Annotated in this window: 76 protein-coding genes, 1 tRNA gene and 1 pseudogene; 43 read left to right on the top strand and 35 right to left on the bottom strand. The window is 67.1% G+C overall.

The window, feature by feature from the left end; genetic code table 11:
- From C556_RS0115585 to C556_RS0115575, 3 genes and pseudogenes are all read right to left on the bottom strand, one after another.
- Window positions 1-397: pseudogene (locus C556_RS0115585) on the bottom strand (hypothetical protein); the annotation flags it as partial.
- A gap of 154 nt (window positions 398-551) precedes the next feature.
- Complete coding sequence (locus tag C556_RS0115580; RefSeq protein WP_018749182.1) at window positions 552-1,409, bottom strand: carbohydrate-binding protein; 858 nt, start codon at window positions 1,407-1,409, stop codon at window positions 552-554.
- Between the two features lie 465 nt (window positions 1,410-1,874).
- Window positions 1,875-2,792, bottom strand: a complete 918-nt coding sequence (locus tag C556_RS0115575; RefSeq protein WP_026263142.1) for a LysR family transcriptional regulator — start codon at window positions 2,790-2,792, stop codon at window positions 1,875-1,877.
- A gap of 112 nt (window positions 2,793-2,904) precedes the next feature.
- Between C556_RS0115575 and C556_RS0115570 the strand changes: the two genes are divergently transcribed.
- Entirely contained in the window at window positions 2,905-3,603 is a 699-nt protein-coding gene (locus C556_RS0115570) for a pirin family protein (RefSeq protein ID WP_018749180.1), read from the top strand.
- A gap of 150 nt (window positions 3,604-3,753) precedes the next feature.
- Here the strand turns inward: C556_RS0115570 and pbpC are convergent, their stop codons facing one another.
- Together pbpC and C556_RS0115560 are read right to left on the bottom strand one after the other, a co-directional pair.
- Complete coding sequence (pbpC, locus tag C556_RS0115565; protein WP_018749179.1) at window positions 3,754-6,123, bottom strand: penicillin-binding protein 1C; 2,370 nt, start codon at window positions 6,121-6,123, stop codon at window positions 3,754-3,756.
- A 164-nt stretch (window positions 6,124-6,287) separates the two neighbouring features.
- Window positions 6,288-11,411 (bottom strand): alpha-2-macroglobulin family protein, encoded by a 5,124-nt coding sequence (locus C556_RS0115560; protein ID WP_018749178.1) that lies wholly within the window; start codon window positions 11,409-11,411, stop codon window positions 6,288-6,290.
- A gap of 398 nt (window positions 11,412-11,809) precedes the next feature.
- Between C556_RS0115560 and C556_RS24125 the strand changes: the two genes are divergently transcribed.
- Window positions 11,810-11,938, top strand: a complete 129-nt coding sequence (locus C556_RS24125; RefSeq protein WP_018749177.1) for a hypothetical protein — start codon at window positions 11,810-11,812, stop codon at window positions 11,936-11,938.
- Window positions 11,939-11,982: 44 nt separating this feature from the next.
- The gene (locus C556_RS0115550; RefSeq protein WP_026263141.1) at window positions 11,983-12,765 is read left to right on the top strand and encodes a hypothetical protein; all 783 of its coding nucleotides are present in this window, start codon (window positions 11,983-11,985) and stop codon (window positions 12,763-12,765) included.
- Between the two features lie 91 nt (window positions 12,766-12,856).
- On the opposite strand, the gene C556_RS0115545 is transcribed toward C556_RS0115550, so the two are convergent.
- Together C556_RS0115545 and C556_RS0115540 are read right to left on the bottom strand one after the other, a co-directional pair.
- A complete protein-coding gene (locus tag C556_RS0115545) occupies window positions 12,857-14,848 on the bottom strand; it encodes an alkyl/aryl-sulfatase (protein ID WP_083930623.1) in 1,992 nt (663 codons plus the stop codon).
- Between the two features lie 131 nt (window positions 14,849-14,979).
- Window positions 14,980-17,655 carry a bifunctional acetate--CoA ligase family protein/GNAT family N-acetyltransferase gene (locus tag C556_RS0115540; protein ID WP_018749174.1) on the bottom strand — a complete coding sequence of 892 codons (2,676 nt, stop codon included), beginning with the start codon at window positions 17,653-17,655 and terminating at the stop codon, window positions 14,980-14,982.
- Between the two features lie 232 nt (window positions 17,656-17,887).
- Between C556_RS0115540 and C556_RS0115535 the strand changes: the two genes are divergently transcribed.
- Complete coding sequence (locus tag C556_RS0115535) at window positions 17,888-18,775, top strand: EamA family transporter (protein WP_018749173.1); 888 nt, start codon at window positions 17,888-17,890, stop codon at window positions 18,773-18,775.
- Between the two features lie 40 nt (window positions 18,776-18,815).
- On the opposite strand, the gene C556_RS0115530 is transcribed toward C556_RS0115535, so the two are convergent.
- Window positions 18,816-19,052, bottom strand: coding sequence for a hypothetical protein (locus C556_RS0115530; protein WP_026263139.1), 237 nt, complete (start codon window positions 19,050-19,052; stop codon window positions 18,816-18,818).
- A 174-nt stretch (window positions 19,053-19,226) separates the two neighbouring features.
- Window positions 19,227-20,210 carry a sigma 54-interacting transcriptional regulator gene (locus C556_RS0115525; RefSeq protein ID WP_018749171.1) on the bottom strand — a complete coding sequence of 328 codons (984 nt, stop codon included), beginning with the start codon at window positions 20,208-20,210 and terminating at the stop codon, window positions 19,227-19,229.
- Between the two features lie 581 nt (window positions 20,211-20,791).
- Here C556_RS0115525 and C556_RS0115520 point away from each other — a divergent pair.
- From C556_RS0115520 to C556_RS22390, 5 genes are all read left to right on the top strand, one after another.
- Window positions 20,792-21,712, top strand: a complete 921-nt coding sequence (locus C556_RS0115520; protein ID WP_018749170.1) for a branched-chain amino acid transaminase — start codon at window positions 20,792-20,794, stop codon at window positions 21,710-21,712.
- A gap of 75 nt (window positions 21,713-21,787) precedes the next feature.
- Complete coding sequence (locus C556_RS0115515) at window positions 21,788-21,988, top strand: zinc-finger domain-containing protein (RefSeq protein ID WP_018749169.1); 201 nt, start codon at window positions 21,788-21,790, stop codon at window positions 21,986-21,988.
- A gap of 134 nt (window positions 21,989-22,122) precedes the next feature.
- On the top strand, window positions 22,123-23,181 hold the full coding sequence (gene waaF, locus C556_RS0115510) for a lipopolysaccharide heptosyltransferase II (protein ID WP_018749168.1): 1,059 nt from the start codon (window positions 22,123-22,125) through the stop codon (window positions 23,179-23,181).
- A gap of 86 nt (window positions 23,182-23,267) precedes the next feature.
- Window positions 23,268-24,563, top strand: coding sequence for a 3-phosphoshikimate 1-carboxyvinyltransferase (aroA, locus tag C556_RS0115505; RefSeq protein ID WP_018749167.1), 1,296 nt, complete (start codon window positions 23,268-23,270; stop codon window positions 24,561-24,563).
- Between the two features lie 493 nt (window positions 24,564-25,056).
- A complete protein-coding gene (locus C556_RS22390; protein ID WP_040431279.1) occupies window positions 25,057-26,802 on the top strand; it encodes a glycoside hydrolase family 19 protein in 1,746 nt (581 codons plus the stop codon).
- Between the two features lie 254 nt (window positions 26,803-27,056).
- On the opposite strand, the gene C556_RS0115495 is transcribed toward C556_RS22390, so the two are convergent.
- A complete protein-coding gene (locus tag C556_RS0115495) occupies window positions 27,057-27,392 on the bottom strand; it encodes a hypothetical protein (protein ID WP_018749165.1) in 336 nt (111 codons plus the stop codon).
- A 155-nt stretch (window positions 27,393-27,547) separates the two neighbouring features.
- Complete coding sequence (nagZ, locus tag C556_RS0115490; RefSeq protein WP_026263137.1) at window positions 27,548-29,095, bottom strand: beta-N-acetylhexosaminidase; 1,548 nt, start codon at window positions 29,093-29,095, stop codon at window positions 27,548-27,550.
- A 62-nt stretch (window positions 29,096-29,157) separates the two neighbouring features.
- On the opposite strand from nagZ, the gene C556_RS0115485 reads away from it, so the two are divergent.
- Window positions 29,158-29,643, top strand: coding sequence for a superoxide dismutase family protein (locus C556_RS0115485; protein WP_018749163.1), 486 nt, complete (start codon window positions 29,158-29,160; stop codon window positions 29,641-29,643).
- Window positions 29,644-29,691: 48 nt separating this feature from the next.
- On the opposite strand, the gene gltX is transcribed toward C556_RS0115485, so the two are convergent.
- Window positions 29,692-31,092, bottom strand: coding sequence for a glutamate--tRNA ligase (gene gltX / locus C556_RS0115480; protein WP_018749162.1), 1,401 nt, complete (start codon window positions 31,090-31,092; stop codon window positions 29,692-29,694).
- Window positions 31,093-31,205: 113 nt separating this feature from the next.
- Window positions 31,206-32,666, bottom strand: coding sequence for a membrane-bound lytic murein transglycosylase MltF (gene mltF, locus C556_RS20670; RefSeq protein ID WP_018749161.1), 1,461 nt, complete (start codon window positions 32,664-32,666; stop codon window positions 31,206-31,208).
- A 148-nt stretch (window positions 32,667-32,814) separates the two neighbouring features.
- Here mltF and C556_RS0115470 point away from each other — a divergent pair.
- Window positions 32,815-32,904, top strand: a tRNA-Ser gene (locus C556_RS0115470).
- Window positions 32,905-33,106: 202 nt separating this feature from the next.
- Here C556_RS0115470 and C556_RS0115465 read toward each other — a convergent pair.
- From C556_RS0115465 to C556_RS0115455, 3 genes are all read right to left on the bottom strand, one after another.
- A complete protein-coding gene (locus C556_RS0115465; RefSeq protein WP_169338631.1) occupies window positions 33,107-35,239 on the bottom strand; it encodes a type IV pilus assembly protein FimV in 2,133 nt (710 codons plus the stop codon).
- Window positions 35,240-35,323: 84 nt separating this feature from the next.
- Complete coding sequence (locus tag C556_RS0115460) at window positions 35,324-36,460, bottom strand: PilT/PilU family type 4a pilus ATPase (RefSeq protein WP_018749160.1); 1,137 nt, start codon at window positions 36,458-36,460, stop codon at window positions 35,324-35,326.
- Between the two features lie 65 nt (window positions 36,461-36,525).
- On the bottom strand, window positions 36,526-37,569 hold the full coding sequence (locus C556_RS0115455) for a type IV pilus twitching motility protein PilT (protein ID WP_018749159.1): 1,044 nt from the start codon (window positions 37,567-37,569) through the stop codon (window positions 36,526-36,528).
- A 135-nt stretch (window positions 37,570-37,704) separates the two neighbouring features.
- On the opposite strand from C556_RS0115455, the gene C556_RS20665 reads away from it, so the two are divergent.
- The 4 genes from C556_RS20665 to C556_RS0115435 are packed head-to-tail and all read left to right on the top strand — an operon-like array spanning window position 37,705 to window position 40,135.
- On the top strand, window positions 37,705-38,382 hold the full coding sequence (locus tag C556_RS20665; RefSeq protein WP_018749158.1) for a YggS family pyridoxal phosphate-dependent enzyme: 678 nt from the start codon (window positions 37,705-37,707) through the stop codon (window positions 38,380-38,382).
- A gap of 28 nt (window positions 38,383-38,410) precedes the next feature.
- Window positions 38,411-39,229, top strand: a complete 819-nt coding sequence (gene proC, locus C556_RS0115445; RefSeq protein ID WP_018749157.1) for a pyrroline-5-carboxylate reductase — start codon at window positions 38,411-38,413, stop codon at window positions 39,227-39,229.
- Window positions 39,230-39,239: 10 nt separating this feature from the next.
- On the top strand, window positions 39,240-39,830 hold the full coding sequence (locus C556_RS0115440; protein WP_018749156.1) for a YggT family protein: 591 nt from the start codon (window positions 39,240-39,242) through the stop codon (window positions 39,828-39,830).
- Window positions 39,830-40,135 (top strand): DUF167 domain-containing protein, encoded by a 306-nt coding sequence (locus C556_RS0115435; protein ID WP_018749155.1) that lies wholly within the window; start codon window positions 39,830-39,832, stop codon window positions 40,133-40,135. Before C556_RS0115440 ends, C556_RS0115435 begins: the two co-directional genes overlap by 1 nt.
- Before the next feature lie 7 nt (window positions 40,136-40,142).
- Here C556_RS0115435 and C556_RS20660 read toward each other — a convergent pair whose 3' ends face one another.
- Window positions 40,143-40,553, bottom strand: coding sequence for an FxsA family protein (locus C556_RS20660; protein ID WP_018749154.1), 411 nt, complete (start codon window positions 40,551-40,553; stop codon window positions 40,143-40,145).
- Between C556_RS20660 and cutA the strand changes: the two genes are divergently transcribed.
- From cutA to C556_RS0115410, 4 genes are read left to right on the top strand one after another with little or no spacing between them, the layout of a single operon-like run.
- On the top strand, window positions 40,552-40,875 hold the full coding sequence (gene cutA / locus C556_RS0115425) for a divalent-cation tolerance protein CutA (RefSeq protein ID WP_018749153.1): 324 nt from the start codon (window positions 40,552-40,554) through the stop codon (window positions 40,873-40,875). The genes C556_RS20660 and cutA overlap by 2 nt on opposite strands.
- A gap of 37 nt (window positions 40,876-40,912) precedes the next feature.
- The gene (gene dsbD, locus C556_RS0115420) at window positions 40,913-42,466 is read left to right on the top strand and encodes a protein-disulfide reductase DsbD (RefSeq protein WP_018749152.1); all 1,554 of its coding nucleotides are present in this window, start codon (window positions 40,913-40,915) and stop codon (window positions 42,464-42,466) included.
- Window positions 42,463-42,972, top strand: coding sequence for a TlpA family protein disulfide reductase (locus C556_RS20655; RefSeq protein WP_018749151.1), 510 nt, complete (start codon window positions 42,463-42,465; stop codon window positions 42,970-42,972). The genes dsbD and C556_RS20655 overlap by 4 nt, the downstream gene beginning before the upstream one ends.
- A complete protein-coding gene (locus C556_RS0115410; protein WP_018749150.1) occupies window positions 42,969-43,829 on the top strand; it encodes an ATP-binding protein in 861 nt (286 codons plus the stop codon). Before C556_RS20655 ends, C556_RS0115410 begins: the two co-directional genes overlap by 4 nt.
- 84 nt (window positions 43,830-43,913) lie before the next feature.
- On the opposite strand, the gene C556_RS0115405 is transcribed toward C556_RS0115410, so the two are convergent.
- On the bottom strand, window positions 43,914-44,375 hold the full coding sequence (locus C556_RS0115405; RefSeq protein WP_018749149.1) for a hypothetical protein: 462 nt from the start codon (window positions 44,373-44,375) through the stop codon (window positions 43,914-43,916).
- A gap of 166 nt (window positions 44,376-44,541) precedes the next feature.
- Between C556_RS0115405 and C556_RS0115400 the strand changes: the two genes are divergently transcribed.
- From C556_RS0115400 to C556_RS0115380, 5 genes are all read left to right on the top strand, one after another.
- Window positions 44,542-45,501, top strand: a complete 960-nt coding sequence (locus C556_RS0115400; protein WP_026263135.1) for a Nudix family hydrolase — start codon at window positions 44,542-44,544, stop codon at window positions 45,499-45,501.
- Window positions 45,498-45,938 carry a hypothetical protein gene (locus tag C556_RS0115395; protein WP_018749147.1) on the top strand — a complete coding sequence of 147 codons (441 nt, stop codon included), beginning with the start codon at window positions 45,498-45,500 and terminating at the stop codon, window positions 45,936-45,938. Before C556_RS0115400 ends, C556_RS0115395 begins: the two co-directional genes overlap by 4 nt.
- Window positions 45,939-45,972: 34 nt before the next feature.
- Window positions 45,973-46,467, top strand: coding sequence for a DUF4124 domain-containing protein (locus C556_RS0115390; RefSeq protein ID WP_018749146.1), 495 nt, complete (start codon window positions 45,973-45,975; stop codon window positions 46,465-46,467).
- A gap of 73 nt (window positions 46,468-46,540) precedes the next feature.
- The gene (gene xth, locus C556_RS0115385; RefSeq protein WP_018749145.1) at window positions 46,541-47,311 is read left to right on the top strand and encodes an exodeoxyribonuclease III; all 771 of its coding nucleotides are present in this window, start codon (window positions 46,541-46,543) and stop codon (window positions 47,309-47,311) included.
- Window positions 47,312-47,390: 79 nt separating this feature from the next.
- Window positions 47,391-48,065 carry a Crp/Fnr family transcriptional regulator gene (locus C556_RS0115380; protein ID WP_018749144.1) on the top strand — a complete coding sequence of 225 codons (675 nt, stop codon included), beginning with the start codon at window positions 47,391-47,393 and terminating at the stop codon, window positions 48,063-48,065.
- Window positions 48,066-48,094: 29 nt separating this feature from the next.
- On the opposite strand, the gene C556_RS0115375 is transcribed toward C556_RS0115380, so the two are convergent.
- Together C556_RS0115375 and C556_RS20650 are read right to left on the bottom strand one after the other, a co-directional pair.
- Window positions 48,095-48,307, bottom strand: coding sequence for a hypothetical protein (locus C556_RS0115375; protein WP_018749143.1), 213 nt, complete (start codon window positions 48,305-48,307; stop codon window positions 48,095-48,097).
- Window positions 48,304-48,927, bottom strand: coding sequence for a lytic transglycosylase domain-containing protein (locus C556_RS20650; RefSeq protein WP_040431256.1), 624 nt, complete (start codon window positions 48,925-48,927; stop codon window positions 48,304-48,306). Before C556_RS20650 ends, C556_RS0115375 begins: the two co-directional genes overlap by 4 nt.
- 51 nt (window positions 48,928-48,978) lie before the next feature.
- Between C556_RS20650 and C556_RS0115365 the strand changes: the two genes are divergently transcribed.
- A complete protein-coding gene (locus C556_RS0115365) occupies window positions 48,979-49,425 on the top strand; it encodes a hypothetical protein (RefSeq protein WP_018749141.1) in 447 nt (148 codons plus the stop codon).
- Between the two features lie 66 nt (window positions 49,426-49,491).
- Here the strand turns inward: C556_RS0115365 and C556_RS0115360 are convergent, their stop codons facing one another.
- From C556_RS0115360 to C556_RS0115350, 3 genes are all read right to left on the bottom strand, one after another.
- Complete coding sequence (locus C556_RS0115360) at window positions 49,492-51,207, bottom strand: proline--tRNA ligase (RefSeq protein WP_018749140.1); 1,716 nt, start codon at window positions 51,205-51,207, stop codon at window positions 49,492-49,494.
- A 108-nt stretch (window positions 51,208-51,315) separates the two neighbouring features.
- Complete coding sequence (locus tag C556_RS20645) at window positions 51,316-52,014, bottom strand: N-acetylmuramoyl-L-alanine amidase (RefSeq protein WP_018749139.1); 699 nt, start codon at window positions 52,012-52,014, stop codon at window positions 51,316-51,318.
- Window positions 51,989-52,387 (bottom strand): hypothetical protein, encoded by a 399-nt coding sequence (locus tag C556_RS0115350; RefSeq protein ID WP_018749138.1) that lies wholly within the window; start codon window positions 52,385-52,387, stop codon window positions 51,989-51,991. The genes C556_RS20645 and C556_RS0115350 overlap by 26 nt, the downstream gene beginning before the upstream one ends.
- A gap of 212 nt (window positions 52,388-52,599) precedes the next feature.
- On the opposite strand from C556_RS0115350, the gene C556_RS0115345 reads away from it, so the two are divergent.
- The 6 genes from C556_RS0115345 (at window position 52,600) to gpmA (ending at window position 58,912) form a co-directional block, all read left to right on the top strand.
- Window positions 52,600-53,670 (top strand): imelysin family protein, encoded by a 1,071-nt coding sequence (locus C556_RS0115345; RefSeq protein ID WP_018749137.1) that lies wholly within the window; start codon window positions 52,600-52,602, stop codon window positions 53,668-53,670.
- Between the two features lie 219 nt (window positions 53,671-53,889).
- Window positions 53,890-54,855 (top strand): PhnD/SsuA/transferrin family substrate-binding protein, encoded by a 966-nt coding sequence (locus tag C556_RS0115340; RefSeq protein ID WP_018749136.1) that lies wholly within the window; start codon window positions 53,890-53,892, stop codon window positions 54,853-54,855.
- Between the two features lie 219 nt (window positions 54,856-55,074).
- Window positions 55,075-56,406 carry a sodium-dependent transporter gene (locus C556_RS0115335; RefSeq protein WP_018749135.1) on the top strand — a complete coding sequence of 444 codons (1,332 nt, stop codon included), beginning with the start codon at window positions 55,075-55,077 and terminating at the stop codon, window positions 56,404-56,406.
- Window positions 56,407-56,565: 159 nt separating this feature from the next.
- Window positions 56,566-57,255: a tRNA (N6-threonylcarbamoyladenosine(37)-N6)-methyltransferase TrmO gene (gene tsaA / locus C556_RS0115330; protein ID WP_018749134.1), complete on the top strand. Its 690-nt coding sequence runs from the start codon at window positions 56,566-56,568 to the stop codon at window positions 57,253-57,255.
- Entirely contained in the window at window positions 57,252-58,172 is a 921-nt protein-coding gene (locus C556_RS0115325; protein ID WP_018749133.1) for a patatin-like phospholipase family protein, read from the top strand. Before tsaA ends, C556_RS0115325 begins: the two co-directional genes overlap by 4 nt.
- Before the next feature lie 47 nt (window positions 58,173-58,219).
- A complete protein-coding gene (gpmA, locus tag C556_RS0115320; RefSeq protein ID WP_018749132.1) occupies window positions 58,220-58,912 on the top strand; it encodes a 2,3-diphosphoglycerate-dependent phosphoglycerate mutase in 693 nt (230 codons plus the stop codon).
- A gap of 179 nt (window positions 58,913-59,091) precedes the next feature.
- On the opposite strand, the gene C556_RS0115315 is transcribed toward gpmA, so the two are convergent.
- The 7 genes from C556_RS0115315 to C556_RS0115285 all read right to left on the bottom strand — a co-directional run bounded on the left by C556_RS0115315 (window position 59,092) and on the right by C556_RS0115285 (window position 63,794).
- A complete protein-coding gene (locus tag C556_RS0115315) occupies window positions 59,092-59,835 on the bottom strand; it encodes a pyridoxine 5'-phosphate synthase (RefSeq protein ID WP_018749131.1) in 744 nt (247 codons plus the stop codon).
- Between the two features lie 91 nt (window positions 59,836-59,926).
- Window positions 59,927-60,583, bottom strand: coding sequence for an adenylate kinase (gene adk, locus C556_RS0115310; RefSeq protein WP_018749130.1), 657 nt, complete (start codon window positions 60,581-60,583; stop codon window positions 59,927-59,929).
- 4 nt (window positions 60,584-60,587) lie between these two features.
- Window positions 60,588-61,370, bottom strand: coding sequence for a 3-deoxy-manno-octulosonate cytidylyltransferase (kdsB, locus tag C556_RS0115305; protein WP_018749129.1), 783 nt, complete (start codon window positions 61,368-61,370; stop codon window positions 60,588-60,590).
- Window positions 61,371-61,482: 112 nt separating this feature from the next.
- Window positions 61,483-61,668: a Trm112 family protein gene (locus C556_RS20640; protein ID WP_040431253.1), complete on the bottom strand. Its 186-nt coding sequence runs from the start codon at window positions 61,666-61,668 to the stop codon at window positions 61,483-61,485.
- Complete coding sequence (gene lpxK, locus C556_RS0115295) at window positions 61,649-62,674, bottom strand: tetraacyldisaccharide 4'-kinase (protein ID WP_018749127.1); 1,026 nt, start codon at window positions 62,672-62,674, stop codon at window positions 61,649-61,651. Before lpxK ends, C556_RS20640 begins: the two co-directional genes overlap by 20 nt.
- Before the next feature lie 78 nt (window positions 62,675-62,752).
- Window positions 62,753-63,172 carry an ExbD/TolR family protein gene (locus tag C556_RS0115290; protein ID WP_018749126.1) on the bottom strand — a complete coding sequence of 140 codons (420 nt, stop codon included), beginning with the start codon at window positions 63,170-63,172 and terminating at the stop codon, window positions 62,753-62,755.
- A 13-nt stretch (window positions 63,173-63,185) separates the two neighbouring features.
- Complete coding sequence (locus C556_RS0115285; RefSeq protein WP_018749125.1) at window positions 63,186-63,794, bottom strand: MotA/TolQ/ExbB proton channel family protein; 609 nt, start codon at window positions 63,792-63,794, stop codon at window positions 63,186-63,188.
- A 436-nt stretch (window positions 63,795-64,230) separates the two neighbouring features.
- Here C556_RS0115285 and xseA point away from each other — a divergent pair, with 436 nt between their 5' ends.
- From xseA to C556_RS0115270, 3 genes are all read left to right on the top strand, one after another.
- Window positions 64,231-65,589, top strand: a complete 1,359-nt coding sequence (gene xseA / locus C556_RS0115280; protein WP_018749124.1) for an exodeoxyribonuclease VII large subunit — start codon at window positions 64,231-64,233, stop codon at window positions 65,587-65,589.
- 293 nt (window positions 65,590-65,882) lie between these two features.
- Complete coding sequence (locus C556_RS0115275) at window positions 65,883-66,980, top strand: PLP-dependent cysteine synthase family protein (protein WP_018749123.1); 1,098 nt, start codon at window positions 65,883-65,885, stop codon at window positions 66,978-66,980.
- 154 nt (window positions 66,981-67,134) lie between these two features.
- Window positions 67,135-67,722 carry a hypothetical protein gene (locus tag C556_RS0115270; RefSeq protein WP_018749122.1) on the top strand — a complete coding sequence of 196 codons (588 nt, stop codon included), beginning with the start codon at window positions 67,135-67,137 and terminating at the stop codon, window positions 67,720-67,722.
- A 176-nt stretch (window positions 67,723-67,898) separates the two neighbouring features.
- Here the strand turns inward: C556_RS0115270 and C556_RS0115265 are convergent, their stop codons facing one another.
- The gene (locus tag C556_RS0115265) at window positions 67,899-68,804 is read right to left on the bottom strand and encodes a 2OG-Fe(II) oxygenase (protein ID WP_018749121.1); all 906 of its coding nucleotides are present in this window, start codon (window positions 68,802-68,804) and stop codon (window positions 67,899-67,901) included.
- A 375-nt stretch (window positions 68,805-69,179) separates the two neighbouring features.
- On the opposite strand from C556_RS0115265, the gene purB reads away from it, so the two are divergent.
- Both purB and C556_RS20635 read left to right on the top strand, forming a co-directional pair.
- Window positions 69,180-70,550, top strand: a complete 1,371-nt coding sequence (gene purB, locus C556_RS0115260) for an adenylosuccinate lyase (RefSeq protein ID WP_018749120.1) — start codon at window positions 69,180-69,182, stop codon at window positions 70,548-70,550.
- 52 nt (window positions 70,551-70,602) lie between these two features.
- Window positions 70,603-72,084, top strand: a complete 1,482-nt coding sequence (locus tag C556_RS20635; protein WP_018749119.1) for a YdgA family protein — start codon at window positions 70,603-70,605, stop codon at window positions 72,082-72,084.
- 83 nt (window positions 72,085-72,167) lie between these two features.
- On the opposite strand, the gene C556_RS0115250 is transcribed toward C556_RS20635, so the two are convergent.
- The gene (locus C556_RS0115250) at window positions 72,168-72,854 is read right to left on the bottom strand and encodes a VPLPA-CTERM sorting domain-containing protein (RefSeq protein ID WP_018749118.1); all 687 of its coding nucleotides are present in this window, start codon (window positions 72,852-72,854) and stop codon (window positions 72,168-72,170) included.
- 226 nt (window positions 72,855-73,080) lie between these two features.
- Here C556_RS0115250 and C556_RS0115245 point away from each other — a divergent pair, with 226 nt between their 5' ends.
- Window positions 73,081-73,338, top strand: coding sequence for a DUF3862 domain-containing protein (locus C556_RS0115245; RefSeq protein WP_018749117.1), 258 nt, complete (start codon window positions 73,081-73,083; stop codon window positions 73,336-73,338).
- 64 nt (window positions 73,339-73,402) lie between these two features.
- Here the strand turns inward: C556_RS0115245 and C556_RS0115240 are convergent, their stop codons facing one another.
- The 3 genes from C556_RS0115240 to C556_RS21815 form a co-directional block, all read right to left on the bottom strand.
- Window positions 73,403-74,305 carry a ChbG/HpnK family deacetylase gene (locus C556_RS0115240; RefSeq protein ID WP_018749116.1) on the bottom strand — a complete coding sequence of 301 codons (903 nt, stop codon included), beginning with the start codon at window positions 74,303-74,305 and terminating at the stop codon, window positions 73,403-73,405.
- A 171-nt stretch (window positions 74,306-74,476) separates the two neighbouring features.
- Window positions 74,477-75,379, bottom strand: a complete 903-nt coding sequence (locus C556_RS21820; RefSeq protein WP_018749115.1) for a ChbG/HpnK family deacetylase — start codon at window positions 75,377-75,379, stop codon at window positions 74,477-74,479.
- Between the two features lie 166 nt (window positions 75,380-75,545).
- Window positions 75,546-78,098 (bottom strand): GAF domain-containing hybrid sensor histidine kinase/response regulator, encoded by a 2,553-nt coding sequence (locus C556_RS21815; protein ID WP_018749114.1) that lies wholly within the window; start codon window positions 78,096-78,098, stop codon window positions 75,546-75,548.
- A 180-nt stretch (window positions 78,099-78,278) separates the two neighbouring features.
- Here C556_RS21815 and rlmD point away from each other — a divergent pair, with 180 nt between their 5' ends.
- From rlmD to C556_RS0115200, 6 genes are all read left to right on the top strand, one after another.
- Window positions 78,279-79,811: a 23S rRNA (uracil(1939)-C(5))-methyltransferase RlmD gene (gene rlmD / locus C556_RS0115225; RefSeq protein ID WP_018749113.1), complete on the top strand. Its 1,533-nt coding sequence runs from the start codon at window positions 78,279-78,281 to the stop codon at window positions 79,809-79,811.
- A gap of 157 nt (window positions 79,812-79,968) precedes the next feature.
- Window positions 79,969-81,657 carry an isovaleryl-CoA dehydrogenase gene (locus C556_RS0115220; RefSeq protein ID WP_018749112.1) on the top strand — a complete coding sequence of 563 codons (1,689 nt, stop codon included), beginning with the start codon at window positions 79,969-79,971 and terminating at the stop codon, window positions 81,655-81,657.
- Window positions 81,658-82,043: 386 nt separating this feature from the next.
- Entirely contained in the window at window positions 82,044-84,653 is a 2,610-nt protein-coding gene (locus C556_RS0115215) for a type VI secretion system Vgr family protein (RefSeq protein ID WP_018749111.1), read from the top strand.
- Window positions 84,654-84,657: 4 nt separating this feature from the next.
- Complete coding sequence (locus tag C556_RS0115210; protein ID WP_083930621.1) at window positions 84,658-85,515, top strand: DUF4123 domain-containing protein; 858 nt, start codon at window positions 84,658-84,660, stop codon at window positions 85,513-85,515.
- A 25-nt stretch (window positions 85,516-85,540) separates the two neighbouring features.
- Complete coding sequence (locus tag C556_RS0115205; RefSeq protein WP_018749109.1) at window positions 85,541-88,069, top strand: T6SS effector BTH_I2691 family protein; 2,529 nt, start codon at window positions 85,541-85,543, stop codon at window positions 88,067-88,069.
- Complete coding sequence (locus C556_RS0115200; RefSeq protein ID WP_018749108.1) at window positions 88,069-89,010, top strand: DUF6708 domain-containing protein; 942 nt, start codon at window positions 88,069-88,071, stop codon at window positions 89,008-89,010. Before C556_RS0115205 ends, C556_RS0115200 begins: the two co-directional genes overlap by 1 nt.
- The last annotated feature ends 176 nt before the right edge of the window (window positions 89,011-89,186 follow it).

The raw sequence follows: 89,186 nt of genomic DNA, 5'->3' as shown, positions 1-89,186 counted from the left end.
AAGCGCCGCTGTCGGTCAGCAGGGTGTACATGCGGTTGGCGAACAGGTTGCCCTGCGAATGCGGCACCAGCAGCACCTTTTCCGCCTTGGCGCTGGCGCTGCGGATATCGCGCAGGATTTCGCTTTCCTCGTCCAGCGTCAGCTGCGCCAACGCGGCCTGCTCGGCCTTGGCCTGGTAATAGCGGATCGCGCCTTCGGCGATGCGCTGGTCCATGCCTTCGGGCGCGTTGCCGTAAAGCAGCGCTTCGGCGATCTTCTCGGGCGCGGTATCGGGGTCTTGCTGGCTGAGCTGGTAAAAGGTCTGGGCGATATCGGCGAAGAAGCCGTGGGTTTGGTTGTAGGCGAGGTCGGTGGGGACGGGGTGGCCGAGATTTTCTTCCAAAGCATCTTGAAGCATTTCTTTGCTTCTCCTTGCATCGTCCCTTAATGTTGTAATGCCATTTATATGGACCAGGACCGGAATTTGATCGCACTGGCTCAAACCTGCCCAAGCATTGGTCGCCAAAATAAATAGAATTGCAGTGACTGTTCTGATTTTCATTTTCTTATCCTTAGTCGCATTGATAACGAATCGGAGAGCGGAACATCATGCCGCCGATCAATTCGTCGCCTTTCCTATAAGCAGCCATGCGCTCAGGGGTATTGGAATGCAAAGCATCAAGCTTCTTCCAATACTTCAACCGCCATTCATAATCTTCAATAGAACTGCTGAATGTTTCGCTAAAACATTTGGATGGCAGTGTTCCTTGATTGAACAAGGCCCTCGCCTTTTCTCGATCATTCCCACTCGCCGTCAATATCTCTTGCTGCGTAATCCGCGCCATCTCCATCGCGTATTTGAACCGCGCCGGATGTTTCCCCACCTCCTGCGCCAGAAAGCGCTGCACGTCATCGCGCACGCCGTCGTGATCGGCGTCGATGCCCGCCAGCGTTTTGCGTCCGGCCGCGCCGGGGTCGGGGGGGACTTTGATGCCGTTGATGGTGTCGGTATTGCCCGGCGGCACGGGGGTGACGGCGTCGCATTGCGCGATCTGCTGCCACAGCGCCGGCACGCGCGGCGGTTGCCATTCGGTGCCGGCGTGCGCGGTGTGCGCCTGGCGGGCGCGGTAGTAGTCGCCCTCGTAACGGATCTGGTCGCCCAGTTGGTAGCTGTAGCCCGACTGCCACGGCGAACAGCGTTGCACCGGGCCGTGGTGCAGTTGCCACAGCGCTGGGGTGGAGGCGGGATTCCAGTTGGCCCCCTTTTGCGCGGTGTGCGATTGCAGCGCGCGGTAGGTCTGGCCCTGGTATTGCACGGCGACGCCGATCAGGTAGCCGTCGCCTTCGCGCCATTCGGGCAGGGGCGGGGCGGCGAATGCGGGGACAAGCAAGGTGGTGGTGAGCAGTGTGGCGAGAAAGGGCCTGCGCATCGGGCGATCTCCTGGGGCGATGCCAAGGCATCGCGAACGTGGGCGGACGTATTCCCAGTGGTGCCGCTGCCCTGTGGCCGGGCAGTCGGAGGCAGCGCCGACTATACCCGTGCTTTTTTACACACCTCAACAGATTTTTATAAAGTTCAATCCATAATTCTTACAAATCGAATTTTCGTGGCCTATCCGCGGGTACGGCTTGCCGCAGTCGCCGCCTGCCCTACCGTAAGCGGGAACACGCGGCCGGATCGCTATGGGAATACGGGCCAACCACACGTCAAACGGCCCAGTGCAACGATCCAGACCACCTTGGGGACAATGCCGACATGGCAGGACACTCAACCGCTGGCGGCGAATGGGGGCGAACGGGGCGCAATGGCCAGGTGAAATGGCGCCGACAAATCGTCAGCATCAAGACAGCAAATCCGATTTTCCTATCGCGGCATCGCCCCAGCGAGGAATCCGTCAGCTCCGGTACTGCGCCAGCCACTCGCCGATGGCGCGGTCTTCGGAGAGGCGGTTGATCCACCATTTGTGCGCGCGGCCCAGGCCGCTGGTACGCCACGCGGCGTACAGCACGGCAGGTTCCTTGTGCTCTTCCACCGCCAGCGCCACCAGGCTGCCGGCCTCGATATAGGGCATGGCGAGGCAACGCGGCAGGTAGCCGCAGCCCAGCCCGGCGATCTGGGCGGACAGCTTGGCCTGGATGTCGGGCACGGTGAAGATCTCCTGGCCGCCCAGGATGCCGACGGTGCGCGGCAGCAGCGTGCGCGATGTGTCGGCCATCGCCACCACGCGGTGTTGCTGGATCTCGTTGGCGGAGATCGGCTGCGGCACCTGCGCCAGCGGGTGGCCGGGCGCCACGGCGAACACGAAATCCACCTCGCCCAGCGCGCGGGTGGCGTAACCGCCGCCGTGCGGGCCTTCGCCGGATACGCCCACCGCCAGATCGGCGCGATGGTCGAGCAGCGCATCCCACATGCCGGCCAGCACTTCGCGCGAGAAACGCAGCCGGGTGCCGGACGCCAGCAGGTCGAAGTCGCGCACGATGGGGTGCAGCAGCTCCATCGGCAGCAGGCCGTCCAGCGCCACGTTCAGCTCGGTCTCCCAGCCGGTGGCCACGCGCCGCACCCGGCATTCCAGGTCGCCCGCCGCGCGCAGCAGGTGGCGGCCTTCGTCCAGCAGCGTCTGCCCGGCCTCGGTCAGCTTGGCGCGATGGCCGCTGCGGTCGAACAACTGCACGCCCAGCTCGTCCTCCAGCTTCTTGACCATGTAGGTCACGGCGGACGGCACGCGGTGCACTTCGTCGGCGGCGGCGGCGAAGCTGCCCTTGCGCACGATGGCGTCCAGGATTTCCAGCGCTTCCAGGTTCAGCCTGAGCATGTCGATGACCTTCAACCGATTTGAACGAGTAATTGCAAACTGTTCGCTATCAATGGCAAATACCAAGGAATATCATTGCTTTACAGATAGCAAACAACAGAAGGAGATTATGATGCGTTACCTGCGCAAAGCCAACGACCGCGGTTATGCCGACCATGGCTGGTTGCAATCGCGGCACAGCTTTTCCTTTGCGGACTACCACGATCCCAACCACATGCAGTTCGGCGCGCTGCGGGTGATCAACGAGGACCGGGTGCAGTCGGGCATGGGCTTCGGCACGCATTCGCACCGCGACATGGAGATCATCAGCTATGTGCTGTCCGGGCAATTGCAGCACCGCGACAGCATGGGCAACACCTCGGTGATCGGGCCGGGCAATGTGCAGCGCATGAGTGCGGGGACCGGCGTGACGCACTCCGAGTTCAACCCGTCGAACAGCGAGCCGGTGCACTTCCTGCAGATCTGGATCATCCCCGAGGCACGCGGCCTGACGCCGTCCTACGAGGAAAAAGTGTTCGACGAGGCCGAAAAGCGCGGCCGGCTGCGGCTGGTGGCCAGCCCGGACGGCGTCGACGGCTCGGTGCGGCTGCACCAGGATGCGCGGCTCTACATCGGCCTGTTCGACGGCGACGAGCACGTGCAGTACGCGATGCAGCCGGGACGCGGCGTCTACCTGCACGTGGCGCGCGGCGAAGTCGAGGTCGATGGCCAGCGCCTGCAAGCCGGCGACGCGCTGATGGTCGAGGAAGAAGCCAGCCTGGAACTGCGCGGCGGCAAGAACGCAGAGGTGTTGCTGTTCGATCTGGCATAAGGGCGGATGCCTGCGGGGTAAACCCCCAATCTTGAGACACGGAGCTCACGGAGAACACAGAGAGCACAGAGAAAACCTTCCGATAGATTGGTTGAGGTTTTCTCCGTGTCCTCTGTGTTCTCCGTGGACTCTGTGATCCAAGATTTGGACTTAGGGTTTCACGGGTTTCACCCCTTCCCCACCAGCCTCGATCCCCGTCACCACCACTTCCACCCGGTCGAAGCGTCCGCCGCCGTCCAGTGCGGTCAGGCGGACGCGGCCGTTGTGCTTGAACTCCAGTCGCAGCGGCCGCCCCGGTGCGCTGTCGCCGGCCAGTTCGCCGTCGCGCAACCAGTAGACGGTGCCGGAGGCCCCCAGCGTCGCCACGTCCACCGTGGCGCTCTGCCGGCCCGCCGCCGGGCGCAGCACGCTGCCTGGATCGACGCCGACGATACGCAACACGGTGCCGCCGCCGGCCGGCGCGCAGCCGGACGCCCAGCGCGGCGGGGCGTGGCGCGCCCGTACCGCTGGATCGAGCCACGGCTCCAGCCACAGCGGCCAGCGCGCGATGCGCTGCGGCACGGCGCTCGCCAGGCAGGTTGGCGTCACGCGCAGGCCGGTTTTCGGGTCCAGCCAGAGCGTTTCCACCAGCCCGCCGGAACGGGCGCGGTCCGGCAGGGTCGGCGGCGCGGTGCCGTTCAACAGCCACGCGCTGCGCTTCTCGTGGCAGAACGCCGGCGGCGTGTCGGCGGCCAGTTGCCCCAGCGGCCAGCAGATCGCCGCCGCCGCGACGCTGGCCGGGCGCGCGGTGCGGCGCGCGCCCGGCACCGCGGGCAACGCCGCGGCGATGTCCTTGAGCAAGGGCGCGGCGACGTTGGCGCCGAAGAAGCCGGGGTTGGGCGTGCCGTCGGGGCGGCCGACCCATACGCCGATGGTGTAGCCGTCGGTGACGCCCAGCGCCCAGGCATCGCGGAAGCCGAAGCTGGTGCCGGTCTTCCACGCCAGTTGCAGCGGGCCGGACTGGAACGGCCGGTCCGGCCGGCCGCCGCTTTCCAGGATGTCGCGCACGATCCAGGCGGCGCCGGGGCTCATCAGCCGCGCTTCGCGGCGCGGTGCGTCCGGATCGAGGCGCGGCACCCCGGCGACGCCGCCAGCCGCCAGCGCGCGATAGCCGCCGACCAGTTCCTCCAGCGTGGTGCCGCCGCCGCCGAGGATCAGGCTGAGATTGGCCTGCGCGCCGCGCGGCATGCGCAGCTTGACGCCGCCCTTGGCCAGCTGCGTGGCAAACGCCTGCGGCCCGACGTGGTCGAGCAGATCCACCGCCGGCACGTTGAGCGAGCGTTGCAGCGCGTCCGCCACGCTGACCGGGCCGCTGAACGCCGCCTGGAAATTGCCCGGCTGATAGCCGCCGAACGACTGCGGCGCGTCGGTGAGCAGGCTTTCCGAATGCACCAGGCCCTGGTCCAGCGCCATGGCGTAGAGGAAGGGCTTGAGGGTGGAGCCGGGCGAGCGGATGCCGCGCACCATGTCCACATGGGCGAAGCGCTTGTTGTCGTCGAAATCCGCCGAGCCGGCGTAGCCGCGCACCGCCAGGGTGGTGTTCTCCATCACCAGCACCGCCATCGACACCTTGGGCGGCAACTGGCCCAGCCGATCCAGCAGCATGCGCTCGACCGTGGCCTGGATGTCGGCGTCCAGGGTGCTGGCGACGATGCGCCGCTGGCCGGGCTGGCGCGCATCGCGTCGCGCCGCCTGCCGCAGCCGCTCGGCCGCCAGCGGCGCCAGCCATTCGCCGCGCGGCGGCTGGGCGATCACCCGCTCGATCTTGGCGTCGGCCACCGTCTCGGCGGGCCACACGTCGTAATCGGCCAGCCGGTCCAGCACCTTGTCGCGGGCGCGCAGCGCGCGCTCGGGCGCGCGATCCGGGCGCAGCCGCGACGGCGCCTGCGGCAGCGCGGCCAGCAAGGCGGCCTCGCCGTGGCTCAGCTCGCGCGCCGGCTTGCCCAGGTAGGCGCGGCTGGCCATCTCGACGCCTTCGACGATGCCGCCCATGGGTGCGTGGTTGAGGTACAGCGCCAGGATCTCGCGCTTGGACAGATGCCATTCGAGCTGGAATGCGCGCAGCACCTGCCGCGCCTTGCCGAACAGCGTGCGCGGCGGCGGCTCCAGGATGCGCGCCACCTGCATGGTCAGGGTGGAGCCGCCAGAGACGATGTGCCCGCTGCTGATCCATTGCCACGCCGCGCGCGCCATCGCCGCCGGGTTGACCCCGGCATGGCGGTAGAACCAGCGATCCTCGTAGGTGAGCAGCGCCTGCACGTACAGCGGCGACACCTCCTCCTGCGTCACCGGGTAGCGCCACACCCCGCTGCTGGATGGGTAGTTGCGCAGCGGCCGGCCATGCCGATCGACCACCACCAGCCCCGCCTCGTCGCGCGGCAACGGCAGCGGGAACAACCAGTCGAGCGCCAGCGCCAGCAGGCACGCCGCCAGCAACAGGCCCAGCGGCCAGCGCAGCCAGGTTAGCTTTTTGGGATGCATGGATGGAAACCCTACACCTTGAACCACAGAGGGCACAGAGAACACGGAGGCCCACAGAGAACCCCAAAGAAACAACTCATTCCGGGGTTCTCTGTGAAACTCTGTGTTCTTCGTGCCCTCTGTGGTTCAAGACTTGGGGTTCAGTCCCCCTCGACCCAGCCCCGTCATTTGCGCGGATCGACCACAGTGATCGGGGTGCCGGCGGCGCCGATGCCCACCAGCTGCGGCCGGTACATGTCTTCGGCGTAGCTGGGCGGCACGACGTATTTGCCGGGGGTGACCACGCGCAGCAGGTAGAACAGTTGCAACCTACCGTTATCGAGACGCGCGGCGGCCACGTAGCGGTCGTCGCGGAACTCGGTGTGCTTGATGCGGTTGTCCTCCAGCGCGGCGCGGATCGGCTGGCCTTCCACCTGCAGGCTGTCCAGGCGTTCGCCGTCGGACAGGTTGAGGTTTTCGATCTCCAGCCCGGCCGGCACGCGGTCGACGATCAGGCCGTCCTCGATGCGCTGGCGCGTGGTGACGTTCAGCCGTGCGATCAGGGTTTCGCCCACCTTCAGCGGCCGGTTGTCGTAGGGGCGGCCGTCGGCGAAGAACCAGCGCCGTTCCAGCTGGATCTGGTCGGACTGCGGCTTGGGGATCTCGCGCGGGTAGCCGCTGGCCTCGATCTCGGCGAACAGCACGCCGCTGCTCTTGTTGGTCAGCTTCACGCCCTTGGCCAGCTGCGCGGCGTCCAGCGACACGATCTCGCTGCGCTTGCTGGCCACGCCGCGGGTGCTGTCGCCCACCGCGAGCACGGCGTTCCATTCGGCGTCGGTCTGGCTGCCCGCGGCGCGCGCGGCCAGCAGCAGCGCCAGCCGTTCCTGGGTCGAGTAATAGTAGGAACGGCGGCTCTTCAGCGAATCGGCCAGTTCGAACAGGATGTTCTCGCGCTGCGGATGCTTGATGTCGTGGCGCACCAGCAGGGCGTAGGCCATGGCGCGGTCGCGGGTGTTGCTGCCGTAGTCGCCCAGCCATTCGCCCCACCACCAGTCGTTGAGGTTCGGCGTGATGCCGTACGGGCGCTTCATCGCCAGGTCGAAGGCGCCCTTGGCGCGCTTGTCGTCGCCCATCAGCTTGAGCGCCAGCCCCAGGTGCACCAGCGGCAGCGGCGAGCGGGCGCGGCCGGCGAACTTGTCGTACAGCACGCGCAGGGTGGCCAGCGGCGCCTTCTGGTCGCGCGCCAGCATGTAGCCCTGGTGCGCGGCGGCGGCGAAGCGCTGGTGGTCGATGCGCAGTTGCTCGTACTCGTTGCCGATCAGGGCGCCGGTGACCTCGCCGTTGTCGTTCAGCTTGTCGGCCAGTGCCTTGCCGTAGGTGGGGAAGTCGGCCGGAGCACGCTGGAACTGGGTCAGCATCCAATCCTGGGTGCGCTTGTACAGCACGTCCGGCACGTTGAAGCCGGCCTCGCGCGCGTCCATGAAGAAGCCGGCCACGTACGGCGACAGCCAGTATTCATACGGCCCGTTGCCCCACAGCGAGTAGCCGCCGTCGCTCTTCTGCATGCCGGCGATGCGGGCGATGGCGCCTTCGACGAAGCGCGCGCGTTCCTCGCGGGTGCGCGGGGTCAGGCCGTATTCCTTGGCCGCCGCTTCATCGATGAACAGGTGCGGGTACGCCGCGCTGGTGGTCTGCTCCAGGCAGCCGTAGGGATAGTCGAGCAGGCCCTTGACCAGCGAGCGCACGTTGAGCGGCGGCTTGTTCGACAGCGTGACCGAGACGTTGGCCGAATCGGCGAAGTAGCGCGCGATCAGGTCGCCCGCCACCGCCTGCTCGGCGCCAGGCTCCAGCTTCACCCGCAGCACGTTGCGCTCCAGCGGCGCCGCCGGCTGCACCTGCAACGCGGCGTCGCGCTTGATCAGCAACGGCTTGCCGGCCAGGGTACCGGCGACGCTGAAGTCCAGCCGCGCCAGGCCGTAGGCGTCGGTGGCCTCGGCGGTGTAACGCAGGGTGCGGCGCTCCTTGTCCTTGAGGGTGACTTTCTGCTCGCCCTCGCGGATGCGCACCGGCTTGCCGGCGGCCAGCTTGACGGTGAAGGTCTGCGCGGCGCCGGTCAGGTTGGTCACGTCCAGCGCCACGGTGGCTTCGTCGCCCGGCGAGATGAAGCGCGGCGTCGCCAGTTCGGCCACCACCGGCGCGGCCACGGTCACCTCGGCCTCGGCGTTGCCGTAGCGCTCGGCGCTGGCGGCCACCGCCATCAGGCGCAGCGTGCCGTTGAAGTCGGGGATGTTGAGCGGGATGGTGGCCTCGCCCTTGGCGTCCAGCCGCACCGGGCCGCTGAACAGGTCGACCAGCTTCACCTTCTTGGGGCGATCCTGGCTGTCGCGCATGCCGCTGTCGCCACCCCATTTGAGCTTGCCGGTGTTGCCTTCCATCTTCTCGATCAGCTTGCCGTAGATGTCGGCCAGGTCCTGGCTGTAGCGGTGCTTGCCGAACAGGAAGTCGAACGGGTCGGGCGTCTTGAAGCGGGTGATGTTGAGGATGCCCACGTCCACCGCCGACAGCGTGACGAAGGCGTTGTCACCGGTGGCGCCGTCCACCTTGATCTTCACCGGCACGCGGGTTTCCGGGCGTGCCTGTTGCGGCGCGGTCAGCGCCACCTTGAACTTGCGGTCGGCCGACGCCAGCGGCAGGTAGGCCAGGCCCAGCGCGCGCGCCGGGGTGACGCGGTCGCCCTCGCTGCCGGGGCGGAACGCCACCACCGAGATATAGAGGTCGTGGCGCTTCCAGTCCTTGCTCACCGGGATGTCGATCCTGGTGCCCTTGGCCGACACCGACACGCGCTTCTGCCACAACACCTTGTCGCCCTCGACCAGCACCAGCGCTTCGCCGTCGTGCGGCGGCAGGATGGTCAGCGCCACGTCGTCGCCCGGCTTGGCCGGCACGCCTTCGAGCTTGAGGTTGACGCGATCCGGGCGGTTGCCCATCGCCTCGGCGTCCTGCGCGCCCCAGCCGGCGTAGAAGCGGTAGCGGGCGACCAGCTTGGTTTCGGGATCTTCGACTTCCAGGCGATAGCGGCCCCACTCCACCGGCAGCGCCAGCGAGGCGCGGCCCTTGAGCGCCAGCTCGCCGCTGTAGACCGGCTCGTCGATCTCGGTGTAACCGGAATGCCAGCCGCGCTGGTCGTCGTAGCGCCAGTAGAACTCGCGGTTCTCCAGCACCAGCCGCACCTTGGCCTGGGCCAGCGGCGCGCTGGCGCCGCTGTGGGTCACGCGCACGATCTCGAACGCGGCCTTGTCGCCTTCGCGCGCCACGTCGCGGTCGAACAGCGGGCGGATGCCGATCATCTTGGCGGCGGGCCAGACGGTGCGTTCGACGGAGCGCACCACCGGGCGCCCGCCGGATTCCAGCAGGCTGAAGGTGGCGCGCGCCAGCATCGGCGACCTGGCGCCGTCCAGCTCCAGCGGCACGGTGACATTGGCGCGACCGGCGTCGTCCAGCGCGGCTTCTTCCAGCTCGCGGCGCTGGGTGCGGCTATCGTCGGCGAAGTCACCGAATAGGAAGCCGGGCCATTGCTTGGCCAGCGGATAGCGCTGGCGCTCGGTGTAGACGCTGCCGAGCAGGCGGTTGCCGGAGGCCGGCGAGCCGAACAGGTAGTTGCCCTTGACGGTGACGTCGAACTCCTCGCCCAGCGTCAGCGCGGCCGGGCCGGCGTCCAGGTCCAGCTTCATGCGCTCGGGCAGGAATTCCTCGACCTGCACCTTCATCACGCTGTCGGCGTCCTTGGCGGCCGGGTCGGCGCGCAGCTCCAGCAGCCAGGTGCCGGTCTGGGCGTCGGCGGGCAGGCTGAGCTGGCGCTGGTAGTAGCCGGGCAGCTTGGGATCGGCCTGCCAGGTGGCGCTTTGCACGGTCTGGCCGTCCGGGCGCTTGAGTGTGGCGGTGATCGGCAGCGCCGGCAGCGGACGGCCGTCGGTGTTGCGCGCGATCACCGAGACGAAGAACTTCTCGCCGGGGCGGTACAGATCGCGGCCGCTGTAGGCGAACAGCTTGGTGTTGCGCGGCAGGTAACCGCCGATGTCGTACTCGGACAGATCGAGCCCCGGCTCGAACAGCGCCACGGTGGCGAGTTCCTTGTCCTTGCGCGCCACCAGTGCGCGGGCGGTGTCCGGCACGTCGGCCAGCACCGCGTGGCCTTCGCCGTCGCCGTCGGCGCGCGACAGCACCTTGCCGTACTGGTCGAGCAGTTCGAACGACACGCCGGACAACGCCTTGCCGCGCTTGAGCGAGGTGGCGAAGGCGTCGATCTGCTTCTGCCCGCGATGCACGTGCAGGCCGATGTCGGTCACGTAGAAGTACGTCACCTGGTATTCGTAGGAGAAGCGGCCGGGCTGGCTCATCACCGCCACGTAGATGCCGGGTTCCTTCAGTTCCTTGATGTCCTCGACCGGCAGGAACGACACGTTGCGGCGGTTCTTGCGCGCATCGGTCTCGAAGCGGCCCAGGTAGACGCTCTGGGTGATGCGCTTGAGGTTCTGCAAGGTCCAGCCGCTGACCGCGCCGGACAAGGTGAGCCGGTTGCTGTCGTAGCCGTACTCGTCGCCCTCCTCCTCGTCGTCCGGCGCGGGTTCGGTGCGGCGTTGCGCCACCACCTGCTCCAGGAAGCGCGGCAGGTGTTGCGGCGAGACGCGCAGGAACTGCACGTCCACTTCGGGGGTGTTGACGGTGACCACCGGCAGGCCGCCGTTCTGCGCGGCGGGCAGCACCACGCCACGGCTGGCGAAGTAGAACGCGGGCGGCATGGTCTCCAGCGCGACGTCGCACTGCTGGCGCTCGTCGATGCGGGTGTTGTCCTCGGCCAGCACGCCGGGGGCGAGGTCGATACGGTAGCGGCGCTTGGCGGTGGTGACGAAGTAGGCGAGCTGGGCGCCGTCGTCCAGCTCCCAGCGGCCGTCCACCTTCTTCGGCTGCTCGGCGGCGGCCGAGGCGTCGCTGGCCTTGCCCTCGGGCATCACGCCGACATCGGTCACGGTGAACAGCTTGTTCAGATCCTGCTTGCGCGACAGCGGGCGGTTGAAACTGACGGTCAGCGCCGGGGCGTCGTCCCAGTAACCGGACTTGCAGCCCAGCAGCGCGAATTCGCCCGGCTCCGCCGGGCGCTGCGCCTCGGTGGCGTCGGACGTTGCGCCACCGTCGGCGCCGCGATGCCCCCACCACCAGCCGCCGCCGATCGCCGCGGCCAGTATCGCTGCCGCCGCCACGCCGATCCCCACCTTGCGCGCGTTGCCGCGCTGCGCGAGCCACTGTTTCATCTTGTTCTCCGCCCCCGGCGACTGCCGGACCGCCCTGAAAAAGGAAAAGCATCACCGATGCTCATTGATTTGTAAATCAACAGAAAGGCAAACCCAGGTGATTGCGAGGCGGCCGGCCCGGCGGGCGGGCAAGGCGGGCACCGTTCCGCACGCGGTCAGACGGCCGCGACCACGGGCCGCGGTTGTCGCGCCGGCCCAACACGCCGCAGGGCGACGACGATCCGCCCGGCGCCCTGCTCACCCGCGTTTGAAGGTCGACCACACCGCCGAGCGACGCCAACCCGCTGCGCCGCAACGGCGCTTCCTTCGAAAAATACGGCGGCGTTTGGATTTAGCGATAACCGCTCCCTATAGTTGCCAAAAGCGGAGGCCCGCGATTCGCAAGCAGGAATATGGGCATGGGCGCGCAGCTGGCGCGGTCGCCCAAGGACGCGGTCGGCACCGCCTGTATCAATACTGTTTCCAGACCGGACAACGCGCCGCACGTGCGGCTGTTCATGCTGTCGTACCGCCGCCTGTTCTGCTGAGCGCCACTGACGAAACCCGCTGTGCCATGTTCGAGGAGCCCGCCATGAAGCGTCTTTTCCCCCTTGCCGCCGGCGCGCTGCTGCTGGCCCTGGCGCAGCCGGCCCTGGCCGACGACGCCGAAACCGCGAACAAGAGCAACAACCCGCTCAACCCGGCGCCGGGGCTCAACTTCCAGGACTACTACACGCCCACGCTCTACGGCAGCGACAAGCACACCAACGATTTCCTGTTGCGCGGCACGCTGCCGGTGATGCCCAACAGCCTGGTCGGCGTGCCGCAGATCTTCCGCCTGACCATGCCGCTCAGCACCCGGCCCGACCCGGAGGGCGGCTACAAGACCGGGCTGGGCGATATCAACCTGTTCGATATCTTCCTGCTGCACACCGGCGCCATCGAAGTCGGCGTCGGCCCGCTGCTGACGCTGCCCACCGCCAGCAACGACGAGCTGGGCACCGGCAAGTGGCAGGGCGGGCTGGCCGCGGTGGTGATCTCGCCCAGCCCCAAGCGGCTGCTCGGCGGCCTGCTGCAATGGCAGCAGTCGTTTGCCGGCGACGACGACCGCCCCGACGTCGGCTCGGTCACCTTTCAGCCCTTCGGCATCTTCAACCTGCCCCACGGCTGGTACGTGCGTTCCACCGGCATCTGGACTTTCGACATCGAGCACGGCAATTACTACATTCCGATCGGCCTGGGCGGCGGCAAGGTGTGGAAGGAAGGCAGGACCATCATGAACCTGTTCGTCGAGCCGCAATGGACGGTGGCGCACGACGGCGACAACCAGCCCAAGTTCACCGTGTTCGGCGGCCTGAACCTGACTTTCGATTGAGCGGGCGGCGCGGTGCGCCGTGCGCGGTCGCCACAAGAAAAAGCCCGGCTCGCCGCCGGGCTTTTTTGTCGGAGCCATGCCCCGAGGTCGATCACTTCCGCGCGGTTACCGGCTCGATCAGCGGGAAGGCCGGGTCGGGGCGATCGAACAGCGCGGCAAGCTGGTCGAGCGCGTCGGCTTCGCCTTCCACCTTCACCGTGCCCTTCTTCACCAGATCCGCCGTCTTCGCCATGCCGCCGACGATGGCGCCGAATTCGGGCGCGGTCAGCGTGACGGTGCTGTCGAGCTGCTCGCCCGCCACCGGCTTGTTCAGGAACAGCACGGCGTTCTCCAGCGTCAGGGTATAGCTTTGCGGCTCGGCGCCGGTGACGCGCAAACCGATGCGCTTGTGCTTGCCGACGGCGCGCGCGGGGTCGATCAGCGTCGAGGCGTAGTCCACCGCCATCGGCACCGGGACCGCGCGCGGGTCCACCAGCGTGGCGGTCGCCATCGGCTTGGCGCCGCGCAGCTCGTTGGCGCCCATCAGGTAGAAGCCGCGCCAGGTGGCCGATTCGGCCTGGAAGCCCAGCTGCTCCAGCGCGGCGGCCTGCAGGGCGCGGGCCTCCTGGTTGCCCGGATCGGCATAGACCACGTGGTTCACCAGTTCGGCGGTCCAGCGATAGTCGCCCGCGTCGAACGCCTTGCGCCCGCGTTGCAACACCTGTGCCGCGCCGCCCATGGCCTCGACGTAGCGCTTGGCGGCGTCCACGCGCGGCAGTGCATCCAGCGTGGCGGGGTTGCCGTTGAAGAAGCCCAGGTAGAGCTGGTAGGTGGCCTTCACATTGTGCTTGAGGCTGCCGTAGTAGCCGCGGTTGTAGAACTCCTTGCCCAGCGCGTCGGGCAGCGTCAGGCGCTCGGCGATCTCTTCCGCGTCGTAGCCCTGGTTGGCCAGGCGCAGCGTCTGGTCGTTGATGAAGCGGTACATGTCGCGCTGCTTGCTCAGGTGCTCGCGGATCTTGGCATTGCCCCAGGTGGGCCAAGTGTGCGAGGCGAACGCCACCTCGGCCTTGTCGCCGAACAGCTCCAGCGTGGTGTTGAGCGTATTGGCCCACACCAGCGGACTGCGCACCTTGGCGCCGCGCAGCGTGTACAGGTTGTGCATGACGTAGGTGGAATCCTCGGCCAGGCACAGCGCCTTCAGTTGCGGGAAGTAGAACAGCATTTCCGCCGGCGCCTCGGTGCCGGGCGCGTTCTGGAACACGATGTCCAGCCCGTCCACCGTCAGTTGTTCGCCGGTATGGGTGATGGTGCGGGTCGGCTCGGCGATGCTGATGGTGCCCTGCGACAGATTCACCCCCAGCCCGGTGCCGATGGAGCCGCTGGCGCCGAGCGGCAGGCCGTCGCCGTACGAGTAACGCGCGCGCCGCCCCATGGCGTTGCCGGCGTAGAGGTTCTCGCTGACCGATTCCTCCAGGAAGCCGACCGGCGCGATGATCTCCACCTTCTTGTTCTTGATGTCGTCGGGGCTGACCACGCCGAGCACGCCGCCGAAGTGGTCGGCATGGCTGTGGGTGATGATGACGGCCTTGACCGGGCGCTGGCCGAGCTTTTCGTTGGCCAGCTTCAAGCCGGCGGCGGCGACCTCGGTCGAGGTGGTGGTATCGATGATGATCCAGCCGGTGTCGCCCTGGATCAGCGTCATATTGGCGATGTCGTAACCGCGGAACTGGTAGATGCGATCCGCCACCTTGTACAGCCCGTGCTCGGCGTTGAGCTGCGATTGGCGCCAGAAGCTGGGGTTGACCGTGTCGGGCGCCGGCTTGTCGCGCAGGAAGGCGAAGTTGTCGGCGTCGTAGACCAGCTTGCCGTCCTTGCTCTTGATCCTGGCGTCGGGCAGCTTGGCGATCAGGCCGCGGTTGACCGCGTCGAAGCTGTCGCGATCGTTGAAATCCAGTTGCTGCAATACCGCCTGGTTGGCGGCGCGGGTGGTGTCGGTGGCGACGCCGACCGGCAAATCGGCGGCGATGGTGTGGCCGGCAAGAGCCAGCAACGCCGCGGTCAACGACGAGGCAAGGCGGGATAACGCTGTCTCGGATGCAATCATGGTTTTCTCCAGGCGAGGTCTTGTAACGAAACGCTTTCCCGTTATAGGCAACGTCGATCACCCTATCGCCCGGCGGACAAAAAAAAGCCCGGCGATGCCGGGCCTTGGTTCCAATCCGCGCTGCGCGCCGGCTACAACTGCTTCACCACCCACTTCAGGCCGGAATCCTCCGGGTGCTTGTGGATCTCGAAGCCCAGCCGCTTCATGAAGTTGAGCATGGTCTTGTTGCTGCTCAGCACCTCGCCTTCGACCAGCTCCAGGTTCATGTCGCGCGCGGCGGCGAACAGCGCCTCCATCAGTCGCGCGCCCAGGCCCTTGCCCTGCATGGTGTCGGCGATGACGATGGCGAACTCGCAGCTGTCGTAGTCCGGGTTCACGGTGAAACGCGACACGCCGAGGATGCGCTCGTCGTCGCCCTCGCCCATGGTGGCCACCAGGGCCACCTCGCGGGCGTAATCCATCTGGGTGAAGCGCGCCAGCATCGATTGGGGCAGCGTCTTCAGGGTGTTCATGTAGCGGTTGTAGCGGGTTTCGTCCGACAGCTCGGCGACGAAGCGCGCCATCATCTCGGCATCTTCGGGGCGCACCGGGCGGATCACGATGGGCACGCCGCTCTTCAGCTGCGACACCTGCACCATCTGCGACGGATACGGATGGATCGCCATGTGCTGATAGCGTCGCGCGCGCTCGGGCACCGGCGCCACCACGATGCGCGCGTCCACCGCCACCACGCCGTTCTCGTCGGCGATCAGCGGGTTCAGGTCGAGCTGGTGCACCTGCGGCAGTTCGCACACCAGTTCGGACAGGCGCAACAGCACGTCGACCACCGCATCGAGCTTCACCGGCGGCTGGTTGCGGAACGCTTCCAGCATCTGCTTCACCCGGGTGCGGCGGATCAGGTTGGCGGCGAGGTACTCGTTGAGCGGCGGCAGCGTGACGGCGACGTCGTTGAAGACCTCCACCGCGATGCCGCCCGCGCCGAACGAGATCACCGGGCCGAAGGCGCGGTCGCGCGCCACGCCCAGCATCAGTTCGCGGCCGAACTTCTTGCCGTGCATGGGCTGGATGGTCAGCCCGCGCACCTTGTCGCCGAAACGCTCCTTGGCGCGGCTGAGCATGCGCGACGCCTCGGCCGCGACGCCGACCAGACTCTGGATATTGAGCACCACGCCGTCGATGTCGGTCTTGTGCATCACGCCCTCGACGTCGAGCTTGAGCGCGATCGGCAGGCCCAGACCCATCGCCACCGTCACCGCGTCGTCGGGCGTGGACGCGCGCAGGGTGGGCACCACCGGGATGTGGAAGGCGCGCAGGATGGCCTTGGATTCGATCTCGTCCAGCACCGTGCGCCCGTTGGTCAGCACGGTGTCGATGATCATGCGCGCGGTCTCCAGGTCCGGCGCCTCCCATTCGCCCAGCGGGGCGGCGGTCTGTAGCAGCAGTTGCTGGTTGTATTCCCACGCGGCCAGCGAATAGAACACTTCCACGGCATGCTCGGGCGCATGGAAGTAGGCGATGTTCCGCTTGCCCAGCAGGCGGCGGCTGGCTTCGAGCTTCTTGCCGCCGATCCACGCCAGCAGGATGGGCTTGTCGGTGGTGCCTTGCAGTTCGATCATCGCCTCGGCGGTGGCCATGTGGTCGGTGCCCACCTGCGGGGTGAACACCACCACTACGCCATCGACATTGGGATCGTCGAGCAGCGCCTGGGTGGCGCCACGGAAGCGCGCGGCCGGCGCGTCGCCCAGGATGTCCACCGGATTGCTGCGCTCGGCATGCGGCGGCAGCCAGTCGGCCAGCCGGCTCAGGGTTTCCGGCGCCAGCTGCGTCAGCTGGACGTGCAGGTCGTGTGCGCGATCGACCGCCATCATCCCGGCGCCCATGCCGTTGGTGACGATGGCCAGCCGGCGGCCCTTGGTGCGGTAGCCGGCGTTGACCACGCGCGCGGCGATGAACAGCTGGTTGATCGAGCGGATGCGCAGCACGCCGGCGCGGCGCAGCGCGGCCTCGAACACGTCGTCGCGGCCGATCAGCCGCTCGCTGTGGGTGCGGCCGAGGGTGACGCGTTCGTCGTAGCGCCCCACCTTGAGCACCATCACCGGCTTGGTGCGCGCGGCGGCGCGCAGCGCCGACATCAGCATGCGCGCGTCGCCCACGTCTTCCAGGTAGATCAGGATGCTGCGGGTACGCGGGTCGGACACCAGGTAGTCGAGCGTTTCGCCAACATCCACATCGGCCTCGGTGCCCAGCGACACCACGCTGGAAAACCCCACGTCGTGCGATTCGGCCCAATCCAGGATCGCCGATGCCACCGACGACGACTGCGACAGCAGCGCCAGATTGCCGCCCTTGATCTGCCCCTGGTAGTTGCCGGCCTGGAAGCGCGAGATCGGCCGCGCCTGGCCGAACACGGTGGGGCCGAACAGCCGCATGTCGTACTGGCGCGCGGTGGCGCGCAGCTGGTCGAGCAGGCGGCGCGACGCCTCGTCGGTGCCGACGAAGTCGCAGGACATGATGACGGCGGCCTTCACCCCGCGCTTGCCGCATTGTTCGATCACGCTCTTGAGGGTGCGGGTGGGCGTGGTGACGATGGCCAGGTCGAGGCCGCCCTCGATGGCCTTCACCGTCTTGTATGCCTTGATGCCCAGCACCTGCTCGTGCTTGAGGTTCACCGGATACAGCCGGCCGGCGTAGCCGCTCTGTACCAGGCCGGCGAACACAGTGCGGCCCACGGCGCCTTCGGTGTCGCTGGCGCCGATCACGGCCACCGACTGGGGGTCGAACAACGGGGTGAGGTAGTGCTGCTTCATGGTTCGATCCGATGGATGCGTGGGTGCGTCGGGGCCGAGATGGGCAGGAGCCGCGTCGCCTGATGGATTGTAGTCGTGCCGTGTGTCGTTCTGGTGCGGCGAGATTGATCCAGGCCAGACAATCCGGCATTGGCGGTGGCCGGCCAGTCGCCGCCCGGAAGGTTTTGGCGGCGGCTCCAAGCACGAAGCATGCCGCGCCAGTATCATCCCGGCTTTCCCCGGGAGCGGCATCATGGCCTATCTGGCATTCATCACCGTGGTCTGGGCGTTCTCGTTCAATCTGATCGGCGAGTACCTCGCCGGCCGGGTGGACAGCGACTTCGCCGTGCTGACGCGGGTGGTACTGGCGCTGCTGGTGTTCCTGCCCCTGCTGCGGGCACGCGGCTTCGCCGTTGCGCGCATTCTGGGCACGATCGCGGCCGGGGCGTTGCAGTTCGGCCTGACCTACCTGCTGCTCTACCGTTCGTTCGCCTACCTCAGCGTGCCCGAGGTGCTGCTGTTCACCATCTTCACGCCGATCTACATCACGTTGCTGGACGACGCCTTCCGTGGCCGCTTCACGCCGCGCGCCTCGCTGGCGGCGCTGATCGCCATCGCCGGCTCGGCCATCATCCGCTACGACGGGCTGAGCGGCGATTTCCTCACCGGCTTTCTGCTGCTGCAACTGGCCAACCTGTCGTTCGCGCTGGGGCAGATCGGCTACAAGTGGCTGGTGGCGCGCCATCCCAGCGATCTGCCGCCCCGCGCGGGCTTCGGCTGGTTCTTCGTCGGCGCGCTGCTGGTCGCGCTGCCGTCGTTCCTGATCTTCGGCAACCCTGCCCGGCTGCCGACCACCGCGCTGCAATGGTCGGTGCTGGTCTACATGGGGCTGGTGGCGTCGGCGCTGGGGTTCTTCTGGTGGAACAAGGGCGCGTCGCTGGTCGATGCCGGCACGCTGGGGGCGATGAACAACACGCACATCCCGATCGGGATCGCGCTGCACATGCTGATCTGGGGCAGCGACGAGAACGTGGGCCGGCTGGTGCTGGGCGGGGCGGTGATCGGGCTGGCGCTGTGGCTCAACGAACACTGGCGCCGCCGCGCGACGCCGGCCGGGACGGCGCAACGCACCGGGGCGTGACGCGATCCGCGCGGCATCGACAGGCGATTGCGCCGGGCGGTCAGCGCCCGGCGCGCCGCGCGCGCCACAGCTCGCGCTTGCCGATCAGGCGGCGCTCCACTTCGCCGGCGGCCTGCAAGCGCTCCAGCGCCTCGCGGGTGACCGCCAGCGGCTCCGGCTCGCCGGGCCAGCGGATCCACCACTCGTGGATGCCCTCGACCGTGTCGGCACTGTCCGGCCGCGTCCGCAGGTAATCGCGGATCGCCTTCATTGCCGTCTCGATCAGGTGTTCATCCATGCAGCAAGTCTCGGGTTGCGGGTCGGTATCCGGCGTCGTGCGCCGTAACGGTGCACGATGCACGATGCGGCATTCGGGAGCAATTGGCGCAAACCGCAGGCGTTACGGTCGAGTCGATGGCGGCGCTTTCATGAAAGCCGGCGGCGCGCCGCGACCATCGACGGCCGGGCGGCGTCAGCCCTTGTTGACCAGATTGGGCAGCACGCGGCCCATGCCTTGCAGGTCGAGCTTGCGCACCAGCTTGCCGAAGGCGCTGCGATCCTGCCCCGCCAGCTGCGCCGCGCGGCTGATATTGCCCTCGGTGCAGCGCAGCAGCCCTTCCACATAGCGCTGCTCGAACTCGGCGATGGCGCGTGCCTTGGCGGTCTTGTACGGCAACGGCGCGCTGGCCTGGATCGGCGCGGCGAGCGGATTGGCGCCCAGGCGCAGGTAGCCGTCGTCGCTGAGCAGGAAGGCGCGGTGGACCTGGTTCTCCAGCTCGCGCACGTTGCCCGGCCAGTCGTGACGGGCGATGTAGTCGAAGGTGTCGGGATGGAACTGCCGCTGCACCCGGTACTGGTGGCAGAAACGCCGCAGGAACGCCTGGGCCAGCTCGCGCGCGTCGCCGTCGCGCTGACGCAGCGACGGCATGGCCAGCGTCAGCACGTTGATGCGGTACAGCAGGTCGCGGCGAAACTGGCGTGCCTCGACCAGTTGGTCGAGCGCGGCGTTGGTCGCCACCAGCACCCGCACGTTGGCGTGCCGCACCTGGCTGCCGCCGACGCGGCGATAGCTGCCGTCCTGCAAAAAGCGCAGCAGCGCCGCCTGCGCCTTCAGGCTGAGCGCGTCCACCTCGTCGAGGAACAAGGTGCCGCCGTCGGCCTCGGCGGCCAGCCCGGGCGAGGCCTGCTTGGCGTCGGTGAAGGCGCCGCGCTCGTGGCCGAACAGCTCGCTTTCCAGCAGCGCCTCGGTCAGTGCGCCACAGTTCACCGGCACGAACGGCCCGGCGGCGCGTTCGCCGGTGTAATGCAGCGCCCGCGCGGCCAGCTCCTTGCCCGTTCCCGTCTCGCCGATGATCAGGACCGGCACATCGACGCACGCCATTTTTTCGATCTGGCGCAGCGCCGCCTGAAATTGCGGCGACGACCCGATCAGGTTGAAACGGGACAGGTTTTCCATCGAGTAGACCCCCAAAGCACTTTCCAGTCAGAACCGACAACTCAGCGCCGTTGATAAAACTCTCCTGGCGGCGCGCGGGGGCGCCGAGCCTCGCGGCGGTACTACACGGACCGCGTTTCGCGCTTCTTGCCAGGACCGTTTCGCCGGGTTTTGTCACCGGCTCTTGTTCAGGTAAGCCAACGCAACGGTTGGGCATAGTGGTGTTTATGCCAAGCAGCTAAAGGCAGTCAAGAATCACTGTCGGATCAATTGGTTATCACCGGGCAACCTTTCATTTTCAGACAGCTTGGCGGGCCACCCTCGAGGCAAATGTCAATAAATGTCAAAAACACAATAAAATCATTTGCTTATTGGAAATACCATTCATCCGCCCCAGCGAACCGCCGGCCATCGCGACACGATGGTTGTCCACCGAAACCCATCCCCCATCGCGACAACCTTCCGACCGATGGCCGATCCGCTCGCAGCGCCCTGGACGAACGGGCGGCGGCGCCTTGTGTGCGCCACGCGAGGGCGGACGATTTCGGCTACAATTTCGGCCTTTACGCACCCACGAATCCACAGGCAGGAGAGAAGCAATCATGTCGATGGCCGACCGCGACGGCGTCATTTGGTACGACGGCAAACTGGTTCCCTGGCGCGAAGCCACCACCCACGTCCTGACCCATACCCTGCATTACGGCATGGGCGTCTTCGAAGGCGTGCGCGCCTACGAAACCAGTCGTGGCGCGGCGATCTTCCGCCTGCAGGACCACACCAACCGCCTGTTCAACTCCGCCAAGATCCTGGGCATCGCCCTGCCGTTCTCCAAGGAGGAACTGAACGAGGCGCAGCGCGCCGTGGTGCGCGAGAACGGCCTGAAATCCGGCTACCTGCGCCCGATGGCGTTCTACGGCTCGGCCAAGCTGGGCGTGGCGCCGCCGGTGAACGACGTGCACGTGATCGTGGCCGCCTGGCCGTGGGGCGCCTACCTGGGCGCCGAGGGCATGGAAAAGGGCATCCGCGTGAAGACCTCCAGCTTCTCGCGCCATCACGTCAACGTGACCATGTGCAAGGCCAAGGCCAACGGCAACTACATGAACTCGATCCTGGCCCACCAGGAAGCGGCCGCCGACGGCTACGACGAGGCACTGCTGCTGGACGTGGACGGCTACGTGGCCGAAGGCTCGGGCGAGAACATCTTCGTGGTGCGCGCCGGCAAGCTGTACACGCCGGACCTGACCTCCTGCCTGGACGGCATCACCCGCAACACCGTGTTCCAGATTGCGCAGGAAATGGGCGTCGAGGTGATCGAGAAGCGCATCACCCGCGACGAGATCTACATCGCCGACGAAGCGTTCTTCACCGGCACCGCCGCCGAAGTCACCCCGATCCGCGAGCTGGACAACCGCGAGATCGGCATCGGCAGCCGCGGCCCGATCACCGCCGAGATCCAAAAGCGCTACTTCGACATCGTCGAGGGCCGCGACGAACGCCGCGCCGAGTGGCTGACCCTGGTCTGATCCATAACAAGAACGGCTGACATGTGAAACGGGCGCGGGGCTGGTCGCTCCGCCCCGGCCGACACGGAGTACACCATGGCATTGCACGAAAACACCCAACGCGAAATCGAAGTCACCGCCAAGGACCTGCCGCTGCACTGTCCGACCCCGGACCAGGTGAAGTGGAACTCGCACCCGCGCGTGTTCCTGCCGATCGAGAAGACCGGCGAGGCCCTCTGTCCGTACTGCGGCACCCGTTATCGGCTGAAGGCCGGCGAGGTGGTCAAGGGACACTGATCCCCTGCGATACTTCCCTGCAAGCGGCGCCCGGCGCCGCTTCTGTTTTTGCAACGCGAGGAAACCATGTCGATCCCCGAGCCTGATTTCATCGTAACCGCCCGCCCCTGCCGGCCCCGGGCCCGCCTCAGCGCATGAAACGCATCCTGATCGTGGCCCCGGCCTGGGTCGGCGACGCCGTGATGGCCCAGCCGCTGTATCAAAGGCTGCACGACCGCTACGCCGACAACGTGGTGATCGACGTGCTGGCGCCGGCCTGGACCCGGCCCTTGCACGCGCGCATGGCCGAAATCGACGAGGCGATCGACGCGCCGTTCGGCCACGGCCAGCTGGCGCTGCTGGCGCGCTGGAAGCTGGGCCGCCAGCTGGCGCGGCGCAAGTACGATCAGGCCATCCTGCTGCCCAACTCGCTCAAGAGCGCGCTGGTGCCGTTCTTCGCCGGCATTCCGGTGCGCACCGGCTGGCTGGGCGAATCGCGCTACGGCCTGCTCAACGACTGGCGCAAGCTGGACAAGGCCGCCCTGCCACGCATGGTCGAGCGCTTCTCCGCGCTGGCCGAGCGCGCCGGCAAGCCGGTGGTCCACCCGATTCCCAATCCGCGCCTGGAAGTGGACGACAGTTCCTGTCGCGCCGCGCTGGCGGCGCTGGGCCTGGGCGCCGAGCGTCCGATCCTGGCGCTGTGCCCCGGTGCCGAATACGGGCCGGCCAAGCGCTGGCCGGCGCGGCACGCCGCGGCGCTGGCGCGCAGCATGATGGCGCTGGGGGTGCAGGTGTGGCTGTTCGGCTCGAACAAGGATCGCGAGATCTGCGACGAGATCGTGGCACTGGCGCCCGGTGTGGTCGATCTGGCCGGAAAGACCACGCTGGCGCAGGCCATCGACCTGATGAGCCTGGCCCACGCGGTGGTGTGCAACGACTCCGGCCTGATGCACGTGGCCGCTGCGCTGGGCCGGCCGCTGGTGGCGGTGTATGGCTCCAGCTCGCCCAAGTTCACCCCGCCGCTGTCGCACAAGGCGCGCATCGTCACGCTGAACGTGGAATGCAGTCCCTGTTTCCAGCGCACCTGCCCGCTCGGCCATATGAAATGCCTGAACGACCTGGGCCCGGATCTGGTGGCCTCGGCGCTGCGCGAGCTGGTGCCCGCGCTGTTCGAGCCGCCCGTCATCGATATCGCCCCGGTCCCGGCGCCCTGAACCTCACCGGCCACGCCGGTATAAACATCCGGCGGGCCACGTTATCATTGCGGCCTTCCCTAAAGCCCGTGCCATCGCGACTCCCCATGGAACACCTCGACCTCTCCCCGATTTCCCACGTTGCCGGCACCGTGGCCCTGCCCGGCTCCAAGAGCATCTCCAACCGCACTCTGCTGCTGGCGGCGCTGTGCCGGGGCGAGACGCTGGTCAAGGGCCTGCTGGCGTCGGACGACACCCAGCGCATGCTGGAAGCGCTGGCCGCGCTGGGCGTGCGGTGGGAACAATTGGGCGACAGCCGCGATTTCCGCATCCACGGTTGCGGCGGCGATTTCCCGGTGAAGCAGGCCGACCTGTTCCTGGGCAACGCCGGCACCGCGTTCCGCCCGTTGACGGCGGCGCTGGCGCTGGCCGGCGGCGAATACCGCCTGTCCGGCGTGCCGCGCATGCACGAGCGCCCGATCGGCGATCTGGTCGATGCGCTGCGCCAGGCCGGCGCCCAGGTCGATTACCTGGGCCAGGAAGGCTATCCGCCGCTGGCGATCCACCCGGGGCGCATCGCCGGCGACCGCGTCTCGGTGAAGGGCAACGTCTCCAGCCAGTTCCTCACCGGGTTGTTGATGGCGCTGCCGCTCACCGGGCGCGACATCACCGTGGCGGTGGAAGGCGAGCTGATCTCCAAGCCCTATATCGAGATCACGCTCAACCTGCTGACGCGCTTCGGCATCGCCGTCGAGCGGCGCGGCTGGAGCGAATTCTTCATCCCCGGCGGCCAGACCTATGCCAGCCCCGGCGAGATCTTCGTCGAGGGCGATGCGTCGTCGGCATCGTATTTCCTCGCGGCCGGCGCCATCGCCGCCGCGCCGGGCCGGCCGGTGACCGTCACCGGCGTCGGCCGGCAGAGCATCCAGGGCGACGTGCGCTTCGCCGAAGTGCTGGAACAGATGGGTGCGATCATCGAACGCGGCGACAACTGGATCAGCGCCACCCGCCCCGCCGGCGGCCGGCTGCGCGCGGTGGACGTGGACCTCAACCACATCCCCGATGCGGCGATGACCATCGCCGTGGCCGCGCTGTTCGCCGAGGGCACCACCACCATCCGCAACATCGAGAGCTGGCGGGTGAAGGAGACCGACCGCCTCGCCGCGATGGCCGCCGAGCTGCGCAAGGTGGGCGCCACCGTCGAGGAAGGCCGTGACTACATCGTGGTCACCCCACCCGCCGCGCTGACGCCGCACGCCGAGATCGGCACCTACGACGACCATCGCATGGCGATGTGCTTCTCGCTGGTGTCGCTGGGCGCGCCGGTGCGCATCCTCGATCCCGGCTGCACCGCCAAGACCTTCCCCACCTATTTCGACGAGCTGGCACGCATCGCCGCCTGACGCGGCGTTCCGGCCTTTCGTCTGCTTCCCGCCGGCCCGTGCCGGCTGCTTGCGCCGCGCGTGGCCACGCGCAGCGGCCGTCGGCGGGCCACCCACCTGCCGATTTCGGGCGGCCGCTGCATCGCGGCCAACCGGCACTGCGCCGCACAGATCAATCACTTAGCGCTTCCACGATGCCCGGATTGTGGCGTAAATCGGTGAAAGCAATAACCATCACTACATCATTGATTAATTATATTTTGTTGATTTAACAGGGTTTTTTGAGAATCGCTCGCGTTGTAAGCCCCTAGGAAGTGATTACCGGCGCTGATACCATCCCTGACATTCGACCCATAGAGCGGCTAACAAAACCCAGCGAAGCGGTCCTGGCAAGGAGCGCGAAACGCAGACAGTACTAGGCGTACGGCAAGTGAGCACGACGACGCCAGGAGGGTTTTGTTAGCCGCTCTCGAGGCCGAAGCACAAAGACAAGACAAGGATGGAGGATTACAACATGGCGCTGATTCCCAGCAGCAGACGTCACGCACTCGTCGTGGCACTGGCTTTCGTGGGCGCCGCCCACGCGGCCGAATGGAGCAGTACGGCGGTGTACACCGCCGGGCAGGAAGTCACCTACCAGGGCAGTAGTTACAAGGCCAAGTGGTGGACCCAGGGCAACGTGCCCGGCGCCGAGCAATGGGGCCCGTGGCAACTGGTGGGCACCGCCACCCCGACGCCCACCCCCAGCCCGACACCGACCGCCACGCCGACACCGACCGCGGTGCCGACGCCGATCGTGACCCCGACACCCCGCCCGGTCACCCCCACGCCCACCGTCGCGCCCACCCCCGTGGTGACGCCGACGCCGTCCGGCACCACCTGCAATGCCGCCTGGGCCGAAGGCAATACCTATACGGCCGGCGCTACCGTCACCTACAACGGCCGCAATTACCGCGCGCTGGTGACGCATGTCGCCTATGTCGGCGCCAACTGGAACCCCGCAGCCAGCGGCACGCTGTGGCAGGACATCGGCGCCTGCGGCGGCGGCAACCCGACGCCCACCCCGGTGACCCCGACCCCGACGCCGGTCGGCCCCACGCCGACCCCGGTCACGCCGACGCCGACCCCGGTGGGCCCGACCCCGACGCCGACGCCCGTGGTGACCGGCGTACCGTCGCTGGCGCAGGCCCAGGCACGCGAGGCCGAGCTGACCAACAACGACTTCTTCCGCACCGTGAAGGCGTCGATCCGCACCGCGCCCAACGCCGTAGTCGATGCCGTGGCGCCGGGCAAGGCCGACAACCCGAAGAACGTGAAGCGCGTGGAAGGCATCCTGTCCGCCGCGCAGTGGGAATACCTGTTCCCCCGCCGCGACGCCAGCTACACCTACACCCGCTTCCTGCAAGCGGTGGCCAAGTTCCCGGCGATCTGTGACGACTACAGCGACGGCCGCAACGCCGACGCCATCTGTCGCCATTCGCTGGCGACCATGTTCGCCCACTTCGCGCAGGAAACAGGCGATCACAACCGCAACGACACGGTGCCGGAATGGCGCCAGGCGCTGAAGTACCTGCGCGAGATGGGTTGCGACGAGACCGGCCCAGGCTGCGGCTACAACACCGAGTGCGCCGATCCGGTGTTCAACAAGGTGTGGACCTGCGGCAAGAATGCCGACGGCAGCTGGAAGAAGTACTTCGGCCGCGGCGCCAAGCAGCTCTCGTACAACTACAACTACGGCCCGTTCTCGCAGGTGATGTACTCGGGCGACCAGTTCAAGCTGCTGAACGAGCCGGATCTGGTGGCGTCCACCTGGCTGAACCTGGCCTCGGCGACGTTCTTCTTCGTCTACCCGCAACCGCCCAAGCCGTCGATGCTGCACGTGCTGGACGGCACCTGGGTGCCGAACCAGGTGGACAAGACGGCCGGCACCGGCAACAACTTCGCCACCACCATCCAGATCATCAACGCCGAGTGCGGGCTGGGTACCGAGAAGCAGGCCGCGCAGAACCGCATCGACTACTACAAGGAGTTCTCGCGCGAACTGGGCTGGGATTACAGCAACGAGCAGTTGTCGTGCGCCACCATGCAGCGCTTCGGCTCCGGCAGCTCGGCCGCGTACAACATCTACTGGGAGAAGAACTGGAACGTCGGCGGCGACTACCAGTGCCAGCTGGTGAGCTACCAGACGCCGTACAACGCGCTGATCGAAGGCCAGTATGCCAAGTGCGTGGAGGCCAACTGGGGCGTGACGCTGCGCTGAGACGCGACGGCATCCGTCGAACCGTGTGAAGGATGGCGCCCTCGCGGCGCCGTCCGACAACACACCGCTTCGCCGGATCGCCGTAGCGCCTGTTTTGATCTACTCCGTCGCGTCGACGCTCCGGTGGACGCGAAGGGGTGAACGGTTGGGGCGCGGGATCGCGCCCCTTTTTTCGTGCCCGCGAGTGGGATCACGCGACGAACAGGCAACAAAAAAGCCGGGAGTCTCCCGGCTTTTTCTGTTTACCGCGAAGCTCAGCGGCGGGTGTTGGCCGCGTACTGGCGGCGCTCGATGCGCACGTCGCGCTTGGCCACCTTGGTGCTCTTGCCCTTGGCGTAGACCTTGGAACGCTTGGCCGAAGCGTAGCGCTGCGCGTCGCGCTTGCTGGCGGCCGCGTACTTGCGGCTGGCCTTGGTGTCCTTGCTGGCGACCTTGACGGTCTTGCGGGCCTGGACCGGGGCGGCGGGGCGCGATACCGGCACGGCATAGGCGGGTTCGTCGAATGGCAGCGGCGCGTCGGCCACCAACAGGTCCGCCGCGTAGACGGGCGTAAAGGCCAGGGCCAGCACGCACAGCAACAACTTTTTCATGACCCCATCCTTTGTGAACAACCGGGTGTGAATTTTGGCGGTCAGTCTATAGCGCCAAACTGCATTGGCGCAAACCCTTTTTTCGGACTGCCGCGAGCGTGGCGCCGCCCAGTATACCCAGCGGAATCGCCCGTCAGGCGGGCCGTTGCGTCACGCTAGCCGCCCCGCGCCAGCAAATCCGCCAATACCGTCAGCGCGGCCGGACGATTGGCGTAGCAAGCCAGACGACCGGCTGCCTGCGGCAGCAGGTCGATGTCATACGGCAGGCGCCCCGCCACCAGCCAGGTACGCGCTGCGGGCAGCCCGGCCAGCAGGTCGCGTTGCGCCGGGAACAGCACGGCGTTGTAGCTCACCACCACCACCTGCGGTGCATCCGCCGCCCGGGCCAGCGCGTCGGCGATCTCGGCCGGCGTCGGTGCCAGCGGCAGCGCGATCTCGTCCACGGCGTAGCCCAGCGCGGCCAGCGGCTCGGCCAGGGTGTCGCGCTGCACCGCCGCCTGACCGATCGCGGCCCGGCCCATCGCCACTTCGTCGATCTCGGTGCGGGTGCGCACCTCCAGCGTGATCAACAGCACCGGCTGCGCCGCATCGAGCGCGCGGCAATGGCCGGTGACGGCGCGGCGATGCACCGCTTCGGACAGCGCCAGCGCCTGGGGCGTCCGCAACAGCGGCGCGGGATCCTCCGGCAGCGCACGCCAGTCGCCCAGGCGCCGCTTCAGCGCGGCGATGCGCGCGCGGGACGCGGCCAGACGCTCGGGCGAGACCTCGCCACGTTCCACCGCTTGCAGCAGGCGGTCGATGGCCTCGGCCTGTACCGTCTCGCGGTGCGACACCAGCAGCACGTCGGCGCCAGCCTGGAAGGCGCGCAACGCGCCCGTCACGGTGCCGACGCCGCGGCGGATGGCGTCCATCTCCAGGCAGTCGGTGAACACCACGCCGCCGAACCCCAGTTGCTCGCGCAGCAAGCCGGTCAGCACCGCGTGCGACAGCGTGGACGGCGTGTCGGGGTCCGGCTCCACCGCCGGGAACGCCACATGCGCCGACATCACGGCATCGACGCCAGCGGCGATGGCGGCGCGGAACGGCGCCAGTTCCACCGCATCCAGCCGCGCACGGTCGTGGCCGACTCGCGGCACGCCGAGGTGGGAATCGGTATCGGTGTCGCCATGACCGGGAAAGTGCTTGGCGGTGGCCGCCAGGCCGGCGGCCTGGATGCCGCGCATCGCCGCCAGCCCGTATTCGCACACGGTGGCGACGTCCTCGCCGTGGGCGCGCACGCCGATCACCGGGTTGAGGCGGTTGTTGTTCACGTCCAGCACCGGGGCGAAGTCGATGTTGATGCCCAGCGCGCCCAGCTCCGCCGCGCCGATACGGTTGAGCGCCTGGCAATCGGCGGCCGAGCCGGCGGCCTGGTAGGCCAGCGCCGACGGCAGCGGCGTCATGCCAGCCTCGATGCGCGCCACCATGCCGCCCTCCTGGTCGATGCCGATCAGCAAGGGCTGGTCGCTGACCTCGGCGTTGATCTGTTGCAGGCGCCGGCACAGCGCCGCCACCTGCCGCGGATGATCGACGTTGCGGCGGAACAGGATGACGCCGCCCACGCGGTATTCGCGGATCAGGCGCTCGATGTGGGCATCGGGTTCCAGCCCGTCGAAGCCCACCATGAAACACTGACCGATCTCGGCTCTAGAACTTAATGCCATTGCAAGTTGTCGCTCCGAAAGGCCGGCACACCGGCCGCTACCCATATCGAAAGGAGATCATCATGAAGCCATTCTTCGCTCTGCTGGCCACTGCGCTGGCCCTGCCCGCGCTGGCCGCCACGCCCCCTTCCACCACCCGGCTCTCGCCCGCCTCCGGCAGCCAGGTCCGCGGCAGCGTGCAGTTCAGCGACACCGCCGAGGGCCTGCGCGTAACCGGTGAAATCACGGGGTTGAGCCCCGGCGCCCATGGCTTCCATGTGCACGAGCGCGGCGACTGCTCCGCGCCGGACGCCAGCAGCGCCGGCGGTCACTACAACCCCGACAACCACCCGCACGGCGACGCCGACCCCAGCCGCCACCATGCCGGCGACCTGGGCAATATCGAAGCCGACGCCGATGGCCGCGCCAAGGTGGATGCGATCGTGCCCGGCCTGACCACTGCCCGCCTCAAGGGCCGCGGGCTGGTGGTGCACGATCAGCCCGACGACCTCAAGACCCAGCCGTCCGGCGCGTCGGGCGATCGCATCGCCTGCGGGGTGGTCCGCTAGAACGGGCCGGCTTTGCGCAAGACCGGGGCCAGCCGGCCCCGTTCGTTCTCAGACGGCCAGCCGGCGCAGCACTTCCTCGCGCCCCAGCAGCGCCAGCACCGCGTCCACCGACGGGGTGCTGGTGGTGCCGCACACCTTGGCACGCAGCGGCATGCCCACCTGCGGCATCTTCACGCCCTGCTGCTTGACGAATTCCTTGATGTAGGCGGATAGCGCCTCGGTGGTCCATTCCGGCAGGCGGGCCGCGCCTTCGGCGAAGAAGCCCAGCCGCGCCTCGTCGTCCGGCGTCAGGTGCTTTTCGACGATCTCGGCGGTGGGGGTCAGCGCGCGGTAGAAGTACTCGGCCTGGTCGGCCATCTCGACCAGGGTCTGGCTGCGATCCTTGAGCAATGCGCACACGTCCGCCAGCACCGGGCCATCCGCGACCGCGACGCCACGATCCGCCAGGAAGCCCTCGACCCGCCCGGCCAGCCGGCGCGGGTCGGTCTGCTTGATGTGCTGGGCATTCAACCACAGCAGCTTGTCGCGATCGAAGCGGCTGGGGCTCGGCGACACCGAATCCAGCGAGAACCACTCGACGAACTGCGACAGCGTGAAGAACTCGTCGTCGCCGTGCCCCCAGCCCAGGCGCGCCAGGTAGTTGAGCAGCGCCTCGGGCAGAAAACCCATCTTGTCGTAGTCGACCACCGACACCGCGTCGCGCCGCTTGGAGAGCTTCTGCCCCTGGTCGTTGTGGATCATCGGCAGGTGCGCGAACAGCGGCACCTCGGCGCCCAGCGCCTGGTACATGTGGATCTGCCGCGGCGTGTTGTTGACGTGGTCGTCGCCGCGGATCACGTGGCTGATGTTCATGTCCCAGTCGTCCACCACCACGCAGAAGTTGTAGGTGGGCGTGCCGTCCGGGCGGGCGATGATCAGGTCGTCGAGTTCGTCGTTGGCGATCTCGATGCGCCCCTTCACCTGATCGTCCCAGGCCACGGTGCCGCCGATAGGGGTACGGAAACGCACCACCGGCGACACGCCCTGCGGCGGCGCGGGCAGTGTCTTGCCGTCCTCCGGCCGCCAGCGGCGGTCGTAGCGCGGCTTCTCGCCGCGCGCCTCGGCGGCGCTGCGCATCGCGTCCAGTTCCTCTTTGCTGCAATAGCAGTGGTAGGCGTGGCCGCTGGCCAGCATCTGGGCGATCACTTCCTTGTACCGCGCCATGCGCTGCATCTGGTAGAACGGGCCCTCGTCGTAGTCCAGCCCCACCCAGTGCATGCCGTCCAGGATCGCCGCCACCGATTCGGGGGTGGAGCGTTCGAGGTCGGTGTCTTCGATGCGCAGGATGAATTGTCCGCCGTGCTTGCGCGCGTAGGCCCAGGAAAACAGGGCGGTACGCACGCCGCCGATGTGCAGCAGGCCGGTGGGGCTGGGGGCGAAGCGCGTGCGAACGGGACGGGTCTGGCTCATGGTCAATCCGGGCAGAAAAAAGCGAAGCCGCTATTGTAGCGGCGGGCAGGCGCGCTGGGGCGCCAACGAAAACGCCCGGCACGAGGCCGGGCGCGGAACGAAATGCGGCGGGACTACAGCGAAGCCTGGCGGATCGGCTCGCGCGCCGGCACCACGCGGTTGTTGATCCGCAACGGCAGGTTGTCCGGGTTCTGGATCACCACGTCCTCGGCCAGCATCGGCAGGTCCGGCTGAGCCGGCTCCTCGAAGCGAGCCAGGATGTCGTAGTAGGTGCGCAGCGTCTCGACGAACACCACCGGCTCGCCGCCGCGGGCGTAGCCGTAGCGCAGGGTGGAGAAGTACTTGGGATCGCGCAGCAGCGGCAGCACGGTCTTCAGGTCGGCCCAGCTGTCGGGGTTCTTGTTCAGGCGGCGCGCCAGCACGCGCGCATCCGACAGGTGACCGATACCGACGTTGTACGCGGCCAGCGCCAGCCAGGTGCGATCCGGCTCGGCGATCTCCTCGGGGATGGCCTTGAGCATCATCTGCATATAGCGCGCGCCGCCCTGGATGCTCTGGTACGGATCGAGCCGGTTGACGCGCAGGCGGTTGGCGGTATCCGTGGTGAGCATCATCATGCCGCGCACGCCGTAGGCCGAGACCGCGGCCGGATCCCAGTGCGATTCCTGGTAGGACAACGCGGCGATCAGGCGCCAGTCGATGCCGGTCTTGCCTTCCGCCTCGCGGAACCAATCGCGGTAGCGTGGCAGCACGGTCTCGCGCTTGCCGAGGAAGGCGAGCGCATCGACCGGATCGACGCGGTCCAGGTGACCGTAATAGCGGTCGATCAGGCGCTTGATGCTGCCGTCCTGGGCCAGTTGCGTGAAATAGCCGCTCAGTTCGCCCTGGAGCGCGGTGTCTTCCTTGGGCATCGCCCAGGCCAGCGCCTGCTCGGTTGCGAACGGGGTCGAGACCGCCACATTGGGGAAGTAATTCTGCGCCACGCTGGCGAGGTTGGAATCGAGCACGGCGAAGTCGTATTCGCCAGATGCCACGCCTTCCATCAGGCCCTCGGCATCTTCGCCTTCGACCAGGCGCCAGGTGAACGCGGGATGCGCCACCTTGTAGCGATTCATCGCGTCCAGGTACTGCGGCAGGGTCTTCACCATGCCGGTGCCGTCCTGCAACATGGCCAGCGCGCGCTCGTCACTGATGCGCGAGGAATGGACCAGGACCGGCTGTACCTGCTGATAGGGGGGGCTGAAGGTCAGCGAGGGGTGTTCTTCGTCGCGGTGCACGCCGACGGCCAGATGCGCTTCGCGCCGTTCCAGGCGTTCGAGCAACTGGTGGTAATCGCTTTCGACGATGAAGCGCACCTTCAGGCCGCGCGCATCGGCAAAACGTTTGACGAGATCGTATTCCAGCCCGGCGTACTTGCCTTCGGCATCGACATAGAGCGTGGTGGGGCTGTTCTGTACCAGCACCACCAGTTCCTTCGATTCGTTCCACGGGGGGATACGGTTGCTCTGCTGATTCGGCATGTCGGAACAGCCAACCAGCGCAGTGGCGCACAAGGCCATCAACCAGTGTTTCATGCGACTCCGTCTATGAAGTCCTCTTGATCAACTCGTTTTAGAGGACCTCTGGTTAGGACGGGCGCATTCTGCACATCTTTGCCGTTCATCTCAAACGTAAAGACTTTGCATTTGCTAATAAACCCGGCTAGAATCCGGCCTTCCTCGCGGAAAGGTGGCAGAGTGGTCGAATGCGCCAGACTCGAAATCTGGTTTAGGCTCCGGTCTAACGTGGGTTCGAATCCCACCCTTTCCGCCACTTCCAGGAGAAAACGGCGTCGTGCAAACGGCGCCGTTTTTTCATTCCCGCTTCCCGCCAATGCTGCCGGTTTACGATTTGCTTCGTTATGTAACCAGCGCGGCCTGCTGCACACTGACTGTCAGAAACAAGAGTCAATCTGACGCATGGCATTCGCCAAACCGGCCAGGCAAGAAAAACCGCCCGGCGAAGCGGGCGGTGGTCAGCGGTGCTTGATCGGGAACAGTCGATCCAGCCATTTCAACGCCGTCTGGCGCTGCTCCAGCGTGCCGTTGTAGAGGGTTTCCTCCAGCAGGCGGAACACGGTGCTGGTGTCGCCCTTGGCCAGCAGCTCCGACACCGGGCGCAACACCGGATCGTCGGTGAGGAACTCCATCGGATTGACCTCGGCGGTGCTCGGCTTGTCGCTCGGCGGCACTTCGGCGATCAGGAAGTCGGCCGGCTTGAACAGCGGCTCGCCTTCGGCGGGCGGCGGCTCCTGAACCGGCTTGGCCTCCAGCTCGAACGGTTCGCTGTCGAGCGGCGGCAGCTCCAGCGATTCGATGATATGCGAGGGCTCGGCCGGCGCTTCGGCCAGGGTGAACTCCAGCGACGGCATCTCCGGCATCCGCAGCGCATCGTCGTCCCGCGCGCCCAGCGCCTCGCGCAACGGCGTGGCGGCGGGCGCGGCCACCGCGGGCGCCGGTGCCGACGCAGGCGGCACGACAGGGCGCGCGCTCGGCAGCAGCGCGTCGTCCTCGTCCAGCGGTTCGTAGAGCGGGTTGCCCGGATCGAGATCGCGGCCCAGCGCCTGTACCTGCTGCCACAGCGCGTCGCTGGCGAACTGCAGCCGGAACGCCACCGCTCTCTCCTGGAACGGCTGCTTCATATCGTTGTGCCGCAGCACTTCGAACAGCTTCATCCACAGCGCCAGCGCGGTGGGGTGTTGTTCGATCTCGTGCGACAGCAGGTTCACCGCCTGTTGCACCAGACCGTGGTCGATCAGCAGTTGCGCCTCTTCGGAGACATTGCCCGGCAGCACCACGTCCACTTCGTCGTTGTGCCATTCGTTCGCCATCTGCGCGATGTTGTGCGCCAGGTCGCGCACGCCGGGGCCGCCGGTCGCGCCGGTGGTGATCGGCACCGGCGGCGGCTCGCCGAAGCCCGTGGCCAGCTTGCCGGTGCCGCTGAAACGCGGCTCCAGCGTGGTCGCCATGGAGAACGGCTCGTATTCGTCGGCGAGGCGGCGTTCGCGCCAGCGCCACAGGACATACCCTCCCGGCAACAGCAGCAAGGCCAGCAGGCCGCCCCACATCCAGTAGCCGCTCTCGCCACCCGCCGCCGGCTTGTCGCTGCCGGGCTGCTCCGGCTCGGCGCCCGACCTCAGGCCGGCGCGTGATTTCACCTGGGCCAGTTGCTTTTCCAGCTGGGCGATCTGGTACTTCAGCTGCATCAGTTGCGCGGTCTGGTCGTCCGACTCCAGCAGCAGCAGGTTTTCCCGCAGGCGCAGCGTTTCCTCGGGCGTCATCGGCGCGCGGTATTCCAGATCGAGCGTCGGCGCCGACAATTGCAGGCGATAGGTGCCGGAGGCATCGACCGAGCGCGGCGCGGACGGCGTGGCGAGCGCGCCTTCCACCGGCGCGGGCAGCGGTTCAATGGTCAGCGCCGGCCGGGCGGCCGGGCGCGCCGGCTCGCGCGGCAACACCTGGCTCACCGTGTCCTCCGGTGCCTCGGGGCGGATCCGCGGCGGCGGCAGGTAGACGGCCAGCCCGCTGTCGAGCGGCACCCGCGAGCTCTGCGGCAGGCCGTCGTTCAACTGGTGGATCTCGTCGATCAGCCAGGCACGTTCCTGGGCGTCGTTGGGGAAGTAACGACGGGCGATACGCTCCACCGAATCACCCGACTCGGTGCGCCAGACGCCACCCAGCGGCGGCGCGCTGCGACGCGACGGCTCGCCACGACGCGCGGCCTGGGACGACGCCGAGCGGCCGCTGACGACCGGCGCGGCGGTGTACTCGCGCGGGTCGAGCAGGATGGCGTAGTCGCGCTGGAATTCGCCGGTGGTATTGGAGGGACACGCCAGTCGCACCGACAGGCCGATGACGGGCTCCTGCACCACGTCGCTGCTGAGGATGCGCAACACGCCGCCATCGGGCGTGCTCTCGAAGCCCAGCCGGGCGCGGGTCAGCGGCACGGCGCCGTCGTCGCCGCCCGGCATCAGGCGGAAGCAGCGCAGCGACAGCATCTCGTCGCCACTGGCATAGACGGGAATGGTGGCCTGCAAGCGCTCGCCCAAGGCCGAACTGACGTCGATGTCGCCCAGGGTGGCGGCCAGCGAGGCGGACGGGGCCAGCACGCTGCCGAACGCAGCCAACGAAAGGCAAAGGCGAGACGGGCTAAAAGGTGAATTCATTGAGTCGCCTGACGTCGAGCAATCCGCTCAAACGATGTCCAGGTGGTCGATCCCCGACAACACGTCCTTCTGCTTGGCTTCCGAGCCCTGCAATTTGATCTGCAGGCGCAAGTCGTTGACCGAATCCGCGTTGCGCAGGGCGTCCTCGTAGCTCACCTTGCCCGCCTCGTAGAGGTCGAACAGGCTCTGGTCGAAGGTCTGCATGCCCAGCTCGCGGGACTTCTTCATGATTTCTTTGATTTCGTGCACTTCGCCCTTGAAGATCAGCTCCGAGATCAGCGGGGAGTTCAGCATCACCTCCACCGCGGCCACCCGCCCCTTGCCGGAACGGTGGGGCAACAGGCGTTGTGAGACGAACGCCTTCAGGTTCAGCGACAGGTCCATCAGCAACTGCGCGCGGCGCTCTTCGGGGAAGAAGTTGATGATGCGGTCCAGCGCCTGGTTGGACGAGTTGGCGTGCAGCGTGGCCATGCACAGGTGGCCGGTTTCGGCGAAGGCGATGGCGTAGTCCATGGTGTCGCGATCGCGGATCTCGCCGATCAGGATCACGTCCGGCGCCTGCCGCAGCGTGTTCTTCAGCGCCGCGCCCCAGGAATCGGTGTCCACCCCCACCTCGCGCTGCGTGACGATGCAGTTCTTGTGCTCGTGCACGTATTCGATCGGGTCTTCGATGGTGATGATGTGGTCGTACGAGCTTTCGTTGCGATGACCGATCATCGCGGCCAGGGAGGTCGATTTGCCGCTGCCGGTACCGCCGACGAAGATCACCAGGCCGCGCTTGGTCATGGCGATATCCTGAAGCACCGGCGGCAGGCCGAGTTCGTCCAGGCGCGGGATTTCGGAGTTGATGGTCCGCAGCACCATGCCCACCCGGCTCTGCTGCATGAAGGCGTTGACGCGAAAGCGCCCGAGCGTGCCGGGGCTGATCGCGAAGTTGCACTCCTTGCTGGCTTCGAATTCCTCGGCCTGGCGGTCGTTCATGATCGAGCGGGCCAGTTCCTTGGTGTGCTGGGCGGTCAGCAGTTGCGCCGAGACCGGCGTCACCTTGCCGTCGATCTTCATCGCCGGGGGAAAATCCGCGGTGATAAACAAGTCCGATGCACCCTTGGCGCGCATGTGGCGCAGGAGATCCTGCATGAACTTGGCTGCTTGTTCCTTTTCCATCGTCGTACCCGTGGTAGTTATCGTCGTTATACCCGGTCCCGCGGGCGCTTTTCCAGGATTTATCCCTATCCCTTGAAGTTATCAGGGATGGCCGCCTTCATGCGCGCCTCGGCCACCGAGACGACGTTGCGCTGCACCAGGTGTTGCAGGCTCTGGTCCAGCGTCTGCATGCCGAATTGCTGGCCGGTCTGGATCGACGAATACATCTGCGCGATCTTGTTCTCGCGGATCAGGTTACGGATGGCCGGGATGCCGATCATGATCTCGTGCGCCGCCACCCGGCCCTGGCCGTCCTTGGTCTTGAGCAGAGTCTGCGAGATCACCGCGCGCAGCGATTCGGACAACATCGCGCGCACCATTTCCTTTTCCGCCGCGGGGAACACGTCGACCACGCGGTCGATGGTCTTGGCCGCAGAGCTGGTGTGCAGCGTGCCGAACACCAGGTGGCCCGTCTCGGCGGCGGTCAGCGCCAGGCGGATGGTCTCCAGGTCGCGCATTTCACCCACCAGGATCACGTCCGGGTCTTCCCGCAGCGCGGAACGCAGCGCGTTGGAGAAACTCAGCGTATGCGGGCCGACCTCGCGCTGGTTGATCAGGCACTTCTTGGATTGGTGCACGAATTCGATCGGGTCCTCGACGGTGAGGATGTGCCCGTACTCGTTTTCGTTGATGTAGTTGACCATTGCGGCCAACGTGGTGGATTTGCCCGAGCCGGTCGGCCCGGTCACCAGCACCAGCCCGCGCGGGTTTTCGGAGATATCCTGGAACACCTTGGGCGCGTTCAGCTCTTCGAGCGTCAGCACCTTGGACGGAATGGTCCGGAACACGGCGCCGGCGCCGCGCTGCTGCACGAAGGCGTTGACGCGGAAACGCGCCAGGTTGGGGATCTCGAAGGAGAAATCCGCCTCCAGCGTGTCTTCGTACACCTTGCGCTGCCCGTCGTTCATGATGTCGTACACCATGTCGTGCACATCCTTGTGCTCAAGCGCGGGCAGGTTGATGCGGCGCACGTCCCCGTGGACGCGGATCATCGGCGGCAGGCCGGAGGAAAGGTGCAGGTCGGATGCCTTGTTCTTGACGGCAAAGGCCAAGAGTTCGGAAATTTCCATTTATAATTTTGTCCTTCGGCTTAGCGCCGGCGGGCGCCCCGAAGGCACCGCAAGCGGCGTGAAATCTGGGCTGGCGCAAAACTGCGAAGCATTATGGCAACGATTTTTACAGCGTGGCAAGGCGTGCTGACGCGTATGGCGCAGGCCGCACAAGCCGCCGGGCGGCCGGCGGAAAGCGTCGGCTTGCTGGCGGTCGGCAAGACCTTCCCGGCGGAACCGATCCGTGAGCTCTATGGTCACGGTCAGCGGGCCTTCGGCGAAAACTATGTGCAGGAACTGACGACCAAGGCACAGCAACTGGCCGACCTGGGCGATCTGGAGTGGCATTTCATCGGGCCACTGCAGAGCAACAAGACCCGCCAGGTTGCTCAAATTGCGGCCTGGGTGCATACCCTCGACCGCCTCAGGATCGCCGAGCGCCTGGCGGCGCAGCGCCCCGATACGCTGCCGCCATTGAACGTCTGCATCCAGGTGAATGTGTCGGGCGAGGCGAGCAAGTCGGGGGTGACGCCGGAAGAGGCGCCGGCGCTGGCGCATGCCGTGGCGGCCCTGCCACGGTTGCGGCTGCGCGGGCTGATGTGCATTCCCGAGCCGACGGGCGACGACGAACGGCTGCGTGCGCAATTCGCAACACTCGCCACGCTGCAACGGCGTTTGCAGGATCAAGGACTCGCCCTCGACACCTTGTCGATGGGCATGTCGGCCGACCTGGATCTGGCGATCCGGGAAGGCGCTACCATCGTGCGGGTCGGCACCGCGCTGTTCGGCAGCAGGACGCCGGGCGCGGTGCAGCCGGCGCCGCAATCCCCCTAACCACGGACCAGGATCAAGGAACTCCAGGATGAGCAAGATCACCTTCATCGGCGGCGGCAACATGGCCAGCGCCATCATCGGCGGTTTGATCAGCCGCGGCACTCCGGCCGGCGACGTCCACGTGGTCGATCCGGATGCCGCCAAGCTCGCCGAGCTGGCCACGCGCTATGGCGTGCACGGCGGCAGCCCCGATGAAGCCTTGCCCGCCAGCGACGTGCTGGTGCTGGCCGTCAAGCCGCAGCAGCTCAAGGCGGTGGCCCGGCAACTGGCGCCGGCGCTGGGCGATGCGCTGGTGATCTCCATCGCCGCCGGCATCCGCGCCGACAGCCTGTCGCGCTGGCTGGGCGGCCATGCCCGCGTGGTGCGGGTGATGCCCAACACCCCGGCGCTGGTGCAGGCCGGCTTGTCCGGCGCCTATGCCGGCGACGCGGTCGGCGAGGACGACCGCGCACTGGCGACGCGCGTGCTCGGCGCGGTGGGCGAAGTGGTGTGGGTCGACGACGAAGCCGAGATCGACGGCATCACCGCCATTTCCGGCAGCGGCCCGGCCTACGTGTTCTATTTCATGGAAGCGCTGCAGGCGGCCGCCCGTGCCCAGGGCTTCAATCCCGACACCGCGCGCAAGCTGGCGTATCACACCTTCTCCGGCGCGGTGAAACTCGCGCTCGACAGCGAGGACGACGCCGGCACCCTGCGTGCCAAGGTCACCAGCAAGGGCGGCACCACCGAACGCGCGATCAACGCATTCGAGACCAGCCAGCTCCGCGCCACCATCATCGCCGCCGCCGCCGCCGCCGCCGCCCGTTCCCGCGAACTGGGCGAAGAGCTGGGCCGCGACGCGGACTGAGGAGCGCACCATGGTCGACGCCCTGCACTTCCTGCTGCGCAGCATTGGCGGCTTTCTGATCCTGCTGTTCCTCGCGCGCTTCTACCTCCAGGCGTTCAAGGCTTCGTTCCGCCATCCGTTGGGCCAGTTCGTACTGGCGCTGACCAACTGGGCGGTGCTGCCGGCGCGGCGCATCCTGCCGCCGTTCCGCGGCTACGACACCGCCAGCTTCGTGCTGGCGGGCTTCACCGCCTTCCTGATGCACGCGCTGATGCTGGCGCTGACGCCGTGGAGCTTCGTCTTCACCGCCCCCGCCTCGCTGCTGGCGCTGCTGGTGGTGTCGGTGCTGGAGCTGTTCAAGATGTCGCTGTACCTGCTCACCGCCGCCGTGATCGGCCAAGCGCTGATGTCGTGGTTCTCGCCCTACAACCCGCTGATGCCGCTGCTCAACACGCTGACCGGACCGTTCCTGCGGCCGCTGCGGCGCATCATCCCGCCGGTGGGCAGCGTCGACATCACCCCGCTGATCCTGCTGCTGGTGATCCAGCTGTTCCTCAACGTGCTGATTCCCAAGCTGGAAAGCGCCATCCTCGCCTACGTGTCGATGGTGGGACCGGCCTGATGGCCGACGGCTGGTATCGCCGCGATGGCGACGCCTGGCTGCTGCAATTGCACGTGCAGCCCGGCGCGAAGAAGACCGAGGTGACCGGCCTGTACGACGGCGCGCTCAAGTTGCGTTTGGCGGCCCCGCCGGTGGACGGCAAGGCCAACGCGGCGCTGCTCGACTTCCTGGCCCAGGCGTTCGCGGTGCCGCGCCGCCAGGTGGAATTGAAAAGCGGCGCTTCGTCGCGCCGCAAGGTGATCCGCATCGTCGGCAGCCCCCAGGCGCCCGAACAGGCCGTGGGATTGGCCGCCGACGCGGCCTAGAGCGGCCTCAGCGGCGCTCGTCCTCGTGGCGCAACGCGCCACCGTGATCGATACGGCGATACTCGCCGTCGATCACGTCCTTGGGCAGGTCGGGGCTGGCCGGGCGGGTGCCCCACGGCAGCAGCAGGCACAGCGCCACCGCGTCGCCGATCAGGCCCGGCAGCAGTAGCAGCAGCGCCGCCACGTAGTAGCGCGCCACCCAGAACAGGCTGCCCATGGTCAGGCGCCCGCTGCGCAGGTCGGATACCAGCGACCACGCCACCGCGATGCGGTGATGGCGCAACATCAGCCCGCCGGCGACGGCGGTGAGGACGATCCAGGCCAGCAACCAGCCGGTGCCGATGGCCTTGGCGACCAGGATCATGACGACGATTTCCGCTGCCGGATAAGCCAGCAGCGCGAGCAAGAGGTAAGGCATGGACGATTCCCAAGAAGTACTGGCGGTGCTGTGCAACTGCCCGGACGCCGATTGCGCCGGCGAACTGGCGGTGGGGCTGGTGGAGGAAGGTCTGGCGGCGTGCGTGAACCAGTTGGCGCCGGTGCAGTCAGTCTACCGCTGGCAGGGAAGAACCGAAATCGCCACGGAAGTTCCACTGCTGGCCAAGACCACCCGCGCGCGTTATCCGGCATTGCAGGCATGGCTGGCGGCGCGGCATCCTTACGACGTGCCGGAGATCATCGCGCTGCCGGTCACGGCCGGACTGCCCACCTACCTCAGCTGGGTCGCCGCCGGCGAATGAACGTCCGACTCACCACCGCAACACAGGCCCGACTCCCTTGATCCGCCGTCTCGTCCTCGCCCTGCTGACCCTGGCTCTCGCCACGCTGGCATTCGCCGAAACCGAAGCCGACCTGCTGCCTCCCGACCAGGCATTCCGCGCCAGCCTGACCCAACCTTCCGCCACCACGCTGGAACTGCGTTTCGACGTGGCCCCGGGCTACTACCTCTACCGGGACCGGATCAGCGTCACCGCCGAACCGGCCCATGCCTTGCAGGTGAGGCTGCCCGACGGCGATATCAAGGACGACCCCAGCTTCGGTCGCGTGGCCGTTTTTCACAGCGACGTGGCGATGACGCTGCAAGCGGCCACACCGTTGCCCGCCGACGTCAGGCTCAAGGTGAAGTTCCAGGGCTGTGCCGACGCCGGCATCTGCTATCCGCCACAGACTGCATTGCTGGCGCCGGGCGAATCATCGGGCCAGAGCGACGGCGTCGGCGCGCTGTTCGGCAAGCGCGGTAACGACCGCGCCACGCAGGCCGACGACGACAGCGGCTTTTTTCGTGGCGGACTCTGGCTGACGCTCGCCCTCTTCTATGCCGCTGGCATAGGTCTGGCGCTTACCGCCTGCATGTATCCGCTGCTGCCCATCGTCTCCAGCATCGTGGTCGGCAACGGCAGCAACCATGGTTCGCGCGGCAGGGGCTTGCTGCTGACCGCCATCTACGTGCAGGGCATGGCGCTCACCTACACCCTGGCCGGCATGGCCGCGGCCGCCACCGGCACGCTGCTGACGGTGGCACTGCAACAACCGTGGGTGATCGCGGCCACCGCGCTGCTGTTCGTGGTGATGGCGTTCGCGATGTTCGGCGCCTTCCAGTTCCAGTTCCCCAGCCGGGTGCAGACCGTGTTCAACCAGTTGGCGCACCGCCTGCCCGGCGGGCGCGGCGGCTCGGTGTTCGCGATGGGCGCGCTGTCGGCGTTGATCGTCGGCCCGTGCGTGGCGCCGCCGCTGGTGGCCGCGCTGGCCTACCTGGGCCGCACCGGCGACACCTGGCTGGGCGGCGCATCGCTGTACGCGCTGGCGCTGGGTATCGGCACGCCGCTGATGCTGGTGGGCGCGTTCGGCGCCGCCATGCTGCCGCGCCTGTCGCAGCGGGTGATGCGCGCGGTGAAGATGCTGTTCGGCGTGGTGCTGCTCGGCACCGCGATATGGATGGCGCGCCCGCTGTGGCTGCACTACCTGCCGCAGCCCGACATCCCCGCCTTCCGCACCGTCGCCGATGCGGCCGGGCTGGACGCCGCCCTGCGCGAGGCGCGCGGCAGGCCGGTGATGCTGGACATGTACGCCGACTGGTGCACCAGCTGCATCGAATTCGAGCGCCAGACGCTGACCGACGCCGGCGTGCGCCGCCGGCTGCAACCCTACGTGCTGCTGCGCGCGGACCTGACGCGCAACAGCGATGCCGACGCCGCCCTGCTGCGTCGCTTCGGCCTGTATGGCCCGCCCGCGCTGCTGTTCTACGACCGCGACGGCAGGCTGCTGCCGCGCCGGGTGGTCGGCTTCCAGAACGCCGCCGCCTTTTCCGCCACACTGGATGCCCTGCCATGACCTTGTCGCCCCGCCTGCTCGCCGCCGCCCTGACCACCCTGCTGGCCTTGTCCAGCGCGCAGGCCGCGGAATCGCCGCTGTACAAGACCCGGCTCGACACGGTGGACGGCAAAGCGGCCACACTGGCAACATGGCGTGGCACCCCGCTGGTGGTCAATTTCTGGGCCACCTGGTGCTCGCCCTGTCGCGAGGAAATTCCCGAATTCGTCGCCCTCCAAAAGAAATACGCCGGCCGTATCCAGTTCGTCGGCATCGCCATCGATGATGCCGAGGCGGTACGCGCCTTCATCAAGCAATACCGGGTGAACTACCCCAGTCTGATCGGCGAGGGGAACGCCATGAAGGCCATGCAGGCCGAGGGCAATACCGTGGGCGGACTGCCCTTCACTGCGCTCTACGATGCGCAGGGCAACAAGGTGGCTGTCCATCTGGGCCGGCTGCCGGGCGCCAAGCTCGAAAGCATGCTCCAGCCCCTGTTGCAGAACCCGACCAAGAAAAAGCCATGATCCCCAACGAACGATTGCTTGCCTTTCTCGACCGCGTCGAAACCCTGCTCGACCGCGCCGATCCCCTCCTCCCCGCCGCCGCCAGCGAAACCGAGTGGTCGGCGCAGGCCTTCCGCTGGCGCGTGCGCAACGGCCGCAGCCAGCTCGAGGCCGTGCGCCATCCGCATACCATCCAGCTGGACCAGCTGGTGAACGTCTCGCTGCAACGCGAGCGGCTGGTCGCCAACACCCGCCAGTTCGTCGAAGGCCGGCTGGCCAACAACGTACTGCTCACCGGCGCGCGCGGCTGCGGCAAAAGCTCGCTGGTCAAGGCGGTGTGGAACGAATTCCGCCACCAGGGCCTGCGCCTGATCGAAGTGGAAAAAACCCATCTGCACGACCTGGCCGACATCGTCGAGCAGGTCGGCGCGCGCCCCGAGCGCTTCATCGTGTTCTGCGACGACCTGTCGTTCGAGGAAGGCGACCACGGCTACCAGGCGCTCAAGACCGCGCTGGACGGCTCCATCGCCGCCACCAGCGCCAATGTGCTGATCTACGCCACCTCCAACCGTCGCCACCTGGTGCCGGAGTACTTCAGCGAAAACGCGCAGACGCGCCATCAGGACGGCGAGATCCATTTCGCCGAGGCGATCGAGGAGAAGGTGGCGTTGTCCGAGCGCTTCGGCCTGTGGCTGTCGTTCTACGGCTTTTCGCAGGACGAGTACCTGGCGGCGGTGCGCAACTGGCTGGCCGAGTTCGGCGTGACGGCATGGGACGACGCGTCGGAACGCGCCGCGTTGCAATGGGCGCAAGGCCGGGGCGCGCGCAGCGGACGCATCGCCTGGCAATTCGCCCGGGACTGGGCCGGCAGTCGCTGACCGTCCCCGCGTCGCGGCCCGGCACTGCCCGGGCCCGGCGCGATCCTGGAGCAGACCTGGGAACCGGCGCGCCCGCGTCGGGTCTCAGGCCCCAGGCTTCAGATGGGCTTCCGTGGTGCTCCGGGCCTGCGGCTCGCGCCGACGTTGCAGCACCGCCGGCGGCAGGCCGTTCGGCCGCGCCAGCGACAGCAGTTCGTGCAAGGTGGTGTCGGTCAGCACCCGCGGCGGCGCATTGATCAGCCAGGTGACCAGCAGTTCGTTGGGCATCTCCTCGACCGAATTCAGGCGATCCGGCAGGAAGAAGGTGGGATGCCCGGCACCCAGCAGCCCTTCGGCCAGCTCGCCCAGTCCACGGGCCGGCGCGGCTCGCAAAAGGTAGTTGCGGGCGTCCTGTACAATCACGGCCGTCACCGCCAGCCCGTGGATCGCACGGGTGGATACGGCAAGGATGCAGCACAAGGTCTGCGGTTCCGTGGCCAGGGTGATGATCTGCCGCCGCAGACGGTCTTCCTGGATCGACTGGAGCTCAACGATCAAACGCTTCATGAGCGATTTCCTCAGAGCCTGTTCAAAGTCTTTTCATGCACCGCCACTGCCCAGAACGGTGTGGTGAAAAGACTTTGAACAGGCTCTTACATCGAACATCAATCAGAATTCAATCATTGAATGATATTCCGCCAGCAATATCAAACCAAAGGTTTCCAGTAACCATATGTCTGATCGAAAAATCGTCGAGGTGGCCGCCGGCATCCTCATCGACCGCGACGGCCGTTTCCTGCTCGGCAGCCGCCCTGTCGGCAAGGCCTATGCCGGCTACTGGGAGTTTCCCGGCGGCAAGCTGGAGGCAGGCGAAACCGCCCACCAGGCGCTGGTGCGCGAGCTGATCGAGGAACTGGGGGTGACGGTGACCGCCGCCACGCCGTGGGTCGTGCAAACCTTTACTTATCCCCACGCCACGGTGCGCCTGCATTTCTTCCGCATCACCGCATGGCAAGGCGAGCCGCATCCGCACGAAGGCCAGCGCTTCGCCTGGCAACGGGTGGGCGCGCTGGACGTGTCGCCGATCCTGCCCGCCAATGGTCCCATCCTGCGTGGCCTGGCCCTGCCCGACACCCTGGCGATCTCCGCCGCCGGCACCCTCGGGGTCGAACCATGGCTGGCCCGGCTGGATACGGCGTTGGCCGACGGGCTGTCGCTGTTGATCCTGCGCGAACCGCAACTGGACCCGGAGCGCTACGGCGCGCTGGCGACCGCAGTGATCGCCCGTGCACGCCCGCGCGGCTGCCGCGTACTACTGCACGGCGCCCTCGCCGACAAGGCGCAGCTGGTCGCGGCCACCCGCGCCGACGGCCTGCACCTGCCGGCGCGGGAAGCGGCCGGCCTGAGCACCCGTCCGCACGGCTTCGACTGGCTGGGCGTCTCCACGCACCATCAAGCCGAACTGGCGCAGGCCCAGCGCATCGGTGCCGACTACGCCCTGCTCGGCCACGTGGCCCCCACCGCGTCGCATCCCGGCGAGGCGCCGCTGGGCTGGGACGGCTTCGCCACCACGGTCGCCCACGGCTGGCCGCTGCCCATCTATGCGCTGGGCGGCCTGAGCGGGCGTGATCTGTCGCAGGCGCAAGCCTGTGGCGGGCACGGTGTGGCCATGCTGTCGGCGGCCTGGTCATGAAGCCGACCCTGGCTTCGATCGGCCGGGTGGTGGCCTTGCTGGCCGTCGCCGGATTCGCCGCGCAATACCTGGGCTGGATCGACCTGTCGCCGCGCCGCGACACCGAGCCGCCGGCCAAGGTGGATTGCCCGGCGCTGGAACGTGGCTGCGATTTCGAATCGGGCCAGCAACGCTACCGCGTTTCCAGCGACCAGAAGCTGACGGCCAACCGGGTGTTTTTGCTGACGCTGCGGGGCCCGGCCAGCGACGTGGCGGCCGAATGGCGGATGCAGGGCATGGACATGGGACCGAATCGCCGGCCGATGCAACCGTCGGGCGACTCGCGCTGGCAATTGCAGACCGCGCTGCCGTTCTGTTCCGCGGCGCGTCACGACTGGCAACTGGTGCTGACCATCGACCGCCGCCAGGTCGTGGTCGAGACCCGCTCGATGGGCTGACGTGAACCGCGCAATCGGCAATAATCCCCGAATCATGGCCCGACGACTTCTCTTCCTGCTTACCACGACTGCAATTCTGGCCGCCGCACCCGCGCTGGCGGCCAAGGTCTATCAATGGCGCGACGCCGACGGCAACGTGTTCTACAGCGATCGCCCGCCCCCCGGCAACGTGGCGCACGAACGCACCATCAAGCCCAACGTCATCGAATCCGGCGCCGCGGCCAAGCCGCAGCCGGCGGCCAGGGCCGCGGGCAAGGCGGTGGTCTACGTGTTCCCGCAATGCGCGCCGTGCGACGAGGCACGCGCCTTCCTCGACGCCAACAAGGTGCCCTACGAAGTGGTTTCCAGCGACCAGGGCGGCCCGCGCATCGACAGCATGGTCGAGCGTGCCGGCGCCGAGAACCTGGCACCGCCGGTGCTGGAGCTGAACGGCCAGTTCCTCAAGGGCTGGCAACGCGACACCTGGACCAACGCGCTCAAGCTGGCCGGCTTCCCGATGGAGGCCGCGACGCCCGCCGCGCCCCGCTGAGCCGGCCCATCGATCCACCAGGCGCGCCGGATCGGCGCGCTTTTTCACATCACCATCCGCCACGGGGTTTCCGATGCAATTCGCCACCTGGAACGTCAACAGCCTCAAGGTCCGCCTGCCGCAGGTGCTGGACTGGCTGGCCGCGCACCCCGAGATGACCGCGCTGGCCATCCAGGAAACCAAGCTGGAAGACCACAACTTCCCACGCGAGGCGTTCGAGGAGGCCGGCTATCACGTGGTGTTCGCCGGACAGAAGACCTACAACGGCGTGGCCATCGTCGCCCGCGCGCCGCTGGACGACGTTACCGTCAACATTCCCGGCTATGTCGACGCGCAGAAGCGCGTGATCGCCGCCACCGTGAACGGGGTGCGCTTCGTCTGCGCCTACATGCCCAATGGGCAGGCGCTCGATTCCGACAAATACCCGTACAAGCTGTCGTGGCTGAAGGCGCTGACCACCTGGCTGACCGAAGAACTGATCGCGCATCCGCGACTGATCCTGGCCGGCGACTACAACATCGCGCCCGAAGACCGCGATGTGCACGATCCGAAGAAATGGGAAGGCCAGGTGCTGGTGTCGCCGGCCGAGCGCACGGCGTTCGCCGACCTGCTGTCGCTGGGTTTCATCGACGCCTTCCGCGCCTTCGAGCAGGCCGAGAAGTCGTTCACCTGGTGGGATTACCGCCTGTACGGCTTCAAGCGCAACGCCGGTCTGCGCATCGATCACCTGCTGGTTTCGCCGGCGCTGGCGCCCGCGCTGACGTCGTGCACCATCGACCTGGAACCGCGCCGCAACGAACGCCCTTCGGACCACACGCCGATCTGGGCGGCGTTCGACGCATGACAGCCCAGCCATACGCCAACCGCGGCAACGCGCGTAGAATCCGCTCGCGCCCGCCGATCATCCACGCCGAGGAATCCTCATGAACAAGGCCCGCCTGCTGTCCGGCAGCACTCTGTTTTGCGAACTGAGCGAGCAGGAGCTCGAAGAGTTGGCCCAGCATGCCGAACTACGCGAGGTCCGCGCCAAGCAGACCGTGGTGCAGCAGGGCACCGCCGGCGAGGAGATGTATGCGGTGTTGCACGGCCGGCTCAAGGTCTCGCGCAATACCGAGGACGGGCGCGAAGCCACGCTGTGCATCCTGGAGGCCGGCGAGGTGTTCGGCGAGATCGCCATGCTCGACGGCGGGATGCGCAGCGCCAGCGTCGAGGCGCTGGAGGCGTGCGAGTTGCTGGTGCTGCGCCGCGACGCGGTGATGGGCTACCTGGAATCGCACCCCAAGGTGATGCGCCAGCTGATCGCCGCGCTATGCGAACGCCTGCGCGCCGCCGACAACCTGTTGCAGGACATGCTGTTCCTCAACCTGCCCGAGCGCCTGGGCAAGATGCTGCGCCAGCTGGGCGAGGCACACGGCACCACCGAGGCCGACGGCAGCATCCTGATCGACCTGAAGCTGACTCAGCAGGAACTGGCCAACCTGGTCGGCGCCAGCCGCGAATCGGTGAACAAGCAGTTGAATGCCTGGGTGGAACAGGACTGGGTGGCGCTGGAGCACGGCTACATCCGACTGCTGAAGGTGGATAGCCTGCCGGGCTGAGCATTACCGGTCCGGGCGCCTGCCGTCGTTTAGAAATCGACCCAGAACGGCAGCCCCGCCAGCAAGGCACCCAGCCCCAGGGTCCAGGCCAGGCCCGACACCAGATAGGGCAGCACCATCAGCCCCAGCCCGCTGAGCAGCGGCATGGCGCGGCGCTGGCGGCGGCCGAACCAGAAATACGCCATCCCCAGCGCGTTGAGCATCAGCCCCAGGAACAGGCTGCCCGGGGTGGGCAGGGTCATCGCTGCGCCACCTGCTGGGTCTGGGTCTTGCTGTCCCAGGCATAGTGGTTCTTCCAGGCGCCGTACACCAGGTTGGGGTACTCGGCGCGCCCCAGGCTGCCGTTGTAGCGCCCCAGCGCGCGGAACAGGTCGCCGTTCTCGATATCCAGGTAGTGACGCAGGATGGTGCAGCCGTAGCGCAGGTTGGTATGGATGTCGAACAGGCTTTGCCCCGGGGCGCCGATCAGGCGCTGCCAGAACGGCATCACCTGCATCAACCCGCGCGCGCCCACCGGGCTCAGCGCATAGCGGTTGAAGCCGCTTTCCACGTGGATCAGCCCCAGCACCAATTGCGGATCGAGCCCGGCGCGGGTGGCCTCGTAGTGCGCCGCCACCAGGATCTTGCGCCGCATGAACTCGTCGGGAATGCGCTTGGCCAGGCGCTCGGACATCTCGGCCAGCCATGCTTCGCCCTCGCGCGGGTCGGCGAACACCAGCCGCGGCTGCGCGCCGTCGGCGATGGAGCGCTGCATGGTGGATTGCACGGAGCTGGACAAAGCTTCCTCCCGCTGCGCCCCGGCCTGGACACCCAGGGCCGTGCAGGCCAGCAAAAGCGAGAGGAACAACCGTTGTGCTTTCATACCCCGTACCACGATAATCTCGACTTCTCTTGCAAGAAATCTGTAGTTCTTATGAAAAAAACCCTGTTCGGCCTGTTGCTGGCCTTCTCGACCCTCGTCGCCCATGCCGACGTGCCGCTGGTCGAGCAGGCGCCGATCGAATTCGACCCGGTCACGGTCGAAGCCGTCGCCAAACTCATTCCCGCCGCCATCGCCGGCCGTGGCTGGGTCACCCGCCACACCGGGCCCGGCCACATGGAGGCCAAGCTCGACCGCACCAAGCTGTGGGTGGCGGTGGACATCGCCTACACCGACCACAGCGTGACCATCACCTACGCCGGCAGCGAGAACTTCGACTACCGCGAGGCGATGGCCGGGCAGCCGGCCAAGATCCACAGCAAGTACATCAACTGGACCCGCAACATGGCCGCGGACATCCGCAAGGCCATCCTGACCTACCAGGCGTCCGCCCTGCCGCCGCCCACGCCCGCCGCGACCACCAAGCCGCTCGAGCAGTAATTCCGACGGGGCCGGAGGAAACGGGCGGCGACTGAAACTGGACAACGCCGCCCTTTTCCATCTTGCTCAGCCAGCCAGCACGTCCTGGCAATGACGCACCGCATCGGCCAGCGGCACCTTGCTGACCGCGCCGGTGGCGCGTACTGCATATTCAACTACACCTTCGGCCAAACCCTTGTCGCCGATCGTCAGGCGATGCGGAATCCCGATCAGTTCCATGTCGGCGAACATCGAGCCGGGACGCTCGTTGCGGTCGTCCAGCAGCACGTCGACCCCGGCGGCCTGCAAGGCGGCGTAGAGCTGGTCGGCCGCTTCGCGCACCGCCTCCGAACGGTGGTAGCCCACCGCCACCAGCGCCAGTGCAAACGGCGCCATGGCCTGCGGGAACACGATGCCGCGCTCGTCGAAGTTCTGCTCGATGGCCGCGCCGACGATGCGCGAGACGCCGATGCCGTAGCAGCCCATCTCGAACGGCTTCTGCGTGCCGTCCACATCGGTGAAGGTGGCGCCCATCGCCTCGGAATACTTGGTGCGCAGCTGGAACACATGTCCGACTTCGACACCGCGGCACAGCGACAGCGTGCCCTGGCCGTCCGGGCTGGGATCGCCCTCGACCACGTTGCGCACATCGGCCACCACGTCGGGCTCGGGCAGGTCGCGCCCCCAGTTCACCCCGGCGATGTGGTACTTGGGCTTGTTGGCGCCGCAGACGAAATCGCTCATCGCCGCCACGGTACGGTCGGCGATCACCCGCGTGCCCGCCGGCGCGCCCACCGGGCCGAGGAAGCCGGGCGGGCAGGCGAAGGCGTCGCGGATCTCGGCCTCGGTGGCAAAGCGGAACTCGCCGATGCCGTGCACCTTGCCCAGCTTCACTTCGTTCAGACTGTGGTCGCCGCGCAACAGCACGATCACCAGCTTGCCTTCGGCATCGATCACGGCGATCAGCTTGACGGTGCGTTGCAGCGCGATGCCCAGCAGTTCGGCCACCTGTTCGCAGGTGGTCTGCTTGGGCGTCTCCACATCGCGCATCGCTTCGGCCGGCGCGGCGCGCGGCGCGGTGGGCGCCAGTGCTTCGGCCAGCTCGGTATTGGCCGCATAGTCGGAGGTCGGGCAGTAGGCCAGCAGATCCTCGCCGGCGTCGGCCAGCACGTGGAACTCGTGGCTGCCCGAACCACCGATGGCGCCGGTGTCGGCCGCCACGGCGCGGAATTCCAGGCCCAGGCGCGAGAACACGTTGCTGTAGGCGCGGTACATCTTGTCGTAGCTGACTTGCAGGCCCTCGAAGGTGGCGTCGAACGAGTACGCGTCCTTCATCACGAATTCGCGGGCGCGCATCACGCCGAAGCGCGGACGGATCTCGTCGCGGAACTTCACCTGCACCTGGTAGAAGTTCACCGGCAGTTGCTTGTACGAGCGCAGTTCGAGCCGGGCGATGTCGGTGACCACTTCCTCATGGGTGGGCCCGAAACAGAAATCGCGCTCGTGGCGATCCTTGATCTTCAGCATCTGCGGGCCGAACAGCTCCCAGCGCCCGGTTTCCTGCCACAGCTCGGCCGGCTGGATGGTGGGCATCAGGATCTCCTGCGCGCCGGCACGGTTCATCTCCTCGCGCACCACGGCCTCCACCTTGCGCAGCACGCGCAGGCCCAGCGGCATCCAGGTGTAGAGGCCGGAGCCCAGGCGCTTGATCAGGCCGGCGCGCAGCATCAGCTTGTGCGACACCAGCTCGGCTTCGGCGGGCGCTTCCTTGAGGGTGGAGAGATAAAGTTGGGAGGTACGCATGGCAGTTCGGCAGCCGTGTGAGGGGTCGATGAAAGCGTGGAATCTTATCACCAAACCCCGGCCCCGCCTTGCGCCGGGCGCAACGCACCCCTGCGCCCGGCCTTCGTCCTAATGCGCCGCCAGGCAATCGCCCGCCGCCGCGGCCACCGCCTCGGCCAGGCGCGTGCGCGTCGCCGGCCGGGCCAGCCGCAGCGCGTCGTCGCGGTTGAGGATCACGCCGGCCTCGAACAACACCGCCGGCATGCTGGCGTGGCGCAATACCGCGAAATCGGCCTCGTACACGCCCAGCGCGCGGTCGAACAGCGGCCGCCCCTCGCCGGCGACTTCGGCGGTGTGGTGCAAGGTGCGCTGGAAGCCGCGCGACTGCAACTGCCGCGAGATCGCCTGGGCGCACGCCGCGCTGGCGGCGAACCGGGGGTTCTGGCGCGAGACGAACAGCGAATAGCCGGAGAAGTCGGTGTACCAGCGCTGCACGCCGTCCACCGTCCAGGGCTTGAGGAAGCGCTGCTGGGCCGAATCGTGATGGATCGACAGGAACAGGTCGGCGCGCGCGGCGGCGGCCAGTTCCGGGCGCGGACGCAAGCCGGTCTCCTCGCCGTCGGCCCCGATCAGCAGCACCAGGTGGCCGGCGCCGCGCAGCCGGCGCGCCACTTCCTGTGCCAGCGCGCGGTTGTAGAAGAACTCCGGCTCGCCGTAGGCGCTGGTGGCGCCGGGCGCGCCCAGCGAATGCCCCACGTCCACCGCGATGGTCGCGGCGTGCAGGGGCAGCGCCAGCAGCAGGCTAACGCTCGCCGCCGGCAGGCGCATCGGCTGCGCGCTCCGTGTCGGCCGCGGCCTCGGCTTCGACCTGCGCCGCCTTGGCTTTTTCCAGCTCGACGCGCTTGGCGCCGATCTTGGGGCGCAGCACGTTCATCATCACCACGTCGCGCAGCCACATCAGCAGGAACAGCCACACCAGCAGCACCGACGCGTACGGCAGGGTGTTGTTGCGCAGGCCCGGCGCCAGGGATTCGATCAGCGGATTCAGGCCGAACTGGACGGTGCCGATCACGATCAGCAGCAGCACCAGGGTGGAGACGGCGCGCTCCTTGATGAAGGTGCCGCGCAGCAGCACGCGCTGCTCCCAGCGGGACAAGCCTTGCAGTTCGGGGACGTCGTCGGAACGGAAGTAAAAAGTCATGGTCTGGTCTCGTTGACTGGCGGGCGGGAGTTTCTTTTGCGGGGACGTAAAAAGCAAGGGGCTCGGCGGCGACCATCGGCGCACTGTGGCCGACCGTTCGTCTGTCACGCATCCGAGGGATGCTCTAACATTGCCCGACTCGCGCCATGAGAGCGCCTGGCGGCCGTTCCGGTTCCGGAGCGGGCCGCCACCACAAGGAGGAAGGAAAGACCATGACCCGTTCCCTGCCGGCGGCACTCGCCCTGCTGCTTTGCGCCACCTTGGCGCACGCCAACGACAATCCCCCCGCTCCGACCCAGCCGGCGCCCGCCGCGGCACCGGCCGCCCCGCGCCTGATGCAGCCGCAACTGGCGATCAGCCTGGTGGAAACCGTCTACCTGCCGGCCCAGGTGTCGTTGCTGGAGCACACCGGACGCCTGACCGGACGCTTGTCCGCGCTGTGCGAGGCCCCCGATCCGGCCAAGCTGGCCGCCGCGCGCGAGGCGTGGATCGCCGCCGATCAGGCATGGCGCCGCATCGACGCGGTGCGCATGGGCCCGGCCCGCGCCGACGCGCTGGTGGCCCAGTTCGACCCGTGGCCGCTGGATCTGAAGGCCGTCGCCAAATCGGTTCGCGACACGCCGGCCGACCCGACCTCGATGCCGGCGCTGGGCGCGTCGCGCGAACTCAAGCAGGGCCTGCCGGCGCTGGAGTACATCCTGTTCGGCGACGCTGCGCCGCAACAGGCGCCGCTGGCCGCCAAGCGGATCGACAACGTCTGCCGCTACGGCCTGTGGGTGTCGGCCGGCCTGGCGCGCCGCGCGCAGGAACTGGTCTACGAATGGCAGGGCATGCGCCGTGGCCTGAACTACGACCCGTCGTATCCCCGCCCCTTCCTGTCCGAATCGCTGACCCGCGTGGTGGCCGGCCTGCGCGAGCTGGCGGGCTGGAAGCTGGCGCAGCAGAGCGCCACGCCGCAGCGCAGCGACTTCCCCGACTGGCGCGCCGGCGTGAGCAAGCGCAGCCTGGAATCCGGCCTGGACACCATCGAGCGCGTGCTGCTGGGCGCGGGCGGCGGCGCCGGTTTCGACGATTACCTGAGCACGCGCGGCAAGGATGCGGTGGTCGATGACCTCAAGCTGCGGCTGGCCAACGCGCGCATCGCCGTCAGCGGCCTGCCCGACGACCTGAGCAGCGCCGACGGCGAGCGCCGTTATGCGCAAAAGCGCCTGAACGAGTTGGCCGATTTCATCAGCGGCCCGCTGGTGGAGGCGCTGGGCATTCCGCTGGCCACGGCCGAATGACCGATCCGGGGCCGCCACGGCGGCCCCGGGGCGAATCGACCTTCAAGGACAAAGGTCGGGATGCAGCGCAAGGCGTGCCGAGTGCCGCGGGGTCATCCCCGCCAGCGAGGCGCAACGCAGCCATGCGCCCGACCTTCGTCCTTCCAACACGGGAGTTTTCATCCCGTTGTCACATAGCCGGCCTAAGCTGCCGGCTTTTTCGTGCCTCCCGCTTTCGCCATGTCGCGTCTCGCTCTTGCCATTCCGCTGCTGCTGCTCGCCCTGTCGGCCCACGCCGAGATCGTGATCGGCCTGGTCGCCAACCGTGGCGTCGAGGAAACCCGACTGGACTGGCAGCCGATCGCCGACGATCTGGGCCAGCTGCTGAACCAGCCGGCGCGCGTGGTCGCCGTCAAGAACGAGGCCGAGCTGCTGGCCAGCTTCCAGCGCGGCGAGATCGACGTGCTGCGCGGCAGCAGCAAGGTGGCGCTGTCGGCGGTGGAAGGCGGCAAGGGCGAAATCTTCGCCCGGCTGGCGCTCACCGGCCGCCAGACCCAGTACCGTTCGCTGCTGCTGGTGCGCCGCGATGGCCCGGCCTCGCTCGACACCCTGCTGGCGCACCGCCAGCAGTACCGCTACGCCAGCGGCAACCCCGATTCCACCGCCGGCTACCTGATCCCGCAGTACCACGCCTTCGTGCGCAACAACGTGTTGCCAGAGCGCTTCTTCCGCTCGGTGACGGTGGGCAATGCCGAAGACAACTTCCGCGCGCTGGTCGAGCGCCGGGTCGACGTGGCGGTCAGCAATACCGACGACCTGCCCAAGCTGGCGGAGAAGTACCCGCGCGACTACCAGCAACTGCGCGTGCTGTGGCAGTCGCCGCCGTTCTCCTACGATCCGCTGGTGATCCGCCGCGAACTGCCCGCGGCCACCCGCAGCCGCATCGCCTCGTTTTTCCTCGACTACGGCCGCAACGGCCCCGACGCCACCCGCGCCAAGGAAAAGCTGTACTGGGCCGACCAGCTCGACGGCTTCCTGCCCGCGACCAACCGGCAATTGCGCGAAGTGACCGATCTGCAGCTCTACGACGCGCTGTTCCGCCTGGCGCTGATGCCCGAGCTGGACACCAGCCAGCGCCAGTCGCGCGAGAAGCTGCTGTACCGCCGCTACGACCAATTGACCGCGCTGCTGGGCGGCGCACGCTGATCCCCGCCGGCGGACGCCGGCCTCTCCTCCTCCTCCTCCTTGGATCGCTGACCAGAGCATCCTTGTTTGCACAGGCCCGATCGCGGGCCTGTTTTTTTTTTGGCTTTGGGCCGCGTCAAGATCGGTGCGCGCAGGCCGCTGGGGGTTTCTCCAATTGGCAGGGATGGGCGATAACGGACAATCGGTCGATTCGATATTTTTCACACAGGGCAGGTTCTCATGGCGGAAGACAGCGCACGCGCCAACTGGGGCTCCAGGCTCGGCTTCATCCTGGCTGCGGCCGGTTCGGCGGTCGGGCTCGGGGCGATCTGGAAGTTCCCCTACGTGGCGGGCAAGAACGGCGGCGGCGCCTTCCTGATCGCCTACCTGGTCTGCGTGTTCACCCTGGGCATCGCCCTGCTGCTGGCCGAGATGGTGATCGGCCGCAGCGCCAACCGCTCGGCCACCACCGCCTACCGCGACCTCAAGGGCGGCCTGTGGCCGTGGGCCGGACGGCTGTCGGTGCTGTGCGTGTTCATCATCCTCAGCTACTACTGCGTGGTCGGCGGCTGGACGGTGGCCTACATCTGGCGCTCGATCACCGGCGAGGCCATCACCAGCGAGACCGCCGCGCTGGCCACCGCCTTCGAGAACTTCATCGCCAGTCCCACCCAGGCGCTGAGCTACACCGCCGTGTTCCTCGGCATCACCGTGGCGGTGGTGTTCGCCGGGGTGCAGCAGGGCATCGAGCGCATGAGCAAGGTGCTGATGCCGGCGCTGTTCTTCCTGATGCTGCTGCTGATCGGCCGCGCGCTGACGCTGCCGGGCGCCATCGACGGCGTGCGCTACTTCGTCACGCCGGATTGGTCCAAGGTGACCAGCGCCATGCTGGTCGATGCGCTGGGGCTGGCGTTCTTCTCGCTGTCGATCGGCGGCGGCATCATCATCGCCTACGGCTCGTATGTGTCGCGCGAAACCAAGCTGGTCGGCGCCACGCTGTGGGTGTCCACGCTGGCGACGCTGGCCTGCGTGCTGGCCGGGCTGATGGTGCTGCCGGCGGTGTTCGCCTTCCATGTCGACCCCGCCGCCGGGCCGGGCCTCACCTTCATCACCATGCCGGCGATCTTCGCCCAGATGCCGGCCGGCCAGTGGTTCGCGGTGGCGTTCTTCGTGTTGCTGCTGTTCGCCGCGCTGACGTCGTCGATCTCGATCCTGGAGCCCATCGTGTCGTTCCTGATCGACGAATTCCGCATGAAGCGCCATCCGGCGACGCTGCTCACCGCCGTGGCGAGCTTCGTGGTCGGCATTCCCGCCGCGCTGTCGTTCGGCCCGATGGCGCACGTCACACTGTTCGGCAAGAGCCCGTTCGACCTGATGGACTACGTGGCGTCCAACATCATGATGCCGGCCGGCGGCCTGCTGGCCGCGCTGTTCGTCGGCTGGGCGATCTGGCCGCGCGTGCGCGGCGAACTGGCCGCCGAAGGCGCCAGTTCCATCCTGCCGGCGTTCCGCTTCATCTGCGCCATCGTCGCGCCGATCCTGATCGGGGTGATCTGGTATCACAATTTGTGAGGTGTAAGGGGAGAGGTGTGAGGGGTAACGGCAAAAGCCACTGCAACAGCGAGTGGTGGTAGCGTTTGCGCTCACACCTCACACCTCACACCTCACTCCTCACTCCTCACTCCTCACACTCCTATTCCAAACCCCGCCCGGCCACGGCACAATCGGCCGGTGTCCTACCGTCTCGATCCCCTCGGCCATCTCGCCACCCCGTTCCCCGACAAATTCGGCATTCCGCGCCAGCCCCGGTTGGCGCCGCATGCGCGGGGGGTGTTGCGGTTGCTGCCGCCCTACGACCGCCCGGAGGCGGTGCGCGGGCTGGAGGCGTTCTCGCATGTGTGGCTGAGCTTCGTGTTCCACCAGAGCGCCGACACCTGGCACCCCACGGTGCGACCGCCGCGCCTGGGCGGCAATACGCGGGTCGGCGTGTTCGCCAGCCGCAGTCCGTTCCGGCCGAACGGCCTGGGACTGTCGCTGGTGGAACTGCTGGCGGTCGATACCCGCGACGGCGTGGTGCTCACTTTCGGCGGGGTCGATCTGGTGGATGGCACGCCCATCGTCGATATCAAGCCCTACGTACCCTTCGCCGAAAGCGTGCCCGAGGCGCGCGGCGGCTTCATCGACGGCACGCCGGCCACACTGGCGGTGTCGTTCGCGCCCGAGGCGGCGGCACGGCTGGCCGCGCTGGCCGGCGAGCATCCCGCGCTGCAAGCGCTGATCGAGGAAGTGCTGGCGCAGGACCCGCGCCCGGCCTACGCCGACGATCCGGCGCGCGTGTACGGCGTGCGGCTGCATACCTTCGACATCAAGTGGCGCTGCGACGGCACCCGCGCCCACGTGCTTTCCCTGGATGACGCATGAATCTTCCGTTCCCCCGCCTCGCCTCGATCTGCGCCGCCCTGCTGCTGGCGGCCTGCACCACGCCCAGCGAAGTGCAGCCGGTGCAGCCCACCCCGACGCCCGCGCCGCCCAAGGCGCTGCCGCAGGTGCGCGTCGGGCTGGCGCTCGGCGGCGGCGCCGCCAAGGGCTTTGCCCACATCGGCGTAATCAAGATGTTGGAAGCCAACGGCATCAAGCCGGACTACGTGGCCGGCACCAGCGCCGGCAGCGTGGTCGGCGCGTTGTACGCCAGCGGCATGGATGCCTTCGCCTTGCAGGAGGAATCGTTCGGCCTGGACGAGGCGAAGATCCGCGACGTGAGCCTGCTGTCCGGCGGGCTGGTGCGCGGCCAGAAGTTGCAGGATTACGTGAACCAGCTGGTGAAGAAGCGCCCGCTGGAAAAGCTGGGCAAGCCGTTCGCCGCCGTCACCACAGAACTGGAGACCGGCAGGCGCACCGTGTTCACCCGCGGCAACACCGGCATGGCGGTGCGCGCGTCGTCCAGCATCCCCGGCGTGTTCGAGCCGGTGCTGATCAACAACAAGCGCTACGTGGACGGCGGCGTGGTCAGCCCGGTGCCGGTCGATGCCGCGCGCCAGCTCGGCGCCGATTTCGTCATCGCGGTGGATATCTCGTCCAAGGCCAACGGCACCGCGCCCAGCAACATGCTGGGCATCGTCAACCAGGCGATCATGATCATGGGCCAGAAGCTGGGCGAGCAGGAGCTGACGCGCGCCGACGTGGTGATCCGTCCGCGCGTGGGCCGCATCGGCCCCACCGATTTCGACCAGCGCAACATCGCCATTCTGGAAGGCGAGAAGGCCGCGCTGGCCATGCTGCCGCTGATCCGGCAGAAGATCGCCGACAAGCAGCGCGCGCTGGCCGCCGCCGGCAAGTGAAGCCCGGCGATGTCCTACGCTGTAACGTCCACTTCTAGGAGCCTGCCATGTACCAGCTCGTGCTGATCCGCCACGGCCAATCGGCCTGGAATCTCGAAAACCGCTTCACCGGCTGGGTGGACGTGGACCTGACCGAACAGGGCATCGAAGAAGCCAGACGCGCCGGCCAGTTGCTGCGCGACGCGGGCTTCCATTTCGACATCGCCTACACCTCGGTGCTCAAGCGCGCGATCCGCACGCTGTGGCTGGCGCTGGACGAGATGGACGAGATGTGGATTCCGGTGGTCAATTCGTGGCGGCTGAACGAGCGCCACTATGGCGCGCTGGCCGGCCTGGACAAGGCCGAGACCGCCGCCCGACACGGCGCCGACCAGGTGCTGCTGTGGCGCCGCAGCTACGACGTGCGCCCGCCCGCGATGGCGCCGGACGATCCGCGCGCCTCGTTCGACGATCCGCGCTACGCCAGCGTGCCGCGCGCCGAGATCCCGCTGACCGAATGCCTGGAAGACACCGTGGCGCGGGCGCTGCCGTTCTGGCACAGCGACATCGCCCCGGCGATCAAGGCCGGCAAGCGGGTGGTGATCTCGGCCCACAACAACTCGCTGCGCGCGCTGGTCAAATACCTGGACGACGTCTCCAACGACGCCATCGTCAAGTTCGAGCTTCCCAATGGCCTGCCGCTGATCTACGAGCTGGACGAACACCTCAAGCCGATCCGGCACTACTACCTGGGTCAATAGGCTGGGAAACAACTTCCGTAGACACAGAGGGCACGGAGAACACAGAGGTCACAGAGAAACCAAGGAAACAGAAGATCGCCGCGCATGCAGCGGCTCGGACCTCGACTTCGTTGGTTTTCTCCGTGCTCTCTGTGTTCTCCGTGCCCTCTGTGTCTACAGATTTTGACTCTGGCGAAGCCCTACTCCCCGCCCACCGCCTTCATGATCTCGACATAGCGCCGGATGGTGGCGGCGAAGCCCTGTTGCAGGGCCTCGACCGTCAGCGCGTGGCCGATCGACACTTCGTCGATGCCGGGTATCCGCAGGAAATTCCCCAGGTTGTCCAGGTTGAGGTCGTGCCCGGCGTTCAGGCCCAGGCCGAGGTCGCGCGCGGCGCGGGCGGCGACGGCGAAGCGCTCCCACTCGGCCATCCACCGGCCCTCGGCGTAGGCGTGGGCATAACTCTCGGTGTACAGCTCGACCCGGTCGGCGCCAGTGGCGGGCGCGGCGGCGATCTGCGCCGGATCCGGATCGACGAACAGGCTGACGCGGATGTCGGCGGTCTTGAGCCGCGCCACGATGGCTTGCAGGCGCTCGCCGTGGCGCACGATGTCCCAGCCATGGTCGGACGTCAGCTGCCCCGGCTCGTCCGGCACCAGCGTGCACTGGGTGGGGCAGGCGGCCAGCACCACGTCCAGGAAGCGCTCGTCCGGATAGCCCTCGATATTGAGTTCCTTGCCGGGGTGCGCCTGCACCACCGCCTTGAGCGCCGCAACGTCGTCGTAGCGCGCGTGGCGCTGGTCCGGGCGCGGGTGGATGGTGACGCCATGCGCGCCGTTCGCCAGCGCCAGCTCGGCGAAGTGGGTGACGCTGGGATAGTCGCGGCCGCGCGAATTGCGGATCAGCGCGATCTTGTTCAGGTTGACGGACAACAATGTGGGCATGGCGTGCACCGGGGGGAATCTGGACCACCGCGCGGGTGGCGAAAACGCCAGTGCCCCGCCTGGCGGGGCACTGGCCGGTTACTGCAAGGGATCAGGCGCCGAGGGCGGCGAACACGTCGTCGCGCACTTTCTCCACCGCCTGGGTGCCGTTCACCTTCACGTAGCGCGGCGCCTTGGCCTGGCCCGAAGCGGCCATGTCGCCGTAGAAGCCGACCAGCACGGCGGTCTGCTCATGGTAGACCTGCAGGCGCTTGAGCACGGTTTCCTCGCGGTCGTCGTCGCGCTGGATCAGTTCTTCGCCGGTCACGTCGTCGCGGCCTTCCACCTTGGGCGGGTTGAACTTGACGTGGTAGGTGCGGCCCGACGCCACGTGCACGCGGCGGCCGGCCATGCGCTCGACGATGGCGGCGTCCGGCACGTCGATCTCGACCACGTAGTCGATGTCCACGCCGGCGGCGACCATGGCTTCGGCCTGCGGAATGGTGCGGGGGAAGCCGTCGAACAGGAAACCGTTGGCGGCGTCGGGCTGGGCGATGCGTTCCTTGACCAGGCCGATGATGATGTCGTCGCGTACCAGGCCGCCCGCGTCCATGATGGCCTTGGCTTCCAGGCCCAGCGGCGTGCCGGCCTTGACCGCGGCGCGCAGCATGTCACCGGTGGAAATCTGCGGAATGCCAAACTTCTCCTTGATGAAGTTGGCCTGCGTGCCCTTCCCTGCGCCCGGTGCGCCCAGCAGTATCAATCGCATCGTGTTATCCCTGGTTCTGGTTGTTGGAAATCGTTTCGAAGAGACGACGCACGCGGGCAAGATCGTCCGGCGTGTCGACGCCGGCGGCCGGTGCGTGCGCTGCAACATGCACTCCAATGGCGTAACCATGCCACAGCACGCGGAGCTGTTCCAGCGCTTCGACCGTCTCCAGCGCGCTGGGCGCCAGCGTGCGATAGGTACGCAAAAAGCCCGCGCGGTAGGCATAGAGCCCGATGTGGCGCAGTGCGCCGCCCTGCGGCAACGCGGGTGCGTGGGCCCCGGCGAAACCGTCGCGATCCCACGGAATCGGCGCGCGGCTGAAGTACAGCGCACGGCCGTCGGCGCCGCACACCACCTTGACCACGTTGGGATTGCGGAAGTCGGCGGCATCGTCGATGGCGTGCGCCGCGGTGGCCATCGGCCACTCGGGATGCGCCGCCAGCACACCGGCCACGGCATCGATCAGAGCCGGATCGATCAGCGGCTCGTCGCCCTGCACATTGACCACCACCGCGTCGTCGGGCAGGCCCAACCGGTCCACCGCCTCGGCCAGCCGATCAGTGCCCGAGGGGTGCTCGGGCGAGGTCAGCATGCTGGCGTAGCCGGCCAGCGTCACCGCATCCTGGATGCGCATGTCGTCGGTGGCGACGCAGACGCGCTCGGCGCCGGACAGCAGCGCGCGCTCGACCACGCGCACCACCATCGGCACGCCGCCGATGTCGGCCAGCGGTTTATCCGGCAGGCGCGTGGATTTCATCCGGGCGGGAACGATCACGGTAAAGCTCATCGGAGGCCTCGTGCGGGGGCGGACGTCGCGCTCCGGACGGAGCGGACCTGGGCGGTGCGCGGTGAATGGAACGGCGCGGCCGGTGGACGGCCGCGCGATGGCGTGGGCCGGATCAGCCGGCCACTTCTTCGTCGGGCCCGAGCACGCGGGCCTCGCTGGCGAGCATCACCGGGATGCCGTCGCGGATCGGGTAGGCCAGCCGTTCGGCCTTGCTGATCAGTTCCTGCTTGGCCTTGTCGTAGACCAGCGGCCCCTTGCACACGGGGCAGACCAGGATTTCAAGCAGTTTTGGGTCCATGACCTTTCTCTCTGGATTCGAGCTGTTGCATCGCCCACGCCGCCAGGTCGGGCGACAGCTCGGCGACGACGGGAAGGACCCAGATTCTAGCACCGGCATCGCCCAGTCCGGGCAGCGCGGCGAGCTTGACGGCGTCTTTCTCGGTGACGACCAGCTCGCCCGGCGGCAGGTCGGCCAGGGTGAACGGGTGGTGATCGGCGAACGGGCGCGGCAGGTGGGCCAGCCCGAGCGCGTCCAGCGTGGCGAAGAAGCGCGCCGGGTTGCCGATGCCACAGACGGCGGTCGGCGGCGCGGCGAAATCGGCGGCATCGCGCTGGCGCGAGGCGTCGTCCAGGCGATGGAAACGTTGCGGCGCCAGACGCATGGCGAAGGCCGGCACGGCGGGTGGCAGCGCCGGATCGCCGGCACCGTTGACCACCACCGCGTCGACCTCGGCCAGCCGCGACGGCGGCTCGCGCAATGGCCCGGCCGGCAGCAGCGCGCCGTTGCCCAGCCCGCGGGCGCCGTCGATCACGCACAGTTCCAGGTCGCGGGCCAGCGCCAGGTGTTGCAGGCCGTCGTCGCACAGGATGAGATCGACTTCGGGATGCGCCGCCAGCAGCGCGCTCCCCGCCTCGGCCCGCTGGCGGCAGACGAACACCGGCACACCGGTGGCGCGCGCCAGCAGCAGCGGCTCGTCGCCGACCAGAGCGGGATCGCTGTCCGGCGTCACCGCGACCGGCTGCCGCGCCGCGCCGCCGTAGCCGCGCGACACGATGCCGGGGCGGCGACCGTGCGCGACCAGCGCCCGCGCCAGCCACGCGGTCAGCGGCGTCTTGCCAGTGCCGCCGACGCTGAGGTTGCCGACCACCAGCACCGGCACCGGCAGGCGGGTGCTCAGCGTCGGGTCGCGCCGGTAGCGCGCGCGCCGCCGCGCCGCCAGCGCGCCGAACAGCCACGACAACGGCCGCAGCAGCAGGGAAAGCGGATGGCGCGGGGTATACCAGAGACGGTCGAGGAAACTCATGGGCGGCAGTATCTCAGGACTCGACAGCAAACAAAAACGGGGCGTCGCCGCCCCGTTTGATGCCCTGACCCGCGCGGATCACTTGATCGGGTTCTGCGTAGCGAAGGTGAGCTTGCCGTAGCCGGCGAGCCGCGCCGCCTCCATCACGTTGACCACCGCCTGATGCGTGGCCTGGGCGTCGGCGTTGATGACGATCATCGGATCCTTGCGATCGCCCGCGACGCGACGCAGCTGCGCGGCGAACGCCACCGGGTCGGTGAAGCTGACCAGCTGGTTGTCCAGGCTGTACTGGCCGTTGGCGGAAATGCCGATGTTGATGCTCTGCGGCTGCTCGACCACCTTGTCGGCGTCGGCGGTCGGCAGGTTGACCTTGAGTTCGGCAAAGCGCGAATACGTGGTGGTGGCCATCAGGAAGATCAGGATCACCAGCAGCACGTCGATCAACGGCACGAAGTTGATCTCCGGCTCCTCGCGGCGACGGTTGCGACGGAAATTCATCGGTCGCCCCTTTCTACTGCCGCTCGCCATGGACGACTTCCACCAGTTTCACCGCCTGTTGCTCCATCTCGACCAGGAAGCCATCCACGCGGCTGCGGAAATAGCGGTAGAACATCAGCGCCGGCACGGCGACGATGATGCCGAAGGCGGTGTTGTACAGCGCCACCGAGATACCGTGCGCCAGCTCGGCCGGGTTGGCCGCGCCGCTCGGCGCCTGCGCGCCGAAGATCTCGATCATGCCGATCACGGTGCCGAACAGGCCCAGCAGCGGCGTGACCGAGGCCAGGGTGCCCAGCGTGGGGATGTAGCGCTCCAGGTCGTGCGCGACCGCGCCGCCCACCTCCTCGATCGATTCCTTCATGATCTCGCGGCTGCTCTTCACGTTCTTCAGGCCGGCGGCGAGCACGCGGCCCAGCGGCGACGACGCGGCCAGACGCGACAGCATGTCCGGCGTGACGCCGTGGGCGCGGTATTCCTTGACTGCGTGGGCCAGCAGTCCTTCGGGCAGCACCAGCGAGCGCCGCAGGCTCAACAGCCGTTCGAAGATGATGGTCACGACGGCCACGGAAGCGACGATGATCAGCCAGATGGGCCAGCCGGCGGCTTCGATGATCGAGAGCATTGCGGGGGATTCCTCGGGTGTGTTCGGATGGAAAAACCGCGTAACTTTAGCCCGATTGCCCCCCGCCGGGAAGGCCGTTCCCCTTGCCGACGCGGCCTTTGGGCCGCCGCCGTGTCAGCCAGTGGTGGATCGATGATGTAGTGTGGCAACAAACATGAATCACGGTGCTCACCACGGAGACGCCAGGGAATCCCAATGCCGCCGCCGCTTGCCGGGCTTACCCACATCCACTGTGGATAACTTTGTGCACAACGCGGCGCCAGCGGGGGCAAATGCACGGAATCATTGGGTTTGTTACGGATTGACGCGAATTTGGGCAATCCAAAGAATTCAATCCAATCAACAAGTTACAACAACTACATCAACTACATCCACGCTTTGGCCCGGAAATGCCCGCCACTGCTGGATTTTGTGGATTAATCGGGCCGTTCTTGGAATGTTCACCAATTTGTCAAGCGTGTCACACACCCCCGTCAGCATCACCGAGCTGAACCGCCAAGTGCGCGATCTGCTCGAAGGCAGCTTTCCGGTGCTGTGGGTCAGTGGGGAAATCTCCAACTTCAAGCGCTACGGCTCCGGCCACTGCTACTTCAGCCTGAAGGACGCCAACGCGCAGGTACGCTGCGTGATGTTCCGCAACCGCGCGGCGCTGATCGACTTCGAGCCGCGCGAGGGGCTGCTGGTCGAGGCGCGCGCGGTGGTCACGCTGTACGAGGCGCGCGGCGACTTCCAATTGACGGTGGAGGCGATGCGCCCCGCCGGGCTGGGCGGGCTGTTCGAAGCATTCGAGGCCTTGAAGAAGAAGCTGCAGGCCGAGGGCCTGTTCGACGCCGCGCGCAAGCGCCCGCTGCCCGCCTTCCCGCGCGCGCTGGGCATCGTCACCTCGCCCAAGGCGGCGGCGCTGCGCGACGTGCTGACCACGCTGGCGCGGCGCATGCCCGGCCTGCCGGTGGTGATCTATCCGACCGCGGTGCAGGGCGCGGCGGCCGCGGCCGAGATCGCCGCCGCCATCCGCCTGGCCGGGGAGCGCGCCGAGGTCGACACGTTGCTGGTGTGCCGTGGCGGCGGCAGCCTGGAGGACCTGTGGTCGTTCAACGACGAGGCCGTGGCGCGCGCCATCGCCGCCAGCCCGATCCCGGTGGTGTCCGGCGTCGGCCACGAGACCGACTTCACCATCGCCGACTTCGTCGCCGACGTGCGCGCACCGACGCCGACCGCCGCGGCCGAGCTGGCCAGCCCCAACCGCGTCGAATGGGGCAACCGGCTGGATGCGATGGCGCATCGCCTGCAACGCGACCTGATGCGCGCCCTGCAACTGCGCATGCAGCGGCTGGACACGCTGGCGCGCCGCCTGCGCCATCCGGGCGAACGACTGGCGATGCAGCGCGAGCGGGTCGCCATGCTGGGCCGCCGCCTGCTGGAACACCGGACGCGGCGACTGGCGCGCGAGCAGGATCAGCTGTCGCGGCTGCGGCTGAAGCTGGCCTACGTGCGCCCCGACCTGCCCACCGAGCAAGCGCGGCTGGAGGCACTGCGCGGCCGCCTGGCCACGGCGCAGCGCCAGGCCGGCGAGCGGCAGCGCGCGCGGCTGGCGCAGTTGCAGGCACGCCTGGACGCGCTGAACCCCGAGGCGGTGTTGTCGCGCGGCTATGCGCTGGTCGAGCGCCAGCCGGGCGGCGTGGTGACGCAGGCGGCGCAGCTGCGCGCGGGCGACGCATTGCGGCTGCGCTTTGCCGACGGCGCGGTCGATGCCACGGTCACCCAGGGCGACGGCGAGCAGGGCGCGCTGTTCTAGGGCCTTGTTGCAATGGCTTCTTGTTTTGGCATGCGTACTTGCTGCAAGCCCCCGGCAAAGCCGGGCGCGTCACGCAGGGGGAATGCCGGCAACGGCCCTTCCTGCTTGTTCCACTCCCCCCGCCCTCGCCGCCGCGAGGGAGCCTCGCTACGCTCGATGGCGTGGTGGACGATCGGCTGAAAGTGCAGTGGCCGCGCCGGCGATTGTTCCGGTTTGTCCGACCGGGCACTGCGTCTTTGCAGCGCACGGCGCGCCTGCCAAGCTTCGGCTTTCGCGCCCGGAGTGCCCGCCCGATGTTCTGCTCCCGTCACTGGAACAGCGAAGCCATCCGCATCATCGAAGCCGACTACAACCGCTCGGCCGACACCCACCTGATCCCGCTGCCGCTGCCCGGCCTGCCGGGGGTCGACATCTACCTCAAGGACGAATCGAGCCATCCCACCGGCAGCCTCAAGCACCGGCTGGCGCGCTCGCTGTTCCTGTATGCGCTGGCCAACGGCTGGCTGCACCGGCGCAGCACGGTGATCGAGGCGTCTAGCGGCTCCACCGCCATCTCCGAGGCGTATTTCGCCCGCCTGCTCGGCCTGCCGTTCGTGGCGGTGATGCCCACCGCCACCAGCCCGGAGAAGATCGCGGCGATCGAGTTCCAGGGCGGGCGCTGCCACCTGGTGGACGACCCGACCGCGCTGCACGCCGAATCGCGGCGGCTGGCGGCGGCGCTGGACGGCCACTTCATGGACCAGTTCACCTACGCCGAACGCGCCACCGACTGGCGCGCCAACAACAACATCGCCGAGTCGATCTTCAGCCAGATGGCGCTGGAGCGGCATTCCACCCCGGCCTGGCTGGTCGCCAGCGCCGGCACCGGCGGCACCAGCGCCACGCTGGGACGCTACGTGCGCTATCGGCGCCACCCCACCCGCGTCGCCTGCGTCGACCCGGAGCGCTCGGTGTTCTACGACAGCTACGTGCGGCGCGACGACAGCCTGACGCTGGAATGCGGCTCGCGCATCGAGGGCATCGGCCGCCCCCGCGTCGAGCCATCGTTCATCCCGCAGGTGATCGACACCATGTTCAAGGTGCCGGACGAGCTGAGCATCGCCGCCACCCGCTGGCTGGCGCAACGCCTGGGCCGGCGGGTGGGCGGCTCCACCGGCTGCAACCTGCTCGGCGTACTGGCGCTGGCGCACCAGATGCACGCGCGGGGCGAGGCCGGCAGCATCGTCACCCTGCTGTGCGACAGCGGCGAGCGCTACGGGCACTCGTACTACGACGACGGCTGGGTAGCGGCGCAGGGCATGACGCTGGCGCCGGCGCTGGCCGCCATCGAGGCCACCGCCCGCGACGGCACGCCGCCCCCGCCGCTGGCGCGACATACGCGCGAAAACTGAAGCCATTCCCACCCGTGCCGTGCCGGACATCCTGCAGAACGGCGGAAAAACCGCGCCGGGCGGCCGCACGGCACGGTGCGAGACGCCACTATGATCCCCTCCAAGTACAAAGCGCCGCCAAAGAGCGGCCGATACCGATACCGAGGGCTGGGGGATGGAAACGATCAAACTGGCGATCAGGTTCTCGCACCTGCTCGCCGCCTGTTTTGCGCTGGTGACGATCCTGAAGGCCGACCGCCGGCTGTGGTCGTGGCGCCAGCGACCGCTCGACGAGACGCGTCGCCGCTACCTGGGCCGCACCGCCCACCGGGTCACGCAATTGCTGATCCTGTTGTGGGGCACCGGGCTGATGCTGGTGGTGCTGGGCTACAGCGAGCACGGCATGGCGTACCTGGCCAATCCCAAGTTGTGGACCAAGTTCAGCGTGGTGGCGCTGCTCAGCGTCAACGGCTACCTGCTGCACCGGGTGGCGTTCCCGCTGATCAGCGTGCGCCTGCCGCTGACCGGCCTGCCGTTGCAGGAGCGCCTGACGGTGGCCGTGCTGGGCGCCGTGTCGATGACCAGCTGGCTGTTCGCCGCGTGGCTGGGCATCGCCCGCGAATGGAACCAGCGCGAGCCCTACACCCAGTTGATGGGGCTGTACCTGTTGCTGCTGATCGCGGCGGCGGGCGGCGCGATGGCCACCTTCGCGCTGTTCGAAAGCGGCGTGAGCGGCCTGCTGGGGCGCTTCAACAACCGCTGAATGCGGTTGGCAAAACAAACCCCACGCCGTGAACCACAGAGGACAGTGAGAACACGGAGTCACACAGAGCAAACCTCAAGTCCGGCCTTGCTCCGTTTTTCCTCTGTGTTCTTCGTGTCCTCTGTGGTTCAAGACGTGGGGTTTGATGGGCCTCGTCCAGCTTCGACCCTGCGCGCTCAGGCGAAGGCGTGCTGACGCATCCACTTGGTGGCGATCCACTTCTCGCCGCGCTTCACCGGGTTACCGCCGTGCAGCGTCAGCGGGTCCACCTGGCCGTCGCTGTTGCAGTATTCGAAATACACCGCCGAACCCTTGCGCGGAGCCACCGACAGGCCGATCTCGGGGAAGATGGTCTCGCCGCCTTCCTCGACGTCGTTCAGGTACATGATCAACGTCGACACGCGCTGGCCGCCGGTCTTGAGGTGGACATGGCTGCCCGGGTCCTGCTCGGGGAAGTAATCGAAGTGCGGCTTGTACTCGCCACCGATGCGGTAGTTCAGGATCTGGATGCCCTCGCCGTTCTGCAACGGCCAGTGCATCAGCGCCGACACGCGCTCGTCGAGCCGGGTGATGAACTCATTCTCGCGCAGATGGAAGAAGGTGCCGAAGCTGGAGCGGTCGTCGATGACCTCCTCGCGGCCGGTCTGCGGATCGACGATGGTCGAGCGCTTGAGTTTTTTCTCCGACAGCCGCACCAGCTCGTCGCATTCGTCGAGGGTGAGCAGGCCGTCGAGCACCGCCACCACCGGCTTCTCCATGCGCGACACCACGCGCACGTCGCGGTCCGCCGCGCGGATCACCGCGCCCGCCATCGGAAAACGCGGGGTCTCGTAGACATAACCGGTCTGGGCCGCGCGCTGCTGCGCCGTCTGCGCGCCGGCGATCGCCGGCCCCGGCAGCACGCCCGGCATCTGGCCCTTATTGCCGCCCGAGACGAAGTGGAAAACGATGGCGCTGGCGAACATCGGGTCGAAATTCTTCTCGACCATCACTTCGACCACCGACTGCGGGGTGCAGCCGCGACCGAGGTTTTCGGTGATCCAGTTCTGCCAGTCCTGGGATAAATGCGTGATCTTGCTCATCGGGGATCTCCAGCCATCCAGTGTTGTTGTAAGGATTTTTTCCCACATTCTTGAATACAAACCCCAGGTTGTCACCCAATTCCGTTTGTGCGGCGCAATAGGCGACTTGACCGGTCGGGCCATTCTTCGTTTTGCAGTGCAACATGAGCACTGGCGGGGATCGCCCTCGTCAGCGCGGGAAGCCAGCCCGTCCGGCGGCGGCGTGCCCGCTCACTGTACGACCGGTGCCGTCCACGTTCCGCACGTCCCGCCAGCGCCGCCGCGTCGGGTTTTGCCAGCCATTTCAAGCCCCTCGCCCGCCCGACGCAAAGCGCAGCGGCCCGGCCATGGGGGTGTGTTAGAATTTCGGGTTTGATTCAACCGCTTGTGGCACCAATGGAACTCTCCGCACTGACCGCGCTGTCGCCCCTGGACGGCCGTTACGAGAAACAGCTTTCCGAACTGCGTTCCCATTTCAGCGAATTCGCCCTGGTGAAGAACCGGGTGGCCGTCGAAGTGGCCTGGCTCAAGGCGCTGGCCGCCGAAAGCGCGATTTCCGAGATCAAACCGTTTTCCGCCGCCACCATCGCCGAGCTGGATCTGGTGGTGGCGCAGTTCTCCCCCGAACACGCGGTCGAGGTGAAGACCATCGAACGCACCACCAACCACGACGTGAAGGCCGTCGAGTACTGGTTGAAGGAACGCCTGTCCGGCAACACCGAGGTGAGCGCGGCGTCCGAGTTCATCCACTTCGCCTGCACCTCCGAGGACATCAACAACCTGTCGCACGGGCTGATGCTCAAGGGCGCGCGCGACGCCGTGCTGCTGCCGCGCGTGCGCGAGATCGTCGGCAAGCTCAAGGAAATGGCGCACGATCTGGCCGACGCGGCGATGATGAGCCGCACCCACGGCCAGCCGGCCACTCCGACCACGCTGGGCAAGGAGATGGCCAACGTCGCCTATCGCCTGGACCGCCAGCTGGCGCGCCTGGAGAAGATCGAGCTGCTGGGCAAGATCAACGGCGCGGTCGGCAACTACAACGCCCACCTGTCGGCCTATCCGGACATCGACTGGGAAAGCTTCTGCCGCCGCTTCGTCGAGGGCCTGGGCCTCAGCTTCAACCCGTACACCATCCAGATCGAGCCGCACGACTACATGAGCGAGCTGTACGACACGATCAGCCGCATCAACACCATCCTGATCGATCTGGACCGCGACATCTGGGGCTATATCTCGCTGGGCTTCTTCAAGCAGCGCGTGAACAAGAACGAGGTCGGCTCCTCGACCATGCCGCACAAGGTCAACCCGATCGACTTCGAGAACTCCGAAGGCAACCTGGGCCTGGCCAACGCCGTGCTGACCCACCTGTCGCAGAAGCTGCCGATCAGCCGCTGGCAGCGCGACCTGACCGATTCCACCGTGCTGCGCAACATGGGCGTGGGCGTGGGCTACGCCCTGCTCGGCTACGTGTCGCTGCTCAAGGGCCTGAACAAGCTGGTGGCCGACCGCGACGTGATGCTGCGCGACCTCGACCACAACTGGGAAGTGCTGGCCGAGCCGATCCAGACCGTGATGCGCCGCTTCGGCGTGCCCAACCCCTACGAGCAGTTGAAGGAACTCACCCGCGGCCAGCGCGGCATGACGCGCGAAACGCTGGCGGTGTTCATCGACGGCCTCGCCATCCCCGACACCGAGAAAACCCGGCTGAAGGCGCTGACCCCGTGGACCTACCTGGGCCAGGCCGAAGCGCTGGCGCGCCGCATCTGATCTCCATCCGACACCGCCGGCCCGCCGGCGGCCCTCACCCGAGGAAGAGCGCTTGAAACGCAAAGCACTGATCGTCGCCGCAGCCACCGTCGCCGGCCTGGCCGTCGCCTATGGCGGCGGCGCCTGGTGGGCCGGCAAGGCGGCCGAACGCACCCTCAACAAGCAGCACGAGTGGCTGGCCAGCCTGCCCTACTTCGTCGTCTCCAAGCGTGAGTACCAGCGCGGCTGGTTCTCCTCGACCGAGACGGCGACGATCAAGCTCAACCCGCAGCTCTACCGTTTCGCGCTGGCACGCGATGGCGAACCGTTGCCGCAGTTCGAGGTGCGCTACACCCAGCACGTGCGCCACGGTCCGCTGCCGCTGCTGTTCTCCGGCGACCCGCGCCCCTACAAAGCGGTGGTCAACACCGAGTTCACCTTCTCGCCGGAAACCCGCAAGTTTCTGACCAGGCTGTTCGGCGAACAGAAGCCGATCGACATCGAGAACCGCATCGGTTTCACCGACGACGGCCACATGTCGGTGGCGATCCCCGCGTTCGAATACGAGGAGACGCTGGCCGGGGTCAAGGTGAACTGGCAGGGACTGAAGGCCGAACTGGAATACGACGGCGACTTCAACCGGGTGAAACTGGACGCCAAGGTGCCCGGCATGACCGCCGTGGTGCGCGAGCGCGGCCGCTTCGCCTTCGACGGCCTGCAAGTGGCGCTGGACCAGCAGCGCGGCAAGACCGGGCTGATGCTCGGCACCTCCAAGGCCGATGTGAACAGCCTGACGCTGGAGATGACCGACAGCCCGGCGCTGCACGTGGAACTGCAAAAGCTGGGCTACAACAGCCAGCTCACCGAGACTGGCGATTTCGTCGACGGCAGCGCCAACCTGCAACTGGCCAAGCTGCTGCTGGACGGCCAGCAGTACGGCCCGGCCGAGCTGAACACCGAGGCCAGGCACCTGCACGGGCCGACGCTGGCCAAGCTGGGCAAGGAACTGACCCGCCTGCAACAGCAGGGCCTGGATCGCGAACAACTGACCGATGCCGTACTCAAGCTGGCGCGCGACCAGGGCATGCCGCTGTTGGAACACGACCCGCAACTGGCGATCAAGTCGCTGCACGTGCGCGTGCCCGACGGCGATATCCGCTTCGCCGGCAAGGTGGGCCTGAAGGGCTTCGTGAAGAAGGATCTGGAGCAACCGGCCGAATTCGTGAAGAAGCTGAACGCCGACGCCGACTTCAGCATGCCGCGCCGCGTGGTCGAATCCTTGGCGAGCTGGCAGGCGCGCGCCATGTTCGGCGGCACCGACAGCCAGATTGCCCAGGCCGATCTCGACTACCTGGTGAACCAGTTCGTCGAAGGCCAGCTGCAACGGCTGGCCAGCCAGAACCTGATCCGCATCGACGGCGACACGCTGTCGGCGCGCGCATCGCTGGCCTCCGGCCGCTTCGTCCTCAATGGCCGTGAAGTGCCGATGCCCTGGGATCACCCGGCCTCGGTGCCCGAGGAAGACGACGGCGACGACACGGCGACCAGCTACTAGGCGCCATCGACCCGCCCGCCGATGCGGCGTAGCAAAAAAAACGGCCCGGAAACCCGGGCCGTTTTTTCATCTGGCCTGCGTGCTCAGGCCGCGCGGCGCTGGCGGCGCCGGTGCCACGCCAGCACGCCCGCCCCGCCCAGCAACAGCAGGCCGCTGGCGGGCTCGGGCACCGGGGAGGTCAGCGCCACCAGGCGGATATTGTCGAGTTCGAGGTAAGCGCGTCCCGGCAGGACCGAGGAGGCGCCCGGATTTAGCACATCGCCGGCACGGGCGATCGCGGCCAGGTGCCCGTACAGCAGCGGCATCGACGGCCCATCGAGGTGGATGGCGTACTCGAACGACTGCATCGCGCCAGGCAGCGCATCCTCGAAAAACGGGTCCTCGAACAATTTCAGGTTCACCTGCCCGCCGTTCTCGATCTGGTAGCGGCCGCTGAAGCTGACGGTATAGCCATCGATGCGATAGCCGGGCTTGGCCTGGAAATCGAACAGCGCTTCGTAGAAGCCCACCACGCCCAGGCCGAGGTCGTCGGGCTGGCTGGTGGCATGGTCGAGCTTGAACTGGTCGAAGGCCATGCTGATCCCGCCGGCGACCGGGGTGTATGCCGGCTCGAAGTACCTTTCGGGGTTCTGGTAATCGAAGGTCAGGAAGGTGAAGCTGCTGCTGTCGTAGTTGAGCAGCGCCTGGCCTACGTCGATGGTGGCGGGCTGTGCCGACGCCACGTTCCAGCACAACAAGCCGCCCAACGCGGCGAGCAATCGTGCGCTCATGGATGGTTCCTTGGATGCTTGATTCCGCTTTGAACGGCGCGCCACCGCCGCCGATGCGACGACACGACCGATGCGGGCGCCTCGTGCCACCCGGAACGAAGCGGCAAGAATCGCCAATATATCAATCGCTTGTGACAGAAACGGCTATCACTGCCCGGCGGCAGCTGCCCCGGCGCGCATTTCTGCGCTATCGTGGCGCCTCGTTCATCCGCCGTCCCGCTCCATCATGCGCCCGCTCCTGCTCTGCCTGCTCCTGTTGTCCCTCGTCGCGTGCAGCCGCCTGACCCAGGAGAACTACGCCAAGATCGAGACCGGCATGACCCGCGAACGCGTGGTGGAGATCCTGGGCGAGCCGGATCAATCCGACAGCGGCAGCCTGCTGGGCATCTCCGGCGAGCATGCGCAGTGGAAGAGCGGCGGCACCACGGTGACGGTCCAGTTCGTCAACGACAAGGTGATGACCAAGGATATGGAAAAGCGCTGAACCGCACGCAGCCAGACAAAAGCCCCGGCCTGGACCGGGGCTTTTTGATGGGCGCGACGCCAAGCTATCCGGCGCGCAACGCTTCGCGCAATGCACGCATGCCCACCCGCTTGAAGCCGCGCCGGTCGATCTCGGCGGCGAACGCGGCACTCGCCATCAAAGCGCGGTCGGCGACGCGCGTCGGCCAGTCCGGCGCCAGCGCGCGCAATTCCGGCGTGTCGTCCGCCGGGTGGCACACCAGGCAGTTCACGCCGGGCTTGCATTCGTCCAGCCAGCCGCACGCCCAGTCCAGCCGCTCTTCCGGCGTGAGCACACGGTTGAACGGCACCACATTCCAGCGATCGACCAGCACGATATCGCCGGCATCCGCCGCCGCTCGCGCCTTGCGCCCGATCTCTTCGGCCCACTCCAGGTCGATCACGCAGCGCTTGACCAGCGCCGGCGCGTCGTCCACCAGCACCGGCGGCAGGCGATGGGCGCGGCACAGGTCGAGATACAGGTCGACCAGCGCCGGATGGCACAGCGTCAGCATATGGCTGTCGAGATGGGTCAATTCGATGCCGAGCGCCTTGGCCCGCGCCACCTGCGCGGCCAGTTCGCGCGCCACCGCCGGCAGGTCGAGTTGGGCATGGGTGAACCGCGCCAGCGAATGGCAGTAACCGTGCTCGTCGACCAGCCCGCTCTCGGCGGCGTTGCCGGTGAGTGGCGACCAGCGATAGCGCGGGAATTCGCTGTTCAGGGTGAGGTGCACGCCCAGGTCGGCGCGCTCGCCGTACTCGCGGGCCACCTCGGCCGCGTACGGCGCCCAGCTACAGGGCGTCATCACCGAGGCCGACGTCAGCAGTCCGAAGTCGAGCAGCGCCTGCCAGGCGGTGACGGTGGCATGGCACATGCCGATGTCGTCGGCATGCAGGATCAGGACCCGGTCGGTGGCGGCGAAACCAAGCTTCTCTTGCAGGGTGTTCATGATGGCCTTCCTCGGCGAACGATGGCGACGAACCAGTATAAAAGTCCGCCACCACCCGCTCAGGACCTCGCCGGCAGAGGGACAAGCCGGGCAATGTCAATTTGACCCAATGCACCACTCACCCAGCAAAAAGCCCCCTGCCGGGGGCTTGGTGGCCAGGGCAACAAGGTATCACCCCGCGCGCAATGCCTCGCGCAGCGCCCGCATGCCCACCAGCTTGAAGCCGCGTCGCGCGATCTCGGCGGCGAAATCCCGGTCGGCCAGCAGGCGGCGATCCGCGGTGCGGGTCGGCCAGTCGCGCGCCAGCGCGCGCAACTCGGGGGTATCGTCGGCCGGGTGCCCCACCAGGCAATGCACGCCAGGGCCGCAGGCGTCGAGCCAGTCGCAGGCCCAGCCCAGGCGCTCGTCGGGCGTCAGCATGCGGTTGAACGGCAGCACGTCCCAGCGATCGATCAGCACGATGTCGCCCGCCTCGGCGGCAGCGTGCGCCTGGCTGGCGATGTCCTCGGCCCAGTCCATGCCGATCACCGCCAGTTCGGCAAGCGTGGCCGCGTCGTCGAGCAACAGCGGCGGCAGTCGATGGGTGCGGCACAGGTCGATGTAGAGGGTGACCAGCGCGGGGTGGAACAGCGTCAGCATGTGGCTGTCGAGGTGGGTGAGTTCGATGCCCAGCGCCTGCGCACGCGCCACCTGCGCCGCCAGTTCGCGGGCGGCCGCCTCGATGTCGAGCGCGGCATGGGTGGGCTTGGCCTTGGGATGGAAGTAACCGTGCGCATCGACCAGCCCGGTCGCGGGCGACGTGCCGGTCAGCGGTGCCCAGCGATAGCGTTCGAATTCGCAGTTCAGCGTGAGGTGCAGGCCGAGGTCGGCGCGCTCGCCGTATTCGCGCGCCACTTCGGCGGCGTACGGGAACCAGCCACAAGGCGCCATGGCCGAGGCCGAGGTCAGCAGGCCGGCGTCGAGCAGCGCGCGCCAGCTGGAAACGGTGGCTTCGCACATGCCGATGTCGTCGGCGTGCAGGATCAGGACGCGGTCGGTGGCGGCGAAGCCCAGCCGCTGCTGCAAGGTGGTCATGGTTGCTTCCTCGAAATTGAATGGAGTCCAGTATACGAAGCCACGGTCGGACGATATTGCGGCAACGGCCAGGGGCGCAATTCAGGCCATATATAGCGCAATCCGGGCATCGCTCCAGGGCGAGCGTTGCCTGCCCCTTTTGCGGTGCGGCCGCAGCAGATACGCGCTAACGGCGGAGCAAACGCTCGATGGTGACCCGCATCTGGGCCAGGTCCAGCGGCTTGACCAGGAAGGCGTCCATGCCCGCCTCGCGGCACAGCATTTCGCCTTCGCCCTGGGCATTGGCCGTGAGCGCGACGATGGGGCAATACTGGTTGGCCGGATCGGCGCGCAGGCGGCGCGTGGCCTCCAGCCCGTCCATCACCGGCATCTGCCAGTCCATCAGGATCAGGTCGAACGACTCGTGCTGCGCGCACGCCACCGCCTGTTCGCCGTTCTCGGCGACCACCACGTCGTAGCCGAACTGTTGCAGGTAGCGTTGGACCACGCGCTGGTTCACCGGGCTGTCCTCCGCCAGCAGGATGCGCCGGTTGGTCGAGCGCGCGCGCGGCGGCTCGTTCTCGGCCGGGGCCTGGGCGCCGAGCAGCAGATTGCGCAGCGCGCGCACCAGGCCGGTCCGCCCCAACACCGGCTTGGGCAGGTAGCACACCTTTGCTTCGGCGGCCTGCGGCGGGTGCCAGCTCAGCACTACTTCCGCCGGTGCATGCTCGGGGCGGTTGGCCTCGTCGCACAGCACCACTTCGGCCTCGGTGGCCGGCACCCAGTGCACGCCGGCCTGATGCAGATAGGTTTCGATCTCGGCCCGCCACGGCGATTCGCCGTGCCACGCCAGCCGTCGCCCGCGCAGGAAGTCGAGCGTTTCCGGCCACGGCTCCCAGTGCAGCTGCCAATCCCGGCCGGGATCGGTGGGGGCGGCCGGCAGGCGGAACCAGAAGCGCGAGCCCTGCCCCGGCGTGGATTCCACATCGATCTCGCCGCCCATCATCTCGACCAGCAACCGACAGATCGCCAGCCCCAGCCCAGTGCCGCCATAGCGCCGGGTGGGACTGCTGTCGGCCTGATAGAAGCGCTGGAACAACTGCTCGCGCTTGCCATCCTCGATGCCGATGCCGGTGTCGGTCACCGTCACGTAGGGCTCGCCGTGCTGCATGGTCACGATGACCAGCACTTCGCCGCGCTCGGTGAACTTGATGGCGTTGCCGATCAGGTTGATCAGCACTTGCTTGAAGCGCAGCGGATCGCCGACGTAACCCGGCGTCAAGCTGGGATCGATCTGCAAGCGCAACGCCAGTCCCTTTTCGGCCGCCTGGGCGGCCAGCATGGCGCACGCCTGGGCGCTGATCGAGCGCAGGTCGAACGAACGCCGCGCCAGTTTCAGGCGTCCGGCCTCGATCTTGGAGAAATCCAGCAGGTCGTTGATCAGCGCCAGCAGCGCCTCGCCGGAGTGCGCGATGCTGGCGACGTATTCGCCTTGCTCGTCCTGCAACGGGGTTTCACGCAGCAGTTGCAGAAAACCGAGGATGCCGTTGAGCGGGGTGCGGATCTCGTGGCTGACGGTGGCGAGGAATTCGCTCTTGCTGCGATTGGCCGACTCGGCGACATCGCGCGCGCGTTCCAGTTCGGCGGCCTGCTCGGACAGGCGCTGGTTCAACTGGCGGGTCTCCTGCTCCGCGCGCTTCACCCGGATCAGCTGTGCCAGGATCGACGCGAACAGCTTGAGCACTTCGCGCTGGTACGGCTGCAACGGGCGGCGGTGCAGGTAGTTGTCGCAGGCGATCCAGCCGACGAACTCGCTGTCGAGCCACAGACCGGCCAGCGCGTTCCAGCCCCGGCCGACCACCACCTTGTTGTAATAAAGCGGCGCGTCCTCGTTCACCACCACGGTATCGCGCTTGCGGTAGGCCTCCTGGAACATCGGATGCGTGGGCAGCGCGCTCTTGAACCAGTGCTCGTCGGTGAGCGCGCCGTTGTTGTCGGTGCCGTAGGTGCCGGACATGGCCTGGCGCCCGGGGTCCACCTCGAACACCGCCATGCGGTCGAACCCCAGTTCGGTGATGCCGGACGCCACGGCGGCGCGGTACAGCGCATCCAGGTCGGGCGCCTGGGTCAGGGTGAGCGTCACGCCGTGCAGCGATTGCAACAGCGCACGATATTCCTCGGCCCGCGCCAGGCTGGCCTGCAGATGCGCGGTCAGCTCGTCCAGGGTGGCGCCCTGGCCATCGCGGTAGGCGCGCCAGCGATCCGCCAGCAGCCGCGCCAATGCCTCGCACTCCAGGCGGAAGGCGGCGCGGTCGAGCACCATGCTCACATGGACGGCGTCGGTGACATCGGCATAGACGATGCCGGCCATGCCCTCCTCGGTGTAGAGCGGCAGCAGCAGCCGGTAGAGCGGCGCCTCGGGCGGGGTGTCGCTCCAGATCTCCTGCGCGGCGAAGTTGGCCGCGTGCAGCGACACCGCCGGCTCGCGCAGTTGCCAATCCAGTTCCTCGCCGGCCACGCCGTAGAAGTCGGCGGGGCGCTGCGGCTCGACGAACGACAGCGCGCGCTGTCCCGCCATCGCCTGGGCGTGGATCATGCTGCGCCCGTTCACCGGCAACGCCAGCAGCACCCGCTTGGCCTTGAAGGCCGTCAACGCATGCTCGACCAGGGCCGCGGTGAAGGCGCTCCAGTCCGGAATTCGGGTCAGGGTGTCGAGCTGCAGATGGGAAACCGTAGTCATGACGGCATCGCCAGGCGAATAGCGGAGGCTTCATCATAATCGTCCGCGACGGAACCGGGTTTGATGCGAGCGGAATTCGTCGCGCGCAAAACATGCGGTGCTCCTGCCCGACCGTTGCGCGGCGGCCCGTGCCGCCGCCCGGCCGGTATAATGGCCGGTTTTCCAAGCGCCGCCCCCGCCATGACCCGCATCGCCCTTATCGAATCGCTGGACCACGAAGGTCACGGCGTCGCCCACGTCGAAGGCAAGACCATCTTCATCGACGGCGCCCTGCCCTTCGAACAGGTGACCTACAACACCTATCGCAAGAAGCCCAGCTTCGAGAACGCCCAGGTGCAGCAGATCGTGGTGGAAAGCCATCTGCGCACCACGCCACGCTGCCCCCACTTCGGCGTGTGCGGCGGCTGCTCGATGCAACACATGGAGTTCAACGGCCAGGTGGCCGCCAAGCAGCGCGTGCTGGAGGACAACCTGGCGCGTATCGGCAACGTGAAGCCCGAGATGTTGCTGCCCGCCATCTACGGCGCGCCGTGGGGCTACCGCCACCGCGCGCGGCTGTCGGTGCGGCTGGTGCCGAAGAAGGGCGGCGTGCTGGTGGGTTTTCACGAAAAGCGCTCCAGCTATATCGCCGACATGACCGAGTGCCACGTGCTGGTGCCGCACGTCGCGGCGCAACTGCCCGCCCTGCGCGAACTGGTGGCCAAGCTGTCGATCGCCACCCGCATGCCGCAGATCGAGGTCGCCGTCGGTGCGCGGGTGACGGTGCTGGTGTTCCGCAACATGGACCCGATCACCGCCGAGGACGAAGCGCATTTCAAGGCCTACGCCGACACCTGGAAGGTGCAGATCTGGTTGCAGCCCAAGGGGCCGGACACCGCCTACCCGCTGTATCCGCTGGATGCGCCGGCGCTGACCTACGAGCTGCCCGAGTTCGGGGTCGACATGCCGTTCAAGCCCACCGAATTCACCCAGGTGAACCACGCCATCAACCGGGTGATGGTCGAGCGCGCCATCAATCTGCTCGACCCGCAGCCAGGCGAAACCATCGCCGATATGTTCTGCGGCCTGGGCAACTTCACCCTGCCGATCGCGCGCCGCGGCGCCAGGGTGCTGGGCATGGAAGGCAGCACGCAACTGGTGGAACGCGCCTTCGAGGGCGCGCGCCACAACGGGCTGTCGCACCTGACCGACTTCGCCGTGGCCAACCTGTTCGAGATGACTGAGGAATGGCTGGACAAGCTGGGCCGCTTCGACAAGATGCTGATCGACCCGCCGCGCGACGGCGCGATGGAGCTGGTGAAGGCGATCAGCCCCGAACACGGCCCGCAGCGCATCGTCTATGTGTCCTGTAGCCCGTCCACCCTGGCGCGCGATGCCAACGTGCTGGTCAACGTGAAGGGCTACAGCCTGAAGGCCGCCGGCGTGATCAACATGTTCCCCCATACCGCGCACGTCGAATCGATCGCCTGGTTCGAAAAGACCGGCCCCGGCCTGAGCCGCGAGGAAGTGGCCGCGCTGGAAGCGGAAAAGGCCGCGCAACGCGAAGCGCTCAAGGCCGAGCAGAAGGCTGCCGCGCAGGCGGCCCAGGCCGCGCGCGCCGCCCGCGAAGCCGAGCTGGCCGCCGCGCGCGAGGCCAAGCGTGCCGAAAAGGCCGAGCGCCGCGCGCATTACCTCGCCAACCGTGTGGCCCCGGAAGACGAACCGCAAGCCTAGGGCGAATCGACCTTCAAACGTGGGTGCGAAGGACGATTTGCCCTAGACGACTGGATGCGGTGAGGAACGCGCCACCCGCGGATGGCCCGGCCGCCATCCGCCCGGCCGCCTGGCAAAATCGCCGGCAGCGGCCATCATCAAGGCCATGGAGGACCCCATGGCCACGCACACCGTCTTCAATCAGTCCGAACCGCTTGCCGCCTGCAACCTGTTCCTGCGCGACGCGCCACTGGTCGAGGCGCTGACCCGCCACGGCGCCGGCTGGGCGCGCCACGACCTGGCGGCGCTGGGCGAGCGGCTGGGCCAGCCGATGCTGTTCGAGCTGGCGCGCCAGGCCGAGCTGAACCCGCCGCAGCTGTATCGCTACGACGCCCACGGCCAACGCATCGACGACGTGCAGTTCGACCTGGCGTGGCATGCGCTGATGACGGAAGTCACCGCCAGTGGTCTGCACAACAGCCCCTGGGCGCAACCGGGTGCCGGCGCCACGGTGGCCCGGGCCGCGCGCTTCCTGCTGCATGCCCAGGTGGATGCCGCCAGCCTGTGCCCGGTCACCATGACCCATGCCGCCATCCCGGTGCTGCTCGACCACCAGGACAGCCTGCCGCTCGGCGCGTGGCGACCCATCCTGCTGTCGAACCAGTACGACCCGCGCCCACTGCCGGCCGCCGCCAAGGATGGCCTGCTGCTGGGCATGGGCGCCACCGAGAAGCAGGGTGGCTCGGACCTGCGCGCCAACACCACCCGCGCCCGGTCGGACGGCGTCGGCGGGCCGGGCGCGGTCTATCGCCTGACCGGCCACAAGTGGTTCTTCTCGGTACCGCAAAGCGACGCCCACCTGGTGGTGGCGCAGGCGGATGGCGGACTATCGTGCTTCCTGCTGCCGCGCCTGCTGCCCGACGGGCGCCGCAACGCGCTCCGTATCGAACGGCTGAAACACAAGCTGGGCAATCGCGGCAACGCCAGCGCCGAGGTCGAGTTCGACGACGCGCTGGGCTGGCTGATCGGCGAGGAAGGCCAGGGCGCACGCCTGATCGCCAGCGTGGCCAACCGCACCCGGCTCGACTGCGCACTGGGCAGCATCGGCCTGATGCGCCGCGCGCTGACCCTGGCATTGCACCACGCGGGCCAGCGCCACGCCTTCGGCCGTCCGCTGATCGAACAACCGTTGATGCGCAACGTGCTGGCCGATCTGGCGCTGGAACTGGAAGGCGCCGTCGCCCTGGCGATGCGCCTGGCCGCCGCCTGGGACAACGAAGCCGAACCACAGCAGGCCGCCCTGGCCCGCGTGCTCACCCCCGCCGCCAAATACCTGCTGTGCAAGCGCGGCCCCGGCTTTGTCGCCGAAGCCATGGAAGTGCTCGGCGGCAACGGCTATGTGGAGGAAAGCGACCTGCCGCGCCTGTACCGCGAGATGCCGGTGAACAGCATCTGGGAAGGCGCCGGCAACATCATGGCGCTCGACGTGCTGCGCGCCCTGAGCCGCGACCCCGCCACCCTGCCCGCGCTGCACGCCGAACTGAGCCGCGTGCGCGGCCAAAATCGCCACTACGACGCCACCCTCAACTACCTGGCCACCCTGCTGCATGCCGCCGAGCCCGCCACCCTGCGCATCGTCAGCGAACTGCTGGTGCAGCTGATCGCCGCCGGCGAACTGCTGCAACACGCGCCCTCCCCCATCGCCGAAGCCTGGTGCGCCGCCCGCCTGGGCACCCGGCACCAGCAATACGGCGCTTTCAACGCGCCGGAGGCAGTGGCGTTGCTGCTGGCGCGAGCGTGGCGTGAAGGCGGTGACGACGATGGGATCGGGCGTGGCGGGGTGGTGGATACGCTTGGGTTGGGGTGAGGGCCCAGTCGGAAACGAACGCGGGGGTCAGCTTTCGCTGCCCCCTTGTTTTATCTGCTCGGAGCGGCGGGATTCGAACTCGTCTGGCTTATTTCTTTCAGGACATTCGCGCGCCTGACCAGAACCGCTGCGCTGAGCTTTGATAGCCGCTCCAGGCCCAGCCTCGGCAATTGCGCCACCTCATATGCGGGACAAGTCGCGATACCCGCTGACCACCATTTTCACGGGTCAGGCTGTGATGTCCCCGCCCTGTTCTCTTCCTCCAACTCGACCATTCACCACCGACCAGTGGCCCATCGCGAACAAACACTTGCTCGAATGCTTAGAGCATCTTTACCATCCCACCTGACAAATATTGTTGGATACAAGTCGTGGATTTGTCCAATATGCTGGCTTCCTTCGCCAGCGCCTTCACCCAGACTCAGCGGTTGCTGACCCTGCACCTGGGCGATGGCAGCGCCTACGGCGAGCAACTGCTGCCCCAGTCGGTCGCCGGCGAGGAGGCGCTGTCCCAGCCCTATCGCTACGTGGTGGAATGCCTCTCTCCCGATGTTGGGCTGGAACTCAAATCGCTGCTCGGGCTACCGGCGCAGCTCAGCATCCTGACAGCCGATGGTGACAGTGTGCGGCGTTGTGGCATCGTCACCCAGATGCGGGCGCTACCGTCGGATGGTGGCTTTGCCCGTTACGGCCTGACCATCGAACCGCCGCTGGCGCTGTTGGCGCATCGCCGTTCCAGTCGGGTGTTCCAGGACCAGACCATCCCTGAAATCGTCCAGGCGATGCTCGACGAGCATATCGCCACCAACCCGGTGTTCGGCGCCAGCTTTGCAGTGCGTTTCGATCTGGTCGAGACCTACGCCCCGCGCTCCTACTGTTTGCAGTACCGCGAGAGCGATTTCGCTGCGATCAGCCGGTTTTTGGCGGAGGAAGGTCTCGCTTATCGCTTCGAGCACGAGGCAGGCGACACGCCCAAAACCACCTTCGTCGTGTTCGACGACCCATATTCGTTGCCGCAGGCCCGCCACGGCCGCATCCGCTTCCACCGCGCCGATGCCACCGAGGCCGAAGACAGCCTTACTGACTGGACCAGTACCCGGCAACTGGGGCCAAGCCAAGTGGCACTGGCCAGCTTCGACTACCGGCCGGTATTCACTCAGCAGGCGGGTGAAGCCTCGCTGATCGATCAAGGTGCCGGCGGCAGCCAGGCCGAGAGCAGCCTGGAGCACTACGACCCGCAAGCGCTGTACTACGCCGCCGACGGCGAACAACTGGGCCGCTACGCCCAACTGCGGCAACAGGCGTTCGACCGTCAGAAGAAGTCCTTCAGCGGTAGCGGCACGGTGCGTGGGATCCAGGTGGGCGAGTGGTTCCAACTGGCCGACCATCCGCTACACGACAGCGACGCGCCGGAGCAGCGCGAGTTCGTCGCCAGCCAGCTCAGCTTTACCGCGCACAACAACCTGCCGGGCGACTTGCTGAAGTTTTTGGCGCAAAACCAGACTCCGCCGCAACCGTTCACGGTCCAGCTCGAAGCGCAACGCCGCGGCATCCCGCTTCCCCCCGATTACGCCGACAGCACCCACGCCAAACCCACCGCCCTAGGCGTGCAGACCGCCACCGTGGTCGGGCCCGAGGGCGAGGAAATCCACACCGACCAGTACGGCCGGATCAAGGTGCAGTTCCACTGGCAACGGCCGCAGGAGCACCCCGAATTCGGCGCCAACCTGGACGATCGTTCCTCGTGCTGGCTGCGCGTCGCCTATCCCAGCGCGGGGGCCGCCTGGGGCCACCAGTTCATCCCGCGCATCGGCCAGGAAGTGCTGGTCGACTTCATCGAAGGCGACATCGACCGGCCGCTAGTCAAGGGCGTGTTGTACAACGGCAGCCACCCGACCCCGGCGTTTTCCGGTGCTGGCAGTCTTCCCGCCAACAAGACGCTGTCCGGCATCCAATCGAAGGAATACCAGGGCAGCCAGTACGGCGAACTGCTGTTCGACGACACCCAGGGCGAAGTGCGCACCAAGCTCAGTTCGGAGCATGGCAAGACCCAGCTGAACCAGGGTTATCTGACCCACCCGCGCAGCGACGGCAAGGCCGAACCGCGCGGTGAGGGTTTTGAGCTGCGTACCGACCGCCAGGGCGCGATCCGCGCGGCCCAAGGCCTGCTGCTTTCCACCGAGGCCAAGCCCGGCGCCAGCGGCCAGCAACTGGATCGGGAACAAGCTCAGAGCCAGCTCGAAGCCGCACAGCAACTGGCGCAGACCCTCAGCGATACCGCCGCCCAGCAGTTGGCCGATGCCAGCGAAATCGGCCCGGAGACGCTGGATGCCGAAGGCGCGAAACAGGCCAGGTCGCAGCAAGGCCATCTCAATCATCTGAACGCAGCGCTCAAGGCCTGGGCAGCGGGTTCCAATACCGACCCCGATGGCAAGACCGCATCGGATCAACCGGGGCAACAAGCGATCCTGATCGCCAGCGCCCCGGCCGGCATCGGCCTGACCACGCCCAGCGAATTGGTGTTCAACACCGGCTACAACCTCGACACCATCAGCCAGCGCGATACCCAGCAGACCACCGCCCGCAGATGGATTCACAATGTGGGCAGCAAGATCAGCCTGTTCGTCCAAGGTGTGGCGGATCAGATCAACCTGAAGCTGATCGTGGCCAAGGGGCATGCCAACCTGCATGCGCAGGCGGGCGATGTTGAAGTCATCGGTGACAAGAACGTGCGCCTCTACGCCAACAAGCAGAAGTTCACCCTGGCGGCTGGGCAGGAACTGCTGGCCACCTGTGGCGGTGCCTATATCCGGCTCAAGGACGGCAATATCGAAATCCATGCGCCCGGCTCGGTGAGCTTCAAGGGCAGTGGCTTCGACTTCAGTGGACCGGCCAGCATGTCGTTCACCAACGACATGCCGCAAGACAAGGTTTGCGCGGCGCAAAACCAGGTCGCCGTGGCACAAGGTGGCGCGACCGTTCCGGTCGGGGATTGACTGCATGCCACCTGAGTCCCCCCAAGCCTTGCTGGGCAGGCATCACTGCGCCATCGTGGATCGGGCCGCCATCAACCCGGCCCCCTGGCATGGCGATCTGCCACTACGTCCGCTGATACCGAGCCCGCTGCAATCGGATGCGGACAAGATGCCCGCCTTGTTGTCACTGGGCGCCCTGACCACGCCACAACGGGAGCTGGTCTGCGACAACCTGCTGGCCGCACAACAAGGCGAAGACGAGGGTCTACTGGCCTGCCTGCTGGAAGCCCCGGGAGACATCGATCAACTCGCGAGGCATCTCACCAGCCGACTGTTGCTGCGCTCTCCGCAAGGGCGGGTACTACTGCGCTACTACGATCCTCGGGTATTCGCCCACCTCACCTGGATCCTGAATCCGCCGCAGTTGAACGACCTCTTCGGCCCCATCACGCAATGGACCTGTTACTGGAAAGGAAGCTGGGCCAGCATGCACCGCACGCAGGAGCCGGCGCCCGGGCAGTACTGGGGCGTGAATCGGCCACAACGCCTGCAACTGGATCGGGTGGGCTTGATCAACGCCACCCTGAGCAGCGAGCTGGCGATCGATCACCCGGCGTGGCGCGACCTTGCGGCACTCGCCATCGTGGCAAAGCAAACCGATGCCGCGCTGGGCACCGCACAACTGCGCTATGGCTTGCAGGACGAAGCCGACCTGATCGAATTTGCCTCGCAGGCGCTACGCCACGGCGCGGCGTTCCATCTGGATGTCCGTATCCAACAGTTGCTGGCGCGCGTGCGCGCCGGCCACACCACCTACGCCGACGCCTGCGCTTTGAGCGACGCACCGGCATGGGCCGGCATTGCCGGCCACCCCGCACACTGAGCCGCTTTTCCGAGAACCGATAGCCATGAGCGAATGCAAAACCAAGTGCAAGATGTGCGACAAGCGTGGTCTGCCCATCCTGCTGACCCGCTATGCCATCGCCCCGCATGACTCGGGGGCTCCGGCGGTACAGGGTGGCTTCATCGTCACAGATCAGGGCGGAGCCAAGATCGAGCTGAAGGACGCGGCGATGTACACCCAGCGCCTGCTGCGCAGCGGCTATCTCTATGTGTTCGACGAAAAGCGCAACCGCTGGCACGCCTACTTCATCACCCCCGACGGCTACTACATGCCGTTCGACCTGCCCAAGACCGGCCCCACCCCGCCGGCCATCACCGGCGACCCCAAGAAGATCGTCCCGTGCAATCCCGAGAAGAACGGGATCATTGCGGGCTGCATTACCCTTTCCACGCCGACCGAGGCCGGCAAGGTATGGTTTGGCTTCTCGGATGTGGAATGGACCAAAGCGGTGTGGCAGCGCCATCAGGATGCCAGCTATCGCACCTTGCACATGCGCGAGTTCGACGTGGCGAAGTGGCTGGCCTCCGGTACCCACCGCCATACGGGCGGCATCCACCTGCACGCCAGCTATATCGCCGAGTACGCCACCGGCGTGAGCAAAAAGACCTTCGCCTTCAGCCCGGCGCAGTTCAACCAACGCACCGGCCAGTCGAAAGGACTGATCCACGACTTCGAGAACCTGAACCGCGGCAAGGGCGCCTTCGTGGCGCTGAACGACCCGGCGGGACTGGCAATGGATCTGGCGGCGCTGATGACCAGCACGCTCAATGCCTTCATGACGCGCACAGACCATCACCGCAAACTGACCGTGAGTACCGCGATCCAGAGCATTCAGGCTGGCATCTATCGCCATGCCGAAGAAGAGGCCCTGGCAGACGCCGACATGGCGCAAAGTCAGATGCTGGCACAAAGCAGCGGCATGCTCCTGCTCACCGAGAGCGGCCGACGCAGCTACGACGCCATGGGCAAGGTCTCGGCCGAGACACTGGAAGACTACAAGGTGGATGCCTGGAAGAAGTATCAGGCCAGCTATCACGAGTCGGACCGCGCGAAGTTTCAGAAAGAGTTCGACAAGAAGCTCGGCGAACTGGATACCCACTACATCGCCCCACTGGCGGTGGCCCACGCCGCCTGGATGAAAAGCCAGCGCATGGCCCATGCCTTCGAATGCAATTTCGATGAACACAACACCGACAGCGGGCAGGTCTACACCAGCGTGCTCTCGCTCTGCGTCGGCGCCACCCAGGACAAGCAGGCCTGCTTCGATCTCTACAGCGAATGGATGCATGGCCGCCTGGACGACAAGAAGAACCTGTTGTTACGCGGACTGATCCTGAATCAAGGCGAATACGCCAAGGTGATCGCCAAAGGTGCCACGGTCAGCGTCGATCCGCGGGGCCTGCCGTGGGATGGCATGATCGGCGGGGTAGGCGCCTCCATCGACCGCACCTTGGAAAACAAGCCCGACCTGATCGGACGGCTGATCGTGCAAATGGCGGGGCCCATCATGCGCAGCATGAAGACCGTCGCCGAGAGCGGCGCCCTGCCCGAGGCCCTGGTGGCCGTAGGCGTCGTCAGCAAGGCGCCGATCCTGCGGATCGAATTCAAAGGTAACCTGCGCGATTTTCAGGCGTATGTGGTCGAGGAACTGATCAAGGCCCGCGGCGAGACGCTGCCGCCGCACGGCCTCAAGGCGGCGGTCAATCGCGAGTTGCGGCTGATGCAGATCAAGGGCGTCAAACTCGAAGGAACAAGGCAGAAGAAGTTCCTGGTCATCGCCGGCCTGGACGACCTCAAGCGTGTGTCCGCCAGCGGCAAGCAAACCGAGCGCGCCAGGGCCCTGGCCAAGGCGCTGGCCAATGTGGACGACCTGCGCAAGATGGAGCTGTCGCGCTGGCGGCAAAGCGTGAACAAAGGCGTGATCCGCCTGAAAGGCTCGCTACCATTGGCCTTCGGCGCCCTGGCGGCATTGTTGCAGTGGGTGGCACTGGGCAAACTGACCGAGGACCTGGAAAAGGCCAACAAGACCGGGCAGGACAAGGCCGATGCCACATGGCGTTATCGAGCCGGCTGGGCGGCTTTTGGGGGAACGGTGGCGGAGTCGCTGGGGACTGCGGTTTCCAAAATTCCACTCGCCGCGTTGAGGTTGGGGCCGGCTACCGCCAACTTGCTTGTCGACGCGCTACGGCTCGGGGGTAGGACACTGGGCTTGCTAGGCGCCGGCATTGTTGCTTTCTGGGACGCCCGCAAAGGGGTCACTGAACTCAATAACGAAAACTACGGTCTTGCGGGGGCTTACTTCTTGTCTGCCACTCTGGGGGTAGCGGGCACACTGGTCATTATGCTTGGCACCTTTGCTGCGGCTACGGGGATCGGGATCATCCTCATCCTGCTGGCTTTGTGCATCTCAGTACTCATTGAGCACTTCAAACCCAACCCGGTCCAGGAATGGTTGAAGAAGAGCTTTTTTGGCGACAAGGGATTTCGTTCGCTCGATGAAGAAATGCTGGAACTGAAAAGGATTTACGAGTAATGGATTACGCTGGACTCACCGCCAAGTACAAGGTCAATCGCCCATTGAGCGAAAAGGAAAAGCAGCACCAACTGTCGCAAACCAAGGCCAGCTCCGCCGAGCCGTTGGCTCAACTTTCGGTGATCCGAATGAATTCGACCTACCTGGAATGCTGCGACAAGTTTTACACCTGGAAGGGACTGATGACGGCATTTACAGGCTTTGTGATCTTGCTCTTCGCATATGCGTTTGTGTCTGTGTTGGTAGTGGCCCTGACGAAATACCCCGCCACAGACCCAGCAAAACAGTCTGAATTTCTTCTGTTCGTTCCCCTTAGCCTTGTTATTGTTTCCATTCCTATACCACTGGCCCTCTGGTTCCTTAAAAAGGAAGCCTTCCGCTACACCCACTACCCACTGCGCTTCAACCGCAAGACCGGCATGGTGCATGTATTTCGTCTGGACGGCACCACGCTGAGCGTGCCCTGGCGCGAGATTCATTTCGCGCTCAACCCGGCGCAGATGCGCAATTTTTGGGAAGTGCGCGGGCATGTGCTCAGCGAGGATCGCTCCACGGTGCTCGAGACCTTTGTGCTGCCAACCTTTGCCAGTTGGGGAAGCCCTTACCTGTTAGCCCAATGGGAGTTCGTGCGCCGCTATATGGAAAAGGGCCCCACCCAATTACTGGACCTGGTGCAGTACCCGCTGGATATCGCCGATCGGCGTGAAACTTTCTGGTTCGGTTTTCAACGTCTGATGGCAGAGTTCAGCGTCGCACCATTGCTGGCATGGCTTATGTCTCCATTACTTTTCCCACTCGCCATCGTTCGCTGGGTCACGATGCACACCTGCAAAATCCCGCAATGGCCAGAGGAAGTGGCAGCGCAAAGCGAAGTCGATCCTAAAGATCGCTACCAGCGTGATGCACAGCACCCCTATGTGCCGCCACAGCAACAGAATTGAAGCCACTGTCTTGATCTATCCCTTTCCATGCTCACCGAGCTCAATCCTTAACTCAGAAATGTTGGAACTCAAACGGATTTACGAGTAATGGATTACGCTGGGCTCACCGCCAAGTACAAGGTCAATCGCCCATTGAGCGATGCTGAAAAGCAGCACCACCTGCCACAGACCAAGGC

This window comes from Chitiniphilus shinanonensis DSM 23277 (genome assembly GCF_000374805.1).
GTDB classification, from domain to species: domain Bacteria; phylum Pseudomonadota; class Gammaproteobacteria; order Burkholderiales; family Chitinibacteraceae; genus Chitiniphilus; species Chitiniphilus shinanonensis.
This window is presented reverse-complemented; position numbering and strand designations above follow the sequence as displayed.

Excerpts from the sequence above, each read along its gene's own strand:
- mltF (WP_018749161.1), bottom strand. The coding sequence starts at position 32,666 with ATGAAACACTGGTTGATGGCCTTGTGCGCCACTGCGCTGGTTGGCTGT.
- C556_RS0115485 (WP_018749163.1), top strand. The coding sequence starts at position 29,158 with ATGAAGCCATTCTTCGCTCTGCTGGCCACTGCGCTGGCCCTGCCCGCG.
- C556_RS20640 (WP_040431253.1), bottom strand. The coding sequence starts at position 61,668 with ATGGACCCAAAACTGCTTGAAATCCTGGTCTGCCCCGTGTGCAAGGGG.
- C556_RS0115290 (WP_018749126.1), bottom strand. The coding sequence starts at position 63,172 with ATGAATTTCCGTCGCAACCGTCGCCGCGAGGAGCCGGAGATCAACTTC.
- C556_RS0115580 (WP_018749182.1), bottom strand. The coding sequence starts at position 1,409 with ATGCGCAGGCCCTTTCTCGCCACACTGCTCACCACCACCTTGCTTGTC.
- C556_RS0115200 (WP_018749108.1), top strand. The coding sequence starts at position 88,069 with ATGGATTACGCTGGACTCACCGCCAAGTACAAGGTCAATCGCCCATTG.
- C556_RS0115250 (WP_018749118.1), bottom strand. The coding sequence starts at position 72,854 with ATGAGCGCACGATTGCTCGCCGCGTTGGGCGGCTTGTTGTGCTGGAAC.
- C556_RS0115560 (WP_018749178.1), bottom strand. The coding sequence starts at position 11,411 with ATGAAACAGTGGCTCGCGCAGCGCGGCAACGCGCGCAAGGTGGGGATC.
- C556_RS0115375 (WP_018749143.1), bottom strand. The coding sequence starts at position 48,307 with ATGACCCTGCCCACCCCGGGCAGCCTGTTCCTGGGGCTGATGCTCAAC.
- C556_RS0115460 (WP_018749160.1), bottom strand. The coding sequence starts at position 36,460 with ATGGAAAAGGAACAAGCAGCCAAGTTCATGCAGGATCTCCTGCGCCAC.
- C556_RS0115380 (WP_018749144.1), top strand. The coding sequence starts at position 47,391 with ATGAACAAGGCCCGCCTGCTGTCCGGCAGCACTCTGTTTTGCGAACTG.
- C556_RS0115515 (WP_018749169.1), top strand. The coding sequence starts at position 21,788 with ATGGCATTGCACGAAAACACCCAACGCGAAATCGAAGTCACCGCCAAG.
- pbpC (WP_018749179.1), bottom strand. The coding sequence starts at position 6,123 with ATGCATCCCAAAAAGCTAACCTGGCTGCGCTGGCCGCTGGGCCTGTTG.
- rlmD (WP_018749113.1), top strand. The coding sequence starts at position 78,279 with ATGACCCGCATCGCCCTTATCGAATCGCTGGACCACGAAGGTCACGGC.
- C556_RS20650 (WP_040431256.1), bottom strand. The coding sequence starts at position 48,927 with ATGAAAGCACAACGGTTGTTCCTCTCGCTTTTGCTGGCCTGCACGGCC.
- C556_RS0115545 (WP_083930623.1), bottom strand. The coding sequence starts at position 14,848 with ATGATTGCATCCGAGACAGCGTTATCCCGCCTTGCCTCGTCGTTGACC.
- adk (WP_018749130.1), bottom strand. The coding sequence starts at position 60,583 with ATGCGATTGATACTGCTGGGCGCACCGGGCGCAGGGAAGGGCACGCAG.
- C556_RS0115550 (WP_026263141.1), top strand. The coding sequence starts at position 11,983 with ATGAAGCGTCTTTTCCCCCTTGCCGCCGGCGCGCTGCTGCTGGCCCTG.
- kdsB (WP_018749129.1), bottom strand. The coding sequence starts at position 61,370 with ATGAGCTTTACCGTGATCGTTCCCGCCCGGATGAAATCCACGCGCCTG.
- C556_RS0115360 (WP_018749140.1), bottom strand. The coding sequence starts at position 51,207 with ATGCGTACCTCCCAACTTTATCTCTCCACCCTCAAGGAAGCGCCCGCC.
- C556_RS0115435 (WP_018749155.1), top strand. The coding sequence starts at position 39,830 with ATGGCCGACGGCTGGTATCGCCGCGATGGCGACGCCTGGCTGCTGCAA.
- purB (WP_018749120.1), top strand. The coding sequence starts at position 69,180 with ATGGAACTCTCCGCACTGACCGCGCTGTCGCCCCTGGACGGCCGTTAC.
- C556_RS0115340 (WP_018749136.1), top strand. The coding sequence starts at position 53,890 with ATGTCGCGTCTCGCTCTTGCCATTCCGCTGCTGCTGCTCGCCCTGTCG.
- C556_RS0115455 (WP_018749159.1), bottom strand. The coding sequence starts at position 37,569 with ATGGAAATTTCCGAACTCTTGGCCTTTGCCGTCAAGAACAAGGCATCC.
- C556_RS20665 (WP_018749158.1), top strand. The coding sequence starts at position 37,705 with ATGGCGCAGGCCGCACAAGCCGCCGGGCGGCCGGCGGAAAGCGTCGGC.
- C556_RS20655 (WP_018749151.1), top strand. The coding sequence starts at position 42,463 with ATGACCTTGTCGCCCCGCCTGCTCGCCGCCGCCCTGACCACCCTGCTG.
- C556_RS0115530 (WP_026263139.1), bottom strand. The coding sequence starts at position 19,052 with ATGGATGAACACCTGATCGAGACGGCAATGAAGGCGATCCGCGATTAC.
- C556_RS0115265 (WP_018749121.1), bottom strand. The coding sequence starts at position 68,804 with ATGAGCAAGATCACGCATTTATCCCAGGACTGGCAGAACTGGATCACC.
- C556_RS24125 (WP_018749177.1), top strand. The coding sequence starts at position 11,810 with ATGGGCGCGCAGCTGGCGCGGTCGCCCAAGGACGCGGTCGGCACCGCC.
- cutA (WP_018749153.1), top strand. The coding sequence starts at position 40,552 with ATGGACGATTCCCAAGAAGTACTGGCGGTGCTGTGCAACTGCCCGGAC.
- C556_RS0115405 (WP_018749149.1), bottom strand. The coding sequence starts at position 44,375 with ATGAAGCGTTTGATCGTTGAGCTCCAGTCGATCCAGGAAGACCGTCTG.
- C556_RS20660 (WP_018749154.1), bottom strand. The coding sequence starts at position 40,553 with ATGCCTTACCTCTTGCTCGCGCTGCTGGCTTATCCGGCAGCGGAAATC.
- C556_RS0115325 (WP_018749133.1), top strand. The coding sequence starts at position 57,252 with ATGAATCTTCCGTTCCCCCGCCTCGCCTCGATCTGCGCCGCCCTGCTG.
- C556_RS0115315 (WP_018749131.1), bottom strand. The coding sequence starts at position 59,835 with ATGCCCACATTGTTGTCCGTCAACCTGAACAAGATCGCGCTGATCCGC.
- C556_RS0115390 (WP_018749146.1), top strand. The coding sequence starts at position 45,973 with ATGGCCCGACGACTTCTCTTCCTGCTTACCACGACTGCAATTCTGGCC.
- lpxK (WP_018749127.1), bottom strand. The coding sequence starts at position 62,674 with ATGAGTTTCCTCGACCGTCTCTGGTATACCCCGCGCCATCCGCTTTCC.
- C556_RS20645 (WP_018749139.1), bottom strand. The coding sequence starts at position 52,014 with ATGCGCCTGCCGGCGGCGAGCGTTAGCCTGCTGCTGGCGCTGCCCCTG.
- C556_RS0115335 (WP_018749135.1), top strand. The coding sequence starts at position 55,075 with ATGGCGGAAGACAGCGCACGCGCCAACTGGGGCTCCAGGCTCGGCTTC.
- C556_RS0115525 (WP_018749171.1), bottom strand. The coding sequence starts at position 20,210 with ATGGAAAACCTGTCCCGTTTCAACCTGATCGGGTCGTCGCCGCAATTT.
- C556_RS0115520 (WP_018749170.1), top strand. The coding sequence starts at position 20,792 with ATGTCGATGGCCGACCGCGACGGCGTCATTTGGTACGACGGCAAACTG.
- aroA (WP_018749167.1), top strand. The coding sequence starts at position 23,268 with ATGGAACACCTCGACCTCTCCCCGATTTCCCACGTTGCCGGCACCGTG.
- C556_RS0115270 (WP_018749122.1), top strand. The coding sequence starts at position 67,135 with ATGGAAACGATCAAACTGGCGATCAGGTTCTCGCACCTGCTCGCCGCC.
- C556_RS0115285 (WP_018749125.1), bottom strand. The coding sequence starts at position 63,794 with ATGCTCTCGATCATCGAAGCCGCCGGCTGGCCCATCTGGCTGATCATC.
- C556_RS0115245 (WP_018749117.1), top strand. The coding sequence starts at position 73,081 with ATGCGCCCGCTCCTGCTCTGCCTGCTCCTGTTGTCCCTCGTCGCGTGC.
- C556_RS0115535 (WP_018749173.1), top strand. The coding sequence starts at position 17,888 with ATGGCCTATCTGGCATTCATCACCGTGGTCTGGGCGTTCTCGTTCAAT.
- C556_RS0115575 (WP_026263142.1), bottom strand. The coding sequence starts at position 2,792 with ATGCTCAGGCTGAACCTGGAAGCGCTGGAAATCCTGGACGCCATCGTG.
- proC (WP_018749157.1), top strand. The coding sequence starts at position 38,411 with ATGAGCAAGATCACCTTCATCGGCGGCGGCAACATGGCCAGCGCCATC.
- C556_RS0115220 (WP_018749112.1), top strand. The coding sequence starts at position 79,969 with ATGGCCACGCACACCGTCTTCAATCAGTCCGAACCGCTTGCCGCCTGC.
- C556_RS0115205 (WP_018749109.1), top strand. The coding sequence starts at position 85,541 with ATGAGCGAATGCAAAACCAAGTGCAAGATGTGCGACAAGCGTGGTCTG.
- C556_RS0115210 (WP_083930621.1), top strand. The coding sequence starts at position 84,658 with ATGCCACCTGAGTCCCCCCAAGCCTTGCTGGGCAGGCATCACTGCGCC.
- C556_RS0115400 (WP_026263135.1), top strand. The coding sequence starts at position 44,542 with ATGTCTGATCGAAAAATCGTCGAGGTGGCCGCCGGCATCCTCATCGAC.
- C556_RS0115345 (WP_018749137.1), top strand. The coding sequence starts at position 52,600 with ATGACCCGTTCCCTGCCGGCGGCACTCGCCCTGCTGCTTTGCGCCACC.
- C556_RS0115365 (WP_018749141.1), top strand. The coding sequence starts at position 48,979 with ATGAAAAAAACCCTGTTCGGCCTGTTGCTGGCCTTCTCGACCCTCGTC.
- C556_RS21820 (WP_018749115.1), bottom strand. The coding sequence starts at position 75,379 with ATGACCACCTTGCAGCAGCGGCTGGGCTTCGCCGCCACCGACCGCGTC.
- waaF (WP_018749168.1), top strand. The coding sequence starts at position 22,123 with ATGAAACGCATCCTGATCGTGGCCCCGGCCTGGGTCGGCGACGCCGTG.
- C556_RS21815 (WP_018749114.1), bottom strand. The coding sequence starts at position 78,098 with ATGACTACGGTTTCCCATCTGCAGCTCGACACCCTGACCCGAATTCCG.
- C556_RS0115350 (WP_018749138.1), bottom strand. The coding sequence starts at position 52,387 with ATGACTTTTTACTTCCGTTCCGACGACGTCCCCGAACTGCAAGGCTTG.
- C556_RS0115240 (WP_018749116.1), bottom strand. The coding sequence starts at position 74,305 with ATGAACACCCTGCAAGAGAAGCTTGGTTTCGCCGCCACCGACCGGGTC.
- nagZ (WP_026263137.1), bottom strand. The coding sequence starts at position 29,095 with ATGGCATTAAGTTCTAGAGCCGAGATCGGTCAGTGTTTCATGGTGGGC.
- gpmA (WP_018749132.1), top strand. The coding sequence starts at position 58,220 with ATGTACCAGCTCGTGCTGATCCGCCACGGCCAATCGGCCTGGAATCTC.
- C556_RS0115440 (WP_018749156.1), top strand. The coding sequence starts at position 39,240 with ATGGTCGACGCCCTGCACTTCCTGCTGCGCAGCATTGGCGGCTTTCTG.
- C556_RS0115215 (WP_018749111.1), top strand. The coding sequence starts at position 82,044 with ATGCTGGCTTCCTTCGCCAGCGCCTTCACCCAGACTCAGCGGTTGCTG.
- C556_RS0115410 (WP_018749150.1), top strand. The coding sequence starts at position 42,969 with ATGATCCCCAACGAACGATTGCTTGCCTTTCTCGACCGCGTCGAAACC.
- gltX (WP_018749162.1), bottom strand. The coding sequence starts at position 31,092 with ATGAGCCAGACCCGTCCCGTTCGCACGCGCTTCGCCCCCAGCCCCACC.
- xseA (WP_018749124.1), top strand. The coding sequence starts at position 64,231 with ATGTTCACCAATTTGTCAAGCGTGTCACACACCCCCGTCAGCATCACC.
- C556_RS0115395 (WP_018749147.1), top strand. The coding sequence starts at position 45,498 with ATGAAGCCGACCCTGGCTTCGATCGGCCGGGTGGTGGCCTTGCTGGCC.
- C556_RS0115540 (WP_018749174.1), bottom strand. The coding sequence starts at position 17,655 with ATGAAGCAGCACTACCTCACCCCGTTGTTCGACCCCCAGTCGGTGGCC.
- C556_RS0115495 (WP_018749165.1), bottom strand. The coding sequence starts at position 27,392 with ATGAAAAAGTTGTTGCTGTGCGTGCTGGCCCTGGCCTTTACGCCCGTC.
- C556_RS0115275 (WP_018749123.1), top strand. The coding sequence starts at position 65,883 with ATGTTCTGCTCCCGTCACTGGAACAGCGAAGCCATCCGCATCATCGAA.
- C556_RS22390 (WP_040431279.1), top strand. The coding sequence starts at position 25,057 with ATGGCGCTGATTCCCAGCAGCAGACGTCACGCACTCGTCGTGGCACTG.
- xth (WP_018749145.1), top strand. The coding sequence starts at position 46,541 with ATGCAATTCGCCACCTGGAACGTCAACAGCCTCAAGGTCCGCCTGCCG.
- C556_RS0115570 (WP_018749180.1), top strand. The coding sequence starts at position 2,905 with ATGCGTTACCTGCGCAAAGCCAACGACCGCGGTTATGCCGACCATGGC.